Source organism: Lactonifactor sp. BIOML-A5 (assembly GCF_009677585.1).
In the GTDB taxonomy this organism is placed as follows: Bacteria; Bacillota; Clostridia; order Lachnospirales; family Lachnospiraceae; genus Lactonifactor.
The window spans coordinates 1-89,967 of record NZ_WKYV01000024.1 but is presented as its reverse complement, the minus strand read 5'-3'; the positions used below and the strand labels follow the sequence as shown (position 1 = coordinate 89,967).

The window sequence follows — 89,967 nt, the reverse complement described above, 5'->3', positions numbered from 1 at the left end:
GGCACTGGCACCCCAGGGGATGGGGTGCCAGTGCCCTCCGGCCCGCCCTTCCATATCCGTCCGTCTGAAGTCCACCTTCTTCCTAAGCTTTACATCCCAAAACCAATCACTTAAACATCTCTTTATATGTCAGATTCTCTTCCATCGCCTGTGTCACCTGCGCCATCTTTGAGGTATCTCCTATGAGGATAGCCCCCGCCAGCCGGTTATTTACAAAGTAGTATTTCTCATAGGTATTCTTCCACTCATCCGCCAGCTCTGCCTTTTTATATTTTGTCTCCGGCTTCTTGCCCGGATCGCCGATGGCATACAGGGAGGTATTCATTCCGTGAAAACTCAAAGCTGCAGGCACCGTCTCATATACGAGACTGTCCCCGGCAGCGTTTGCGCCGGCTACCTTACCCATCTCCAGAGCCTGGGGCCAGATGGCATAATTGATACCCTGGAACTGGGCACAGTCGCCGCAGGCATAGATATCCGCTTCACTTGTCTCCATTTTCTCATTAACCACCACAGATCGGTCGATTTTGATTCCAGCCCCATCCGCAACCGCGGTATTGGCCCGAACTCCTGCGGAGATGATCACAAGTTCTGCGGGAATCACCTCCCCGTCGTCCATGCGCACCCCTGCTGCGCTGGTATCCCCCTCAACGGCGCTGATTTTAGCATTCAGGCGGATCTGGATGCCCTGTTCTTCCGCTATTTTTTTCAGAAGAGCGCTGGCTCCGTCATCCAGCTGACGGCCCATAAGCTGACTCCCTGCTTCTAAAACAGTGACCTGGCATTTGGATTTGCTGATCTCCCAGGCAGCTTCCAGTCCCAGAACACCCCCTCCGATGACAACCGCATGCCTAATTTTAGGCAGAAGGCTGCCTACCTCTACCGCATCGGTAAGCCTGCGGATAGCGATTACCCCTTCCTTTTCCGTGCCCGGTATAGGGGGTACAAAGCACTCAGATCCCAGAGCATAGATGCATTTATCATATTTCAGGCGCATGCCGTCGGTAAATTCCACTTCTTTTTCCTTTGTGTCAATCTTTGAGACGGTTCTTCCCAGCACATTTATAATGTTCTTCTCCTGATACCAGCTCTCCTCGTGGATCGCAAGCTGCGAAGGCTGAAAAGCGGCAAGGATGGATTTTGTCAGCATGGGACGGTTGTAGCTGAGCACTTCCTCATTAGAAACCATGACAATGGAGCATGTGGCATTTCGCTCACGGATCGCAGCCGCCGCACTGACGCCTGCGGCACCGTTGCCCAGGATCAGGAACTTTTCGCTGGTATCCCTGCAAAAATTGTTCTCCTCTTCCTCAACCGGCACAAAATTTTCCTTTCCCACGCCGCACACCGGACAAATCTGCAGACTTTCGTCAAAAATCTCCCCGCATACCAGACATTTTACCAGACCTCGCTTTGCAGATTTTGTTCGGGGATTTTCTTTGTTCTGAAGGATACAGCCAAAATTGTATCCATATTCATATGCCTCAATTAAATCATTTTTACCGGATTTAAAACGTACCTTTAGTCCGTCTACTACTTTCATCCGCAGCTGGCGGAGCCGCTCCAGAATGTGTTCCACGCCTTCTCCGCTCCACCCATAGCTGCCGAAAGCACTGGCCAGCTTTTTGCCGTGTATTCTGGGGAACATAGAGGTGGTAAGATCCCAGATAGGCTTCAAGGCTTCCCCCACAATCGTAGGCGTACCGAACAGGATGCCGTCCGCATACCCCAGTTCCTCCATAACCTTTGCAGGATCCGCTTCTACCATGTCGTACATGCGGACAGCTATCTTACCGCTGTCCTGTATGCCCCGGGCTATCTCTTCTGCCATTTCTTTCGTATATCCGTAGGCACTCACATAGGGAATAATGACCGTTTTTTCTGTATTCGGATTCGTCTCTCTGCTCCACTCATCACTCCAGCCGATAATCTCCCTGACTCTGCAGTCAATCACCGGGCCGTGGCCCGTACAGATCATACTGACCGGAAGATCTTCAATCCGTTTCAGGGCTTTACGCATATATGGCTTAAAGGGTCCTATGATATTGTCAAAGTAATACTTTGCAGCGCTTTTGTATCCCTCCTCATCTGTCACTTCACTGAGAAGGATTCCGTCAAAACTGTAGTGGCTGCCGAAAGAGTCACAGGTAAAAAGAACCTGTTCTTCTTCCAGGTAAGTATACATGGTATCCGGCCAGTGGAGATTGGGAAGGATCATAAATCGCAGGTTTTTATCACCCAGAGACAGTACATCATTTTCCTTCACTGCAATACTGTAGAAGTCTCTGTTCACAATATTCTTAAGAAATCCAAGAGCCGCCGCGGTTCCCACAATCTTAATATTGGGGTTCAGTTCTATCAGCTTCTCCACACTCCCCGCATGGTCAGGCTCCGTATGGTTGACAATTATATAATCAATTTTGCTCAGATCCGTGAGGCTTTCCAGCTTCTTTACGTAAGAATCGAAAAATTTATATTTGGCGGTCTCAATAAGGGCTGTCTTTTTGCTGCCTTTTATCAGGTAAGAATTGTAAGTAGTTCCGAATTCGGTCTCCATGATAATGTCAAATACCCTCAGCTCTGTGTCGCAGATCCCTGTCCAGTACAGGTCCTTTTTAAGTTCTGTCGGTTTCATAGCAAATCCTCTCTTTCTAATTTTTTCGGAAGAAAACAAGCCTCAGGAATTACAAATCATCTACCAATGCGCTGCTTTTTGCATAGGCGGTGCTCCGTGCCTCAAAAAAGTCAGTTTTTATCATATTGGCATTGCTGTATTGGCTTACCCATCCCATGCTGGAGGGTTCTTCTTCTCTACCCTCATATAATACTGCGAATCCCAGGCTTTGGCAACGGAGGTTTCCCAGATACTGGATATACTCTGTTACCATTTCCCGGGTAAGTCCCGGCACGTCATCTCCTATGGCATAATGTCCCCAGCGGATCTCCTGTTCACAGCCCTGACGGATCATATCCCGGTAGACTGCGGTTTTTTCCTCTGTAAAAAGCTCCGGTTCTTCCTCCTTCAATTCCAGGAGGATACTGCGGAAAAGCCACAGATGTGTGTTCTCATCCCGGTTGATGTATCGGATCTCCTGGGCAGAACCCGGCATCTTATGGTTCCGCCCCAGATTATAAAAAAACATAAATCCGCTGTAGAAATAGATTCCCTCCAGAATATAGTTGGCCACCAGTGTCTTTGCAAAAGTAAAGGGACTTTTATCTCTCTGAAATTCATTATACAGGTTCCCAATAAAAGTATTCCTCTCTAGCAGATACTCGTCATTCTTCCACTGGTACAGGACTTCATTTCTGGTCTGGGGCTCGCAGATACTGTCCAGCATATAACTGTAGCTCTGGCTGTGAACCGCCTCCTGGAAGGTCTGGATAGAGAGGCACAGGTTGATCTCATTGGCCGTAATATATTCTCCTACCGCGGGAAGGTTTGCTGTCTGTATGCTGTCCAGGAACACCAGAAACGATAAGATTTTATCATATGCTCTTCTCTCCCCCTCCGCCAGCTGTACGTAATCCTTCACATCCGTCCCCAGGTTAATCTCTTCCGGGATCCAGAAATTATTCATGGCCTGGCGGTACCAGTCGCTGACCCAGGTATATTTCATATTATTAAAATCATTCAGGTTTGTTGTATTTCCGTTAATCATACGGCGTTTTCTTACATCAATGTCTCCCTGGGGGTTAAACAGGGGTTTCTTTTTCAGCTGTTCCATACTATTCTCCTCTGTCATTGTTTCCTAATTCATCTGCTCTTAGCTGGAGCATACCTCACACTCTTCTACCTCCAGGCTTTTCGAGCGGATATAATACAGCGTCTTCACCTTGCACTCCCAGGCCAGAATATACAGCCGCAGCACCTGGCTGTAAGTATAATCATTGGTAATATACAGATTCATGCTCTGTGCCTGGTCAATGTGGCGCTGGCGCACGCCCCCGGCCCTCACAGACCACTCCTGGTTAATATGATGGGCATTTTTATAAAACCAGAATGTGGAGAGATCCAGTTCCGGCGCCACCCGCGGCATAAGACCGTTCTTCTTCTCCTCAAGAAAATAGCGGTTCATCACCGGATCTACCCCTGCAGTTGTACCAGCAATTACACTTGTACTGCTGGTAGGAGCCACAGCCAAAAGATAACCATTGCGCAGTCCATCCGCCCTTACGCGGTTTTTCAGGGTCTCCCAGCGGCTGCTTTCATATCCCCGCTTTTCAAAATAAGCGCCCGTCTGCCAGTCACTTCCCTCAAAATATTCGTAGCAGCCTTTTTCCGCCGCATTTTCCCAGCTGGCTGTAACGGCTGCGTAATTGATCTCCTCGAATACCTGATCCGCCAGCTCCAGATGTTCTTTTGACTCCCATAAAACTCCCTGTTTCGCCAGCATATGATGATAGCCGCTGACGCCCAGGCCAATGGGACGGTATCTTTTGTTGTTCACCTCTGCATAGGGGACAGGAAAGAAATTCAGATCAATCACATTATCCAGGGCTCTCACCGCACTTCTTGTAATCTCCATAATCTCTTTTGGATTCTTCACATCAATCTTTCCAAGAGAGAGGCTTGCCAGGTTACAGACCACAAAATCTCCGGGTTTTGTAACCGTCACAACAACTGTTTCTCCGTCTATGGTCTCCACCCTCTGATCTACCTGGGAAATCCCGCTCATATTCTGGGCGATTTCTGTGCAGAGGTTGCTGCAGTAGATGACTCCTTTATGGCTGTTTGGATTTGCCCGGTTGACCAGATCCCTGTTAAACGTAAAAGGAGTACCTGTCTCTACCCCGCTCTTTATAATCAGCCGGACAATATCCTTGATGGGGATAACACGCTTATGAATTCTGTGATCCTCTACACAGTCCAGGTATCTTTCCGTCCATTCTTCCCCCCAGGCATCCTCCAGGGCATACCCCTTGACTGTCTGCACTTCGTGGGGACACATAAGATACCAGTCTCCCTCCAGATTATCCCTGGCCTGCTCCCAGAAATAGTCGGGATAGCATACCGCCGGAAAGACATCATGTGCCTTCATTCTATCGTCCCCGTTATTTGTCCGGAGCGCCAGAAATTCAGGGAGATCCTTGTGCCACACATCCAGATATACAGCCACCGCGCCCTGACGGACCCCCAGCTGATCTACCGCCACCGCCGTGTCGTTGGCCAGTTTGATCCAGCGGATAACGCCTCCTGCTGCTCCTTTAAAGCCGCGTATGCTGCTTCCCGCTGCCCGCACCTTCCCGAAATACAGTCCCATACCGCCCCCAAACTTGCTCACCTGGGCAAAATTATCTATGCTTCGGTATATTCCCGTAAGGCTGTCCGGCACCGTATCAATAAAACAGGAAGAGAGCTGGTGGTATGGCTTTCTGGCATTGGAAAGGGTAGGGGTTGCCATAGTAACCTTCAGGGTGCTCAGCATATCATAGAAGCGCCTCACCCACCCATCCCTGTCTTTTGTTTCCAGCATAGCCAGATGCATGGCAATCCCCAAAAACATCTCCTGGGGTGTCTCCAGCAGAATCTGCTGCCGGTTCCGAATCACATACCTGCCCAGCAGCAGCTCAAGACCGGAATAGTTCAGCAGATAATTCCGCTCTTCCTGTATATAGGTTTCGTAGCAAAGCAGCTCTTCCCTGGAGTAGTGGTCCAGTATATAGCTCCCATACAGTTCCTCCTCTGTCAGATACTTTACTTTGTCGTAAAAGTTCATAATTTGATACTGCTTCATATCCTTTTTTAACTGCTTATCAAACTGCAGCATATAGAGTCTTCCGGCGATAAATTCCCACTTTGGGGCTTCCTGGGTAGTCAGCTCCACCGCCGCCTGGGTGAGGATTCTAAGCCTTTCCTTCCCATTCATGCTCTGCTTAAAAAAAGAGGTGAATTTAATCAGCAGATGTTCCAGATCGTAGGGTGTGTCCGGATATTCTGACTGAACAGCCTTCAGGGTTCTGTCTATCTCCTCCCTGTCCGCCTCTGTCTCCGCAAAATAAGCGGCGATATTCTGCCTGGCCTTTCGCTTTCTGCTTCTCTCCTCCCGATAAAGGATATAGCTTTTCAGTACTTCATAATAATTTCTCTCTGTCAGTGTCTTCTCCACCTGATCCTGAACCAGCTCTACATGGAGTGTCTCCCCCTCCTGTACCAATTTCTGGATCCTGGCCTCCACGGCCTCTGTGAGATCCCGCAGTGTGTCCTTATCCGGCTCCTGTCCTACACTCAGGAATGCCAGGCGTACTGCATGTTCTATCTTTTCCCACTGATAGGGTTCTGCCTGCCCGTTTCGTTTCAAAATTTCCATAGTATGTGACCCTTTCTCTCACTATCAGTTTTTCCTGAATTTCCTGTATTATCCTGGAACACTCTTGATTATTATAGTCCAATTTACTATGGTTTGACAAGAGGTATCTTCTGTCTTCCCAGTAGATTTTTGCTCTGCAGATTGGTATAATGGACAAAACACATACTGAGGGAGGAAAACTATGTCCAAAACACCTAATATCCATGGGGGCGGGGCCAGAACCAATGCCAACGGCCTTCTCTTTGAACAGACTACTTCACTGAATGAGGCCCTGGAAAACAGAGGCTACCAAGTGATCGACTGCAGCATTTATCGAAAAGACAGCTTTATGCTCCAGCAGCCCATCGGCATGTCCGTGGCCAAGGCCAAGCTTTATACCCAATTTCTGGAACCCAGAGGGATCGACTACAGATACTATAATTCTAAACGGTGGCTTCCAGACGAAGCATTCATTAATTATAACAACGCAACCGTCTATATTATAGAAAAAAAATTTCAAAGTTCCCCGGGGTCTGTGGATGAAAAGCTCCCCAACTGCCATTTTAAGAAATGGGAATATCAAAAGCTATTCAGTCCTCTGAATATGTGGGTGGAGTATGTCTATCTGCTGAATGACTGGTTTCGGGCAGAACAGTATAAAGACACTCTGGATTACATAGAACTGATGGGGTGTCATTACTTTTTTAATGAGATTCCCCTGAATGTTTTAGGATTGAATTAGAGATAGGGTAAAAACGGCGCCCGGACCAGTGGTCCGAACACCGTTTTTTTCATTTGGCCAGTCGCTTGTTTCTTGTAGAGCTATTCTACTATTATATTATAGGGTACAGACTGTTCCCCGAATCTAAACCACAGCCGGTAGGTGCCGGCAGCAGCCGATGCCGGCACTGTAACATCAATTGATTTTGTACCTGAGGTATTTGTGATGGATTGGCCCCCGCTGTACTGCCAATTCTCAGCCGGCTGATAAACTCCGTTCTCTTTTTTCTCTACCGTCAGTGTAACTGCATGCCCACCTTCGCCTGTAACAGAATAGTCAGCGGCAAAGGTAAGCTGTGTCCCTGCTTTCACAATGCGGCTTTCACTCTCTAATCGAATCAGGAGAGCTTGCTTTGGATTCTCTTTCACATTGCAGCTGCAGGAAGCAGACCAAGCTTTTAATGCCGCACCCGCACTTTGACCTATGGGATAAATCTCTGCCTTGAAGGTAAGATCTCCCGCCGCAAGTCCGGCTGAATTCGAAGTATTCATAACTAAATCGTGAGCTCCGGGTGCTCCCAGGGGCACATACACTTTTCCGCCGCTGGGATAATATTCTTCCCCCTTGTACTCAAATACCACCCCTTCCGGGAGACTTCCGCTCTCAGGATAGAGAACTGCCGCCGCACCATCCATCAAATTTGTATCCGTATTAGGTGCAATATTCAGATGGAACGTATATGCTCCTCTGGAAAGCCCTCCGTCGGCGGACAGGCTAACTGCAGCTTCTTCATTGTACACAGTAAATTCTGCCCCTGAGGAATCTGCGCTCGTATCGCTTCGCAAGCGCAAACTATAATCATCGTTAGAGAGGCCTTCCGTCTTTCCAAAATCCATGATTACTGTCAGTACTGCATTCTTAGAAATGTTGCCTCCAAGCTTAGTGCTCTCCCACATCTGTGTAAACTGTGACAGGCTGACTTTATTAGAAGATTCATTCCCTGTTATCTGATAGCTGTAAAAACGGCCGGACAAGATTAATGTGATTGTGGTCTCCGCTAACAGCACAGGTGTGCCCGCTTCTCCTCTCCGCAGTTCCAGCCAAAGGTTTGAGACATTCTCATCACCGCTAAGTGTAAATGCCGCAGTAACCGCACTTTTCTGGGAAATTCTGGGTTTTTGGGCAGATATCCCATTGTACTGCCTTCCAGGAGCTGTTTTTACCTCAGACACAATAGAATCTTTCCAGTGGATTTTAAGTGTAACCTGAAACTCACCGCTGTTCATGTCTGTAAGCGTCAGGGTCACAACATCCGATTCGGGTTTAGCAGGAAAGCCCGGCGCATTCTGCAGAGTAAACTCAACAGAAGCCTGGTAACGGCTGTCCGTAGTACCTATGGCAACAGGAGAGGAAGCAAATGTCTTTAAATCATATGCCTCTGTCAACAGACCTGCAGTATTCCATCCCTGTGATTTTACCGGCAGCATAGATACGGCAAAGTTATTCTTTTCCAGCTGACTGTCGCCTGTCACAAAAGAAGAGGAGGAGGCAGAAACCTTTGTAAGCTCCAGATTCCGGCTGACGCCGGACGGAATGATCATCCTGCCGGTATAGCTGCCGCTCTGGGAATAGTTCAACCGTCTGATCTGCAAGAGCCTTCGCTTTTGTAACAATCTCCACATTCATATTCAGCACTGCCCCATCGTTTCGCGTCAGCTCGATCACCACTGTACCCAGCGCCTTGCTGACGGAAATGTCCTGATTTTTATACGTCAGGATAAAGTCCATATGAGGTGCACCCCCATCTGTAGCAGACGCTGTCTGCTGTCCGATTATAGAATTTTTTCCGTCTGCCGCCGCCGTATCCTTGGAGATCACCTTGCCGGAAGCACTGTCCGCATTGGAAAATCCGCTTCCAATTTTCATAAACAGGCCGAAGGCACTGTCACCCTGTATTCTTTGCTTCTCTTGTTCCAGAATAATCTCTTGTGTATTTGAAGAGTGATTCTCTGCTGCCGTCGCCCAGCTGTCGGCTCCTGCTTCTTTTTTCGCCGCATCTGCCAGGACAAGGTTGGTTTCTGTGGGAATCGTGATACTTGTAACCGTATATGTAGAACCTGCCGCTGTCGGTGGGAGTTCTATGGTTCCTTCTGCCACAGAATATCCATCGCTTCCGAATCCGCTGTCTCCTTCTGCCAGAGTTTGTGCTGTCAGCACCATATGGCGGGATGCCGCAGCAGACTCTTTTCCCTGTATCCGCCAGTAACGGTATTGAGTTCCTACATTCGTATACTCCAGTTCCTTCTCCTTATTCTCGGGATCCACAAAGCCTCCGTCCGTATTATACTGTGAATCTGTCTTGGCACGGGCATAGGCATAGGCATCTGCTTTATCATCCGCCAGCAAATAGGTGTAACCGGATACTTCCCCGTACAGCTCTTCCCCTGATACATCCTTCTCGCTGACAGAAGCGATGCGAAAAACCGTACCGGTGTCAAAAATGACTGTGTTGGGACAAGTTTCCAGCTGATTCATTGCCACGCTATTCCCGTCCTTATCCACACTTTTGAAGTTTGCCGTTTCGTTCACTGCTGATTCCAGCACCAGTGTACTGCCGCCCTGGAGCACCAGGCTATTTCCCAGAGTTCCCAGGCTGCTGCTATTCCCATGGTTTCCGATACGGTTCAGCGAATACAAGGCTGTCTGGTTGGGATTCGCCACATCGGACTGCCCGGTCAGCTTTACATGAGAGTTCATCAAAACTGCCCTGTCCGCCCTCTGGATGGCTGACAGAGTTCGGGTAGCTCCCTTCGCAATTCCTGCATCATTGTTAACCGGACTGCCGTAGTTTTTCAGAGTCACCAGACGGATGGATCCTGCGTCACAGGAAGCTCCGCTTCCAAACGCACCTCCCGCAATAGCCATGTCTGAACCGCTGCCAGATGCCCCTGTATTATAGCCTGTTCCGTCAATATAGACATGGGAGGTACCGTTAACTGTTATTGTAGCATAATCAACGGTATCCCCGCCGCCATAATCCCCCCCGGCATAGACAGAGCCTTCCACAGATAAAGCCGATGGGGTCAGAATGGGTTTTTCTTCTGTATGCTTTGCATAGTAATCACACTCATTGGGTGCATCCACACCGATATGAAGATGTGTAGAACCGTTGACTGTTCCCCGGTAGCCGCCCCCGAACACATTGCCGCTCACGGTGCCTCCAGCCAGATTCACAAAAATCAAATCCTTTAAGTCTTCTGCCAGCTCACCTTCCACAGGTTTCGGACCGTCATCGCTCAGCTCGCTGCCCCCGTATAGATTGCCGCGAATCCATCCACCAGTCATATTCACTGTGGAGCCCCCGTATACCAAGCGTTCCCCAGGATTACCCAGGGCACCTCCGTAGAGGGAGCCCTCCACAATGCCACCGCCCAGGTGCACTTCTGTTTTCCCTTCATGTAAACCGTTTTCCCCGCCGCCGTAGACATTTCCTTTAACCGTACCTCCGCTCATATGTACCATACTTTTTCCCTGAACGATACCATTTTCTCCGCCGCCGTAGACATTGTTCTCGATACTGCCGCCCTCTATTCTTACCTCCACAGAAGAATCTGCTTCCACCCGGGCGCAGCTCTCATATCCAGTCTGTTTCAGCCCCTTGCCCCCGCCGTACACATTTCCTTTCACAATGCCGCTGTCTTTAACGGTTATAACAGCACTGCCGCTTAAAAATGCATTCTCTGTTCCATATTCCTGGTCCACATATCCCTCTCCGCTGGCATAAATACTGCCATTTATCACGGCATTGCCTCCAACAGTGATGTTGGCCGTTCCGGTCATACTGCCGAACATCCCCGGGGGAGTCTTTTCCGAGAATTTGATGTTCTCGTTCTCTGCTACACTGTTGTCCCCGCCTTTCCCGGCGGCAAAAATATTATTGATACTGCCGCCTGTCACGGATATGTTAACCTCAGACTTTTGATTATCTTTACTGAGCACATAAGCTGCAGAGCCTGCCCCATAGATATTTCCTATCGAACCACCAGATACATTAATCTTCATGCTGCCGCAATACGTTGGGATACTTACCGCTCTGCCGCTGCCCGCACCTAAAATGGTTGAAACGGTCCCGCCGGAAATAGTAATGGATGTATCCCCCTCATAAGGGGATAATATATTGCTGAATCCCTGATTCCCCCCAATTAAAGTGCCCACGTAGCCGCCTTCAACAGAAATCGCCACATCAGCCCCGGTTACCGCGCCGCTGGCACTCCCTGCAACAACCGTTGACACATTGGCCGTTCCCCCCACCGTAATATCAGCTTTCAGGCCTGATGTATTAATACTGGAGTTATTTCTTACATACCCCACGATTCTTATGGTTGTACCGCTGTAGACAGAAATTTTCCCAACCGAATTCCCTACCATTCCATGCTGCCCTGAACCGTATAAATAGAATCCCAGGGAGTAATCATCAGGCTCTTTTGTGGCATTTACAACATTCTTGCCTATAGTTATGTCATGTCCATTGCCATAGATATGATTAATATTTTTTATTTTAATGTTTTCAAAGCATATTCCCTCATATAAGTATAACTGCAGCTCCGACTTGTCCTGCCCCGCTTCGTACAGACCCTTCAATACGCAGTCGCCTGTGTTTCCTGCAATTGTGACAGGTATGGGATTCTCGCTTAATAAGTCCCTGCTCTGCAATTCATAAGTCCCTATAATAATAATTTTATTATCGTCCACTGTGCTGCCGGCCCCTGCCTCCTGCAGCCCTGCGGCAGCTTTCTCAATGGTTCGATAAGGGGCAGCTTTTGTCCCGGTCCCTGTCTCATCACTTCCGTTGCCCTGATCCACATACACTGTACCCGCTGCCTCTGCGGCATAAACTTCCGGTGCTTCAGAAACCGCGGCTGCCTCCTCAGATGCAGGAAGTTCCGGCTCCGTCATATCATCCGGAAGCGCCTCCACAGATTCGCTCTTTATAGAGTATCCGGCGGCCTGGGCTGACTAAAAAAAGGAAAGATTATACTCCGAAACATCCACAGTTCCGGATTGCCCCTCAGAAAAAATAGTCTCCGGATGCTCTATGGCCTGCTGCATAAAGATATCTGTCCCTGTGAATTCATTATGTATCTCCGTAAATGCAGGCGCATCTATCTGACTGCTGCCGGAAAATGCATAGTCTCCAAAACCGGATATACTTCCCGGAAGCGTCAGTACTCCCTTTAGGTTCCCCAGGCCGTAGCACAGATAAGAACCGATATAGGTAATTCCATCTTCTATCAGCAAAGTGTGTATTTCCTCTGCATATGGCAGAAACGGGGCAGTCTCTGCACTAAAATCTGCAGTGTTTCCCTGCCCGCTGAGGGTCAGTATTCCGTCCTGGAGGACAGCTGACACATTTTCACCTACATCAACCGTCACAGGAGCACTGCCTTCTGCATAAGCCAGGATGGAATTCATATTAAGATAACTCAGTGCCAGACACAGTACCAGCAAAACTGCCAGGACACGGTACCATCTGTGCACTCTAAATTTTTTCTGTTTTCTTTCCATGTCGCTCCTCCTATGAACAGGGCAAAACCACAGCTTCTCTTTTCCGCTATGGTTCTGTTGTTAACACAATCTGATCCCCAAAACTGCCCTTTTGGGTTAAATCTTGTTTGGTATCTGCTTTTAAAAGTACCAGGGAATAAATTCCTTTCCCCTGACTCTTATACATGTAACCGCCGCTTCCCTTTTCCACTCTGTCATTGGTCTCTTCTGGTATAACCTGATCCGGAAGTGTAAGAGGGATCTCTTTTCTGTCATCCGTACAGGTTATGGTAAGTACGGCTGCTGCATTACCCGCAGCATCTTCTACTGTGTACTGATTCCCCAGGGCCAGTTTAAAAACCGCGGAGAGTGACTCTTCATATGGTGCGGCTGTTGCCGTAACTGATAGTTCCTTTGCATCAGGATCAGGAGAAACAGAAACAATAGCTTTCTCTTCTTTCCCCCCTGGCAGACTTCCGCTCCCAGAGACAACTGTACCGCCAGTTACTTCCACACGGTATGTTATTGTCCCGGGCGTTACTCTCCTCGCATCCGCTGCATTAGAAAGTGTAACTGTAATCTCTTTTGTCTGGGGGTCCACATAATAACAAGCGTTCTCTTCTTTTTCTCTCAGAAGATCACTGGTAAAGTAAAAGTTATCTGCCTCAGCGATTCCCTTCCCCTCCTGCCGGGTGATGTAACGTGCCACTGTAATTCCAACGAAAGAGAGCAAAACTGCAGCGGTGAGAATAACCAGGGCCGGAAGCCAGCGGCGTTTGTCCTTATCCTCTATATGTAAAAATCTCATACCTGTGCCTCCTGTCCATTAGTTCGTCTTAGGTTTTACCTGCTTTGCATCTACCGTCAGAGTGATCCGATCAAATTCATCCGCATAGCTGCCGGCCGCCTGGGCTGCCGGCCAGCTTACGGTCAATGTATAAGTGTGCACAGCCGCAGCACCGTGAGGCAGCCTGCCCCCGGTCCACACATAAGATAAGTCTTGAACTGACGGAGGAGATTCCACGCTTGTTCCATTGCTGACGGCTTCCTTTTCTGCCAGTTCATAGGTCAAAGGCAGGTTTCCTGTGGAAGTAACGCTTACTGAATATTCCTGTGCTACTTCGCTCACCGAAGCGTCTTTTTGGTTTGTGACGGAAAACAAAATCTCTCTCTTCTCCCCTGGCACCATTTTCTTCAGTGCGCTGCTCAGGTCAATGGAACTGTTGAGTGCCACATCGGCAGTACTGGCAGCAGCCGCACCGGCAACTTCCGTCCGATAGCGGGCATAAGTGATTCCCAGCACTGCAGTACAAACCAGAATAAAACAGAAAAGATAACAGATTATCCGCTTTTTTGTCAGATACTTCTTCATTTGGCCCCCTTCTTTCTTTTATGATATATTCCCTCAGTCTTTTCCCTCCGCATGAATATTGAGCAGCAGAACATAGGCACTGCCCCGGCTGCCCGCTGCAGTATCTGACTCATCATTGCCGCTCTCAAAGGGCCACTCCCAGTCCAATTGATAGACGGCTTGGGCACCGGCCGCAAGTACTGTCTCCAGAACCGCTCCTTCTCCCGAAGTTCCCAGAGAGACGGAAGTTCCTCCCTTTTGTCCCTGAGGATGCAGAGTGAATTTTAGGGGAAGGTGAGGACTGCCGGAGCTTTCAGCAATATTCAGAGTAACTGTAAGCTTTTCCTTCCTGGTATTTTTCAGGCGGAAGACATAATAGCCGCTGGAGCCTGGTGCTATCTTTTCAATCTCACCTGTCTCATGGTTATAAAAAAGATTGATAGAAGCATTCTGCTCCCACTCTTTAAAACTGCCGTCCTTATCCTGCCTGGAGGTCTGAAGTTTCCCTTGGTCGGGGACTGCAGTTGTACTGTTGTCCTCCCCGCCCGGACTGTTGGTATTGGTATCTGAGGAATCTGACGGTCCGGACTGGGTACCGGCATTCATATCCGAAGAATCAGACGTTCCCGATGGATTGGGCCCTGCGGTCTGTCCGTTTCCGGATGCCGGAGAGGAAGTCCCGGTACTGGGGTTCTGGGGATTCCTCTGGTTCTGGGTGCTGCCCCCAATGGGGGATGCTGTCTCATGATTTATGACTACACCGGTGTTTCCAGGGGTTGTTTTTGACCCATCAGGTGTTGTAATTCTACCTCCCGGCTCAATCACTGTGCCGTCGGGGAGATTTACCGTCCCGTCAGAAGAAACTGTGATATCCCCTGCGGAAGTATCCTGGTTAATCAGTACCGTATCATCTGTCTGTATGATATAGGTAGCATCGTCTTTGGAACCTCCCGGAAACACAATGCTTCCATCCGGCAGATATACGTTTCCCATGGGAGTCACAATCACACCGTCTTTTACAGAGGCGCTCCCTGCAGGCGTAACCACCCTGCCATCCCGTGTAGCATAGGATATATTCTCAGAGTTAATAGTAATATTCTCTCCATCCATCTCAATCATAATCTCCAGCATACGAATATCCAGGGAAAGCTGAATCACATACGATCCGTTATCCCGAAGTTCAATGGATGCCTCCCCCTCATCGCTGTACTGGATTTGTAGTTCCCGTTGCGCCGCCGCTGTGCCATCCGGGTTGAGGACAAAGATGGTATGATTTCCTTCCGTTATATTTGGAAAGAGAAAGCTCCCGTCGGACCCTGATACTGTGGTAATGGGATCGCTGTGAAGTTCCAGTTCCCGCCCGGAAACCGGAGTTCCATCGGAATACAGCACCTGACCGGAAAGATGAAAGACGGTCTGTGAAGAAGGCTCCTCCGGCGTCAGAAGAATGGTATCTATAATCTGTCCCAGGGAAGCCGGTCCTGCATTCTTTCCCAGGATAAAGCCTACCGCGCAGGATGTTATAAGAGCTATAAAAAGCAGCAGAAAAAGAGCCGGCATCCAACGCCGCCTGTTCTGCCCGCTGTCTTTTTTTATCGGTAAGCTGTCCTGTTGTTCCATATTCTTTCCTCCCTATGAGAAAGTTCGTATTTCAGCCCTTGGCAAAGAACACGGCTGTTCCGTGTCCTTTGCCGAGGGCTGAAAAGCCTTCGGTAATACGCCCCGGCACAGAAGGACGAATATATTTGTTAAGGATTCTGAGCGGTTGGTTCAGCCTGTGTACCCGTTGCGGTAATATTCAGGGTCCAGTCTTTATCTGCATAACTGTTATCATTACTGTCTTTGGTATCGCTGTCTCCAAAATCCCACGTCCATTTAACAGTAATCGTTTTCTTCATAGCCGTAGCGCCGTCTGCATAATCAATAGTACCTGTTAATTCATTATTAAGTGTATAAGAGGCTTGGGTACCACTAGAAGCATTATCAGTAGTAAAGGTCAAATCACTAGGAAGTGTTGTTCCATCTGCTGCTGCAATATTTAATTTGTAGTCCACGCCAACCTCACTGCCGCTGCCATCAATTACAATATCAAAACTTCCAGACGTTCCGGGAGCAATCACCCCCTCCTTAATATCATCTGTAACGTAAGCAGTTCTGTTTGCCGTACTTCCCAGATCAATATTCGTCATAGTAGTCTCTTCATTGTTAACTTTGAAACTCCAGGCTGCCACAGCAGCTGTTGCATTGCCGGTAACCTCGGTAACATATTTGGCCATGGTTCCGCCCGTAAGGCAGGTGGTGACAAGTGTCAGGGCCAGTGCCAGGACGCCGAGACGCGATGCTTGAGATTTTCTTTTCATAACGTTATCCTCTCTTTCTGTCTTTGTAAGGGAACCCTGTCAGCTAAAAATCATTTGGCCCAGACACGGCTCCCGTGTGCCTGCGGCACTTTATCCCAGGCACACTTTCGCACCCGGTTCTGTATTGCCCTGTCCCCTGCGCTGTGCCCGCAGGCTTAAGGCCAATGCATACAATATTAGGTTTCTATATCCGGCTTCTCTTTCTCTGTCTCTTTCCCAGCCCTCAGTGCGTTCAGCTCCGCCTCCAGTTCCTTGGTACGGGCATTCTCAGCCTGATCCAGCCGCCGCCGGTGCCAGATATCCCAGAGGAAGAAAAGCAGCAGCGGGCAGATAATAAAAAGAATCATGCCAGTGGTTGACTGCATAAAAAGGATGAAATTGCCCAGTCCCCCGATGCGTCCGCCTTTCCAAATCCCCTGAATCTGCCCGGCGCTGACCGGCAGCTGATCCTCAGAATTATTGGCATCTCCGCGGGTTACAAACTGAAGCTTTCCGTCTTCCCCTGTGGTTATCCCGGCAATCCTGTGCGTAATTGCCTTTCCTGAGGAAAGATAACAAATTACGTCATCTTTCTGTAAGTCACTTGGGTCTGTCTCCCGTATAAAGATCAAATCTCCCGCCTGTATGGCAGGCTCCATAGAGCCGGAGAGCACCACAGCAGGCTTTACACCGAATACACCAGGAATTTCGTCCGGATTACTATAACTGCTGATAATTAAAATCAGGTTAACAATAATAACAGGAATAAATATCACACACATTAAAATACCGATCACACCGGACAATGACGGTAAACTTTTCTTTTCGTTTTTCACAGAGATCCCTCTTTTCCATTTTATTAGCCCATACTAGATTCAGGTTACCCTTTCAAGCACATCCGCGCCATCCCACGAGGAGACGCCGGATAGGCCGGCTATCCCTTTTCAATTCCTTTGGGGAGCGTGTCCGCGTCCCCGGACATACGATGGGAAGCCCCCAGGCAAAGGGCTCTCTCCAGCTTTTTTCCCGGTTTGAACTGCACAAAGCAATGCATCTTTTTAGGATTCCGGGGTGAATTGGGGTTTCTCGCCGGATTGTCATTCACTTTTGGAATGAAACGGCCCCATTCCGGCAGGCATTCCATAGTCTCCCCCTGTCCCAGAATCTCAGTAAAGACTTCCACAAACGCCGTGTAAAACTGCTCCGTCTCGGCCAGGCTGTACCCTGACCGCTCTGCAACTCTAAGAAGTATACATTCTTTTTCCATCTGGATAGCTTCCTTTCCTGCTTTTTTATAGGAGATAAAGTGCGTTAATCCGAAAATCGGTAAAAAAAAGAGCCTGCTCTGCAAAGCTGCTCTTATGAATTCAAACAACTGGCTGGCTTTCTTTCGCTCATAAGCGAAAAAGAGAAACCCCTATAGCTTTGCGACACTGCCTTTCGACAGCTGTGCCAAATATGTACTTGTAATTTATGGTACACCTTTAGTGGCATAAGAAGAATACTTGAAATAAGCAAAAAACCGCCCACAAGGACGGTCTAAATGTGTCAATCATCTTGACATTATATTGATATAAAAAGTGTACCTTTTGTTTCAAAGATAAAGATATAGAATAACCCAAACGACACACTCTGTATCTGTGACCTTAGAATACTTCTTTTTCCATAAAAGAACAAGTCTTCCCCGCGTTTTGGCAATGCCATTTTTATGTCATTATCTGTGACAGTTGTATTGTAAATATCCTCATCTTTTTGTATACTAAAGAAAAGGAGAGATTCTATGCAATTTTATGAAAAACTAATTTTTTTATTTAATTTAACACAGGTTACAAACCGTATGCTTGCAACAGAGCTCAAAGTGGATCCCTCCCTCATCAGCAGACTCCGCACAGGAACCAGGGGAATTCCCAGAAACAAAGAACAGATAAAGGCCATGTCTTCTTTTTTTGCAAAACGCTGCACCACACAGTATCAAAGGCAGGCTCTCTCTGGAATGTTGGGTATCAGACAGGCTCTAACAATGAAAAAAGATTTACTCACAGAAGTTCTATACTATTGGTTATGCGGTGAAACAGATGAGGTGGGACGTTTTATAAGAACCTTTGAAACTCTGTCCATTGAGGATGGAGATGCCCCGCCCCTGGCAGAGACTGCAACCGCAAGGGCGGAAAACAGGGCCTTTTATGGAAATGACGGAAAACGCGCCGCCGCACGTGCCGTATATCAGCATCTGCTCACACTGAAAAAGTCTTATACTATTTATCTCTTTTCAGATGAAGATGACAGCTGGATTTCTGAAGACTTTGAATTTTCCGGCAGTCTGCAGAAATGGGGCCTAACCCTCTGTCACCGGGGATTCCGGTTTTGTCATATAGCGCCGCCCACCTCTCAGGTTAATATGGCCTTTGATTCTCTTCTCCGCTGGCTGCCCATTTACTTAACAAGAAGAGTAACTACCTATGTTTATCCCCGGATTCGAGACAGTGTCCACCGCTGCACGCTTCTCGTAGTACCCGGAGAGATTGCTATGACCTCTGCATCCATAGCCCATCAGCAGTCCGGGGGCGCTACTATAATAACCACGGACAATAGACTGACCCATACATACGCATCTCAATTCCAGGATTACCTGTCCCTCTGCCGTCCTATGCAGAACATTTATACTACCTCAGAGAAGCTGATGCAGTGCTTTGCCCGCTTCCTGTCCCTGAACGGCGCCCGTATCCAGAAGGTAATCTCCCTGTCGGCAGAGACAGCACCGCCGGAAATAATGACATACTGCATTGACCATATCGAGCAGCCGAAACTGAAAAGATTAGAATCAATGTACCTTGAGGAGTTCCATCTAATTGAAGAAAGTTGGAAAAAGCATGACTTTATAGATATTGCCTGTCTTGCCAGCGCGGAAGATGTCCGAAGCGGAAAAGTCCCAATTATTCTGTCCTATGGCGAAGGTCCCCCTCTTTACTACACGCCGGAAATTTACGTCATGCATCTTAAGAACATTCTCCGCATTTTAGAAAATTTTGAGAATTACCACTTTATACCCATAGATCCAAGAGTTGATAAAGAGGGCACTCTTATAGTGAAAGATGGACAGCTGGCCCTCTTGGTCCGAACCGCACAGCCTTTGACCGTTTTTGAAATCTTCCAGCCGGAGATAGTAAATCTCTGTCAGGAGCATTTGCTTAAAATTGCAGATCGTGCCGGCTATACAGGGGTATTCAGGGCAAAGGTTAAGTCCCAAATTAAGGAGAGAATCCGGGAACTTCTGACTTAACGCTGTCTGACCCAGCGAAGGAATGTAGTGGATGAGATTCCCAGCTGCCCGGCCGCCTGCCGGGAGCTGATTCCTCCTGCCTGATACAGCTTTTTTGCAGAAGAAAAGCCGGCCGGTGTTTTCATCGGCGGCCGGCCCATATGTACGCCCCGGGCTTTTGCGGCGGCAATCCCTTCTGCCTGCCGCTGCCGGATATTTTCTCTTTCTGTCTGGGCCACGTAGCTTAAAAGCTGCAGCACAATGTCAGCAATCAGAACTCCTGTGAAATCCCGCCCCTGCCTGGTATCTAAAAGAGGCATATCCAGAACCACAATGGCAGCGTGCTTCACCTTTGTAATGGTGCGCCACTGTTCTAAGATCTCATCATAATTTCTTCCCAGACGATCGATGCTTTTAATTACCAGAACATCTCCCGCTTTTAGCCTTCTCATTAACCGCTTATAGTCCGGCCGTTCAAAATCCTTTCCCGACTGCTTGTCCATGTAAATAGCAGAATCCGGCACCCCAAATTCTCTCATGGCAATCATCTGGCGTTCCTCATTCTGTTCCTTTGTGGATACACGGACATACCCATAGGTTTTGCTCTGCATATCTTATCCTCCTGCAATTAAATATTTTTCATTTAATTGTAAAGGATAAAGCATTCCCCGGCTGATGGTAAATTTTTCCATTCAGCCGGGGAACATAGTCTGAGTCCCTTTTCTATTCCTGTTTCAGCGCCGCGTCAAATGCAATATCAGAGGTTGAAAAATTCATCTTTTGTATATATTGAAATGACTCCCTGGCGCCCTTTTCTCTTTCCATGCCGGAGTCCTCCCATTCTACAGAAAGGGGGCCCTCATATCCCATCTGATTTAATTCCCTGACGATCCCGTCGAAATCCACATTCCCATGTCCCACAGACACAAAGTTCCATCCTCTTCTGGTATCTCCGAATTCAAGATGAGATCCCAGAATGCCTGCTCTGTCGTTCCTGTTTATCTTCACATCTTTTATGTGGACATGATAGATTCTCTCTCTGAAGTCTCTGAGAAATGTAAGTTCATTCACTCCCTGCCATACCAGATGACTGGGATCATAATTAATCCCCAATGCCGGACGATACCGAAATCTTTTCAGCAGCTCTTCTGTGGTATAGTAATCAAAGGCAATCTCCGTGGGATGTACTTCTAAGGCAAACTTAACCCCATACTGGTCAAACACGTCAAAGATAGGATTCCACAGCTCACACAGCTCCTCATATCCCTGTTCTATCATTGTTCTGGTAGTCTGGGGATAAGAATACCACCAGGCCCATAAGGGAGATCCTGTAAATCCTGTGATAACCTTAACCCCCATTTTGGAAGCCGCAATCACCGTCCGCTTCATTTCCTCTGCTGCCCATTCCCGAATCTTCTCCGGCTGACCGGAGAGCTCTCCCGGCGCAAAATTATCCAGCCTGGGATCCCATCTGTCCCCCACGCATTGCCCCGTCAAATGGGCAGAAACAGCATAACAGTTCAAGTGATATTTCTCCAGGGTTTCTTTCACCCGGGGAATATAGTCCTCCGTCTCCAGTGCCTCAGTCACATTAAAATGCGCGTGAGAAGCCAGTTCCAGGCCTTCGTATCCAATCTCAGAGGCCATACGGCACAAGGATTCCAAGTCCATATCCCCAAATTGCCCGGATGCTAATGTTATTGGTCTTTTCATTTACCTTAATACCTCCTAACCTAATGGGGTGCTGTTTTGACCGCCTTTCCGGTTTCTGCGGATTCTAACGCTGCAAATACCGCCCTCATAGCCCACAGGGCTTCCTCACCGGATATCTCCGGCTCTCTCCCCTCGGTCAGACAGCTTATCCATGCGTCAATAATTCCGGATTTTGTCTGCGACGTGTTGGTCTGTATCTGATCTGCCTGGTAATACACCCGGCTTCCATCTTTCTTTTCAATTATGATGGAGTATTTCGGGTCTTCATATATGTGCATGACACCCTCTGTCCCGTACAAAACTGTCCAATTCTCTTCCGCCCCATAATTTGTCCAGCTGGCGGTCATGGTTCCCACGATTCCATTGTCCATTTTATAGATACAGACAGAGTTGTCATCCACCCCGATTTTCTTTCCGGATGCGTCTTGTTTATCCAAGGTTGCAGTTACAGCCATAACTTCTTCTATTCTGCGTCCCGTCAAATACTGAATCAAATCGGTTTTATGAATTCCTAAATCTGCCATTGCACCGAAGGCAGCCATCTTTTTGTCAAAAAACCATATGCTTTTGCTGTCAATGGCCCAAGTTTCCGGTCCGCTGTGGCCGAAGGCAGTGCGGAAAGTTAATATGCTGCCGATTTCTCCCTTTCCAAGCAGCTCCTTTGCCTTTGCATGGGCCTTTGTCAGCCGCTGATTGTGTCCTACCATAAGATATTTTCCGGTTTCTTTTGCCGTCTCTACCATTCGCTCGCACTCTTCTAAGGTAATTGCCATAGGCTTTTCACAGAGTACATGCTTGCCTGCCCTCAGCGCTGCAACTGTAATCTCACAGTGAGCCGCATTTGCGGCGCATACACTCACCGCATCTATATCAGGGTCCGCCAGAAGCTCACTGTAAGAGTCATAAGCCCTTGCACCATATCTGGCCGCCACTTCCTCAGCTCTTTCCCGGCATAAGTCGAAGACTGCTGCAATCTCGGCATCTTTATTCTCAGCATATTCAGGAAGATGACGCACCTGCGCAATCTTGCCGCATCCAATCACTCCAACCTTAATCATAATTTTCCTCCCGCTACAGCGATTCTTCTATTTTTTTCAAATATTCCAGAGACTGCCGGGCCACCACATCGGGATGACAATCTCTGGTAGGAAATCCATTTTCCATAGTCACATAACCGTCATAGTGAATTTCCTTTAAGGCGCGCATAATATCCACAAAATCACAGCCCCCGGTTCCCGGTGCTTTTCTGTCATTATCCGCCATATGGATATGTTTCAGGTTCTCCCCCATAAGATACACATAATCAGAAGGCACTTCATTTCTATACAGTGCATGGGTGGTATCGAACATCAGCTTCACATTCTCTTTCCCTACATCCTCCATCATATTTATGGCATCCTCGCAGGACTCTACCAGATTGCTGTCAGCCGCCGTAGGTTCCAGCATCAGGACAACACCGCTCTTAGCTGCATAGTCCGCCACTTTTGAGATTCCCTCCACAGCCCACTTCCAGGCATCCCTGGACTTTGTGCCGTAGATATACCATCCGCAGACACATAAAAGTCTTTTGCAGTCACCAATCTCCAGGCCGAGATCAACACAGTCTTTCCAATACTGAACCGTCCATGCCCTCTCTTCTTCGCAGGCAGAAGCAATATTTCCCCCGGGGCCGCCCCCCGGCGCAGGAAGTACAGAGGCCACAGAAATCTGATTATCCTCAAGAATTCTGCGCATGTTCCTTCTTTTTTCTTTATCTATATAGTAGGGCCAGGCCTGAGGCTGTGCACATCCGATCTCCACGCCGTCATACCCAATCCTCGCCAGCCGTTCTATTGTCTCCTCAAAAGAGTAAGAAGGCACCCAGCAGGGAAAATGACTGTACGCCCATGTGTTAAATGCATATTTCATATCGATTAAACTCCTTTCTCTATGTACGTTCTTTTGTATTGAAGGTGCTAAGAGCTACTGCCAGCAGAATAATAATCCCCCGGACAATCTGCTGCTGGCTGGTATCCAGCCCGCCGATGATTAGCCCGTTGTTGATGACTCCAAGCAGCAGAGAGCCTACCACCGCACCGATAATATTACCGCTTCCTCCGGCCATGGAAGTACCTCCCAGCACCACCGCGGCAATCACGTTCATTTCGTCTCCTTCTCCGTATGTATACCGGGCAGTCTGCATTCTGGCAGAGTATATAATCCCGGCAAAAGCGGAGGCAAATCCCATGACGGCAAATACCATAATTTTAATTCTTGTAATGTTGATACCTGAATAAAAGGCTGACGTCTGGTTTCCGCCTATGGCCAGAACCTTTTTTCCATAGGGAAGGTATCTGAGCGCAATATGTCCGATGAGAAGCGCAATCAGCGTCCAGAGAAGCACAATCGGAACCCCGGCAATGGTTCCCATACCGAATACATTGTTAAAGGTGGTATTGCGGATGGTAATGGCTTTTGTAGCCGTCATCCACATAGCAGATCCCCTGATAATACTCATCATGCCCAGCGTTGCCAGAAAGGCCGGAATCTTCAGATAAGTCACAAGCAGTCCGTTGATCATACCCACCAGCGTTCCCACTAAAAGGGCACAGAACAGGGCCAGGGCGATACTGTTTGTCTTCTCCAGCAGCCATGCGGATATTAACGCAGACAGGGCAACTACTGCGCCTATGGATAAATCAATCTGCCCGCTGGCTATGATAAACGTCATAGCCACGGCCATTACAGACACCATAGCTGTCTGTCTGGTAATATTCAGCAGGTTAGACCTGGAAAAAAAGCTTGGTCCTAACCATACGGCGAAAAAAATCAGCACCACAATAAATATGATGTATACCATATATTGGTATAAGTCTATTTTCTTAATTGTTTTGGATCGCACGCTGCAATACCTCCTCTGTATCTATTTCTCTGTGAGTAAGCTCTCCGGTTTTTACGCCGTCATGCAGTACGACAACCCGGTCGCAGACCGCCATCATCTCCGACAGTTCTGATGAGACAAAGATAACGCTGTTTCCCTCCCTGATAAATTGCCGTATAATTTCAATAATCTCACTCTTCGCATGGATATCAACTCCGGCCGTGGGCTCGTCCAGCATCAGCAGCTTTGGACGCGTATTCAGCCATTTGGCAATTACCACCTTTTGCTGATTCCCCCCTGACAGATGAAACAGTCTGGTGGTCACACTGTCTGCTTTTATTTTCAGATCCTGAATGGCCTTTTCACTAACTGCATTCATTTTGTCTGTCCGTATCAGTCCGGAACTCTTTACACCGTTAAAATCTGTAACTATCATATTTTCCCTGAGAGAGTGCATCAGCACCAGGCCTTCCCGGCGCCTGTCCTCAGGCACCAGGGCTACCCGGCCGTTGACCGCCTGCCTTATATTTTTAAAGTTCACTTCTCTGCCATCCAGGAAAATTCTGCCTCCGGTTCTCTTGCGGATACCGAAGATACATTCCATCACCTCAGTTCTTCCGCTTCCCATCAGACCGGCCAGTCCGACTACTTCTCCCGCCTTTACCTGAAAGGAAACTTCCTTTACAGATTTGCCCACGGAAAGATTTTCCACCTGCAGCATCACTTTTTCTCCCACGGGAGTTTCCCGTTCCTTCCATACCATGGCCTGCTCATTTTTCTTACCGCCAAGCATGCATTCAATCAGAGACTCAAGTGTATACTCTGAGACAGGCTTGCTGGCAACCATCTTTCCTCCGCAGAGAACGGAAATGCAGTCTGCAATCCGGAAAATCTCATTCATACGGTGGGATATGTAAATAATGGAAATCCCTTTTTTCTTAAGCCCGTCAATGATTTGAAATAAAATTTCTGTCTCCTTGTCGGAAAGTGAGGCCGTGGGCTCATCCATAACCAGGACTGACGTATTGCTGGACAATGCCTTTGCAATCTCAATGAGCTGGCAGCAGCCCACACTGAGGTTCTGAATCTTTTCTTCCACGTCAATGTCAATGCCCAGGCTAAGGAGCAGCTTGCGGGCTTTTTCATTCATAGCCTTTACATCCAGAAATCTGCCCTTTTTTATCTCTTTGTTTAAAAAGATATTCTCGCTGACGGATAATGTCGGAATAAGACTCAGCTCCTGGAAAATCAGACTGATCCCCTGCTTTTTCGCATCATTATAGTTCCGGATCACCGTCTCACTGCCGTTCACTCTGCAGACTCCGGCATCTTTTACATATACGCCCGTCAAAATCTTCATAAGGGTAGACTTACCGGCACCGTTCCCCCCTACCAGGGCATGAATGCTGCCTCTTTCCAGCCGGAAATCCACATCCTGAAGTACAGGGACTCCCCCAAAAGCTTTCCGTATCCCTTCCAGTTCCAATACATAATCAGCCATAGCGCACCTCTATTTTGTAAGGTCCTGCAGCCAGTCAGGAGCCTCAATCCCGTAGCTTGTCTTATAGGCATCCAAAAGATTACTTTTTACTACCGGTAATGCAGGAGGTGTCACAAAGGTAGAGGGCATCTCTTTTCCCAGCAGTGCATAAGCGGCCACAAGAGCTTCTGCCTGGCCCTGTTCTGGAGAACGGGGAGCGCCTGATCCGCGGATCATTCCGTCCGTAGCAATGCTCTTCGCTGCGGTGTCACCCAGATCGCAGCATGTGATAATCAGGTCGTCTCTTCCCACAGACTGGGCGGAGGCAATGGCGCCCTCGGCCGGTATATCCCAGGATGCGTAAATACCGTCAATGTCCGGATATTTTGCAAGAATAGCATCTGCAACTGTACCGGTATCGTTAGGGTCGGTAAACCCGGATTCCATAACAATTTCAATATCTGGATAAGAGTTCTCTATCGTCTCCCGGAATCCCCGGTCACGTTCATTGGTCACCGGATATACCAAATCGTAGAACATCATGCCTACCTGGCCTTTATACCCAATTTCTTTAGCCAGTATGTCTGCACAGGCCTTTCCGTTGCCGTAGCTGTCTGAGCTGGCGCAGCCTGCATAATCCGTGCCTGCCTTATAGCCTGTAGCTACATTTTCCATGAACACTAATTTTGTATCTGTTCCCTTTACATTGGCGTCTAAGGCAGATGCGCACGCGTCCGCATCATAGGGCATAACAAAAAGAACATCTGGCTTTAGGGCCATAGTACTTTCGATCTGGGAGGTCTGCGTTGCTGCATCAAAGTTCGCGTCTGTTACAGAAACCGTCTCAATCCCCCAGTCTTCCAGCATTTTCTTAGCGTTAGCCAGCTTCGTCTGGTTGCAGGTATCGCTCTGTGTATGGTAGCAGAAAGCCGCCTTATATTTCCCGTCCTTCAGTTTCTGAATATCCTCGTCTGTAAGGGTAAATGCAGAGGGTGCCGCCGCCTGGATTCCCTCGGTGCTCACACTCAGCGCTTCGGTAGGATTCAGGTCCAGCTCCGGGTAGGTTTTATCCGACGTTTCCTCCTTTGCTGTCTTTTCACTCCCGGACGTTTCAGAGGACGTTTCATTTCCCCCGCACCCTGCCAGCAGACTGGCTGCCACTACTGTGCTTAAAAGTACACTTGCCAATTTTCTCTTCATAAAATACCTCCTGTGTTTTCGTTCCTGTTTCGTTACTACTGTTTTATCTATTCCCACACAAAGACAACCTTCTGGGTTTTTCCCGAGTCAAACAACGGGAAAGCCTTTTCTGCCTCTGCGATAGAAAACGTGTGACTGGATATCTTCTTCATATCAATCTTATGATTCACAATGAAATTCGATATCTCCTCCCAGTCTCCCCGGTTAAAATACCAGCACCCTTTCAGTTCAGCCAGCGTCCGGACAAACTGATTGCTCGGGTCAATGACTGCCTGGTTGGATTCTGCGATGAGCGCCACCTGGCCTTTGGTCCTTATGGAATTCAGGGCAGAATTCAGCGGAATATTTCCTCCTGCAGTCACGATAGCAGCATCTGCTCCCAGGCCTTCTGTCAGTTCTCTGACTCTCGCCGGGCCATCTGTGTTACAGGGATTTATTATGTAATCTGCTCCCAGCTCCAGAGCTGTCTGCAGCCGTTCTTCGTCTGTATCCACAGCAATCACTCTTGCGCCGAATCCTTTTGCCATAAGGATTCCTCCGCTTCCCATAGGGCCGCATCCGATGATCACTACCGTTTTTGTCCCGTTTAGCTCAATCTTTTTGCACGCTGTGTACAGCGTACCGCCCACATCCGTAGCCAGAGCCCCTGTAATAAAATCCATTCCTTCCGGAAGCAGCAGACAATTCTCTTCCGGAATTGTCATATAATCTGCATGTGCACCGTTAACGGCAAATCCAATACACCGAAACTCGGGACACAGCATGATATCCCCGCGCAGGCAGTCCGGACAAGTCCCGCATCCCAGTCCTAGGTAAATGGCCACCCGATCGCCTTTTTTTACTTTTGTTACGCCCTCTCCCAGCTCCTCCACAATCCCGCAGGGTTCGTGTCCCGGAGTAATATTCGCTTCTTTGTCATCCTCATCAAACAAAGCCACCCCATGATATCTGTGCAAATCGCTTCTGCACAGGGCTGACGCCTTCATCCGAATCAATACCTCTCCCTTTTTCGGTACGGGAATGGGCTCCTCCACAACTTTTATGGTTTCTTTACACGGTAATTTTGCAGCTAACATGAAATCCTTCCTTCCACATTTTAGTTAAATACATAATAGTTTCTTTTTTTCTTTGATTGCACAATCATTTTTACCAATTTTTTATTTATTTTTTCTTAAATACAGGTAAATTATAGCATGCACCCCCTATGAGGTCAACGTATTTTTGTTTAAAATACCATATAGTTTATTTTATAACGATTTTTACGTAAATTTTAATGTTTTTTCTTTTATTTTTTAACTAAAATCGGCATTTTCGTTTTTATCAGATCCTTCCATGCCCTTTCCAGCTTTTCTGCTTCCACCCGATAAGGGGGAACTCCTATGCATTTGCTGTCACATCTTCCCAGAAGAGCCTTTGCCGCCGCCACTGCGGCAACCACCCCCTGATCATAAGGCCGCTGGGAACTGAGCCCGATTACCATTTCCCCTTTTGCCATGTAAGATGCAATCTCATAATCCAGATCGGTAGTGGATATTACTACATCCCTTCTCCTCAGATCCTTCAGCGCCCTGATGGCCTCCAGGGCCGGACGCTCCCAGGTGACATAGAGTCCTTCTATCTCCGGTGTCTCCTCCATCATCCTCCGGCAAGCCTCATACGCATTCTCTATACAGCCAAAGCTTTTTTTATTCACAATCTCTATGGCAGGATACTGATCCCGAAGAGTCTCTTCTGCAAAAAAGTCTCTCTGCCGCGTTGCAAAATACTCCGCCCCATGCACCAGCAGCCCTATCTTTACGTTATCCCTTCCTATAAAATGATCCCCCAGGATCCTGGCAGCATTTTGCCCGTTTTCTCTCTCATTTACCGAGATCCAACAGGCATAATCCTCCCTTTTCAGGCTTCTCGGCATACTGTTAATCAATATCAATCTCGTCTTTTTTGCAACCTCCAAAAAAATACCGGCTGTTTTTTCCTCGTCAACAGGTACCGCTATCACCGCGTCCGGCTTCTGCATCATAATCCCTTCCAGCTGAGTTTTCTGCAATTCCGGATCAAAGTGGGCATCCGTGACCGTCAGTACATGAATCCCATATCCGCTGAGCGTCTCCAATATGGCCTTTTCATGAAGCGACGTCCACTCGTCGCCGCTGTAGTGAAATGCCAGTGCCACCCGGTAATTTCCGCTCTTGAGCAGCCTTTCGTCCTCCTCCGACAGCACAATTTCCTCCGGATATACCGCTCTCTCGCCGAAAGGTCCTCTCGCAATATTCTGCACGGAATTCCTGATACAGAATTCCATAGGAATCCGTTTGATCTTTTTTTCCCGTTCGCTCTCCTTTTCTCCTTTTTCTTCTGTTATGTACGCCACTGTTTCCTCAGCAATCTTATCAATATCCTGCTTCAGCACGGTAAGGGGAGGTTTCACCAATCCGCACCAGTCTCCGTCTCCAAATCCAATCACAGAAAGCTCTTCCGGACAGTTGATTCCTAACTTTGAGATAACCTCCAGCAGATAAAGAGTGAGCACATTTCCGCCCGCCAGTACTGCAGTCGCTCTCTTCTCCCGCAGTACCTTTGCAATTGTTTCCATAGTGCTGTCTTTCTCCTGCAGCACAACGCCAACCACCATATCTCCTCTGTCAGAAAGGCCGTACTGATTCAGCGCCATGTCATACCCCTTTTTTCGCTCGTCCACCGACGACAGGTGACGTTTTTCCAAAAGAAGAACGATTTTCTCATGACCGCACTTGATTAGATACTCCGCAGCTCTTCGTATTCCCTCTGCATTATCGGATATGACGCTGTCCGCTGTTTCCCCGGAAAGCATCCGCTCAATAAAAACCAGGGGAATTCCATAGGAAAGGATGCCGCTGTAAGCCTTCTCATCCTCACAGGAGGGGGAAAGGATCACCCCTGCAACTCTCCGGCTGCTCATAATCCCGTCCAGAATATGCTTCTCCCTTTCTCTGTCATTGTCAGATACATAAACTGCCATCATATACCCGCGCTCCCGCGCTTTCCTGGACACTGCGGGTATCACATGGGTATAAAAGCTGCTGTCAAGACTTGGTATTACCAGCGCAATCTCCGACAGTCTGCCCCTACGCATCTTTCCCTGTTTTTCCCGTTTGCTATGATACCCTTTTTCCCTGGCAACTTCTTCTATTCTTTGTACTAGCTCAGGACTTACATATCTGGTCCTGTTCAGCGCAAAGGAAACGGTTGCAATGGAAACCCCGACTTCCTCGGCAATCTCCTGCAGTGTTACCTTCATAGGCTTTCTCCTTTTTAACTATTTTATCGTATTTTTTACTATTACGTGATTTAATTATCATATTTTTTAGCCAAATTGTCAATTCTTTCTCGTATTTTACCCGCTTTTCTGGATTCTTTTTTACGTACCCTTTCTATTTTTTATGTATTTTTACGTAAATTATGTTTTTGCGCAAAAAAAGCGACGGTTCTGATCTCTTCAAAACCATCGCTTGTCTGCAGCATAATCACAGCGCTTCCGCTCATGACCAAGAAGCATACCCCCTGCTTGCGGGGCGTTGCTGACTAAAATTCCGGCATCTTTGTCTTAAGAATTTCCTTCCATGCCTTGTCCAGATTGCCGGCCATAACCGTATAGGGAGGCACTCCGATGCATTTATGTTCACATTTGCCCAACAGTGCTCTTGCCGTTGCCGTTGCCACCGCAATTCCCTGATCGTAAGGCCTCTGGGAGCTCAGTCCCACCACATATCTGCCCTTTGCCAGGCAGGCTGCAATCTCATAGTCCAGATCCGTCGTGGTTATGGCGATATCCTCCCGGCCCAATTCATCCAGAGCCCGGATGGCCTGAAGCGCCGGGCGATCCCAGGTGATATAGAGCCCCTGAATGTCCGGATGATCCTGTATCATCCGCCGGCAGACCTCATAGGCATTGTCAATCTGATAAAAGCTCCGTTTGGATACCACCCGGATATTCGAGCCGTCCTCAAGGAATGTCTGCTCGGCAAAAAAATCTCTCTGCTTGGTAGCAAAAAAGGGCGCCCCGTGGATCAGCATTCCCACCTTCACATTTTCCTGCCCCTGAAAATGTTCTCTCAGGATCCTGGCTGCATTCTGGCCGTTCTCCCGTTCATTGACCGACAGCCAGCAGCTGTATTCATCCTTCCCCAGGCTGTTTGGCATATTGTTTATCAGGATAAGCTTCGTCTGCCCGGCCAGCTCCTTAAACTTTGCTGCCGTTTTCACCTCATCTGTGGGTACGGCGATAATTGCATCCGGATGCTGCATTATCAGGCCCTCCAGCTGTGTATTCTGCAGATCCGGATCAAAATTGGCATCTGTCACGGAAAGTACCCGGACCCCCATATTGTTCAGGGTATCTTTGATTGCCTTTTCGTGAAGCCTCGTCCATTCATTTCCTGTATAATGAAAGGAAATGCCTACCGTGTAGTTCCCGTTTTTCAGGACTTCAAGCTCTTCCTCCGAAAGGAAATTTTCCTCCGGATACACCACTTTTTCTCCAAAGGGACCCCGGGCAATGTTCAAAGTGGATTTGCGTACAGATAACTCCATAGGAACTACGATTTTCTGTGCCGCGTACCTTTCCTGGGTAACACCTTCTATTTTATTGAGCAAAAGGTGAACCGTCTTTCTTCCAATCTCCTCCGTATCCTGTATCAGGGTAGTCAGCGCCGGGGTTATGAGCTCGCACCATTTGTCATCTCCAAACCCCACGATGGAGATATCCTTTGGGCACTCCAGTCCCATCTCTCCCATGGCCTTCAGGCATCTTAACGTCAGCGTGTTGCCTCCGGCCAGAATCGCAGTGGGCGACATTTTTTTGATAAATGCTTTGATGGACTCCTTTGCCTCTTCCCCGTCCTCCAGGCCAACACAGGCGATGAGCTCTTCGTCGCAGGGAACATCATATTCTCTTAAAGCCTGCAGATAGCCTTCTCTTCTGCCTTTTACTGTACTCAGAGTTTTGTCTTCCAAAAGCAATGCGATTCTCTCATGACCGCATTTAATCAGGTGCTCTGTGCCGGTCCTCAGCCCCTGTACATTATCAGAGATAACCGCGTCTGCCTCCTCCCCTTCAATCATACGCTCCAGACATACAAAAGGCCTGCCGCAGTTCATCAGCTTCTGATACTGTTTTTTTCCCGAATCTGCCGGACAGAGTATGACCCCGGCGATTCTGCGGTTGGATATAATCTCATTTAGAATATGCCGTTCCTGTTCCGCCTCCCCGTCAGAAAGGTATATGGACAGCGTGTAGCCCTCTTCATCCACCAGCTTGGAGAGAACCGCGATCAGACGTGTATACACCACGCTGAAGGTGTTGGGTATCACCAGAGCTATCTCGGACATTTTTCCTAATTTATACTTCCGGGTTTTTTCACTCACCCCATGCTTTGCCTTATATCCCTTTTTCCGTGCAATGGCCAGCACCCTGTCGGATATCTCAGGGCTGACATAGCGGGTTTTATTCAGCGCGTGGGACACCGTAGCAATGGAGACGCCTGCTTCCTCTGCTATTTCTTTAATTGTAACACCCATTCTTCCTTCTCCCATTCCCGTTTTTACGTAAATTTATAGATTTATCATACTATTTCAGGCAATAATTGTCAATCGCAGGAAGAATAGGACTATGATATATATTGACATGCGTTTTTTGTATCCTATATAATACAAAATAGTATATGATAATCACACAGCTCAGGCAGTTTTGGATTATTACAAACATTCGAAGGGATAAATTATTATGAAATATCAATATCTAGACATGAATACTTATAAAAGAAAAAAGCATTTTGACTACTTTAACAGTCTGGCCTACCCCTATGTGGGAGTCACTGTTAATGTGACAATTACAGACTTTTTAAAGAAGATAAAAGAAAAAAAGCTCCCATTTTTTCTGACCTTTTGCTACTGTATTTCAAAAGCAGCCAACGAGATACCAGAATTTCGTCAGAGAATTTCCGGAGACCAGATTATAGAATATGAAAACTGCAGAACTTCCCACACCGTAGCTTTGGAGGACGGCACCTACTGCTACTGCACCCTTGACAGCAATATGCCTTTCTCCGAGTATCTGCCCTATGCTGTTTCAGAACAGAATCAGGCGAAGGAGGTAAGATCTGTGGAGGATAATGAGGAAGACGGGAATGAACTGATTTTTATATCCACCCTTCCATGGTTTTCCTATACTTCTTTTATTCAGCCTGTTCCCATGCCGGCCGACAGCAATCCAAGGATTACATGGGGCAGATACTCTGTCCTTCATGAAGAGACTGTGATCCCAGTCTCTGTGCTCTGTCATCACGCCCTGGTTGACGGATTGCAGATTGCAGGGTTTTATGAGGCGCTGGATAAAATAATAAAGAATCTGCCCATATAAAAGGATGCCGCAGTACAGTCATACAGGCCTGTGCTGCGGCATCTTTGATTCATAAAACTCATCGCTGTCTGTCGTCAGGTGGTACAGAATTTTCTGATGCAATATACCAGCTCCTCACAGTTATCCTCCAGGATCTGGAGCTTCATCCTCTGCCCTACTCCAAGACTCAGAATACCGAGAATGGATTTCGCATCTATCATATATGCCCCCCGTTTCATATCCATATTATACGGATATTTTGATGCAATGGTTATGAATTCCTGTACTTCCTCCGGATTCCGGAAAACAATGTTCACTTCTTTCATACATTCATCGCCCTTCTCCACTTGTGTGCAAAACTTTACCAAGTCCCTGTATTTTTATGTTTCATGCAGCTGTTTTAGACCACTTTTTAAATCTGGTTCAGACCACTTCACATCCCAGTGTCTCAAGTTCTTGTATGATATGTATCTAACTTGTATCATTCTTCCACTTCTTTCCCTTCTATTTCAGCAGATTCCAGGAGCCTTATTGTCTTGCCGTGAGACGTACCTCATAGTAAAACCCCTTTGTTATGGGAATATAAGGCTTATTCCTGTATGAATAACCGCTGGTAAGGCTTAACTATTTCTATAACTTTCTTCAAAAACAAGTTGTGTTACATGTCAACAAGTACTATACTCATGTTTGTTAAAAAATAAACACTTTATTAAGATGATTTACGAAAGGAGTATTACCATGCCAGAAACAACGAATACCTGTCTGGAAAAGCAGCCTTTAAGTGATGAGCTGCTTCAGAAGATGGATGCCTACTGGAGAGCAGACAATTATCTTTCCGCCGGACAACTCTATTTGCTTGACAATCCGCTGCTGCGTGAGCCTCTTACCATGGAGCATGTAAAGAAAAAGATCGTAGGCCACTGGGGAACCGTACCAGGCCAGAACTTTATCTATGTACACTTAAACCGCGTGATTAAGCGCTACAATCTGGACATGATCTATATCTCAGGGCCGGGACACGGGGGAAACTTTATGGTGGCCAATACTTACCTGGAAGGTACATACAGCGAAGTATATCCTAACATCAGCCGTGATGTGGAGGGTATGAAAAAATTATTCAAACAATTTTCTTTCCCCGGCGGAATCTCCAGCCATGTAGCCCCGGAAACCCCGGGATCTATCAATGAGGGCGGCGAGCTTGGGTATTCTCTCGCTCATGCATTCGGCTCAGTATTCGATAACCCGGAGCTTATCACCACCTGCGTGGTAGGTGACGGTGAGGCAGAGACCGGTCCTCTGGCTACCGCCTGGCATTCCAATAAATTTTTAAACCCTGTGACCGACGGTGCCGTACTTCCTATTATGCATCTGAATGGATATAAGATCAGCAACCCCACCATTTTCTCCCGCATCTCCCATGAAGAGCTGGAAAAATTCTTTGAAGGCTGCGGATGGAAACCATACTTCGTAGAAGGCGATGACCCAATGACCATGCACCGCCTCATGGCCGAGACGCTGGATGCGGTAATTGAAGAAATCAAAGAGATACAGATTAATGCAAGGGAAAACAATGATTCCACCCGTCCCAAGTGGCCTATGATAATTCTCCGCACACCAAAGGGATGGACCGGACCGAAGATTGTGGACGGCAACGAGATCGAGGGTACTTTCCGTGCTCATCAGGTTCCCATGACCATGGAACAGCCAGAGCATCTGGAGCTTCTGAAAGAATGGCTTTTAAGCTATCACCCGGAAGAATTATTTGACGAAAACGGCCGCCTGATTCCGGAACTGGAAGAACTGGCGCCAAAGGGCGAGCGGCGTATGGGGGCGAATCCCCACGCAAACGGGGGACTGCTGCTCCGTGACCTCCGCCTTCCGGATTTCCGCAGCTACGGCCTTGACGTTCCAGCTCCGGGCGCAGTAAAAGCACAGGATATGATTGAACTGGGCGGATTCGTAAGAGACATTTTTAAACTAAATGAGAAAAGCCGCAATTTCCGTATCTTTGGTCCTGACGAGACCATGTCCAACCGCCTGGGCAAGGTATTTGAGGTTACAAACCGTGACTGGAACGGGGATCTGAAAGATAACGATGAATTCCTTTCCCATGACGGACGGGTCATGGACTCCATGTTAAGCGAGCATATGTGTGAGGGATGGCTGGAAGGCTACCTTCTCACGGGACGCCACGGCTTCTTTGCCAGCTACGAAGCATTTATCCGGATCGTAGATTCTATGTTCAGCCAGCACGCAAAATGGCTGAAGGTAACCTCAGAGCTTCCCTGGCGGCAGAAAATCGCCTCCCTGAACTTCATCTTAAGCTCAAATGTATGGCAGCAGGACCATAATGGATTTACCCATCAGGATCCCGGATTCCTGGATCATGTGGCCAACAAAAAGGCAGATGTAGTGCGCTTATACCTTCCGCCTGACACCAACTGTCTGCTCTCCTGCTTTGACCACTGCATCAGAAGTAAAAATTACGTGAATGTTATGGTTACCTCCAAGCATCCCAGCACGCAGTGGCTTACTATGGAACAGGCAGTAAAACACTGTACCCAGGGAATCGGCATCTGGGAGTGGGCCAGCAGCGATCAGGGCGAAGAGCCCGACGTAGTCATGGCCTGCTGCGGGGATACCCCAACCCTTGAAACCCTGGCAGCAGTAACCATCCTAAGAGAAGCAATGCCGGAAATTAAAATCCGTGTAATAAACATCGTAGACCTAATGAAGCTGGAGCCCCAGTCCAAGCATCCCCACGGCTTAAGCGATGCAGACTACGATGCACTATTTACCAAAGATAAACCCATCATATTTAACTTCCACGGATATCCGACCCTGATCCATGAGCTCACCTACCACCGGCACAACCGGAATCTGTATGTTCACGGATATCAGGAAGAGGGGACTATCACCACCCCCTTCGATATGCGTGTACAGAACGAAATTGACCGCTTCCACCTGGTACAGGATGTCATTCAGCACCTGCCCCAGCTGGGCAACCGGGGTTCCTATCTGGTACAGAAAATGAGGGATAAGTTAGTAGAGCATAAACAATATATTGCCGAATATGGCCAGGATCTGCCGGAAATCAGAGACTGGAAATGGCAGTAAATGTAAATTTGGGGACGTGTTCTTTTTAAAAAGAACACGTCCCCAAATCAACTCAGGGTGTCCCCGATTCAGAAAGCCCTGTCCCTTTTTCACTTCCTATCTCTATCTTCTTACTTCTTCCCTCTGACAACAGCAATCCCGCCAGTGTCATAAGTATCCCTAAAACGGATGCACCCGGTATCCTCTCCCCTAATATAATTGCCGAGGTTACCGCTGTAATTACCGGAACCATATAGATATACACACTGGTTTTGACCGGCCCCAGGATTTTCACCCCGAAATTCCAGGTTACAAAGCATATGGCAGACGCCCCAACTCCCAGGAACAGCAGATTCCCCATATTTTTCAGCTGGGTCACCTGTCCCAGACTTATCTTAAAATCACTTGCCAGAATAACGGGGATCATGAAAATCAGCCCGTAAAAAAATGTGCGCCGGGTTGCCTGTATCACATGATAGCCAAAGGCGCTGACTTTCTTTGTTATGGTAGAGTATGCCGCCCACACAACTGCAGCCGCCACTGCCAGTATATCTCCCAGAGGATTGATAGCGAGCTTTGCCTCACTGCTGAAGCTGATCAGGGCTATTCCTCCCATGGCAATGACAAAACCGGACAGAAAGCGTTTTCCCGGTCTGTCTCCCCCCAGAAATATCCAGGAAAATACAGCAGTAAAAAACGGGGCAATGGATATAATAACACCAACATTAGATGCCAGGGTATACGTAAGGGCTATATTTTCCAACAGATAATATAAGGCAATCCCGGTCAGCCCCGCTGCAGCGAAATACCACTCCTGTCTCCTGGAGGCCAGGACAAGCTTTCTGGGATATACCAGCCACAGCACAAGATATCCCATCAGGAAACGTATAAATAATATTTCTATAGGCGTAAACTCCCTTAATAATACCTTTGTGGATATAAAGGTGGTGCCCCAGATCAGTATTGTTACGCCCGCAGCGGCATGGCCCCGGACAGTAGTTTGCTTTTCCATTCTATTACTCCTTTGCTGCAGAGCCGGGTCCTGCCGGCTGCTGAAAGATTCTCTGATACTGTTTCGGTGTCAGTCCTATAAACTCCTTAAAGAAGTTTGTAAAGTGGCTCTGATCAGAAAACCCAGTCATACCTGAAACATCCACTGGTGTCTCCCCCTGCTCCAAAAGCTTTTTGGCTTGTTTTAACCGCACATTCTGCAGGTACCGGTAAGGAGACACGCCGGTCTCTTTGGTAAAGGTCCGCAGAAGATAGGATTTCCCGAAGCTGGTCATAGATAAAAGTTCGTCCAGGGTTATATTTTCATAAAAATGTTTTTCCATATATTCACAGAGCATCTGAATCTGAGGGTTGGGTTCCGGAACAGCAATCTCGTCTATGGGTGTTGTATACTCTCCAATTACCTGTTCCAGCAGAAAAAATAGGTTCTCCTCCCTCTCCATCTTGGGAGCCTTCTCCACAATACTCTGATACAGCGTATTGACAGAAGGGGCCGTTTCACTCTGATACACCACGCTGCGGTCAAAGTGAGGCAAATATTTTTTTCCGGTAATCTCCTGCACCGCCTGTTCCATTATTTCCGGCTTTATATTAACTGCCCGGTAATCCAGGTTCTCCCCGTTTACAGGCCCGCAGCAGTGATTATCTCTGGGATTAAACAAAAGCAGATCCCCGGCCGCAACTTCATACTCTTTACCTCTGCACCACAGGTGACGCCTGCCTCCCTCCACAAATCCTATAACATAGTAATCATGAAAATGATTTGGAAATTTCTGCACAATCCCTTTCAGATTGTACGCTTCTAATTCCAGCTCAAAGTCATAATATACTCTTCTTTGCTCTTCTATATTCGGCATAATCTGTCTCCTCTCTCTGTTTTCATCAGTCTACCACCGGCAGGATTATTTTTCTTGTAAGATATTACACCAATGATTTATTTGCTTTCCCCTGCACTCTGCCATATAATAGTTCTATACAACCCAAGGAGGTGATATTTTGCAGGCTTATTTTATGGAACAGGGAATCTTTCTTCTACGCCTGCTGGGCGCATCCATCTGCGGCGGAATCATCGGATATGAGCGGGAAAGCCGTCTGAAAATTGCAGGAATCAGAACCCATACCATTGTATCTCTGGCCTCTGCTCTTATGATGATTTTATCCAAATATGCCTTTTATGATGTTCTCTCTGACACCATCCGTCTGGATCCCTCACGAATCGCAGCCGGCGTGGTAACTGCCATAGGGTTTCTGGGTGCCAGCGTTATTTTTACAAGAAACATGAACGTAAGCGGCCTCACCACGGCTGCAGGAATCTGGGCAACTGTGGGCATCGGAATGGCCTTCGGTGCCGGTATGTACATTATGGGAGTTGCATCAACCCTTATCATTCTTCTGATGCAGTACATCTTTCACCGGAATCTGAAAATTGTAAAATCTCCTGCCATTGAACAAATCACCATTCATATTCAGGAGGATCAGGATGTCAACAGCCTGCTAGATCGCGCTTTCACCAGCAGAGAGATAAAAATATCGAATATGAAAGCCACCAGAGTGGGGGGACAGATGCTGGAACTGAAGCTTTTTGTGAGATTTCCAATTAACTACGAGGTTGAAGACGTTATAGGGCTGCTAAAGGATATCCCCGAGATTGCATCTATCGATATCTGAATATTACAGACCGGAGAGCAGCCCCTGCCTCCGGTCTATCCTTCATATTCTGTAAAGTCCGGGACAATATATCCCATCTGAATGGCCTTCGTAACAGCCTCAACAGCAGATGAGACCCCCAGCTTTTCAAAGATATGCTGCAGATGATTTGAGACCGTGCGCTCGCTGCTGTACAGCTGCCGTGCGATATCCTTTCGCTTTGTACCTGCCGCCAGTAATTCCAGCACTCTTTTTTCTGTCTCTGTCAAGTCTTCCGTCATCCAGGTGTCTGCCGGAAAACAAACCATTCCCCGGTGCACTCTTTTCAGTACAGCCACAAGCTCTTCCGGTTCCACATTCTTATTCACAAACCCCTTAGCCCCCAGCCGTCTGGCCTCCCTGCGATACACCGGCAGGTCATACCCTGACAGCATAACTATCTTCTGCCAGGGCACCGCTTCCAGGATATGTCCTGCTAAAAGAAGCCCGTCCTCTTCATTCATTTTCCCAAGATTAATATCCATCAGCAAAATATCCGGCTGTTCCGTTTTCACACGCCCGATAAGCCCGCCGTCTGCCGCAGCGCAGGAAAAGCTCTGAATCTCAGGAAAATCTTCTAATACAATGGAAAGGCTCTTTGCAAAAAGAGCGTGATCATCCACCAATAAAACTTTGATACGAATCCTCCCCTTTCATTTCCATGGCAATGGTTATCCGTGTACCCGCTCCTTTCCCGGACCAGATCTGCATAGTTCCCCCCAGCATACTTACCTGCTCCAAAATGGAGTTCAGCCCCCTATGGCTCTGATGCCTGTATTCTTCTTGTTCAAACCCTGTCCCATTGTCCGTAACCTCCAGAAGTATCTTTCCCTTTTGCTGTGACAGCTCAGCTATTACCTCAGCTGCCTGTGCATGTTTCAGGGCATTTGTAACCAGCTCCCGCAGGATACGGTATACCATAACGTTATACGGCTCCACGAGAAAAATATTCTCCTCACAGATGAAATCTATTTTTCCGACCTTCTCCCCATAATCAGCCGAAAGTGTATCCAGCATATTCTGCATATTTTCTTTTAACGTCAGGCTTCTCAACAGGGTGGGGCGGTAACTCTCCATCCTTGCCCGAATGGACCGGTTCAGTCCATCTGCTGTCTCAGCGATAAGTTTTTTAATCTCCGGTCTTTCTGCCTTGCCTGCCAGATTCTTAATAGAGAGCAAATCCTGCAGAATCTCATCATGAAGATAATTAGAAAAATCCTCCCGCAGTCTCTCTTCTCTTTTGAGCTGTGACAAGGAATACCCATAATAATTTCCCACTCCCCTGCATACTGTTCTGTGATACAAAAGGATTTGAAAGCATTGAGCCAGCAGAGATAAGACATGGAAAACCATAACAGCTCCCACCGTCCCAAGCCCTGTGAGATATCCAACCATCCCCGAAGTTCCGGCGGCGAGGCACAGAATAAGGACAGCCTCCCTTCCCCTTAAGGCAAAATAAATGGGAGCATCAGCCCCTCTCCCATTTACAATACTGTGCACGCTGACAAATGAGGTCATAATTATGAAGTAGCTTCCCATATTCTCCAGATAACGGGCCCGATCAATAAAAACCAGAATGTAACAGGTAAATGGTAGAACTACAAACAAAAAAGATCGGATCAGCACCTTCTTCTGGCTCTTAAGAAAGAACAGAATCCTCTTACGGTGCATCAGCATCAGGGTGGTCCCTGCCCCAAGTGCAGCTGCAGACTGCAGAAGAAGGGCGAGAGAAAAAGCCTGCATGGATAAGAAATATGCGGCTGCGGAACAACAGCAGGTAATTCTCAAAAGAAACAAAAATGATTTCTGCCCCCGATAGGATGAGTCCTGGAACAGAAACGTCTGTAAGAAATCTATGGTCTGCAGTACGGTTATCGGTATCAATAGATAAAAAATCCCGTGCAGAATTCCATCCCGCCCAAACAGAGAAAACAAAAACTGCCACGCCGCAAGGAGCAGCAGACAAGAGAACTGCGTCAATATGCGGCTGTTGTTCAGATTCTTGAGTGAGAGATAAGCGGCATCAAGGAACAGCAGGGATATAAGTATCAGGGGAAACGTATTTGCCAGACCTGACTGACTTCCATCCACCGCCATTCGGCAGAGAATTACAACCGCACCTGCCTGACTGATAACCAGAATCCCCTGCCTGACCAGATACCGTTTTTCCATTTTTGATTCACCGTCCTTTCCAGTTCAGAATAATCCCATAGCAAGCCTTCTTAGTCATCTGGTAGTATATCAGATAAATCAGGGAGTAGCTTCCTATAGAGAAAAGGAGCGGAACCAGCACCGCACTGCTTTTCCCCAGAAGGTCATCCATCAAAGCTGATTTATAACAAAAGAGCGCAAATACACTGTGCAGAGTTCCCATAAGAAAAGGCACCAGAAAATAAATCCGTACCTGCCTGCGCACTGCTCTCCTTATCATATCATGATTATACCCCATTTTGCCCATTATTTCATAGTCCGGTCTGTCGTAAACCGCAGAGGAGACCGTCTGAAAATACAGGATACTACCCGTTGCAATCAGAAAAATCACTGCCGCAAAGCTGATTAAGAGCAAGGTAGAACTATTCAGCTTTATCAGTTCTGACTTGCGCTGAAAGGCGCTCACAAAATATGGATTTTCTGACAAGATAGGTCTCAGCGCCTCATACGCCCGTTTCTCAGTCCGCAGCCCTTTGCCCCCGAAGCTCATAACTGTATAGGCTTCCGCCGGTCCCTCTGAAAGCTTCTCGAAAACCTCGTCAGTGACAACCAAAGTACCCACACTGTTGGCGAATCCTATGGGATTCTCCAGGCTGGTATCCTTTACTGTAACCTTGCAGGTTTTTCCTCCGCCTGTTTCCAGTGCATAGGCAGCTCCGATATCCACTTTTGAGGGATCCGGACGGTATTTTATGAGAATACATTCATTCTCCCTCAGAGAAGGGAGATTATTCCTTTTTCCCTGCAGCCTTCTCAGAGAACCATAAGCAGACTCACGGATGCATTCAAACCCTGGCTCCCTTCCCTTATCCGCACTGATGCCATATTCCACGGGCAGGCGTTCTGAAGCCCCTTTCACTTTTTTAACTGTAGTCTCACAAAATTCGTATCCGCCGCTCCCCAAAGTCTTATCCAGCGCCTTTATCGCCGCGGTTTTCTCCCCGCTGTCCAAAACCCTGAATTCCATCGAAGAGGGGATAATCCGCTCCAGGGACGCCAGTGGGTACCACACAGACAGAACCGTCGCCCCAAACACTGCAAGAGTTCCCCCTGACAGAAGAATCAAAAGGATCAATGACTTTGCATTCGTGCGCAGGCGGGACATGAACTTTGGCACAGTAATTATTGTACTTTCTCTGTAAAAAATGGTTTTCCTTTCCCTGAATTTTATACACGCACAGGGAAGAAAAGCCAGGATAAACAGTGCCGTTCCAATCACCACAAGCAGCATAGTAAGAAGTGCAATGGGGGAAAACCCAATCCTATTCCAGAAGGAAGCCTTTCCTCTCCCCATATCCAAAGCCAGCCCATATCCCGCAAACAGCAGCAGCACACCAAGCACACCGGCAGCCGGGCGGAGCCTGAAAGGCTTTTCCGTTCTGCGCTCCATACGGATAGTTTCCATAAGCGCAGACCTCCACAGCAGTCTCGCATTCGACAGTGTAAGTGCTGCAAGAACAGCCAGAACCGTAAGCAGACAAAACGCCGCCGCTCTCAGATTGATCAGGGGGATCCTGCTGCTGTCTACAGTCAGTCCCAGAACTGCCGTAATTCCCCCCACCGCTCCTTTGTGCAGCAATCCCCCCGCCGGAAGTGCCGCACAGACCCCTCCGGCACAGATCAGCGAATTCTCCAGGGTAAGGAGACAGAGCATACGTGTTTTGGTGTATCCAAGCAGAGCATATATTCCCAGTTCTTTCATCCTGCGCCTCATAAAAAACCGATTGGCGTAAGACATATAAAAAACCACAAAGGAAATCACAAAAACAGCCACCGCACTGCACATTGTCTCCACACGGCCGTCTGAGGATATTTTTTCCAGGATTACCTCATTCATAGAGAATGAGACAAAACAGAAAAAAACTGAGAGAACAAGTGCCACAGAGAAAAAGTACAGAGAATAAAAAGAAGAATTACGCTTTACATTTTTTATAGCCATAGAAGATACTTTCATCCCCGTACCCCCTATCGTTTTCTATCCTGACGGGCAGTCTCCCGCAGGATACATTCATAAAAATCTCCCCGTTCCTGTCCGTTTCTCTCCAGCGCCCCACTGATGCACCCGTCTTTAAAATAAAGGATTCTGTCCGTATAGCTGGCCGCATAGGGGTCATGCGTAACCATTAGGATCGTGGTTCCTGACCTCTGATTCATGTTTGCCAGAGCAGTCATCAGCTCCCTGGATGACCCGGAATCCAAAGCACCCGTAGGTTCGTCTGCAAAGATAAGCGGGGGACGCTTTACCATAGCCCGGGCTGCTGCAGCTCTCTGGCACTGCCCTCCGGACAGCTCACTGGGATACTTCTCCAGCTGGGAGCTGATTTCAAAAGCCTCTGCCAGCGCTTCTGTTTCCTTTTCTATCTCCTTTGCAGGCCAGTGCAGCAACGTTAGGGGAACTGCAATGTTCTCTCTCACCGTCAGACTGTCCAACAGAAAGTACTCCTGAAAAATGAAGCCCAGATTACGTTTCCTGAAGTCTGCGGCCTGGGCCTGATTCAGCCTGGGAACGTTGATATTATGAATAAAAATATCCCCTTGGTCAGGCCTGTCTATGGTAGACAGTACATTCAGCAGTGTAGTCTTTCCGGACCCCGAAGCCCCCATAATTCCCAGGAATTCCCCCTCCTTTGCCTCAAAAGAAACCCGGTTCAGCGCCGGATTCCCCTGGCGCTTATAAGCTTTCGTCACATCTTTTGCTTTTAATACTACTTGCATCATATTTCGCCCCTTTCCTGTACAGATACAGTATAGGTACTTTTTCCTCCCACCGCATGAGTAAATCACGCAAATCTCTGCGTGATTTACTATCCAGTCCCGGAAAGGAACTTACACTATGCCGGTTCATAACAGTGATCTGCCAGCCAGGCAATCCGCCAGAAAAAAACGGCGGCGATGGCCAATTCTATGATGCCTGTATAGTTTTGAAATGGCATCCGTATCAGCACTCTGTCCGCACTGAGAAAGAGAACCAGTGCTAAAAATTCATTTCCGCGTCTCAGCTTCCTGAACAGCTCCAGAAAAACCCACAGAAGCAGCACAGGTTCTGCAAAAAAGCTCAAAGCGTCCATCCATATGATGCTGGCGGCAGATCCCTCCAGGACCATCTCAGGGTTCTGTCCCAACAGCATCATTCCCCTGGTCATCTGCAGACCATAGCATAGCATAAGCACACACAGATATCCGGGAAGCTTTGCACACAGCAGCCTGGCAAAGGAAATGTTTCTTGATTTTTCCATTATGTAAGCGTCTCCGGTAAAGGACTGCAGCATATTATACCAGGGATAAAGCCTCAGGCAGATGGCGCAGCAGGATACAGTAACGTTCAGTATCCAGAAAAGAGAATCAAACTGTCCTTTCAGCGCACCGGCCGGGTCATAATATCTTACCCAGCAGATGCCGCCAGTCACAGCAGCTGTCAGCAAAATCCACCTGAGCTGATAAAAGATCCGTCTCATCTCCCACTTCATACATTTCAGCATATCTCCACCTCCCCTTATGCATTCATTGTGTTCATCTCTCTGGCGCAGTACTCTCCTACTGATATATTATAGTTCTCCCGTATCTGCTCTGCTTCTATCATTTTTATCCGACGGTTTCCCATCACCAGAACCGTATCGAACAGAGTCTCAAGGTCCTTCAGCAAATGGGTGGCGAGAATCACAGTAGCATTCTCCGGAAGATTCCTCAGCAGATATTTCTTAAAATCCTTCTTAAAGTTAGGATCCGTACTTTTCACAGGTTCATCCAGAAGATAATAAGGCACCTGTCTGGAGACTGCGAGAATCAGACAGAGCCTTTGTTTATTTCCATCCGATAACCTTTTTACTTTCCGGTGCAGTTCTATTCCCGCCTCCTCCAAAAGGCTGATTGCCTGCTCCATTCTGAAATCCGGATAAAAGTCGGCATAATAGCAGACTGCGTCCTTAACTTTCATCCAGGCGTACATATCCTGTTCCCTCAGCAAATAGGAAATCTTTCCCGGCTCCATACGGATTCTTCCTTCATCCGGGTGAAGAAAACCGGCCAGCAGCTTTAACAAAGTTGTCTTTCCCACACCATTCGCTCCGACCAATCCGATGATCTGCCCTTCAGGTACTGCAACGCTTACATTCTCAATAACCTGAATATCGCCGCAGCGTTTACTTACACGTTCAAGTTCCATCATGTTCCTGCTCACCTGCCTCCTTCTCAACAAGCTTCATAATCTCATCCTTTGAAGCTCCTGTATTTTTCATACTGGTTACAAATTCTTTTACCAGACGGGCCACCATATCTTTCTTAACAATTTCTCCGGCTCCGTTTTTTACAAAGCTGCCCACACCTTTCTGGGAATATATAATGCCCTCCCCATCCAGCAGCTGCATAGCCCGCTGGATAGTTAATGCAGAAACCTCAAAAAAAACAGAGTATTCCCTCACAGACAAAAGCTTGTCTCCGGGATGCAGACAGCCGCTTGCTATCTGTTCTTTGATACTGGTTGCTATCTGGCGGTAAATCGGAATGTCAGTTCTAAATTCCATCTTTTTACCTCTCTACTGTATAACATATGTATTACAGTTATACTGTAACATTCGGTCAGCTGTCTGTCAAGGAAAAAGCGGCATACAGCCGCTTTTTCTCCTTATATTCAGACTCTGCCTTCTACAGCATCCATAAATATGCAATTAAATATCTCCAGTTCATCATACATAATTCCATGCCCGCTGTTCTCCAGTGTATATAATTTGGAACATGGGATTCCCTTGTGCTGAAGCAAAGCCAGATCATTAGACACCACCTCATCCTTTGCCCCATGGATAATCACGGTGGGCACTCTCACACTCTTTAAATCCTTTTTCCCGTCCTCATCTCTCAGTGCAATGGCTGCTTCCTTCGTCCCTATCCCGGAAGCAGACAGGGCAATCTGTTCAAACCAGTCCTTTGCCGCTTCACTCTGCGGACTTGCAAACAGCTGCTTATGACTGAAATTATACGCCAGCTCCGCCCTGTCCGTACAGGCCTGATGGATTAATCCATCTACATACTCCCTGGTCAAACCATAGGGGTACCCAGGCCGCCGGGTCCAGGAGGGAGCTGCAGCAGACAATAATATCAGTTTTTTCACCCCATACCCCCGGTATCTGTTCATATACCGAAGAACAATGGCGCCTCCCATGGAGAATCCAACCAGCGTAAAACATTTCAGATGCAGAGCGCACACCACATGATAAATATCCTCAGCCATCTGGTTATAAGTATATCCGCAGGCAGGTGTGTCTGAATTTCCAAAGCCCCTCAGATCCAGAGCAACAACCCGGTATCCGCATTCCACCAGACATCCGATCTGGTATTCATAGATTTCATGGGACAAGGGCCATCCATGCACCAGAAGAACTGTTCCCTTTACTCTTTTTTTGCCGCAGCGGTAATCGTATACAGCTATTTTTGTTCCGTCAGAGGATTTTATATAAAACATACTGATTAACTCCTGATTTTTTTTGTGATATTAGTATATGCAGAACCTTACTTCCAGCCAGCCCTTTTACAAAAGAAAACTGGTTATAAGACCAGACTCTCCACATATACTTTAACGTACGGAACAAGCCGTACGCCCGCTCAGAGGGTATACCTTATTCAAGATAACCACACAAACATTTATAAAAGGAGATGCAGCTCAATTGAAAAGCTTTACGTTTTCTACTGCACGAGGAAACACCTATGTATACAACGATAAAAACGGATTTATCTTTCCCGCCGGCCAGGTGAGAGATTATCATGTGTGTCCGGCTTCCGAAAAAAAGCCAGAGGCGCTCCCCGGCCAGGTACAGGATTACCTTCTCACAAAAGGGTATTATCAGCTGATTCTGGAGACCACACAGAGGTGTAACCTGCGCTGCCGATACTGCTATTACGGGGATTACTATAAAAACACAAGAAACCACAGCAGTGATTCCATGAAATTCTCGACTGCAAGAAAAGTTCTGGATGATTATATGACACACTACCGGACGATCCGCAATAAAAATCCATTCCGCAAAGCAAATATCTCTTTTCAGGGAGGTGAACCCCTGATTAATTATGGTTTGCTCAAAGAGACGGTAAATTACTGCAGCCAGATTTACGGGGACTGTGAAGTAAATTATACCGTCACTACCAATGGCGTTCTTCTCTATGACGATATCCTGGACTATCTCACAGCCCATAATTTCGGAATTATCATCAGTCTGGACGGAGACAAGCCCAGCCACGACAGAAACCGGATACGGGAGGATGGAAGCGGCAGTTTTGATCAGGCTTTTCAGGCCATCGAACGTCTCAGGAAAAAACACCCCGGATACCGCCGGCTGGGGATCAGTGTCCGGCTGGATTATCTCTCGGATTTGGATGCCCTGGATGCTTTTGTCACAGAAAACAAACTGTTCATCACAGAACTTTCCATGGTATCCCCCGGAGAAACTGATTATTACCGGCAGTTTTCACCGGAAGACAAGCTCCGTTTTTACCGGCAGCTCTCCCGTCTCCGGGAACAATATTTTCAGGCTGCAAAAGGAGGGTCTGTCTCGCTGCACCGGTGCAGTCTCCTTCTCCCTCTGTTCTCCTCGGGGTATGAGATGTTTGCCTGTCATCCGGTGATGGGGGAAAAGAGGCCCTCATTCTTTCCCTATACTGGTTCCTGCATCCCCGGAGAAAAAATTTTTGCAGCTGTTGACGGAACCTATCATATGTGCGAAAAGATCAGCTCCCACTTTCCCATTGGAGACGCAGAGCATGGACTGGACTATGGAAGGATAGCAGGATATATTAACCAGTTTAACAGTTTTGCCGGCAGATGCGGCGACTGCAGGATAACCAGGTTCTGCAGCCTCTGTATGGCACAGGCGGCAGACTATACTGCGCTGTCCCTGCCCTCCGCCTACTGCAGAGACAAAAAGGCATGTGTAAAAGACACGCTGACCCTGTATACGGAATGTCTGGAGGAGTCGCCCTGTGCCTTTGACCGGTTTACCCGTGAATATCTGGAAGAGCGAAGCAGGATCACAGGCAGCCTGCCGTACTGAGCTGAAAAAAGGAGGATTTATCCATGTATTTTCATCTTTATAACCATTGTATCTTTCTTACAGGCATTGGGGGCGGCGCTCTCTATAATCTCTCCAGCGGCGAATTCACCGGTCTGGAAAAACAGGAATGCAGCTGGCTGGAAACAGCGGAAAAGGGGAAGGAAATCCAGGATAATGATTTTTACCGCGAGCTGGAGAAAATGCAGCTGGGATTTTATTCCGATAAGCCCTGTTACATTGATAAGCTCAGGGAAGTCAACCCGCTTCTCCAGGTACACAGAGATTTGAAAAGCTATAAAATCCAGATTGCCGTACTCCAGCTCACCGGCAGATGCGATATAGAAGGGGACAACTGCAGAGATTATTTCTGTCCCCCCTGCCGGCAGGGAGACAGCAGTGTCAAAGATCTGCCCGCAGAGCGCTGGTTTTCCATCATTGACACGCTCTCAGATGCCGGTGCCTCCTCATTTTTGCTCACCGGAGGCAATGTGCTCCTTTATAAAGAGTTTGATGCTGTCCTGAGATATCTGAAGAAAAAAGATGTGAGCGTCAGCATTCTGCTTCCCAGACTGGATCCTGCACACCCCCAGCTGTTCCGGGAACACATACTGCTGTTTCCCTGCGGCAGCAGACAGGCTGAAAAGAAAAAATACCATGACGTTACGGTCTATTGCCCCGAAACAGCAGACCCCCAGGCCATAGAACACTGGAAGCATAACGGATACAGGATACTCCCGGTACAGCTGTCTTCTGCCCCTATCTCAGAAGCCTCGCTGGTCCCCTGTACCCTGGAACGATATGAGGGCCGAAAAAACGGGGATCTCTGCCTGTCTGGCAAAATCTATGTGGGTAGTTCGGGCAACCTCATCCCCTGCCTGCAGGGAAACCAGCATCCGGTGGGCAGTCTTCTGCAGGAACCCTTTTATCTTTTATACCGAAGGCTGATAGAAACCTTCTGGGATGCGCCCATTCGTCCTCACGAAAAATGCAGTTCCTGCCAGTGGTACTATTCCTGTCCCTCCTGCCGCTTCACAGATGCAGCGGCAAGATGCAGGATATACCCCGAAGAACGGGAAGAAATCCTTTTGTCTCCCGAACATTCTATGGAACACTGTGCCTTTCTAAGCAGTCTTCACATTTAAAAAAGAGTCCGGCAAGCAGGACTCACGCGCCAGGGCGCGGCCGCTTGCGGACATCTTCCTTTTACGTGCAGAGGCTCCAATGGATGCCTCTGCCTCGCGTTACTCTTCACGTTCCTCTTCCGCCGCTGTTCTCACAGCAATTCCGTTAATCTCTACCTGATCCGTTGCCTCTATGAGAATATACGGCACGCCGTCTATGATCTTGTGTTCTACCAGCTGTGCCTTGTCTGCTGCTACCTTTATCACCACATCCGGGGTCTTAATCTCATAATTTCTGACGCTTGCCACATTGGCCGCAACAAAACTAGTCTTTTCATCCGCTGCCGCCTCATAGTGGGAGTCGAATTCCTCCAGACGTTCATTGTCCACACCGCTGTTGGCAAGCAGCCTTTTTACCTCATACTTTCCCAGGGTAACCGGATCCGGATCTTCCTTCCGCTCTTCCAGCAATTCATTGAGATTCTCCTGAATATTCATAACAGTCTCAAAATCACAGTTCCTGTCTAAGGTTTCCTCGATTATCACCTGAAAGGTCTCCTTCTGCGTCTTAGCGCTCAAAGGTATCCTGCACCCCAAAAACTGGTCAATAAAATCCGTCTGCAGCACTTCCGGATTCTTCGCGTAATAAAGCAGGCTGTGTATATCTGTATTTCTATCGTTAAACGCGGGAAAAAGAAAGCCTGTATCCGGCACATCTACGATCCAGTCCTGAACCCGGTTTTCAATATGGTTTGTCTCAGTATTATAGCACAGACCCGGTTTAGACAGCTTAACCGGACATATACTGCACATAATAAAGTTATAGACATAGTCAGAAGCATCCTCCATATCCAGGTTGTCTGAGGCCCGTCCCGGCACGTCATAAGCTCCGTGAACCAGAATAATATAATAGTTCTCCGGATAAAGATATGTATCCATGACCTTTTGATAAAACTCTTCTATAAGTTCCTCTTCCATAAGTCCGCTGTCCCGCAGCCGCAGAAGAAATTTCTGAGTACCCTCTCCCAGCTCCTGGTCCAGCGGAAATTCCATATTCATAAGGTTCCTGCCGATTGTCCCTGACAGTCCTTTTTTAAAGATCGTAAAATATTTGAATGCTTCCTCCTCCGGCAGGGACAGAAAAGCCTCCTTCAGCTTTGTCCTCTGATTTTTTTCAGCATCCACATAGCAGCCGCAGATCCTTGTGAGCACACAGTTTGCTGGTGTAAATAGCTTCTTTATTTCACTGATTTCTTTCTTATTCATCGGTCCGTCTCCCCTTTGCTTTGCATTTACCATAATACCTTATTTCATTTTTTGGCATCTGTCAACTGCAAACACTCAGAGCAAAAATATGCCTGACGTCCTTTAAAGGGGAAGATCCCGTTTACAGAACCTGACAATTCCTGCCCCCATAAAAAGGAGTCCCGCCAGGTACAAGACGGCAGCCATCATCCAGGCCTTCCCGTCTCCGGCGCTCAGTCCGTCTACATCAAACAGCGTCAGAGGAGTGGCATATTTTACAGTCTCAAATTTTTCTCCTACCTGGGATATCATCTGAACGAGAACGGAGTAGACCACAACAGCCGTGCTGATGGCGGAGGAATTTTTTGACTCATTACAGATACAGGAAGCACAGAAGCATGCTCCTGCGAAAAACACAAGTAGCCCCAGCAAGCCTGCATTTACCCGGAGAAATCCTGCTGTGTCCATCTCTCCGGGAAACAGAATCTCCCCCACTGCCAGAATTAAAGCAGTACAGTAGGCGGTCATGAACACCAGAGACAGCAGTAAAAATATCCCCTGTGTAAGCACAATCTTCAGGCGTCTGTCGGGAACTGCCAAAAGATAGGCCATGGAACCGTTATCCACATACTTTGCCACCAGCCGGTTTGTCAAGATAATAATATAAACTCCGGGAAATGCAATCAGCAGGATTCCATATAAGTAACCTGTAACGAACTCCAGCAATGTTGTGCCCACATCTGCCATCCCGAATGCAGCAAACATTTGGGGCATGCTGTCCGCCATCATTCGCAGGCTGTCTCCCAGTCTGGGATCGAACATCATAGTAATCATCACCGAATAAACACTGAGCACGCCTAAGAAAATCACTAGCAGTATCCAGTTGGACTTTATCTCTTTCCTGAATAATGTGGCATTCATTGTTCTGCCCCCTCTCCGTAAAAGTGCATAAAGAATTCTTCCAGACTCTGGGTACGCAGTTCCAGATCCACAACGGTGTACGCACCGGCCTTCTTTATAAAAGAATCCAGATTTTTTCCCACCTCGGCAGTCACTCTTTTCCCTCCGGCCTGATAGGATGCTTTGGGAACCTGGGCAGCAAATGCTTCTGCCATCGCTGCTTCCCTGAAGGTTACTTCAATAATCTTCTTCCGTCCTTCCTTCAGCTTTTCCATTTCCTCCACCGCCACCAGCTGCCCTTTACGGATGATTGCGGCCCTGTCACAGGTGCGTTCTATTTCCTCAAACATATGCGAAGACATAAGTATCGTCTTTCCTCTTTTTTTCTCTGAAAGTATCAGTTCTACAAACCGGTTCTGCATCAGCGGATCCAGCCCCCCGGTAGGTTCGTCTAAAATGAAAGTGTCTGCGGCAGGATTCATAAAAGCACACACGATCCCGATTTTCTGCTTCATTCCCTTAGACATCTTTTTCAATTTTCCGGATGCATTCAGCTCAAACATCTCCATTAACTCTTTTGCACGTCCCAGATCCTTCATTTTCTTCATATTTCCCACAAAACGGATAAATTCCATGCCGCTCATGGAATCTATAAATGCGATTTCTCCCGGCAGATATCCCAAAGACTCCTGGATTCGTCCTGCCTCCCTGAAGCAGTCCCTGCCCAGTATGGACAAACTCCCGCTGTCCGGTTTGATAAAGCCCATCAGCTGCCGGATCGTTGTCGTCTTTCCCGCTCCATTGGGTCCTAAAAATCCAAGGACTTCCCCCTGTTTCACAGAGAAGCTCACATCAAAAACCCCTCTTTTCTGACCATAATCCTTTGTAATATGGTTAATCTCAATTACATCCATACCCGTGCCCCCTCTCTTACAAGTCCGTCTCTCCCTGATATTCCTCTTTGTACGCAATTTTCTTAAACATTTCTGACCACTGTGCAAATTGCTCCATTAAATCCTCCACTTCAATAACTCCTGTGGTATCTCTGCCCATGCAGGCAAACATCTTCTGGTGCATATATCCGTCCGCCATCCAGATTAGCATATGAAGAATCCGGTTCGGATCCGCATCCTCTTTAAACTTGCTCAAGTCAATGTTCTTAAAATATTCCTTAAACATTCTCTCAATCTGATCGTTCATCATCGAATTCATCTCCTGAGAGACATCCTCTTTGCAGGAATAGAACGCCCTCACAGAAAACTCCATGATGTACGGAAATTTATGAAGGAGTTCCGCCTTTTTCCTGGTGGTATAAGCAAGCAATTCAAAAAAATCCGTAATGGCATAAAACTTTTCATCCAGAATCTGGGGACGAAACTCCTCTATGGCATACGAAAGCAAATACAGATACAGTTCCTTTTTGCTTTTAAAATAGTAGAACAACAGCCCCTTGGATATGCCGGCCCTGGCCGCTATGAGATCGGTAGATGCCCGCTTATATTCATTGTTCCCAAAGACTTCAAAGGCAGCATTCATAATCTGTACCTTTTTCTCCTCCGGCAGGTGCCGAAGCCTTTCCTGATCCATAACACCCCTCCTTACCGATTTGGTTAATACCCATTATAGGAAATTGACTCAAATTTTCAACCCTCTTTTCGGAATAACTTCTGAAACTATTGCCTGGGAAAAAGGGACATGCAATTTTTCAGTTACATGTCCCTTTCCCTCTAGTTCATTTTTTTCCCGGCTTCCTGTAGCATATGGCTTTTTATCTGGTAAATTTTTTCTGACAAATCCACATAATGTACATGGGGATTCTCCAGGCGCAGTTCTTCTTCCCATACCGTATTCTCTATCTGATCTTTTACATACTTTCTGATATCCTCCAGCCGGGGCTTTTCATATACCAGTTTCCCGTCCTCAAAGATAGTCTTCTGAAGCCTTACCGCAACAGAATTATCAATCAGAATATGCTTCCAGGGCTTCTTGGGATCTATTACATAGAAAGATCCCCCTTCGTCCAGATGCTCCTCCTCCAGCGTCAGGACATCTGCATAACCGATGCCCGATGTTTTATTAAAAAGCCTCCATAAAACTTTTTTCCCGGGATTGGTAATCTTTTCTTCATTTTCACTGATTTTGATGCGGGGAGTCAGTTTCCCCTCTTCCTCCACAGCCACCAGCTTATATACCCCGCCGAATACCGGATCTGACTTTGCCGTAATCAGGCGTTCCCCGATGCCGTATGAGTCAATCCTGGCTCCCTGGGTTTTCATAGAATTCAGCAGCCACTCATCAATGCTGTTTGAAACTACGATTTTGCAGTCCTCCATCCCATTCTCATCAAACAAGGCTCTGAGCTTTTTGGAAAAATACGCCAAATCCCCGCTGTCAATGCGGACGCCTTTTAAACGCTTTCCCTTGGGCTCCAGCACCTCTTTGGCCACTTTAACCGCGCACTGTGCTCCCTTTATAATATCATAGGTATCAATGAGCAGCGTACAGTCATCCGGATACGTCTTTGCATATGCGCGGAATGCCTCCTCCTCGGAACTGAAAAACTGTATCCAGGAATGCGCCATGGTTCCTATGGCATTCACCCCATACATCTGATCCGCAAGCACAGTAGCCGTGGCATGGCACCCTCCGATATAGGCCGCCCGCGCCCCAAGAACGGCGGCATCCGGCCCCTGGGCTCTCCTGGCGCCGAACTCCATAACCATTCCATCCCCAGCTGCCCTGCAGATACGGTTTGCCTTAGTGGCAATCAGTGACTGGTGATTTATGGTTAACAGCAAGAAAGTCTCCAGAAGCTGGCACTCTATCACATTGCCTGTCACCGTCACCAGAGGAGTTCCCGGATATACAATGGTTCCCTCCGGCACCGCCTCTATGGTTCCCCGGAATCGGAATTCTTTTAAGTAGTCCAGAAATCCTTCGTCAAAAATTCCCTTTTTTCTCAGATAGTCAATATCCTCTTCTGTAAAATGCATGTCAGACACAAAGTCTATCAGCTGCTCTAAGCCTGCGGCAATGACATATCCCCCATGATCCGGATTCTTCCGGTAAAACATCTCAAATACTGCTTTTGTATCCTTATGCCCGTGAACATAAAATCCGTTGGCCATTGTAAACTCATAAAAATCTACCAGCATGGTTAAATTCTTCATTCTTTCTTCCTCCTACACAGCTCTCCTGACGCTTATTTGAGCTCAATCTGGCAGCATGCCATTGCCTTCAGCGCATTCTCATGGTTCTCCGGCGATGTCCCTGCACAGCACCTGCTGTCGACCAGGACAGGCACCTCCGGAAGAAAGGCTTTAGCCATGAGTGCATTGCTGATCACGCAGATATCCGTACATACTCCAACAAACTCCAGGGAGCTTATCCCGGATTCCTGGTTCTTTTTCGTCAGATAGCCCATCAGTTCTGTACTTCCAAAGGTGTCTTTTTGAAAAGAACGTTCCCTGCAGCCGGGATCCGCTTCTTTGATTTCATCTATCAGCTCCCATCCTTCCGTTCCCAGGATACAGTGGCTGACCGGAAGCTTCTTTCCTTCCTGGGACAAAAGATACGCACTGCCGTGAGTATCCTGGGTATAGAGGACCTCGCCCCCAAACTCCTTTATTTTCCGAATGAGCCCGGGCACCACCGCTTTGGCTTCCCCGGATCCCAAGGTACCGCTGACAAAATCCTTCTGCATGTCAATTACAATTAAATAGTTCATTCCGATTCCTCCTGTCTGTATCTGAATAATTTTGCAGGCCGCAGAGACAGGCCTTTATATCCCTTCTCTGTCATTTTCCCGGTGTCCACTACATATTGATCCATCTCTTTCCTGAAATTTGATTTCCAAACCGGACGTCCCAGCAGAGTCTCATATGCAGACTGAAGCTCATACATAGTGAATTCTTCTGAGAGCAGGTTAAATGCAATGGGTGTATAACTTACTTTTCCACGGAGACGTTCCAATGATTCATTAATAATTCTGCTGTGGTCAAAAGCCAGCTTTTCTTTTGGGGAGGACAGCAATGATATGTCGAACTCTTTAGCAGCCAGTACGCCGTTTTTCTTTTTCGTCTCCACCACCTGATATCCCATATGAATTCCCAGGCTTTCATTTTCCACCTTTAACAGCCATGCCTCCCGGTCTGCATCAAAGTCCATCATCTTTGTCTTGCTCACAGAGAACCATGCCACTTCCTGGGCGTCATCTCCGGCCGACGCTAAGATATCCTCCTTTTTGGCAAGTGCGATATAGGCAATAGAGATCACCCGCATTCTGGGATCTCTTTCAGGCTGTCCATACGTACACAGCTGTTCCAGATACACGTTATCCACACTTGTCTCTTCCTTCAGTTCCCTTTTCGCTGCCTCCTCGGGGCTTTCATCAATACCTACAAATCCGCCGGGCAGTGCCCAGCACCCTTTAAAAGGATGCTGCCCTCTCTTCACAAGAAGCAGCTTTAATTCCTTTTCCATGGTTCTCTTTTCCTTTTTTACCTCATCCAGAGTGAAAAGAAGAATATCCACAGTTACCGAAGGCCTCTCATAATCTCCCTGCTTATAATGCTCCAGAAATTCCTCCTCTGTCTCAAAGTATGGTTCCATATTCCTCAGCTCCTTTATATGGTAGTATAATACTACTATATTTCTATTATGTCAATATATAGTAGTAAATCGATACTATATTTTTCCAATTTCTTAATTTTCCATAAGAAACTTCCTATTTTCAAAGAAAATGTGATACAATCCTACCGTTACAGAGAATCACAAAAAGTAAATACTGGAGGAAAAAAATGAAAAAGAAAATCGTTGCCCTGATGCTTGCAGTTTCACTGACCGTATCCTTTACTGCCTGCGGCACACCCAAAAACAATGCAAAAGAAAGTTCAAAGCCAGAAGAAGCCTCTGATACGGCAGAGTCCAAAGAGGCCGATGGAGAGAAAGAATCCGGAGGGGACAGCGGTACTCTCTCTGCGGAAAAGAATATGCTGTCTGTGGAAGTAACTATCCCGGCATCTCTTCTGGAGGGATCTGATCCTGCCGAACTGACAGAAGAGGCTGAAGAAAACGGTGTGAAAGAAGTAACACAGAATGCAGACGGTTCCGTTACTATGAAGATGACCAAAGAAGCCCACAAAGAATTGTTAACTTCAATGAAAGTATCCATTGATGAAAGTATCAATGAGCTGCTGGCCGACAAGGAAAACTGTCCGTCCTTTGACTCTATCACCTACAGTGATGATGTTGCTACCTTTGATATTAAGGTAGATGCAGACTCCTTCGGTGGATTTGAGGGAATCTATGCCATCACGTTCTATCTTATGGGAAACATTTACCAGGCACTCAATGCTGTTCCGGAGGAAGAGATAAACACCACTGTAAACTTTATCAATAAAGATACCGGGGAGGTTATTCAGACCGGTGATTCTGCCTCTATGGCGGAAGAAGCTTCAGATTCTGCAGAATAGGACATACTGTTGTCATCTTTCATGTGTTATGATTTTTGTATTCAGGGATATGGCGTCTGCCCGGATCCATGCGGCACACGCCGATCCCTGAATTGTTTCGTTATTCCCATAATATAACCCAGAACGCGGAGGAATTGCTATGAAATTTATTACATTGAATCAGGACAACATCGATCAGGAGCACATCTGCTGTGCAATTACAGATAAAAAAGGAGAACCCTGTGTTTCCTCAAAGAAGAAGTGGATGACAGAACGGTTTAAAGACGGTCTGGTATTTCTAAAGCTGGATGCACGGGGCAAAGTTTTTATAGAGTATATCCCTGCCGAAAAAGCATGGTTTCCCATTGCAGCCCCGGGGTATATGCATATTAATTGTTTCTGGGTGTCAGGAAAGTACAAAGGTCAGGGCTACGCCAATCAATTGCTGGAGCAGTGTATCAGTGATGCTAAAATAAAAGGGATGTGCGGACTCACTGTCCTTTCCAGCACTAAAAAGATGCCTTTTCTGTCAGATCCCAAATACCTGAAATACAAAGGATTCCTGACAGCGGATACCGCCTGTCCCTCTTATGAGCTGCTCTATCTTCCCTTCCGGGAAAACGCTCCCCTTCCCTGCTTCAAAGACTGTGCCAAACAGGGAAAGACGCAAGAGCAGGGCATGGTTCTTTATTATTCCAGCCAGTGTCCCCATACTGCAAAATATGTACCTCTGATTCAGCAAATAGCTAAGCTGCACGGAAAAACTATCCGGCTGCATAAGCTGGAGACCCTGGAACAGGCACAGAATGCCCCCAGTCCTTGTACAAACTATAGTTTTTTCTATAATGGAGAATTTGTGACAAACGAAATCTTCAGCGAGAAAAAATTTGAGACCTTTCTGCAGACCCACAAATAATCCACCAGGCAACAGCAATTTCCAAAATTTACCAGCCCCTTTTTCTTTATCATGGTACTACAATGAATAGAGAAAGGGGCTGAATCTAATGGGTAAATTAAATTATTTGGAACTATTCAATCGCCTGATGGAAACGTCACCAGAAACGGTGACGGAAGCTCTCAGGAAGGAGGCGGAACAGATTGAAGGGGAACTGAAAGAAGATCCTGTCATTGATCATATGAAACCGCCCAAAGAACTCTATGACAGAATTGTACAGGAACTAAAAGATAAAGGTATCTACCATGAGGATGACCCCGGAGAATAACCGGGGTTTTCCTGCGATCCCCCCATATTTACACTTGAATTTGCCGCTCAAAGTGCTATACTTATAAGTATGGAAGCATAGCTCAGCTGGGATGAGCGTTCGCCTCACACGCGAGAGGCCACGGGTTCGAGCCCCGTTGCTTCCATTTTTTGGGGTATTAGCGCAGCTGGGAGCGCGCAACATTCGCATTGTTGAGGCCACGGGTTCGAATCCCGTATACTCCATCCGTGCATAATTACTACATAATGCGGAGGCGGCTTTCATGATTAAAGATATTTTGAAATTAGGTAATCCAAAACTGTATGAAGTCAGCACTGAGATTAAAAAAGATGAGGCACACAAAATCCCCGGATGGGTCACCGATCTCCATGACACTCTCATGAACTACCGTAAGATCCACGGTGCGGGCAGGGCGGTGGCGGCACCCCAGATTGGGGTACAGAAACGGCTTCTGTATATGTATACAGACAGACCCTATGTTTTTATAAATCCGTCAATTACTTTCCCAGAGAAAGACACCTTCCCAGTAATGGATGACTGTATGTCCTTTCCCGGACTTCTGGTGAAGGTTGAACGATACAAAAAAGCAGATATCCATTTTTGGGATTTGGATTGGACGCCTCAAACTATGCATCTGGAAGGAGATCTCTCTGAGCTGCTGCAGCATGAATACGATCATCTTGACGGCATTCTGGCAACCATGCGGGCAGTTGACAACCGCTCTTTGTTTATGGAAGAGATGAAGCGAAATTTCTAATATTTTCATAAAAAATTTTTCTTATTTCAGCAGTATAGCTATCCTCTTTTTTAATTCACATTTTCTTCCCTGTATTTTTTAAGCTCTTTTGCAAATACTAAGAGTGTAACAATGAAGAAGATTGTAAGGAGGACCTATCATGAAAATCAATGAAAGCATTCAATGTTCAATCAAAAATTGTGTACACCATGCCCAGGACGAAAACTACTGTACACTGAATAAAATTAAAGTCGGAACACATGAATCTAACCCGACTACAAAAGAATGTACAGACTGCGACTCTTTTGTAATTAAGTAAAAAACGGTATCTGTGTAAGAGACTGCTGACGGACAGCAGTCTCTTATATTATGTGCTGAGAAATCTTTTTCCCTGACGTATACGAAATGGAACTGTCCCAACAAAGACTATAGTATCTGTCTGAGATGTATACTCCCTGAGCATCGTATAATTTTTAATTGAAAACAGGCATTCTTTCGTAATTTTTGTGCATTTACTTTTTTCTCCGTTTCCCATATACTGTAAATACAGGCACTTACGTGTCCAGTTTGAATAAGGGGGGAGCATAAAGGTAACTGCTGTTTCACAAAATATGTTTATCATTTACATATGAAATCGAATGTACAAATATTGATATGAACTGCTGTTTACATAATCATTAGCCGAATGGGAATATCTTTATGAACACCCTCTCATACTTCGGTTATCATAAAATTCAAAAGAAATGAGGAAAAAAGAATGAAGAAAAAACTTGTAATACTTCTGATGTGTGTATCCGTTTCCATAGGTATGCTGGGCTGCAGAGGAGGAGACACCAAATCCAAAGATAATAAACAGGAGTCTACCGAAGAACAAACTCCCGCCTCTCCCGCTGATCAGGACACTGCAGACGATAATGTCAAGCAGTCAGAAACAGGACCTGCTGAGCAGCCCAAAGAAGAGATGCCTGCCGGCGACTATAAGGACACTGGGGACGGTACCATGTATATTGCCTGTGCAGACGAAACCTCCGAGGACGGCAAGGTGCCTGTCATCTATACCAAGGAAGGCGCTGCCGTCATTATGATTGAAGTAAACACAAAAGGATTCGACGGTTCCAAACAGTCCTATATCTACGTTGACGGACTGTTAGCCGCCCAGGAACAATTGTCTGATTCCTCCTATTCTGTAGATCTGGGGGACGATGCAATTGCTGTAGGGACACATAAGGTTGAAGTGATGCAGTACGCGGACGATGAACCTACCGGGGATGTGGTGACATATAAGAGTGCATCCTATGAGGTGAAGGCAGAATAAAAAAGAAAAGAGATTAAAAATGGCCGCTTTTGATAGCGGCCATTTTTAATCTCTGCAATCTGCGATTTTATTAGAATTTCCCTGCTGTGCACTACTGACAGCTCCATAATATTTTTTAATCACCTATGCCACACGGTTCATTTGACTAACCATATCTATAAATTGTTTCATGTCCTCCACATAAGAATATGGCGCATATTCTGAATAAATCTCTGGACTATCAAGTATAACAATCATATTCACAGTCTCAAAAACCGCACCAACCATAAAAGTTAGTGCGGTTTTAAAATAGCCTCTTAATAATCCAATTACTTTAGAACTTCCCAGCTTTCGCCGCTTCTTCAACAGCTACTGCCACGGCCACTGTCATTCCAACCATAGGGTTATTACCAGCTCCAATAAGTCCCATCATCTCAACATGAGCAGGAACGGAAGAGGAACCGGCAAACTGTGCGTCTGAGTGCATACGTCCCATGGTATCTGTCATACCATAAGAAGCAGGACCTGCAGCCATATTGTCAGGATGAAGTGTTCTGCCTGTACCACCGCCGGATGCTACGGAGAAGTACTTTTTGCCCATCTCAATGCATTCCTTCTTGTAAGTACCTGCAACCGGGTGCTGGAATCTGGTTGGATTGGTGGAGTTACCTGTAATAGATACGTCAACACCTTCCTTGTGCATAATAGCAACACCCTCAACTACATCGTTAGCACCATAGCAATTAACTTTTGCGCGAAGACCTGTGGAATATGCTTTTCTGAATACTTCCTTCACTTCGCCTGTATGATAATCCATCTCTGTCTCTACATATGTAAATCCATTGATTCTGGCAATAATCTGAGCGGCATCTTTACCAAGACCATTTAAGATAACACGAAGGGGCTCTTTTCGTACTTTATTGGCTTTTTCAGCGATACCGATGGCACCTTCCGCTGCAGCGAAAGATTCATGGCCTGCTAAGAAAGCAAAACACTTGGTATCCTCTTCCAGAAGCATCTTACCCAAATTGCCGTGTCCCAGACCAACCTTACGCTGATCTGCTACAGAACCCGGGATACAGAAAGACTGAAGCCCTTCACCGATTGCTGCTGCTGCATCTGCTGCTCTTCTGCAGCCTTTTTTTATTGCAATCGCTGCACCTACGGTGTAAGCCCATTTTGCATTCTCAAAGCAGATTGGCTGAATACCCTCTACCATGTTATATACATCTAAACCAGCTGCTTTTGTAACTTCTGCAGCTTCTTCGATAGAATTAATTCCATACTGATTTAATACAGCAAGAATTTGTTTCTCTCTTCTTTCATATGATTCAAATAAAGCCATTAATTTATCCTCCTATTCTTTCTACGGCAGACTTTAAAGAGTATCTGATTACTCTTTTCTTGGGTCAATAATTTTCACTGCGTCATCTACACGGCCATACTGTCCCTGAGCTTTTTCAAATGCAGTGTTGGCATCGTCTCCAGCCTTGATGAAGTCCATCATCTTTCCAAAGCTGACAAATTTGTAGCCAATGATTTCATCATCTTCATTTAAAGCGATACCTGTAACGTAACCGTCTGTCATTTCCAGATAGCGAGGGCCCTTTGCAAGGGTTCCATACATAGTACCAACCTGAGATCTTAAGCCTTTTCCTAAATCCTCCAGACCTGCGCCTACAGGGAGTCCGTCTTCAGAGAAAGCACTCTGAGATCTTCCGTACACAATCTGTAAGAATAATTCTCTCATTGCGGTGTTGATAGCATCACAAACCAGGTCTGTATTCAGAGCTTCCAAAATGGTTCTTCCCGGTAAAATCTCAGATGCCATAGCTGCGGAGTGAGTCATACCTGAACATCCGATGGTCTCAACCAATGCTTCCTGGATAATACCTTCCTTAACATTTAAAGTTAACTTGCAGGTTCCCTGCTGAGGAGCACACCAGCCCACACCATGTGTTAAACCTGAAATATCTTTAATTTCTTTCGCTTTTACCCATTTTGCTTCTTCCGGAATTGGAGCTGCGCCGTGGTTCACGCCCTGTGCCACCGGGCACATCATTTCTACTTCGTGTGAATAAATCATTTTAAAACTCCTTTCAAGTATAGAATAGACTTAAGGCTCGTTAGTATTTAACATCGCACTTGATAATATTTTCTCATAATCTGACAAAAAAATCTACTGGAAAAGTGCCAAAATAAAATTCTAAAATTCCTTCTTTTCTATAATTTTTAGTGAAATAATATAGGAAAGGATCAGGGCCATGATGCATAGGATCACTGCTCCTACAGCCACTGCGGGCCAGGAAATATGCTCCAAAAATTCATTCACATTTTCTGTTCCAGCAATCTTGCCGATAAGAGCCACAGACACGACCGGGACAACGAAAATAAGTATCATGGAAGTCCTGGCTTTTTCGCTGCCAAATTTATAAATCAAAGGTATTACCACTGACATTATTAAGAAAATATAAATCATCATAGACAGACCAGCTGCAAAATTTTCTGTTACGGATAATTTTGTAATCACACACACTGCCAGTTCACCCAAAATAGCAATAACCGCTGCACTCCCCATTAGGAGAATCATCAGTACATATTTCCCTTTTACCAAATCCCGTCTGGACAAAGGACCTGTAAGCACATATGCTTCCCAATGGAAAAACTCATCGGTGTTAAACGTGCTGATAAACAGGCTCATGCCATAAAAGGCCCCCAGGAATCCTATATAAGCAGGCATTTTAAGCATAATTCCCACAACTGTAAAAACAGCAAAGAATAGTACGTATTGCCTCATATATTTTTTTACACTGTACAAATCTTTTAAAACTAATCCCTTCATAGTACGTCCCCCTTAATCTGGAATAAAATAATTTCCTCTAACGTAGTTGTGTCCACTACCCAGTCCCTGTTTTGCCTGGATATATCAATCCTGTTATCCACCATCACTTCATATCCGAATTGGTTTTTCCTCAGCCCTATCACGTGTTCAGGAGCGATGCGTTTGTAATCCTCCTTTGAGCATCGAACCACTCCATAATTGTAGAGAAGCTCATCTTTGTTCTCACTGAAAATTAATTTTCCCTTGTGGAGAAAGGTAATATAGTCAGCCACTTTCTCTAAATCGCTGGTAATGTGAGAGGAAAAAAGTACAGTACATTCCTCGTCCTGAATAAAGTTCTGCAGAATTTCCAGGATCTCATCCCTCACCACAGGATCCAGGCCGCTGGTTGCCTCATCCAGCAGCAGAAGCTTGGCATTGTGGGAAAAAGCCACGGCAATCTGAAGCTTCATGGCCATACCGGTAGAATAGTCTTTCGTATACTTGTTTTCATCTATGTGAAATTGCTTCAGATAGTCAAAAAAGATGTTTTTATCCCACCGTGAGTATATGTTCTCCATAATTTTATTAATTTGTTTTGCATTCAAATTACCGGGAAAACTGGAACCGGACATCACTACTCCCACATCATTTTTCCACTCAATTTCTTTCTCAGAAATGACTTTTTCATCCTTATATATCCTGCCGTCTGACAAACTTATCAAACCTAAAATACACTTAATCAGCGTAGTTTTACCTGCGCCGTTTTCCCCTACGAGTCCCATAATACACCCCTTCGGGAGCTCCAAATTAATCTGATCCAAGGTGAATTTCGGGTACTTTTTCACTACATTTTCTAACCTGATTGCTGTCTCCATTTTCTATACCTCCTCATAGATCATCCGCAGCATTTCTATTATTTCATCATAAGAAATCCCGCTTACTTTTGCTTTCTCAACTGCCTGCTCCAGGTATTCTTCAATTGCCTTTAGCTGTTCTTCTCTGACGATATCCTGATTGGTATCTGCGACATAGCTTCCTTTTCCCACTTGTGTGCAGATAAACCCATCCCGCTCCAGATCTTCATATGCCCTTTTCGTGGTGATCACGCTGATTCTCAGTTCCTTCGCCAGCAGCCGCATAGAAGGAAGGGCATCCCCCGGCCTGAGCTCACCCGACATAATCATCTGCTTCATCTGCGACGTTATCTGCTCATAGATGGGCTTACCGCTTGAATTACTGATTATTATGTTCATAATCCTCTCCATTTCATGAAGTGTATATATATAGTTTTATTGTATATATATAATATACACACTATATACATATTTGTCAACAGGCAATATATGTAATTTGGGACGTGTTCCTTTTAGAAAGAACACGTCCCAAATTACAACACGGGTGTCCCATTTTCGGTACGCCCTGTCCCTATATGAAGTTTTTTATAATTTCCATTATCCCTGTAAGCCCTAAGCTATATATAAGAATAGACAATGGTTTCCCCAGAAGGATAATCCACGTAAATCTTTTTAATGTCATTTTTGTCAGTCCTGCGATATAACAGAGAAGATCGTCCGGTGCTACAGGCAGAAAGATTGCTATGGCAAAGGCTTTATCAAATTTATCTCCTTTTTCCAGCCATGTTATATATTTGTTATATGACTTTTCTTTTACCATTGACCGGACAAAAGGCCGCCCATATTGTTTGGAAAGTCTGAAGGCCAAAACGGATCCGATGCAGATTCCTATGTAATTATATACGAACCCCCACACAGGACCAAAGATGAGCACGCCTCCCAGACAGCCGATTGCTCCGGGCAGAATTGGAATTACTACCTGAACAATTTGAACCATTATGAAAATAAAGGGAGCCCAAAATCCGAATCTTCCCAAAAATTGTGACAGTGCCTCCTGGGAGGAAAAGATTTTATTCTGTACCCCGTAGATGATAAAGAGTGTCATTAAAATCAGGCCGACCACTGTGCTCACATTCAGAAGCATTGCTGTTCTTTTATTGTTATCAATACAGATCTCTTTTGCTTTAGTTGCCATTTTTTGTAACCACCTCATAGATACTTCTCGCCGTATTGTAGCGAACAAGACTGTTTCCCTGTTCTTTCAGTATACCAATGTAGAAATCTCTCCACATTTTCCCTACATGTTCTCTGCTGTAAAACTCATGACCCTCAAATGCTTTATGGGATGCTTCCATATAAAAATCCGGTTCATTCTGAAGTCTTTTCAGTAAAATCTGGAATTCCTCTCTGGACTCCCCTTTTAACACATAATCAAAAAGAATTGGTTTATAAATGTCCAAATCCCTCACCAGGATAGGGATACCGCAGTTCATGGATTCCAGGATAGTCATTGGAAACAGTTCTTCAAAGGAAGGCAGAAACATTACATTTGCCATATTATAGATGTCATTCATTTTCTCCCTGTCCACCATGCCAAGGAATTTAACATTGGCGGGGAGATGTTTCATCATCTGCCGTATCTCCTCATAACCGTCCGTAATTTTACCAAAAGAAAACCCTCCGGCCCATACAAACTGCATTTCCGGCATTTTTCTGGCAATGTCCACAAACTCCATAACTCCTTTTCTTTTTTGGAGCTGCCCAACACAGAGTACTGTAAACTTATCCTCTTCAATCCCATATTCCTTCCTTATCATCTTCTGACGGTCCATGGTAAGAGGATAGAAATCTTCATCTGATACAAAGTTGGGGATATAAGTTACTTTATCTCTTGAAATTCCGTAGGTTTCTAAGACATCAATAAAATAAGGGTTTACGGTAACAAGATAATCCATTTTTTTATAAAAGGAAAGCATGTATTTGTAAAAAATCTTTCTTGCCAGACGGGGGAGGCGGATGCTGTTATCAACGGTCTCCGGTAAAAAATGCACATATCCTACTGTACTCCCCTGTCTTTTTCTGAATGGAATGGACAGATAAAAACCAGGGTTGATTGAATGGTAATGGGTTATTTCACTTGGAGCCTTTCCGTTTTCTTCCACCCGAAATAGATCCTTTAATTCTTCCTTTACCAGCGCCACCTGTTCATCATGTGCGGACAGCACTCCATGTCCCTTCACCATATCTGCCTTAGACATCATATTTATTTTATACATTATGAATTCCTCCTTATCACCATATTATGAATCCAACCCAAAAGATACCCTGTATAATCCTTGGCTGCCTGTACGCCAATCACCTGCCGGTAAAGCTGTTCTGCACGATTGCCGAATTCCCAGGTAGAAAACCTGACTGCATCATCCATTGCCTGTTCTGCCATCACCAGACGTCTCTCCTCATCCGCCAGCATATACTCCAGATGCATCTTAAAGTACTCATAAGAATCATACTGGAACCCGTTATAACCGTCTGTGATTACCCCGTCCAGACACTCATCTTTCCGGCACAGCGCAGGAATCCCGCTTGCCAGAGCTTCCAGATAGGTCAGACCTTGTGTCTCACTGTTGGACGCACTTACAAATACATCTCCCAGCTGATAATAACTTCCCACTTCACTGGGATCTATCATTCCGGCAAATACCACCTGGCCTTCCAGTTCCATTTCCTTTGTTTTTTTCTCCAGTTCCTCTCTGTAAGGACCATCCCCTACCAAAAGCAGCGTAAGATCCTTTCTGTCCATTTTTTTCATATATTCTAATATCTCTGCCAGATTTTTTTCCTTCGCAAGGCGTCCGACATTAACCAGAACCTTATTCTCCTTTGGAATTCCCAATAGTTCTTTTCTTCTTGCCCTCTCATCCTCAGTGATTCTTGCAGAATATTTTCTCAGGTCAATCCCCGTGGGAATAACTTCTATCTGCTGCTCTACCTGATATTCATACAAAAGATTTCTCACTTTTGCTGTAGGCACAATTACTGCATCTACTTTATCAAGAAGCTTTCTGCTCCATACGGCCACTACCTTTCTTCCCACAGTTTTGCTCGGAGAAAAATAATGAGTATAGTCTTCATATACGGTATGGTAGGTGTGAACAACCGGACAATGGCATTTCTTACTGATCTTCACTGCGTATGGAAATGTCATAAATTCACACTGAGAGTGAATTACATCCGGTGACCACTGAATAAGTTCTTCAACCAGCTCCTCTCTGTGACAGATAGTCGCCCTTGCATTTGGATAAATCTTTCCAAAGTCATATGACTTCAGATAATATATATTATTTTCTTTATACGAATACTTTTCCGATGCCAGTGTCAGCACTCTTACATCATGTCCTCTTTCTTCCAGTTCCCTTTTAAGATTTAATACAGAAGTTACTACCCCGTTAACAATGGGCGCATACCAATCTGTTGTAATTAATATTTTCATGGAATCACTCCTAACTTTTTTTCTTTCTCAACTTGTTAAATATATCATACAGAGACAATCTAAAGATTAGGTGCTTCCTTTTCTAAAGTTTTTCTAAAGGATTTCTTAAACCACCTTTTGCTTTTTCAATTACTTACTGTTATACTATAATTCTGAAAATATAGGAGTAGGAGAGAACAACATGGAACAAAAAAAATATGCCTGCCTGAGCGGAAGCACATTAAAAATCATAGCAATGGTAACCATGCTTATTGACCACATCGGAGCTGCCATACTGGAAAATGGATACTATCTGAAATATGTCAACACTTCCGGCACTGCCGTTACAACAGAGCAGATAACAAAAATCCTGGAAATTGACAGGGTCCTCCGCTTTATCGGACGCACCTCGTTTCCTATTTTTTGTTTTCTTTTAGTAGAAGGATTTCTACATACTTCAGATAAAAAGAAATACGGGTTCCGGCTCTTTCTGTTTGCACTGCTGTCAGAATTTCCCTTTGATATTGCTTTTAATCAGGGAATTTTAGAATTCACATCCCAGAATGTCATGTTTACATTGTTCCTCGGATTTCTGGTATTGGTCATCATCGAAAAGTATTCCGATAAACCTTATATCATGCTCCTTGGCCTGGCAGGCGGCATGGGCCTGGCTTATCTGATGCGCACAGACTACGACTTCAAGGGGGTAGCCCTGATTGTTATTCTCTACCTTTTCAGATACAGACGGGTAGAGCGGACACTCTTCGGATGTATCTCCCTTCTCTGGGAGCCGCCGGCCTGCATTGCATTTGTACCTATCAATCTGTATAACGGAGAAAGAGGGCTGAGGCTGAAGTATCTGTTTTACTTCTTTTATCCGGTACATTTGCTTTTATTGTGTGGGGTGCGGTATTGGCTTTTAGCATAAAATTATAGTTTTGTGTATGTGAAGTTCGGAGTTATATAGTCGGGGAGCGATGTGTCGCAGACGGACGGTCAAGGGAGGAGGTCTTGGGGCCAGGGGTACTGTGTGGATCTGCTTGCTACTGCGTTTCTCCTTAGCTAACTGCCTGGCCGTTCACTAAGAAGCTCAGGAAAGCCTTCGCTCCTAAGTGACCGCCGGCAGTGGATCTTCGGACGCACTCCGTAGTCTGCGCAGCTCCACACAGTACCCCTGGCCCCAAGACCTCCTCCCTTGCGCTGGCAGAGACTCACTTCACATTCACNGCTGCGTTTCTCCTCTGCTAACTGCCTGGCCGTTCACTAAGAAGCTCAGGAAAGCCTTCGCTCCTAAGTGACCGCCGGCAGTGGATCTTCGGACGCACTCCGTAGTCTGCGCAGCTCCACACAGTACCCCTGGCCCCAAGACCTCCTCCCTTGACCTGGCAGAGACTCACTTCACATTCACGGAAAACGGGGGAAAGGTTGAGAGTTGTACACTTTTCCTCTTATTTCGCATTATTATCCGCTTGATGTTTTGGATAGATAGCGCCCCCCTGGAACTTCCCCATACCCAGGTGAGAGGAATCCTGCGGCGGCGGGCTGGCTGGTTTGGGCGGGAGGGAGGCTTAAGTTCCGGGGACGATTCCGCAGGAGTGAGTAGAGAGTCTTAGGCAAAACCGGGATTCACGCTGGAGATTTTTTCGGCAGTCAGGGCCGAAAAAAAGTGAGCATGGGCAGAGAATGCACATAAGGCATTCTTTGGCCATACGAACGGTGCTCCTGCGGGGATTCCGGTTTTGTCTTAGACTCTCTTCACGACGGAGGTGTCCCCGGAACTTAAGCCTCCCTCCCGTCCGAACCAGACGGACCGCTGCCGCGGGATTTCTCTCACCGTCCCCCTGCCACCCACACCTGCCGTCTTGTGTACCCCTAAGCTGATGTCCAATTCATTGAATTAAATCCCCTACCCTTCCTCAAATTTGCAGCAACGTTTTATTCTATGCATCCCCAGAACACAATACTCCCTTAGAGACAGCAAAAAGGCGCTCTAGCTCTCTGCCAAAACGCCTTTGTTTTCTCAATATGCGAGTAATCTGGCAAAAAGGTGCACAATTGTCAGCTAGTCTCGCGGGATTTCTCTATTTTTTAATCAGCTGCCTTTTCAGCAATCTCTGTTTTGTTTTTGTAAATACTGTTGGAGGGAACCACGCCTCTTACGGACGACAGGGGATAGATATTGGTGTGAGAACCCACTACGGTTCCAGGGTTCAGCACAGAACCGCAGCCCACTTCTACTTCATCTCCCAGCATTGCTCCGAATTTTTTTAAACCAGTTTCGATCTTTTGGTTTGCTGCCTTTACGATTACAAGCTTTTTGTCGGATTTCACATTCGAAGTGATTGAACCGGCCCCCATATGAGACTTAAAGCCCAGGATCGAATCTCCTACATAATTGTAATGGGGAACCTGTACCTTGTTAAATAAGATAACATTTTTAAGTTCTGTGGAGTTTCCTACCACAGCCCCCTCCCCTACCAGAGCATTTCCTCTGATAAATGCGCAGTGGCGGACCTCGGCATCCTTTCCGATGATAGCCGGGCCGTTGATATATGCTGTAGGAGCTACTTTAGCACTCCTGGCAATCCAGATATTTTCTCCTTTTTTCTCGTACTCCTTCTCATCCAAAGAATTGCCCAATGATACTATAAATTCGCTGATGTGGGGAAGCACCTCCCAGGGGTAAGTATACTTCTCCAGCAGCTCCTTTGCCAATGTCTGATCCAAATCCTGGTATAACTCCTTAATTGTTAACTGCTCCATTTGTTTTCCCTTCTTTCTTTTTATTTGCCGCTGACCGGCCGGGTGATGTCTTGTAATTCTGTGCCGCCTTATCAAAATACTGGCGGAGTACATACTGGTTATTCAGCTTCAGAACCCCGTAAGTTCTGCTTTTGATGAAATTCTCCAGCTTAACCATGTATTCTTCTGAGGTAATATCCCCTTCCGCCACATAGGTAAGCCCCTTTTCCCAGCTTGCGGTCAAGTCCGGATTCAGCAGGGAGCGGATGGACGCATTCACCACATCAAATATCATTTCTCCCAGAAGTGTGGGAGTAATCACCTGGGTCTTCTTATTCAGTCCAAGGTATTTTATTGTCACTAACTTCTTCAGTATCTCTGCTCTGGTGGCACTTGTTCCAATCCCGCTGCCTTTGATCTGAGCTCTCAGCTCCTCATCCTCTATGAGCTGACCTGCATTCTCCATGGCAAGAATCATAGAACCAGAGGTGTAACGCTTGGGAGGCGAGGTTTCCCCCTCCTTAATCTCAAAGCGGTCCACCGGAATTACCCCCTGCTTTTTCAGATTCTGAAGCGCCTCTAAGAAGGCTGCGTCGCAGGAAGTCTCTTCCTCTTTTTCACCTGAATCTTCCTTTTTCCTGGCAAAGGAATTCCCCGTCACTTTCAGATATCCCTCTGAGATCAGGACCTTAAAGCTTGAAAACAGCCGCTCCTTTTCCACAAGCGTTACCAGGTTCACCTTCTGGTACACAGCAGGGGGATAAAAAATACTCAGGAAACGCCTTACGATGGTCTCAAATACCTTTTGGGATTTTTCACTAAGACGGTTTATGGCGGAAAGACCCTGTCCGGTTGGAATTATGGCATAGTGATCCGTTATCTGCTTGTCATTTACATACCTTGTCTTAGCAATGTTTTTGTAAATTCCGTTTTCCAGAATCTCAGCTGCAAAAGGCTGCCCATGTATATAATTACGCAGTCCTCCAATGTTTTTATGAATTTCTTTTGCCACAGCTGAGGAAAGTACTCTGGCATCTGTTCTGGGATAAGTGACCAGCTTTTTTTCATACAGTTCCTGCACTACCTGAAGGGTTTCATCCGGGCTGATCTTAAAAAGTCTGGCACATTCATTCTGAAGCTCAGCCAAATTAAACAGCAGGGGAGGATTTTTATTTTCCTTCTTTTTTTCAATTTTTTCTATCACCGCCTGCAGAGGAGGATGAGCAGAGAGTATTTCTGCAAGCTCTTGGGCATGTTTCTTTTCTTTAAATCCGTTTTCCTTATATAAAAGGGGAGACTGAAAATATCGGCTTCCCTCTGCAGCCCTCCATTCCCCGTCAAAGGGTTTGCCGTTAAGGTTCAGTTTTCCCAGAACCCGGTAAAAGGGGGTTTTTACGAAGTCACGGATTTCCCGTTCCCTGCGGACAACCATCCCCAGCACGCAGGTCATTACCCGCCCCACGGAGATTGCCGTATATTTCGTATGAAGATAACCAGATACCACATTTCCGTATTTCAGAGAGAGAAGCCTGGAAAAATTAATTCCCATGAGGTAATCTTCCTTCGCCCTGAGGTAGGCAGAAGCAGAAAGATTGTCATATTCGGACAGATCCTTCGCCTCCCGGATTCCTCTGACTATTTCTTCCTCTGTCTGGGAGTCAATCCATACTCTTCTGCGTTCCTTTCCCTTCACCCCGGACATCATCTCCACCAATCGGTAGATATACTCACCTTCACGCCCGGAGTCTGTGCACACATAGATGGTGGCTACGTCCTCCCGCTGTAATAGTCCGCTGACTATATCAAATTGTTTCTTGACGGAAGGAATGATTTCATATTTGAATTCCTCCGGCAAAAAAGGCAGGGTATCCAAACTCCACCTTTTCAGCTTCGCGTCATATTTCTCCGGATAGCTCATGGTAATCAGGTGCCCTACGCACCAGGTCACAACGGCGTGTTCCGATTCCAGATACCCGTCGCCCCTTCTAAAATTCTCCTTCATTGCCTTGGCGAATTCCTGGGCTACACTGGGTTTCTCTGCTATATAGAGTGATTTTGACATTCTGTAATTATTCCTTTGGCATATTTTCATCAGCAATTTTTAATCCTGCTTATTATACCATCCTAAGATGAATAACACAAGAAGACAAAACCGGCAGGGAAACCCGCTGCTGACGCGCGCTTCGCCTGCCGGCTGCTGCTTACTTTGTTTTATTTTGCTGTGATATAGCCTTTTGCTTTGAGAGTCTCCGCACAGAGAACTGCTCCACCTGCAGCTCCTCTGACCGTATTATGGGATAATCCCACAAATTTAAAATCGTATACTGTATCTTCTCTCAGACGTCCCACAGATACGCCCATCCCTTTTTCATAGTCAACATCTGCCTTCACCTGAGGACGATTATCCTCTTCCAGATACTGAATAAACTGTTTTGGGGCACTTGGCAAATCCAGTTCCTGAGGTACACCTTTAAAATTCACCAGACGGTCGATTAACTCTTCCCTGGTAGGTTTTTTGTTAAATTTAACAAAAGCAGCAGCTGTATGGCCATTTAATACAGGCACACGGATACACTGGCAGGTAATTACCGGGAGAGAGGCCTTCTTAATTACACCGTCCTCCACTTTACCCCAAAGCCGCAGAGGCTCCTGCTCACTCTTTTCTTCTTCTCCCCCAATATAAGGGATAATGTTCTCTACCATCTCCGGCCAGTCTTTAAAGGTTTTTCCGGCACCGGAGATTGCCTGATAAGTCGTGGCTACTACTTCAACCGGTTCAAATTCCTTCCAGGCAGTAAGAACCGGCGCATAGCTCTGAATGGAACAGTTTGGCTTTACAGCAACAAACCCCCTTTTGGTTCCCAGACGCTTCTTCTGAAATTCAATCACTTCAAAGTGTTCCGGATTGATCTCCGGCACTACCATCGGCACATCAGGAGTCCATCTGTGGGCGCTGTTGTTAGATACTACCGGTGTCTCCGTCTTTGCGTATGCCTCCTCGATTGCCTTAATCTCATCTTTTGACATATCCACTGCGGAGAAAACAAAATCAACACTGGCCGCCACTTCCTCGACCTCATTCACATTCATAACTACCAGCTTCTTAACAGCTTCCGGCATAGGGGTATCCATTTTCCAGCGTCCCCCGACTGCTTCTTCATAGGTTTTGCCCGCACTTCTTGCACTGGCCGCTACTGTTACCACTTCAAACCAGGGATGTTCCTCCAAAAGGGAGATGAATCTCTGTCCCACCATACCTGTCGCTCCTAAGATACCTACTTTCAACTTATCGCTCATAATACTTCTCTCCTCGATTTTATTTCTATGTATAGTGCAAAAGTTCTGTTACAATATCAGTTTGTTTTTGCACCGCGTACATTTGTCTTTCCTAAACAATACTATACTATATGCAGGGAAAAATCAACACTTTTTTTAATTTTTTTCCAGATATTTTCTGTTGATCTCTATCACCTGTTTCATAGCTTCTTCCCCCGGAGCTCCTATGGTCATTCTCTTTTCCACACAGGTTTTCATGCTGATGGCATCATAAATGTCTTCCTGGAAGGCCGGGCTAATCTTTCTGTATTCTTCCAGGGTCATGTCGTCCAAAGAAATCCCCTTTTCAATGCAGTACAAAACAAGCTGCCCTACTATTCCATGGGCATCCCGGAAAGCAACCCCGTGATTCACCAGATAATCTGCTGCATCTGTTGCGTTGGTAAATCCATTTCGGGCGCTGGATTCCATATTCTCTTTCTTAAACTGCATGGTGGCCAGCATACCGTTAAACAGGGCAAGGCATCCCTTTACCGTATCAATTGCGTCAAAGGTCAGCTCTTTGTCCTCCTGCATATCCTTATTGTAAGCCAGAGGGATTCCTTTCATAGTTGTGAGAAGAGACATCAAAGCGCCATAGACCCTTCCGGTTTTCCCCCGCACCAGTTCCGCAATGTCCGGGTTCTTCTTCTGGGGCATAATGCTGCTGCCTGTACTGTAGGCATCATCGATTTCTACAAATTGGTATTCGTTGGAATTCCAGATAATTACTTCTTCTGAAAAACGGCTCAGATGCATCATAATAGTGGACATTGCAGACAAAAACTCAATCAGATAATCTCTGTCCGCCACAGAGTCCATACTGTTTAAGGTAGGTCCCGCAAAACCCATAAGCTCAGCCGTGTACTCCCGATCCAGAGGGTAGGTAGTTCCAGCAAGCGCTCCTGATCCCAGAGGGCAGTAATTCATTCTGTCGCAGATATCCTGAAGGCGTCCTCTGTCTCTTTTAAACATCTCAAAATAAGCGCCCATGTGGTGTGCCAGAGTAATGGGCTGTGCCTTCTGCAGATGGGTAAATCCCGGCATAAAGGTATCTGTATTCTCCTCCATGATATGGAGAAGTGTCCAAAGAAGTTCCTTTACCAGTCCATCCATCTCCTTTACCTCATCTCTGGTATAGAGCTTCATATCCAGGGCCACCTGGTCATTCCTGCTTCTTCCTGTATGAAGCTTTTTTCCAGGTTCCCCGATGCGTCCGATAAGAGTCGCTTCCACAAAGCTGTGAATGTCTTCGTATTCACTGGTGATCTCCAGGGTTTTGTTTTCCACATCTCTTAGAATCCCTTCCAGTCCGTCCAGAATCTGCGTCTTTTCTTCCTCTGTGAGAATCCCCTGCTTTGCAAGCATCTTAACATGGGCCATACTTCCCGCAATATCCTGTCTGTAAAATTTCTGATCAAACCCAATGGATGCATTAAAATTATAAACTAACTGGTCCGTTTCCTTTGTGAAACGGCCGCCCCATAACTGTGCCATTTTTTTATCCTCATTTCTTTCTTAATTTTATCTACGCTGTCCGCCTATAATCGTGTATTAGTGTATCATCTAGCCCTTGGCATTGCAAGAATTTTGTCGACTCTCCTGCTCCCTTTTGGCCGCCTCCCTCTCCTTTTTAGAGAATGCACAGCCGCAGTAATCCTGCCGGTAGATTCCATATTCCCTGGAAAGTTCTGTGGAACGTTTATAGCCATTTTTCTTCTTGAAATCCGAGGAAAGATAGGCAGTCCCATATTTTTCTGCCAGTGCCTCTCCTATTTCATTCAGTTTCCCGGCATTTTTCAGAGGGCTGATACTCAATGTAGTGGTAAAAAAATCATATCCTCCTTTTTTTGCCTCCCTGGCTGCTTCCTCCAGACGCAGAGCATAACAGCGGAAACACCGCTCTCCTCCTTCCGGGATCTTTTCATATCCTTTTACTGTATCATAGAACTCCTGTTCCCTGTACTCGCTTCCCATAAACTCTATGGGATTTGCCGCAGGCAGGCGGCGGATAAACGCTTCCTGCTCCTCTCTCCTTTTCAGAAACTCCTCCCTGGGGTAAATGTTCGGATTATAATACAGAACTGTAATCTTAAAATAACGGGACAAATACTCCAGTACATAGCTGCTGCAGGGTGCACAGCAGCTGTGAAGAAGCAGACGCGGTACAGAGTCCTCCTTTTCCAGCTTTTCGATGACTTTTTCCATTTCCTTTTGATAATTTCTGATCATGTGTGGTTTCACCTCTTTTTCATTATAGCATCAGCACTCTTTTCTTTCAATTTCATATGATACTATATACACATCATGGAGGACGCATATGCAAACACCTTTGTTAGAATTAAAAGATATCAGTCTTTCTTATCACAGCGAAGATGGAGAGACGTTAGCACTATCCCATATATCTTTTCAGGTTCAGCCAGGTGAATTTGTCGCCATAGTAGGCCCCAGCGGCTGCGGCAAATCCACTCTCCTGAACCTGATCTCAGGCCTTCTCACCCCGGAAGAGGGAGAAATCCTGATGAATGGAAAGAAATTAAGTGAGAATCAGATGAACATTGGCTATATGCTGCAGAAAGATCACCTGTTTGAGTGGAGAACCATATACAGCAACGTATTGTTAGGATTAGAGATTCAAAAGAAAGATACCCCACAGAAAAGGGAACAGATTGATTCTCTTTTACAGACATACGGACTTGACACCTTTAAAAACTCCAAGCCTTCTCAACTGTCAGGTGGAATGCGTCAGAGAGCAGCCCTTATCCGCACTCTGGCATTGGAACCTGACCTTCTTTTATTAGATGAACCTTTTTCTGCTCTGGATTATCAGACACGCCTTAATGTAAGTGACGATATAGGCAAGATTATAAAGCAAGAATCTAAGACCGCCGTATTAGTAACCCACGACATCTCGGAAGCCATCAGCATGGCCGACCGCGTTATCGTTCTGACCAAACGCCCCGCAACAGTTCAGAAGACGGTTCCCATAGAATTGGAAATTGACCAGGAAGAAAGAACCCCCATGGGTTCCAGAAATGCCCCTAATTTCAAAACGTATTTTAATCTTATCTGGCGGGAGCTGAATCACGGTGAGTAAAGAAGTGGTTAAAATGTCTACGGGGCAGAGACAATACCTGAAAAACCTGAAACGCTCCCGGCAGCTGGTGCAGCTGGCACGGGCAGCAATCTTTGTTATCTTTGTGGCACTGTGGGAAATAAGCACACGCCTTACATGGATAGACTCCTTTGTATTCAGCAGTCCCAGCAGGGTTATAAAGACCATGATCTCCATGGCACAGAACCACTCCCTGTTTATTCACATGGGTGTCACTCTGTGGGAGACACTGGCCAGCTTTTTCTTCGTCACAATCTTCGGTGTGGGCATCGCCGTACTTCTGTGGTCCTCCCCGAAGGTATCGGCCATCCTTGAACCCTATCTGGTAGTTTTAAACAGCCTCCCAAAATCTGCGCTGGCTCCCCTTCTCATCGTATGGCTTGGGGCAAACACTACCACAATCATTGTTGCGGGCATGTCCGTGGCAATTTTCGGAGCAATCATAAACCTCTACATCGGATTTAAGGAGGTAGATCCGGATAAAATAAAACTTATCTATACGCTGGGAGGAAAGAAAAAAGATACTCTGCTAAAGGTTGTGCTTCCGGCTTCCGTCCCTGTAATTCTCGGGGTTATGAAAGTTAATATCGGCCTTTGCCTGGTAGGTGTGGTAATCGGAGAATTTATCGGCTCCAAAGAGGGGCTGGGGTATCTGATCATCTATGGCAGCCAGGTATTTAAACTGGACTGGGTTATCATGTCAATCGTACTGTTATGCATTATGGCAATGATTTTATACTCTCTCATTAATCTGGCTGAAAAAATGTATCTGAAAAGGCTGTAGGCAAGAGACCAATAAACGAAGAGGAAGGCACAGCGTCCTTCCTCTTCATTTTATGACTGGCAGCCCGTTTCCTGGAAAGGTATTATTCCTGTTCTTTTATTGATTTTGCCTGTTTTGTTAAGATTACTGATATTACCAGACCAGCAGCCGAGAACACAAACAAAAGAATAAAGATTTTATGGAAGCCTGCTGCCACATTCCCCCCCTTTGTTGCCTCATCCAGCCATACGCCGGCAACTGTAGGAACAATAAAATCTGGTATAAATGCAATAAATGAAACGACTCCTGTGGCAACCGCCGTCATCTTTATAGGGATGCCCGCCTGACCCATAGTACTCCAATAGGTGGATTTCATTATATTCGCAATAAATGCAAGGATCATTGTGATAACAATACATACGGGCACTACCTTGCTTGTAAGCATCATTGCTACAGTAGCTGCTGTCACTGCCGTAAATAATACAAAAAAGCCTTTTCCTTTGAAGGTAAACTTATCCAGCAACCAGCCGCCGATAAATCCGGCCAGAAATACAATAATATAGCTTCTAATAATACCAAGTGTGGAAGCCGTGGACTCAGCAACTCCAAGAACGCGTACCGTATAGGTGGTCAGATATCCATTACCCAAAGTCCAGGATACATATGCACAGGCTACCAGACCAATAGTAATCCACACCCCCTTGCACTTGAGAGCATCCAGCATAGTATATGATGTTTCACTATCATTCCCGATATCCTCCCCGTTCAGTTCCCCCTTTGGCAGAAAGATAAAGGCCAGAATAAGAAAGAGCACACAGATAACCATCCCCGCAAGGAGAACAAAGCGGAAACCGGAAGCAGCAGACGCTGCCGCACCCATGATGCCCAGAAAGAGAAAGCCTCCCACAGCCTGAATAATTCCCCGGGTAGCCTCGCTGCTGCCAAAAAGAGTACTCTGACTCTCTTCATCCCCAAGAGAACGTATCCCTGTCAGGTAGGCAGACCACAAAGTGGCAATACCAAAAAATCCATACAAAATGTGTACGAGCATTAAAATTATAAAATTAGTTGTCATAGAATACACAACCGTACAGGCAGCCAGACCGGCCAATGAAATAATGATCAGATTCCTGCAGGAAAACTTTTCAGCAAAGATGCCTCCAATAGGATAGCAGAGAGTACTGGTCAGAGATACCGCCGTAGCCATCAGTCCCATCTGTGTATCTGTAAGATTTAGCGCAGCAGTCATCTGATCATAAAATGTAAACCGAAGATATGGAATCTGATAAGCGAGCGCAACAGTTGCGCTCAGTATAATAAAAATCATTAACTTTTTAAAACCCATTTTTCTCATAAGCTTCTCCGTTCCACCGTCCGATTGACGGTACAATTAGTAATAGGACAGTCTGTCCCCTTTTGTAAAACATACCGGCTGACTAATTTAGAATTCTGCCGGATACTTTGACAGGAAAGGGGATATTGAAATTCTTCAGAAAAGCAACTTTTGCATAAGCCTCCTCAAAAGTCATGGGCTTCAAATTACTCATTGCATATCCCCGCCCAAGATATTCATAGGTAGACTCTCCAAGGCGGTGGTATGGCAGGAATTCCAGTTCTTCACAGGAAGCAAGCGCTTTGCAATATTCTGCTGTCTCTGATATATTCTCTGGATTATCATTTATATTCCATATTAGCGGAACACGGATATGAAGCGCACCCGGCCTGCTGAATTGGGATGCCTTCTTTATATTTTCTAAAATCAAATGATTATCCACACCTGTATACTGTTTATGTATTTTACCATCCATTATCTTAATATCAGCGTAAAACTCATCCAGGTATGGCAGCAGCATTGCAATCCGACTGTAATCCCCATACATATCCAGTTCGGCCATAGTATGAATTCCCGCATCTTTGCAGAAAGACAAAAGCTCCCTTGCAAATTCCGCCTGGCAAAGCACATCTCCGCCGCTTAAGGTGACACCCCCACCGGAGTGATAGTAATATACTTCATCCCGCAAAATGATTTTCATCACCTGTTCCACAGTCATAACCTGGCCGTAAACACCAACCGCATTTGTCGGACAGACCTTTGCACAAATAAGGCACTTCGTACACTTGTTATCATCTCTCTTGATTCGGTTTGCACTGTCGTCCAGAGACAAAGCCTTCTGCGGGCAGCTGCTCACGCATTTGCCGCAACCTCGGCATATAGCCTGCCGATAGTAAAGTTCCTGTTCCATTTTCTGAGATTCCGGAGTTGAACACCACCTGCATCTAAGGGGACATCCTTTAAAAAACACCACTGTCCGCAGACCTTTTCCATCATTCGGTGATAGTTTCTCGATTCTCAGAATTTGAGCTTCTCTGCTCATACAAATAACCCTTTCCGATTTATTCACTACTATGTTTACACATTCACTCTCGCATGTGCCGTCCGCGAAATAATATCATCCTGAACCTCTTTTCCCAGTTCCACAAAGTAGGCAGTATAGCCGGCCACTCGGATTAATAATCCTTTATGTTTTTCAGGATTCTTTTGTGCATCTATAAGTATATCCCTATCAATCACATTAAACTGCACATGGAAAACTCCAAGCGAGCACATACTCTTCAGAAAAGCCATTAAGGACTGGGTAGAATTTTCACTTTGATTAAACGCAGGATCCAGCTTCAGATTCAGTAGAGTTCCCTGGCTGAACCTTCCATGGGGAATAAAAGAAACAGATTTCATTACGGCTCCCATCCCCCCTATGTCCGTTCCTGCATTCGGGCTGACCCCGTCGGCTAGGGGAACATATGCCTTTCTCCCTGACGGAAGAGCACCGACCTCCAGGCCAAAAGGCGTATTTCCTGATACCGGAAGAATCCCTGCCGTCATGTGGCCGTACTTACTGTCAAAGGATTCAATTAAGTCAGCAATAAAGCTAAACAATTCAGCAGTTAATTGATTTACATCCTCATCGTCATTGCCGTATTTCGGACATTCCAGGCATAATTTTTCTATCTCCTCAAAGCCGACAAAATTATGCTCCAAAGCTTGCAGAAGTTTCTCCATACTTAGCATCTTTTTATCATAGACTAGATACTTCACTGCATAGACGCTGTTAATCAGGTCCGCTACCCCAATGGCATCCAGACCGTTGCCTACATTGTATTTCGGCCCGCCCCAGGCATAATCTTTTGCTTTTGTAATACAATCCTCAAATGACAAAGACAGGGCAGGACATACTCGTTCCAGACAAATATCATCATTTACATGGTTTCCCGCAACCATTGCCCGTATGATGTAAGTAATCTGCTCCTTTACCGCCTTAAAAAAGTCCGCAAACGACTTAAAATCACATGGATTCCCTGTTCTTGCTCCGGCGGGAACGTCGTACTTCCTGCTGTGGCCATCATTTAGAGCAAATTCTACAACAGAGCCTAGATTGTAGTCCGCATATGACGTATAGCAATGCATCTTTCCTGCAAGATTGGTTTCCACACAGCCGCAAGGATTCCAATTATATGCCTCTTTCAGGGGAATGCCCTTGTTCATCAGCATCTGAATGCCAACCTCATCACAGTGAAATGCCGGAAAGCCCGTACCCAGTTTTATCAATTCCGCCACCTTTTTCAAAAACGCATTGGGATTGCGTATCATATGATACCGCACAGACAAAGATGGCTGATAAAGCTGTACGTCCATAGTAGCCTGGAGAATCATATAAGAGAGTTCGTTGACAGCATCCATTCCATTTTCATCCACGCCGCCTACACAGATATTCTGGAACATAGGATAGCCTGCAGAATATTGTGCTGTCTTTTCATCCTGAAAGAGGCAGGGTTCACTGAATTTGACCCACAGGCAGTCGAGCAGTTCCTGAGCCTCCTGAGGTGTAATTCTCCCTGCTTCCAGATCTGCTTTGTAAAAGGGATAGAGATATTGGTCCATTCTTCCCGGATTATAGCTTGCCGCATTCTGTTCCATGAAAATACAGGTGTGATAGATATAGAAGGATTGGAGTGCCTCTCTGAAGGTCTCCGCAGGTTTTTCAGGAACTCTGCCGCAGATCTCCGCAATAGACAGTAATTCTTTTTTTCTTGTCTTAACTGTCTCTTTTTCTGCCATCCTTGATGCTTCTGCCGAATAACGCCTTGCCAGCTGAACTACCCCGTCAGCGCTGAGAGAAAGAGCACGCAGATATACCATCTTTTCATAATGGCCCGGTTTCGTGATATCCAAAGCTGCTCTCGTCTCTTCAATCCTCCTTCTTACCCCTTCTATCCCCTCTTTCAGAATCATTTCGTATCCCGCAGTTGTCTCCCCCCAACCGCGGACAGCTTTGCGGTTAATATACAAAACCCCGCAGTCACGAAGAATTCTTGTATCTTCCGGAATCTGGCAGAGCCATTTTTCGTAGGTTGACCTTCCCTTCCAGTAAGGTCGGATCTCATCCACAAAATGCTCTCTATCTTCATCTCTCAGATAAAAAGGATCGTATTTCCTGGTGCTTATGGTATCCAACTCATCATCCAGTACAGACCAGCAGGTATCAGGGCACAGTAGGCCGCCGCGCTGTTTGCTTCCTGAATTACCCACAATCAATTCATCATCCCATATTTTTACTGTCTTTTCCAGACACTGCTTCCGAAAGGCATATGCCTTTTGAACTACAAAAGGTTCTCCCTCTGACTCCCGGAATCCCCGGGTCAGAATCAATGCATTTTCAAGATCCATTTCTGGACGAGCATTTAAGACCCTGTTTTTGAGCCTCATGATACGGTCCATGTTTACTTTGTCTTTCACAATAGTTACCTCCCATATGAATTCCTAAATGAAACGGTTTCCGGCCGAATACTTATTGTTATAATAACTATATCATTTTGCATAGATTTTAACAAGAGGAAAAATATCATTTAAGAAATTTTTCTTATATGATATTTTTTATCAAAGACAACCATTATTGCCGTAGAGCTTGCTTTTAGATAGGATTTAAACAGAATCTGTTATTAGAAAAATGATAATTTATCCTGCATCCATCTATAATACTTAGAAAAACAAAACAAATTATCATTTCAGACAAGCAAAATATTCTCTGCTTATTAAATTATCCCGGCATCAGCAGAATTATTTTACTTCGTTATATTCCAAACGCCGGACATTGCTGACTTTTATTTAGAAATTTCAATCCAATAGCTAATGCATTCTTCAAATGAACGGTTTGTTATCGTATGTTTTGTATTTGCGCGTATCATAATACAGTCTCCTTCTGAAAGTTCATAGTTCCCATCATCCATTTCCAGTCCCAGCTTCCCTTTGGCTACTATTCCGAATTCGTCATAGCTATGGACATTATAAGATTGTTCCCGCATACCGCTCACCAGCGTCAGAACATTCACTTTAAAATGCGGACTATCCTCAAATACCGACTCAAAATCAAGAGCATTCACAATCCCGTAAATAGGAAGGCGCTCCTCTTTCCTTAAAATATAGCTCTTTTCTTTGTTAGTACTGCTTATCTTCTCTGTCTCATCAATCATTAATTCATTAGCTGTGATATCCAGAACAAAACACAATTTTTGTATATTTTTTACCGATGGATTTACAGCCCCCCGCTCAATTTTACTAATATATCCGGTAGATATCCCCGACTGTTCCGATAACTGCTGAAGCGTCAGCATCTTTTCTTTGCGCAGGCTTTTTAACTTTTTACCCAATAATTTGAAATCTGTCATATTTATTTCCTCGTTCTTAAGTTGATTTCTCACAGTGCCGTCCTTCTAAGGGCGGGTATACAGCCTTAACCGTACGATAAAGTATAACATAAGGCAGAGAGAATGATAAGTAATTTTCTCTATTTGTCCGGATTTTCTTCTCTTTATGTCAGCAGAATACGAGAAAAGAATCTCCCGGAGGTCTGTATGAACAATCCTCCGGGAGATTCTTTTCTCTAAATTATACTTAGCCCAAAAGCATACTCCTGCTAATATATTTCCATAAACTTCTGCAGTTCTGCATCGATATCGTTAGGCAATGTAGGTTCTCCGTAATTTTCCAATATTTCTTTCCATTTCTTATTGGCCCGCTCTTCGACAGAAAGACCGCCTCTGCTCTTCCACTGTTCATACACCCACCGGTCACCGATTGTCGGCATGTAGAATTCATCCCGAAAATTCTCCAGTGTATGATCATGTATAAGAAAGGTTCCCTTAGGCCCTATTTCTTCTATCACATCATATGCAAGTGTTTCTTCGTTGACAGCTACCCCTTTATTGATTCGTTTCATATAGCCAATAATCTCATTATCAATAATCAATTTTTCCAAAGAGGTACAGTTATAGCCTTCTATAATCCCTACACCATGAAGAATAAAATTCCCACCTGCCATCTGTCCCATCGTGAGAGTCACCGCTGATTCATAACCTGCCTGTGCATCCACCAATTTAGAATCAGAAAGTGCACCGCTGATTCTGCATGGAATCTGATAATATTTTGCCAGCTGACCCACAACCAGGGAAACCAGGGCATGCTCCGGGGAACCAATGGATAATACCCCGCTGGACATCTCCGCATTTGCTCCGGCACCCGAGTATACAATAGGAGTCCCCGGGCTAATAAGCTGAGCCAGAACAATCCCCGCCAGAACCTCTGCATTCTGAACCGAAACCAAGCCGGCCAGAGTAGTTGGAGCTGTCATTCCTGCGATAGCAAGAGAATTAATCAATTGGGGCTGACGCGCCTCTGCATAAGCCATCAGGGCACCCAGCATGCTGTCATCATAGGCAAGAGGTGTCAGTGTGCAGGGAATAGAGGCCATAATTGGCTTTTCCTTTATTGCTTCCATACCGCCAAATGCAAGAGAGGCCATTTCAATCCCCCTCTTCGCATTTTCATACCCCAGAGAGCTCCCCATAAAAGGCTTCTCACTGTACTTTAATGTATTATAAAGCATAACATCGGGACGCCTTGCCACCTCAACATCCCCTGGTTCACAGGGAATCTGGCTCTGGATATCAACATTTTTCAGCCGATCGCAGATCTTAATAATTTCAATAAAATCAGCCAGAGTTCCCGGGCGTCTGCCTCTGTCCCTATCTGTAACAAACGGAGGACAGTTCGGACCGGCATACACAGAATCTTCCGTGTTAAGAGTCACATTGTATTTCGGATTACGGGCATACATAGTAAAGGATGATGGAACATTTTTCAATTCCTTCTCAACCAGCTTTTGCGGAAACCGCACTCGTTCGCCGTCTAGTATGGCACCGCCCTTTTCCAAAATGTCTCTTGCAGGCTGATACGTCATAACCACTCCGATATTTTCCATAATGCGAAGTGTATTTTCATGGATCTGTTCGATTTCATTTTGTGATAAAACCTGATATCTCTGCATAAGTTTTTCTCCCTTTTTTATTTTATTTGATGCTTACAGCTGCCCCAGCTCCCTGCAGCGGTCAACACAGGCCTTTATACCTTCTTTCAGGCAGGTGTCAAAGCCAAGTTCATCCATTTTATCAAGCGCAGCAAGAGTCGTCCCCCCCGGAAGGCGCAGCTTATTTTCCAGCGTCTCTGCGCTCATTCCTGAATTCAGAAGCATCTCAGCACTGCCCTTCATTGTCTGAGCGAACAGCCGCAGCGCAGTCTTTTCATCAAAACCCATATGTACCGCTTCTTCTACTGCTACCCGGGCCATATGATAAAAATAAGCCGGAGCTGAACCATTTATAGGAACAACTTCGCACATAAGAGTCTCTGGTATCTCCTCAACGATACCGCAGCTTGACAGGAAACGATTTACCTCCTCAAAATCCCCACCCGATACCGCGGGTGCTCGGGAAATCGCAAAAGCTCCCATTCCCGCCTGAGCCGTCAGGGTAGGCATGCACCTTACAACTTTACACTTATCTCCCAGCCTCTCGCGATACCAGTCCGTGCTCATACCTGCCACAACGGAAAGCAACACGGTTTCTGGGGATAGAGCCTCCTTAACCTCTTGAATAATAGAACTAATCACCTGAGGCGTCACAGCGACCAAAACAATAGGAGCCCCTTTTACCAATTCCCCAATAGATTCAAACGCAGTATAGCCTCTCCTTTTGAACTCTTCCCGTACGGCTGGCGAAATATCAAAGATCGCCATCTCTTCCGGACTGTAAACACCGCTCCTCTCCACCCCTGAAAGAATTGCCTTTACGATGTTTCCGGCCCCAATACATCTAACTGTTGTGCTCATTTTATGAACCCATCCTTTCCCCTGCGCTTCATACGCAATTAAATTTTCGAGTTGAGGACATTAGCCAATTTGTTTTATCTGTCCCCCTTTACGTATAGTATATAGTAAGCTTTTTATCCCGTCAAGATAATTTATGATAATTTTCTTTTATAAGATAATTTCGTGACAATTTCTTACAAAAATAAGAAAGGCTATGACTTTTGTCTGTGGACAGCCTTTACTTCTGATCAATATAATGTTTTTCATTCACCCGGGGGCCTTCACAGAACAGGGAACCCCGCAAATACACTTTCCGAAGGTTCACACACCGCTCCACACACCTGCCGCAGCTTCCGTATCGTTTATAAAGACAGTACTCTCAGTCAGGTCTTTTTGTTGGAGTAAGGCTCAGGTCTGTGATAATATACTGCCCAGCCTGCTGCTGAAAAAGCTATAAAGTAAGCTATCACTGGCCTCGCGCCCGATAGTATATCCGAAGGAAGCGCATGATTAGGTCCAATGGTTTCCTTCAGCTTCCGAAACGAGGGCTCCCCTGCGTCAGCCATGCCTGTATTATCTCAAATATGGAACAACCAGATGTTATACTCATAGACATATAGCCCCCCTGGCATACCATTCCCTTTAATGGAGGATTTGAAATGACTGATTCTAAAAAAATATATCTCCGTACCGGAGATAAACAGACCATATATCTGAGAAACGTGATTACGAATCCCAATATAGAGGTTGGAAATTATACGATGTACAACGATTTTAAGAATGACCCTGCCATGTTTGAAATAAATAACGTGTTGTACCATTATCCTGTGATCAGGGACAAACTTATCATTGGCAAGTTCTGCTCCATAGCCTGCGGTGCCAAATTCCTGCTTAACAGCGCGAATCATTCGTTGAACTCCCTCTCTATTTATCCTTTCCCACTCTTTTTTGAAGAATGGAGACTGGACAGGAAGGAGGTGCCGTTTCCTTGGACAATAAAGGAGATATTCTGATAGGTAATGATGTGTGGATTGGTTATTAAGCTGTCATTCTTGCGGAGGTAACCATTGGTGACGGAGCCGTGATCGGCGTAAGGGCGGTTGTTACGAAAGATATCCCGCCGAATGAGAGAATTGCAAGAAACATCAGTGCCATTCAATCCGGCTGTGCAGAACAATTACTCTCGCAAAAATGATCAGATCCCCTGCCCTATGACAGATTGATAGATGGCCAGATCGCAATCTTTATATACATTAAAGATAATCTTTTCTAATTCTGCATGCCCTTCCAGATACGACACAACTGTTTTCACAGCTATCTCTGCCGCTCTTTCATTTGGAAAATGAAATTCTCCTGTGGAAATACAGCAGAACGCGAGACTTTTTATGTTGTATGCGGAGGCACACTTCAAGCATGACCGATAACAATTTCCCAAGTCCTGCTCCAGGGAGGGGCTGAGGCTCCCGTACACAATAGGACCCACCGTATGGATCACATAGTTTGCGGGCAGGTTGTAAGCCGGAGTTATCTCTGCGGCACCGGTAGGTTCCTCATAATCGGCCCCGTATAGTTCTCGTTTTTTTTCCATAATTTCATAGCACGCCTGTCGCAGCTGTACTCCTGCGGCGGAGTGAATGGCATTGTCAATACATCTGTGGCAGGGAACAAAGCATCCCAGCATTCCGGAGTTTGCCGCATTGACAATAGCATCTGCAGCAAGCCTGGTAATATCTCCCTGCCACACCGAAATCCTCTCAGCAAGCCCACCAGAGACTCCATATTGTTCTTTCACAGAAGGAATCTGTTCCGGGGTTATGATTCCCTTCTCCATAGCTTCTTCCCGGAGGAAATCGTCCTGAAGCTGCAGAAGCTTCTCCGGAAGCGGCCCGGGCATCCGGAGATTCATAAGGGCGCGCAGAACGTCCCTCCTCTCTTCTTTCTCCACATTCAGATTTTTGTAATCCAAAGAGTCCTCACAGAATCCTCGCAGCAATTTATCCAATCTCTCATCCTGATTCATGATCTGCTCCTTCCTCAGACTTTATCCCGGTATACGCCTGCATGTTCCATGTCAGTGCTCTCCCCAGGACCTCTCCGATGTCTCTGTCAATGCACAGGGACCTGCCGTATATTTCTTTGGGGGCAAACGCCTCTGTGTTATTGACACAGATATAAAAAGCCCCGGATTCCTGTTGCGTCATCTGCCAAAACGGGTATTTTATAATGCCCGGAGTATTATAACCGGTACCCAGCTCCAGAAACAGCAGCCGCCGGTTCTGATGCCGCTGCAGAAACAATTCGTATCTTTCCGCGGCGAGATGCCATCCCTGATCTTCAACAAAGGTTTGATCCGCACGGAGATTCATACTCATCGGCCTGCCGCACACCGGACAGCGGGGAATCAGATCCCTGGGAACCAGCATGTTTTTCTGCTGTTCAAACATCCGGCGGATGATTTCTTTATTGTCGTAGGTTTTCCTGTGACAGGGCTTGCTGCACTGGAACAGTCCGTAATCCCCCTGTGTATAAAACAGCCGCTGCTTGTCAAATCCGGCGATTTGAAACTGGTGGTCAACATTTGTAGTGAGTACAAAGTACTCTTTATCTCTCAGCAATTCCAAAAGTTCCTGATAGACAGGCTTGGGGGCATCCATATAGCGGTTAATCCAAATATACCGGCTCCAGTAGGCCCAGTATTCCTCCAGCGTATCGTAGGGGTAAAACCCTCCGGAGTACATATCATCGAAGTGGTATTTTTCTGCAAAGTCCCCAAAATATTGGCGAAAACGCTCTCCCTTATAGGAAAAACCGGCAGAGGCAGAAAGACCGGCCCCTGCCCCTACAATGACAGCCTCTGCCTGCTTAAGCTTTGCACACAGTTCTGCAATGGCATCCACAGTACTCACCTCTAAAATTCATAAGGAGGATTGCCGGAAAAATCAGCAATCACGCCGTGGGGATGGTCCAGATAAAATACCACAAAGATTGGATTGTCAGCGGTATTATACTGCCCTTTCACTATAGGATTTTCCATGCAGCCTTCCTTCACTTCCATGTTGTCTTCAAACACAGCTCTTCCATGCAGACGAAGCCAGGCATAGGATGCATCGGATATGCTAATCTCCACTTCCGGGTTCTCCTGCATATCCTTATAAACTTCTTTCTGGTTATTCGTGCAAAACCACAGCCTACCGTCTTTTTCAAAGCAGAACATAAACGGACGGCATTTTGCCTTCCCGTCTCTGCCGACGGTTGCCAGATACTGTACCGGATTTGCCTGTAAAAATTCTACTACTTTCTTCATTTTCTCTGCTTCCTTTCACATTTACATACCAGGGCACGACTGGAAAGCTGCCCCGCAGATATTTTGAGTTACCTATAACAGCCGCTGTCTATACAAGTATCATAAAACCTTTGGTATCTTTTGAAAAGTACGCACTTTGAAGTGGGATAGGCACTTATCAGAGGCATAGTATACAAAGGATACCATGTGACTGTCAGCACAAAATATGCAAAAAGGCATTCTGGAGCAAATATCTTTTTCGGATTCATGGTAGAATACAGTTCAGGAGGTAGCGATTATGTACGCATGGGAATCTATTCAAATTGCTGTAGATTATATTGAGGCACATTGCGGGGAAGAAATACGCATAGAGGATCTGGCATCCGCCTGTCATCTGTCAAAATTTTATTTTCAGCGGCTGTTCCAGCGGCTGACAGGAAAAAGCGTTATGGAGTATATCCGATTACGGCGTCTGGCCAGATCGATCAGACTGCTGAGAGAAGAAAAAGAAAAAAGTATTCTTGAGGTGGCATTGGCATGCGGATTTCAGAGTCACAGTTCATTTTCTTCCATCTTTAAGGAAGTATACGGGATTACACCGGATGCTTACCGCAAGAGTGAGGTTCATCTGGACGTTTACCAGAAGCCGGATCTGTCTTTGAACCATACAATGGCAGATATGCAGGAACCTCTCGTTACGGATCAGATGGTTTTGGAAATCTCCCGCCGTCTGGTGGAACAGGATATTGTATTCTCCGGGCAAAGTAAGCTCGCCAAAACAGAGGAACTCGGCCAGCCGAAGGTAAATATGCTCACAGATCTGTGGGATACCGTAACCCGAGACCTGCCTGACAGTGCGGTTGGGGTAGATATTTTAACCCTTTCCGATTGTCCGGGATATTTTAACTACTTTGTAGGTGTTGAGGATATCTGGGGCACGGGAGGCGGCGAGACCCGCATTATGCCGGCAGGCACATATATTGTATGCCGGTATACTGCGGAGACTTTCGAACTATTGGTAGATGAAGCATTATATAAAGCCAGCAAATATCTGTATGACGTATGGCTGCCCGCCCACAGCCTCATTCCTGAAAATATACTAATCCAAAAGTATTTCCGTCCGTTTGAGAAGGACTCCTGCATTGAATTGTGGGCAAAGGTGAGAGATTTATAGCAGAAAGGGGGCTGTCGGGAAATAGATAGCCCTACACAGGGGCAGGCGTGATTCATACGAATCACGCCTGCCCCTGAAAATTAT

Annotated in this window: 79 protein-coding genes, 2 tRNA genes, 1 pseudogene and 1 riboswitch; of the genes and pseudogenes, 20 read left to right on the top strand and 62 right to left on the bottom strand. The window is 46.2% G+C overall.

Annotated elements, in window-relative coordinates:
- Positions 1-106: 106 nt before the first annotated feature.
- From GKG41_RS17505 to GKG41_RS17495, 3 genes are read right to left on the bottom strand one after another with little or no spacing between them, the layout of a single operon-like run.
- Positions 107-2,635: an FAD-dependent oxidoreductase gene (locus tag GKG41_RS17505; protein ID WP_154261013.1), complete on the bottom strand. Its 2,529-nt coding sequence runs from the start codon at positions 2,633-2,635 to the stop codon at positions 107-109.
- Positions 2,636-2,684: 49 nt separating this feature from the next.
- A complete protein-coding gene (locus GKG41_RS17500; protein WP_154261011.1) occupies positions 2,685-3,728 on the bottom strand; it encodes a ribonucleotide-diphosphate reductase subunit beta in 1,044 nt (347 codons plus the stop codon).
- Positions 3,729-3,767: 39 nt separating this feature from the next.
- Positions 3,768-6,311 (bottom strand): ribonucleoside-diphosphate reductase subunit alpha, encoded by a 2,544-nt coding sequence (locus GKG41_RS17495; RefSeq protein ID WP_154261008.1) that lies wholly within the window; start codon positions 6,309-6,311, stop codon positions 3,768-3,770.
- A gap of 181 nt (positions 6,312-6,492) precedes the next feature.
- On the opposite strand from GKG41_RS17495, the gene GKG41_RS17490 reads away from it, so the two are divergent.
- Positions 6,493-7,032: a PD-(D/E)XK nuclease superfamily protein gene (locus GKG41_RS17490; protein ID WP_154261007.1), complete on the top strand. Its 540-nt coding sequence runs from the start codon at positions 6,493-6,495 to the stop codon at positions 7,030-7,032.
- 1,479 nt (positions 7,033-8,511) lie between these two features.
- Here GKG41_RS17490 and GKG41_RS17485 read toward each other — a convergent pair.
- The 8 genes from GKG41_RS17485 to GKG41_RS17450 form a co-directional block, all read right to left on the bottom strand.
- Complete coding sequence (locus GKG41_RS17485) at positions 8,512-11,967, bottom strand: hypothetical protein (RefSeq protein WP_154261005.1); 3,456 nt, start codon at positions 11,965-11,967, stop codon at positions 8,512-8,514.
- Between the two features lie 60 nt (positions 11,968-12,027).
- A complete protein-coding gene (locus GKG41_RS17480) occupies positions 12,028-12,576 on the bottom strand; it encodes a hypothetical protein (RefSeq protein WP_154261003.1) in 549 nt (182 codons plus the stop codon).
- Between the two features lie 46 nt (positions 12,577-12,622).
- Positions 12,623-13,363 carry a hypothetical protein gene (locus GKG41_RS17475; protein WP_154261001.1) on the bottom strand — a complete coding sequence of 247 codons (741 nt, stop codon included), beginning with the start codon at positions 13,361-13,363 and terminating at the stop codon, positions 12,623-12,625.
- Between the two features lie 18 nt (positions 13,364-13,381).
- Positions 13,382-13,927: a hypothetical protein gene (locus GKG41_RS17470; RefSeq protein WP_154260999.1), complete on the bottom strand. Its 546-nt coding sequence runs from the start codon at positions 13,925-13,927 to the stop codon at positions 13,382-13,384.
- Between the two features lie 33 nt (positions 13,928-13,960).
- Positions 13,961-15,526 carry a carboxypeptidase-like regulatory domain-containing protein gene (locus GKG41_RS17465; RefSeq protein ID WP_154260997.1) on the bottom strand — a complete coding sequence of 522 codons (1,566 nt, stop codon included), beginning with the start codon at positions 15,524-15,526 and terminating at the stop codon, positions 13,961-13,963.
- Between the two features lie 128 nt (positions 15,527-15,654).
- Entirely contained in the window at positions 15,655-16,266 is a 612-nt protein-coding gene (locus tag GKG41_RS17460) for a hypothetical protein (RefSeq protein WP_154260995.1), read from the bottom strand.
- Positions 16,267-16,442: 176 nt separating this feature from the next.
- The gene (locus GKG41_RS17455) at positions 16,443-17,081 is read right to left on the bottom strand and encodes a signal peptidase I (RefSeq protein WP_226903573.1); all 639 of its coding nucleotides are present in this window, start codon (positions 17,079-17,081) and stop codon (positions 16,443-16,445) included.
- A 98-nt stretch (positions 17,082-17,179) separates the two neighbouring features.
- Entirely contained in the window at positions 17,180-17,512 is a 333-nt protein-coding gene (locus GKG41_RS17450) for an HU family DNA-binding protein (protein ID WP_154260992.1), read from the bottom strand.
- A 100-nt stretch (positions 17,513-17,612) separates the two neighbouring features.
- A riboswitch (cyclic di-GMP riboswitch) is annotated at positions 17,613-17,709 on the bottom strand.
- A 316-nt stretch (positions 17,710-18,025) separates the two neighbouring features.
- Here GKG41_RS17450 and GKG41_RS17445 point away from each other — a divergent pair.
- Entirely contained in the window at positions 18,026-19,525 is a 1,500-nt protein-coding gene (locus tag GKG41_RS17445) for a hypothetical protein (protein ID WP_154260990.1), read from the top strand.
- On the opposite strand, the gene GKG41_RS17440 is transcribed toward GKG41_RS17445, so the two are convergent.
- From GKG41_RS17440 to GKG41_RS17395, 10 genes are all read right to left on the bottom strand, one after another.
- Positions 19,522-20,115 (bottom strand): recombinase family protein, encoded by a 594-nt coding sequence (locus GKG41_RS17440; protein WP_154260988.1) that lies wholly within the window; start codon positions 20,113-20,115, stop codon positions 19,522-19,524. The two genes, GKG41_RS17445 and GKG41_RS17440, sit on opposite strands and share 4 nt — an antisense overlap.
- A gap of 112 nt (positions 20,116-20,227) precedes the next feature.
- Positions 20,228-21,217, bottom strand: a complete 990-nt coding sequence (locus tag GKG41_RS17435) for a sugar phosphate isomerase/epimerase (protein ID WP_154260986.1) — start codon at positions 21,215-21,217, stop codon at positions 20,228-20,230.
- A gap of 20 nt (positions 21,218-21,237) precedes the next feature.
- Entirely contained in the window at positions 21,238-22,275 is a 1,038-nt protein-coding gene (locus GKG41_RS17430; protein ID WP_154260984.1) for a Gfo/Idh/MocA family oxidoreductase, read from the bottom strand.
- A gap of 13 nt (positions 22,276-22,288) precedes the next feature.
- The gene (locus GKG41_RS17425) at positions 22,289-23,125 is read right to left on the bottom strand and encodes a sugar phosphate isomerase/epimerase (RefSeq protein ID WP_154260982.1); all 837 of its coding nucleotides are present in this window, start codon (positions 23,123-23,125) and stop codon (positions 22,289-22,291) included.
- 19 nt (positions 23,126-23,144) lie between these two features.
- The gene (locus tag GKG41_RS17420) at positions 23,145-24,098 is read right to left on the bottom strand and encodes an ABC transporter permease (protein ID WP_226903575.1); all 954 of its coding nucleotides are present in this window, start codon (positions 24,096-24,098) and stop codon (positions 23,145-23,147) included.
- Entirely contained in the window at positions 24,079-25,578 is a 1,500-nt protein-coding gene (locus GKG41_RS17415; RefSeq protein WP_154260980.1) for a sugar ABC transporter ATP-binding protein, read from the bottom strand. Before GKG41_RS17415 ends, GKG41_RS17420 begins: the two co-directional genes overlap by 20 nt.
- A gap of 9 nt (positions 25,579-25,587) precedes the next feature.
- Entirely contained in the window at positions 25,588-26,757 is a 1,170-nt protein-coding gene (locus GKG41_RS17410; RefSeq protein WP_072854278.1) for a substrate-binding domain-containing protein, read from the bottom strand.
- A gap of 47 nt (positions 26,758-26,804) precedes the next feature.
- Positions 26,805-27,833, bottom strand: a complete 1,029-nt coding sequence (locus GKG41_RS17405; RefSeq protein ID WP_154260978.1) for an alcohol dehydrogenase catalytic domain-containing protein — start codon at positions 27,831-27,833, stop codon at positions 26,805-26,807.
- A gap of 209 nt (positions 27,834-28,042) precedes the next feature.
- Positions 28,043-30,034, bottom strand: a complete 1,992-nt coding sequence (locus GKG41_RS17400; protein WP_154260976.1) for a LacI family DNA-binding transcriptional regulator — start codon at positions 30,032-30,034, stop codon at positions 28,043-28,045.
- A gap of 284 nt (positions 30,035-30,318) precedes the next feature.
- Positions 30,319-32,313, bottom strand: coding sequence for a LacI family DNA-binding transcriptional regulator (locus tag GKG41_RS17395; protein ID WP_173015635.1), 1,995 nt, complete (start codon positions 32,311-32,313; stop codon positions 30,319-30,321).
- Between the two features lie 205 nt (positions 32,314-32,518).
- On the opposite strand from GKG41_RS17395, the gene GKG41_RS17390 reads away from it, so the two are divergent.
- Entirely contained in the window at positions 32,519-33,154 is a 636-nt protein-coding gene (locus GKG41_RS17390; RefSeq protein WP_154260972.1) for a CatA-like O-acetyltransferase, read from the top strand.
- A gap of 74 nt (positions 33,155-33,228) precedes the next feature.
- Here the strand turns inward: GKG41_RS17390 and GKG41_RS17385 are convergent, their stop codons facing one another.
- Positions 33,229-33,459 carry an HPr family phosphocarrier protein gene (locus tag GKG41_RS17385; protein ID WP_154260970.1) on the bottom strand — a complete coding sequence of 77 codons (231 nt, stop codon included), beginning with the start codon at positions 33,457-33,459 and terminating at the stop codon, positions 33,229-33,231.
- Positions 33,460-33,871: 412 nt separating this feature from the next.
- On the opposite strand from GKG41_RS17385, the gene GKG41_RS17380 reads away from it, so the two are divergent.
- Positions 33,872-36,250, top strand: a complete 2,379-nt coding sequence (locus GKG41_RS17380) for a phosphoketolase family protein (protein ID WP_154260968.1) — start codon at positions 33,872-33,874, stop codon at positions 36,248-36,250.
- 52 nt (positions 36,251-36,302) lie between these two features.
- Here the strand turns inward: GKG41_RS17380 and GKG41_RS17375 are convergent, their stop codons facing one another.
- The gene (locus GKG41_RS17375) at positions 36,303-37,241 is read right to left on the bottom strand and encodes a DMT family transporter (protein WP_154260965.1); all 939 of its coding nucleotides are present in this window, start codon (positions 37,239-37,241) and stop codon (positions 36,303-36,305) included.
- Between the two features lie 4 nt (positions 37,242-37,245).
- Positions 37,246-38,097: an AraC family transcriptional regulator gene (locus tag GKG41_RS17370; protein WP_154260964.1), complete on the bottom strand. Its 852-nt coding sequence runs from the start codon at positions 38,095-38,097 to the stop codon at positions 37,246-37,248.
- A 139-nt stretch (positions 38,098-38,236) separates the two neighbouring features.
- On the opposite strand from GKG41_RS17370, the gene GKG41_RS17365 reads away from it, so the two are divergent.
- Positions 38,237-38,908, top strand: a complete 672-nt coding sequence (locus tag GKG41_RS17365) for an MgtC/SapB family protein (RefSeq protein ID WP_226903577.1) — start codon at positions 38,237-38,239, stop codon at positions 38,906-38,908.
- 35 nt (positions 38,909-38,943) lie between these two features.
- On the opposite strand, the gene GKG41_RS17360 is transcribed toward GKG41_RS17365, so the two are convergent.
- From GKG41_RS17360 to GKG41_RS17325, 8 genes are all read right to left on the bottom strand, one after another.
- Positions 38,944-39,549, bottom strand: a complete 606-nt coding sequence (locus GKG41_RS17360) for a response regulator transcription factor (protein WP_256282118.1) — start codon at positions 39,547-39,549, stop codon at positions 38,944-38,946.
- On the bottom strand, positions 39,542-41,098 hold the full coding sequence (locus tag GKG41_RS17355; protein WP_154260961.1) for an ATP-binding protein: 1,557 nt from the start codon (positions 41,096-41,098) through the stop codon (positions 39,542-39,544). Before GKG41_RS17355 ends, GKG41_RS17360 begins: the two co-directional genes overlap by 8 nt.
- Before the next feature lie 7 nt (positions 41,099-41,105).
- Positions 41,106-43,091 carry an FtsX-like permease family protein gene (locus GKG41_RS17350; protein ID WP_154260959.1) on the bottom strand — a complete coding sequence of 662 codons (1,986 nt, stop codon included), beginning with the start codon at positions 43,089-43,091 and terminating at the stop codon, positions 41,106-41,108.
- 11 nt (positions 43,092-43,102) lie between these two features.
- A complete protein-coding gene (locus GKG41_RS17345; protein ID WP_347563323.1) occupies positions 43,103-43,855 on the bottom strand; it encodes an ABC transporter ATP-binding protein in 753 nt (250 codons plus the stop codon).
- 113 nt (positions 43,856-43,968) lie between these two features.
- Positions 43,969-44,616, bottom strand: a complete 648-nt coding sequence (locus GKG41_RS17340; RefSeq protein WP_154260957.1) for a hypothetical protein — start codon at positions 44,614-44,616, stop codon at positions 43,969-43,971.
- 14 nt (positions 44,617-44,630) lie between these two features.
- The gene (locus tag GKG41_RS17335; RefSeq protein WP_154260955.1) at positions 44,631-45,302 is read right to left on the bottom strand and encodes an ABC transporter ATP-binding protein; all 672 of its coding nucleotides are present in this window, start codon (positions 45,300-45,302) and stop codon (positions 44,631-44,633) included.
- Positions 45,289-45,657: a GntR family transcriptional regulator gene (locus GKG41_RS17330; protein ID WP_154260953.1), complete on the bottom strand. Its 369-nt coding sequence runs from the start codon at positions 45,655-45,657 to the stop codon at positions 45,289-45,291. The genes GKG41_RS17335 and GKG41_RS17330 overlap by 14 nt, the downstream gene beginning before the upstream one ends.
- 107 nt (positions 45,658-45,764) lie before the next feature.
- Positions 45,765-46,592, bottom strand: a complete 828-nt coding sequence (locus GKG41_RS17325; protein WP_154260951.1) for an alpha/beta hydrolase — start codon at positions 46,590-46,592, stop codon at positions 45,765-45,767.
- Positions 46,593-46,794: 202 nt separating this feature from the next.
- Between GKG41_RS17325 and GKG41_RS17320 the strand changes: the two genes are divergently transcribed.
- A complete protein-coding gene (locus GKG41_RS17320; protein ID WP_154260949.1) occupies positions 46,795-48,174 on the top strand; it encodes a radical SAM protein in 1,380 nt (459 codons plus the stop codon).
- A 23-nt stretch (positions 48,175-48,197) separates the two neighbouring features.
- On the top strand, positions 48,198-49,316 hold the full coding sequence (locus GKG41_RS17315; protein WP_154260947.1) for a hypothetical protein: 1,119 nt from the start codon (positions 48,198-48,200) through the stop codon (positions 49,314-49,316).
- Between the two features lie 99 nt (positions 49,317-49,415).
- On the opposite strand, the gene GKG41_RS17310 is transcribed toward GKG41_RS17315, so the two are convergent.
- From GKG41_RS17310 to GKG41_RS17280, 7 genes are all read right to left on the bottom strand, one after another.
- On the bottom strand, positions 49,416-50,561 hold the full coding sequence (locus tag GKG41_RS17310; RefSeq protein WP_154260945.1) for a DUF4317 domain-containing protein: 1,146 nt from the start codon (positions 50,559-50,561) through the stop codon (positions 49,416-49,418).
- A gap of 102 nt (positions 50,562-50,663) precedes the next feature.
- The gene (locus tag GKG41_RS17305; RefSeq protein WP_154260943.1) at positions 50,664-51,461 is read right to left on the bottom strand and encodes an ABC transporter permease subunit; all 798 of its coding nucleotides are present in this window, start codon (positions 51,459-51,461) and stop codon (positions 50,664-50,666) included.
- Positions 51,458-52,354 (bottom strand): ABC transporter ATP-binding protein, encoded by an 897-nt coding sequence (locus GKG41_RS17300; protein WP_154260941.1) that lies wholly within the window; start codon positions 52,352-52,354, stop codon positions 51,458-51,460. Before GKG41_RS17300 ends, GKG41_RS17305 begins: the two co-directional genes overlap by 4 nt.
- Before the next feature lie 16 nt (positions 52,355-52,370).
- Positions 52,371-53,027, bottom strand: a complete 657-nt coding sequence (locus tag GKG41_RS17295) for a TetR/AcrR family transcriptional regulator (RefSeq protein ID WP_154260939.1) — start codon at positions 53,025-53,027, stop codon at positions 52,371-52,373.
- A 140-nt stretch (positions 53,028-53,167) separates the two neighbouring features.
- Complete coding sequence (locus GKG41_RS17290) at positions 53,168-54,610, bottom strand: nicotinate phosphoribosyltransferase (protein WP_154260937.1); 1,443 nt, start codon at positions 54,608-54,610, stop codon at positions 53,168-53,170.
- A gap of 32 nt (positions 54,611-54,642) precedes the next feature.
- Positions 54,643-55,167, bottom strand: coding sequence for an isochorismatase family cysteine hydrolase (locus GKG41_RS17285; protein WP_154260935.1), 525 nt, complete (start codon positions 55,165-55,167; stop codon positions 54,643-54,645).
- The gene (locus tag GKG41_RS17280; RefSeq protein WP_154260933.1) at positions 55,164-56,051 is read right to left on the bottom strand and encodes an NUDIX domain-containing protein; all 888 of its coding nucleotides are present in this window, start codon (positions 56,049-56,051) and stop codon (positions 55,164-55,166) included. The genes GKG41_RS17285 and GKG41_RS17280 overlap by 4 nt, the downstream gene beginning before the upstream one ends.
- Before the next feature lie 188 nt (positions 56,052-56,239).
- Between GKG41_RS17280 and GKG41_RS17275 the strand changes: the two genes are divergently transcribed.
- The 8 genes from GKG41_RS17275 to GKG41_RS17240 all read left to right on the top strand — a co-directional run bounded on the left by GKG41_RS17275 (position 56,240) and on the right by GKG41_RS17240 (position 60,167).
- Positions 56,240-56,914, top strand: a complete 675-nt coding sequence (locus tag GKG41_RS17275; RefSeq protein ID WP_154260932.1) for a hypothetical protein — start codon at positions 56,240-56,242, stop codon at positions 56,912-56,914.
- Between the two features lie 139 nt (positions 56,915-57,053).
- Entirely contained in the window at positions 57,054-57,809 is a 756-nt protein-coding gene (locus GKG41_RS17270; RefSeq protein ID WP_154260930.1) for an N-acetyltransferase, read from the top strand.
- An 88-nt stretch (positions 57,810-57,897) separates the two neighbouring features.
- Positions 57,898-58,116, top strand: coding sequence for a hypothetical protein (locus GKG41_RS17265; RefSeq protein ID WP_154260928.1), 219 nt, complete (start codon positions 57,898-57,900; stop codon positions 58,114-58,116).
- A 71-nt stretch (positions 58,117-58,187) separates the two neighbouring features.
- A tRNA-Val gene (locus GKG41_RS17260) sits at positions 58,188-58,261 on the top strand.
- A 6-nt stretch (positions 58,262-58,267) separates the two neighbouring features.
- Positions 58,268-58,340, top strand: a tRNA-Ala gene (locus tag GKG41_RS17255).
- A 38-nt stretch (positions 58,341-58,378) separates the two neighbouring features.
- The gene (locus tag GKG41_RS17250) at positions 58,379-58,873 is read left to right on the top strand and encodes a peptide deformylase (RefSeq protein WP_154260926.1); all 495 of its coding nucleotides are present in this window, start codon (positions 58,379-58,381) and stop codon (positions 58,871-58,873) included.
- 139 nt (positions 58,874-59,012) lie between these two features.
- Positions 59,013-59,171, top strand: coding sequence for a DUF1540 domain-containing protein (locus GKG41_RS17245; RefSeq protein ID WP_072854764.1), 159 nt, complete (start codon positions 59,013-59,015; stop codon positions 59,169-59,171).
- A gap of 438 nt (positions 59,172-59,609) precedes the next feature.
- Entirely contained in the window at positions 59,610-60,167 is a 558-nt protein-coding gene (locus GKG41_RS17240) for a hypothetical protein (protein ID WP_154260924.1), read from the top strand.
- A 123-nt stretch (positions 60,168-60,290) separates the two neighbouring features.
- Here GKG41_RS17240 and GKG41_RS23945 read toward each other — a convergent pair whose 3' ends face one another.
- The 9 genes from GKG41_RS23945 to GKG41_RS17200 all read right to left on the bottom strand — a co-directional run bounded on the left by GKG41_RS23945 (position 60,291) and on the right by GKG41_RS17200 (position 67,314).
- Positions 60,291-60,404, bottom strand: a complete 114-nt coding sequence (locus GKG41_RS23945; RefSeq protein WP_347563565.1) for a DUF6718 family protein — start codon at positions 60,402-60,404, stop codon at positions 60,291-60,293.
- 76 nt (positions 60,405-60,480) lie between these two features.
- Positions 60,481-61,491, bottom strand: a complete 1,011-nt coding sequence (locus tag GKG41_RS17235; protein ID WP_072854771.1) for a GGGtGRT protein — start codon at positions 61,489-61,491, stop codon at positions 60,481-60,483.
- Positions 61,492-61,539: 48 nt separating this feature from the next.
- A complete protein-coding gene (locus GKG41_RS17230) occupies positions 61,540-62,232 on the bottom strand; it encodes a hypothetical protein (RefSeq protein ID WP_072854772.1) in 693 nt (230 codons plus the stop codon).
- A gap of 120 nt (positions 62,233-62,352) precedes the next feature.
- On the bottom strand, positions 62,353-62,988 hold the full coding sequence (locus GKG41_RS17225) for an ABC-2 transporter permease (RefSeq protein ID WP_154260923.1): 636 nt from the start codon (positions 62,986-62,988) through the stop codon (positions 62,353-62,355).
- Positions 62,985-63,845, bottom strand: coding sequence for an ABC transporter ATP-binding protein (locus tag GKG41_RS17220; protein WP_154260921.1), 861 nt, complete (start codon positions 63,843-63,845; stop codon positions 62,985-62,987). The genes GKG41_RS17225 and GKG41_RS17220 overlap by 4 nt, the downstream gene beginning before the upstream one ends.
- A gap of 3 nt (positions 63,846-63,848) precedes the next feature.
- Positions 63,849-64,223, bottom strand: coding sequence for a GntR family transcriptional regulator (locus GKG41_RS17215; protein ID WP_154260919.1), 375 nt, complete (start codon positions 64,221-64,223; stop codon positions 63,849-63,851).
- A 172-nt stretch (positions 64,224-64,395) separates the two neighbouring features.
- Positions 64,396-65,019, bottom strand: coding sequence for a TVP38/TMEM64 family protein (locus GKG41_RS17210; protein WP_199884596.1), 624 nt, complete (start codon positions 65,017-65,019; stop codon positions 64,396-64,398).
- On the bottom strand, positions 65,009-66,100 hold the full coding sequence (locus tag GKG41_RS17205) for a glycosyltransferase family 4 protein (RefSeq protein ID WP_154260917.1): 1,092 nt from the start codon (positions 66,098-66,100) through the stop codon (positions 65,009-65,011). The genes GKG41_RS17210 and GKG41_RS17205 overlap by 11 nt, the downstream gene beginning before the upstream one ends.
- On the bottom strand, positions 66,100-67,314 hold the full coding sequence (locus GKG41_RS17200; protein WP_154260915.1) for a glycosyltransferase family 4 protein: 1,215 nt from the start codon (positions 67,312-67,314) through the stop codon (positions 66,100-66,102). The genes GKG41_RS17205 and GKG41_RS17200 overlap by 1 nt, the downstream gene beginning before the upstream one ends.
- 181 nt (positions 67,315-67,495) lie before the next feature.
- Between GKG41_RS17200 and GKG41_RS17195 the strand changes: the two genes are divergently transcribed.
- The gene (locus GKG41_RS17195; protein ID WP_154260913.1) at positions 67,496-68,221 is read left to right on the top strand and encodes a TraX family protein; all 726 of its coding nucleotides are present in this window, start codon (positions 67,496-67,498) and stop codon (positions 68,219-68,221) included.
- 1,160 nt (positions 68,222-69,381) lie between these two features.
- Here GKG41_RS17195 and GKG41_RS17190 read toward each other — a convergent pair.
- The 5 genes from GKG41_RS17190 to GKG41_RS17170 form a co-directional block, all read right to left on the bottom strand.
- Entirely contained in the window at positions 69,382-70,056 is a 675-nt protein-coding gene (locus tag GKG41_RS17190) for a UDP-N-acetylglucosamine pyrophosphorylase (protein ID WP_154260911.1), read from the bottom strand.
- Positions 70,037-72,097, bottom strand: coding sequence for a DNA topoisomerase (locus GKG41_RS17185; RefSeq protein WP_154260909.1), 2,061 nt, complete (start codon positions 72,095-72,097; stop codon positions 70,037-70,039). Before GKG41_RS17185 ends, GKG41_RS17190 begins: the two co-directional genes overlap by 20 nt.
- Before the next feature lie 149 nt (positions 72,098-72,246).
- A complete protein-coding gene (asd, locus tag GKG41_RS17180) occupies positions 72,247-73,332 on the bottom strand; it encodes an aspartate-semialdehyde dehydrogenase (RefSeq protein ID WP_154260907.1) in 1,086 nt (361 codons plus the stop codon).
- Between the two features lie 135 nt (positions 73,333-73,467).
- Complete coding sequence (gene argH / locus GKG41_RS17175) at positions 73,468-74,847, bottom strand: argininosuccinate lyase (protein ID WP_154260905.1); 1,380 nt, start codon at positions 74,845-74,847, stop codon at positions 73,468-73,470.
- A gap of 69 nt (positions 74,848-74,916) precedes the next feature.
- Positions 74,917-75,582: an epoxyqueuosine reductase QueH gene (locus GKG41_RS17170; RefSeq protein ID WP_154260903.1), complete on the bottom strand. Its 666-nt coding sequence runs from the start codon at positions 75,580-75,582 to the stop codon at positions 74,917-74,919.
- Positions 75,583-75,670: 88 nt separating this feature from the next.
- On the opposite strand from GKG41_RS17170, the gene GKG41_RS17165 reads away from it, so the two are divergent.
- Together GKG41_RS17165 and GKG41_RS17160 are read left to right on the top strand one after the other, a co-directional pair.
- Entirely contained in the window at positions 75,671-76,447 is a 777-nt protein-coding gene (locus GKG41_RS17165) for an ABC transporter ATP-binding protein (RefSeq protein WP_154260901.1), read from the top strand.
- 13 nt (positions 76,448-76,460) lie between these two features.
- The gene (locus GKG41_RS17160) at positions 76,461-77,249 is read left to right on the top strand and encodes an ABC transporter permease (RefSeq protein ID WP_154261017.1); all 789 of its coding nucleotides are present in this window, start codon (positions 76,461-76,463) and stop codon (positions 77,247-77,249) included.
- An 82-nt stretch (positions 77,250-77,331) separates the two neighbouring features.
- On the opposite strand, the gene GKG41_RS17155 is transcribed toward GKG41_RS17160, so the two are convergent.
- The 6 genes from GKG41_RS17155 to GKG41_RS17130 form a co-directional block, all read right to left on the bottom strand.
- Positions 77,332-78,582 (bottom strand): MFS transporter, encoded by a 1,251-nt coding sequence (locus GKG41_RS17155; protein ID WP_154260900.1) that lies wholly within the window; start codon positions 78,580-78,582, stop codon positions 77,332-77,334.
- 82 nt (positions 78,583-78,664) lie between these two features.
- Positions 78,665-79,603, bottom strand: a complete 939-nt coding sequence (locus GKG41_RS17150; protein WP_154260898.1) for a glycyl-radical enzyme activating protein — start codon at positions 79,601-79,603, stop codon at positions 78,665-78,667.
- A gap of 35 nt (positions 79,604-79,638) precedes the next feature.
- The gene (locus GKG41_RS17145; protein WP_347563324.1) at positions 79,639-82,020 is read right to left on the bottom strand and encodes a formate C-acetyltransferase/glycerol dehydratase family glycyl radical enzyme; all 2,382 of its coding nucleotides are present in this window, start codon (positions 82,018-82,020) and stop codon (positions 79,639-79,641) included.
- A 365-nt stretch (positions 82,021-82,385) separates the two neighbouring features.
- A complete protein-coding gene (locus tag GKG41_RS17140; RefSeq protein WP_154260896.1) occupies positions 82,386-82,982 on the bottom strand; it encodes a helix-turn-helix domain-containing protein in 597 nt (198 codons plus the stop codon).
- Positions 82,983-83,197: 215 nt separating this feature from the next.
- Positions 83,198-84,607 carry a trimethylamine methyltransferase family protein gene (locus tag GKG41_RS17135; RefSeq protein WP_154260894.1) on the bottom strand — a complete coding sequence of 470 codons (1,410 nt, stop codon included), beginning with the start codon at positions 84,605-84,607 and terminating at the stop codon, positions 83,198-83,200.
- Between the two features lie 33 nt (positions 84,608-84,640).
- Positions 84,641-85,447, bottom strand: a complete 807-nt coding sequence (locus GKG41_RS17130; RefSeq protein ID WP_154260892.1) for a pyrroline-5-carboxylate reductase dimerization domain-containing protein — start codon at positions 85,445-85,447, stop codon at positions 84,641-84,643.
- A gap of 638 nt (positions 85,448-86,085) precedes the next feature.
- On the opposite strand from GKG41_RS17130, the pseudogene GKG41_RS17125 reads away from it, so the two are divergent.
- A pseudogene (locus GKG41_RS17125) lies at positions 86,086-86,621 on the top strand (CatB-related O-acetyltransferase).
- Here the strand turns inward: GKG41_RS17125 and GKG41_RS17120 are convergent.
- From GKG41_RS17120 to GKG41_RS17110, 3 genes are read right to left on the bottom strand one after another with little or no spacing between them, the layout of a single operon-like run.
- Positions 86,622-87,446: a protein-ADP-ribose hydrolase gene (locus GKG41_RS17120; protein ID WP_154260890.1), complete on the bottom strand. Its 825-nt coding sequence runs from the start codon at positions 87,444-87,446 to the stop codon at positions 86,622-86,624.
- Positions 87,433-88,323, bottom strand: coding sequence for a Sir2 silent information regulator family NAD-dependent deacetylase (locus GKG41_RS17115; RefSeq protein ID WP_347563325.1), 891 nt, complete (start codon positions 88,321-88,323; stop codon positions 87,433-87,435). The genes GKG41_RS17120 and GKG41_RS17115 overlap by 14 nt, the downstream gene beginning before the upstream one ends.
- Positions 88,324-88,334: 11 nt before the next feature.
- Complete coding sequence (locus GKG41_RS17110) at positions 88,335-88,730, bottom strand: pyridoxamine 5'-phosphate oxidase family protein (RefSeq protein ID WP_154260888.1); 396 nt, start codon at positions 88,728-88,730, stop codon at positions 88,335-88,337.
- Between the two features lie 277 nt (positions 88,731-89,007).
- Here GKG41_RS17110 and GKG41_RS17105 point away from each other — a divergent pair, with 277 nt between their 5' ends.
- The gene (locus GKG41_RS17105) at positions 89,008-89,883 is read left to right on the top strand and encodes an AraC family transcriptional regulator (RefSeq protein ID WP_154260886.1); all 876 of its coding nucleotides are present in this window, start codon (positions 89,008-89,010) and stop codon (positions 89,881-89,883) included.
- Positions 89,884-89,967: the final 84 nt, after the last annotated feature.

What these genes read in the sequence shown, in the direction of transcription:
- GKG41_RS17505 (WP_154261013.1), bottom strand. Translation starts at nt 2,635, where the DNA reads ATGAAACCGACAGAACTTAAAAAGGACCTGTACTGGACAGGGATCTGC.
- GKG41_RS17500 (WP_154261011.1), bottom strand. Translation starts at nt 3,728, where the DNA reads ATGGAACAGCTGAAAAAGAAACCCCTGTTTAACCCCCAGGGAGACATT.
- GKG41_RS17495 (WP_154261008.1), bottom strand. Translation starts at nt 6,311, where the DNA reads ATGGAAATTTTGAAACGAAACGGGCAGGCAGAACCCTATCAGTGGGAA.
- GKG41_RS17490 (WP_154261007.1), top strand. Translation starts at nt 6,493, where the DNA reads ATGTCCAAAACACCTAATATCCATGGGGGCGGGGCCAGAACCAATGCC.
- GKG41_RS17485 (WP_154261005.1), bottom strand. Translation starts at nt 11,967, where the DNA reads ATGACGGAGCCGGAACTTCCTGCATCTGAGGAGGCAGCCGCGGTTTCT.
- GKG41_RS17480 (WP_154261003.1), bottom strand. Translation starts at nt 12,576, where the DNA reads ATGGAAAGAAAACAGAAAAAATTTAGAGTGCACAGATGGTACCGTGTC.
- GKG41_RS17475 (WP_154261001.1), bottom strand. Translation starts at nt 13,363, where the DNA reads ATGAGATTTTTACATATAGAGGATAAGGACAAACGCCGCTGGCTTCCG.
- GKG41_RS17470 (WP_154260999.1), bottom strand. Translation starts at nt 13,927, where the DNA reads ATGAAGAAGTATCTGACAAAAAAGCGGATAATCTGTTATCTTTTCTGT.
- GKG41_RS17465 (WP_154260997.1), bottom strand. Translation starts at nt 15,526, where the DNA reads ATGGAACAACAGGACAGCTTACCGATAAAAAAAGACAGCGGGCAGAAC.
- GKG41_RS17460 (WP_154260995.1), bottom strand. Translation starts at nt 16,266, where the DNA reads ATGAAAAGAAAATCTCAAGCATCGCGTCTCGGCGTCCTGGCACTGGCC.
- GKG41_RS17450 (WP_154260992.1), bottom strand. Translation starts at nt 17,512, where the DNA reads ATGGAAAAAGAATGTATACTTCTTAGAGTTGCAGAGCGGTCAGGGTAC.
- GKG41_RS17445 (WP_154260990.1), top strand. Translation starts at nt 18,026, where the DNA reads ATGCAATTTTATGAAAAACTAATTTTTTTATTTAATTTAACACAGGTT.
- GKG41_RS17440 (WP_154260988.1), bottom strand. Translation starts at nt 20,115, where the DNA reads ATGCAGAGCAAAACCTATGGGTATGTCCGTGTATCCACAAAGGAACAG.
- GKG41_RS17435 (WP_154260986.1), bottom strand. Translation starts at nt 21,217, where the DNA reads ATGAAAAGACCAATAACATTAGCATCCGGGCAATTTGGGGATATGGAC.
- GKG41_RS17430 (WP_154260984.1), bottom strand. Translation starts at nt 22,275, where the DNA reads ATGATTAAGGTTGGAGTGATTGGATGCGGCAAGATTGCGCAGGTGCGT.
- GKG41_RS17425 (WP_154260982.1), bottom strand. Translation starts at nt 23,125, where the DNA reads ATGAAATATGCATTTAACACATGGGCGTACAGTCATTTTCCCTGCTGG.
- GKG41_RS17415 (WP_154260980.1), bottom strand. Translation starts at nt 25,578, where the DNA reads ATGGCTGATTATGTATTGGAACTGGAAGGGATACGGAAAGCTTTTGGG.
- GKG41_RS17410 (WP_072854278.1), bottom strand. Translation starts at nt 26,757, where the DNA reads ATGAAGAGAAAATTGGCAAGTGTACTTTTAAGCACAGTAGTGGCAGCC.
- GKG41_RS17405 (WP_154260978.1), bottom strand. Translation starts at nt 27,833, where the DNA reads ATGTTAGCTGCAAAATTACCGTGTAAAGAAACCATAAAAGTTGTGGAG.
- GKG41_RS17400 (WP_154260976.1), bottom strand. Translation starts at nt 30,034, where the DNA reads ATGAAGGTAACACTGCAGGAGATTGCCGAGGAAGTCGGGGTTTCCATT.
- GKG41_RS17395 (WP_173015635.1), bottom strand. Translation starts at nt 32,313, where the DNA reads ATGGGTGTTACAATTAAAGAAATAGCAGAGGAAGCAGGCGTCTCCATT.
- GKG41_RS17390 (WP_154260972.1), top strand. Translation starts at nt 32,519, where the DNA reads ATGAAATATCAATATCTAGACATGAATACTTATAAAAGAAAAAAGCAT.
- GKG41_RS17385 (WP_154260970.1), bottom strand. Translation starts at nt 33,459, where the DNA reads ATGAAAGAAGTGAACATTGTTTTCCGGAATCCGGAGGAAGTACAGGAA.
- GKG41_RS17380 (WP_154260968.1), top strand. Translation starts at nt 33,872, where the DNA reads ATGCCAGAAACAACGAATACCTGTCTGGAAAAGCAGCCTTTAAGTGAT.
- GKG41_RS17375 (WP_154260965.1), bottom strand. Translation starts at nt 37,241, where the DNA reads ATGGAAAAGCAAACTACTGTCCGGGGCCATGCCGCTGCGGGCGTAACA.
- GKG41_RS17370 (WP_154260964.1), bottom strand. Translation starts at nt 38,097, where the DNA reads ATGCCGAATATAGAAGAGCAAAGAAGAGTATATTATGACTTTGAGCTG.
- GKG41_RS17355 (WP_154260961.1), bottom strand. Translation starts at nt 41,098, where the DNA reads ATGGAAAAACGGTATCTGGTCAGGCAGGGGATTCTGGTTATCAGTCAG.
- GKG41_RS17350 (WP_154260959.1), bottom strand. Translation starts at nt 43,091, where the DNA reads ATGAAAGTATCTTCTATGGCTATAAAAAATGTAAAGCGTAATTCTTCT.
- GKG41_RS17345 (WP_347563323.1), bottom strand. Translation starts at nt 43,855, where the DNA reads ATGATGCAAGTAGTATTAAAAGCAAAAGATGTGACGAAAGCTTATAAG.
- GKG41_RS17340 (WP_154260957.1), bottom strand. Translation starts at nt 44,616, where the DNA reads ATGCTGAAATGTATGAAGTGGGAGATGAGACGGATCTTTTATCAGCTC.
- GKG41_RS17335 (WP_154260955.1), bottom strand. Translation starts at nt 45,302, where the DNA reads ATGATGGAACTTGAACGTGTAAGTAAACGCTGCGGCGATATTCAGGTT.
- GKG41_RS17330 (WP_154260953.1), bottom strand. Translation starts at nt 45,657, where the DNA reads ATGGAATTTAGAACTGACATTCCGATTTACCGCCAGATAGCAACCAGT.
- GKG41_RS17325 (WP_154260951.1), bottom strand. Translation starts at nt 46,592, where the DNA reads ATGTTTTATATAAAATCCTCTGACGGAACAAAAATAGCTGTATACGAT.
- GKG41_RS17315 (WP_154260947.1), top strand. Translation starts at nt 48,198, where the DNA reads ATGTATTTTCATCTTTATAACCATTGTATCTTTCTTACAGGCATTGGG.
- GKG41_RS17310 (WP_154260945.1), bottom strand. Translation starts at nt 50,561, where the DNA reads ATGAATAAGAAAGAAATCAGTGAAATAAAGAAGCTATTTACACCAGCA.
- GKG41_RS17305 (WP_154260943.1), bottom strand. Translation starts at nt 51,461, where the DNA reads ATGAATGCCACATTATTCAGGAAAGAGATAAAGTCCAACTGGATACTG.
- GKG41_RS17300 (WP_154260941.1), bottom strand. Translation starts at nt 52,354, where the DNA reads ATGGATGTAATTGAGATTAACCATATTACAAAGGATTATGGTCAGAAA.
- GKG41_RS17295 (WP_154260939.1), bottom strand. Translation starts at nt 53,027, where the DNA reads ATGGATCAGGAAAGGCTTCGGCACCTGCCGGAGGAGAAAAAGGTACAG.
- GKG41_RS17290 (WP_154260937.1), bottom strand. Translation starts at nt 54,610, where the DNA reads ATGAAGAATTTAACCATGCTGGTAGATTTTTATGAGTTTACAATGGCC.
- GKG41_RS17285 (WP_154260935.1), bottom strand. Translation starts at nt 55,167, where the DNA reads ATGAACTATTTAATTGTAATTGACATGCAGAAGGATTTTGTCAGCGGT.
- GKG41_RS17280 (WP_154260933.1), bottom strand. Translation starts at nt 56,051, where the DNA reads ATGGAACCATACTTTGAGACAGAGGAGGAATTTCTGGAGCATTATAAG.
- GKG41_RS17275 (WP_154260932.1), top strand. Translation starts at nt 56,240, where the DNA reads ATGAAAAAGAAAATCGTTGCCCTGATGCTTGCAGTTTCACTGACCGTA.
- GKG41_RS17270 (WP_154260930.1), top strand. Translation starts at nt 57,054, where the DNA reads ATGAAATTTATTACATTGAATCAGGACAACATCGATCAGGAGCACATC.
- GKG41_RS17265 (WP_154260928.1), top strand. Translation starts at nt 57,898, where the DNA reads ATGGGTAAATTAAATTATTTGGAACTATTCAATCGCCTGATGGAAACG.
- GKG41_RS17250 (WP_154260926.1), top strand. Translation starts at nt 58,379, where the DNA reads ATGATTAAAGATATTTTGAAATTAGGTAATCCAAAACTGTATGAAGTC.
- GKG41_RS17245 (WP_072854764.1), top strand. Translation starts at nt 59,013, where the DNA reads ATGAAAATCAATGAAAGCATTCAATGTTCAATCAAAAATTGTGTACAC.
- GKG41_RS17240 (WP_154260924.1), top strand. Translation starts at nt 59,610, where the DNA reads ATGAAGAAAAAACTTGTAATACTTCTGATGTGTGTATCCGTTTCCATA.
- GKG41_RS23945 (WP_347563565.1), bottom strand. Translation starts at nt 60,404, where the DNA reads ATGATTGTTATACTTGATAGTCCAGAGATTTATTCAGAATATGCGCCA.
- GKG41_RS17235 (WP_072854771.1), bottom strand. Translation starts at nt 61,491, where the DNA reads ATGGCTTTATTTGAATCATATGAAAGAAGAGAGAAACAAATTCTTGCT.
- GKG41_RS17230 (WP_072854772.1), bottom strand. Translation starts at nt 62,232, where the DNA reads ATGATTTATTCACACGAAGTAGAAATGATGTGCCCGGTGGCACAGGGC.
- GKG41_RS17225 (WP_154260923.1), bottom strand. Translation starts at nt 62,988, where the DNA reads ATGAAGGGATTAGTTTTAAAAGATTTGTACAGTGTAAAAAAATATATG.
- GKG41_RS17220 (WP_154260921.1), bottom strand. Translation starts at nt 63,845, where the DNA reads ATGGAGACAGCAATCAGGTTAGAAAATGTAGTGAAAAAGTACCCGAAA.
- GKG41_RS17215 (WP_154260919.1), bottom strand. Translation starts at nt 64,223, where the DNA reads ATGAACATAATAATCAGTAATTCAAGCGGTAAGCCCATCTATGAGCAG.
- GKG41_RS17210 (WP_199884596.1), bottom strand. Translation starts at nt 65,019, where the DNA reads ATGGCAACTAAAGCAAAAGAGATCTGTATTGATAACAATAAAAGAACA.
- GKG41_RS17205 (WP_154260917.1), bottom strand. Translation starts at nt 66,100, where the DNA reads ATGTATAAAATAAATATGATGTCTAAGGCAGATATGGTGAAGGGACAT.
- GKG41_RS17200 (WP_154260915.1), bottom strand. Translation starts at nt 67,314, where the DNA reads ATGAAAATATTAATTACAACAGATTGGTATGCGCCCATTGTTAACGGG.
- GKG41_RS17195 (WP_154260913.1), top strand. Translation starts at nt 67,496, where the DNA reads ATGGAACAAAAAAAATATGCCTGCCTGAGCGGAAGCACATTAAAAATC.
- GKG41_RS17190 (WP_154260911.1), bottom strand. Translation starts at nt 70,056, where the DNA reads ATGGAGCAGTTAACAATTAAGGAGTTATACCAGGATTTGGATCAGACA.
- GKG41_RS17185 (WP_154260909.1), bottom strand. Translation starts at nt 72,097, where the DNA reads ATGTCAAAATCACTCTATATAGCAGAGAAACCCAGTGTAGCCCAGGAA.
- asd (WP_154260907.1), bottom strand. Translation starts at nt 73,332, where the DNA reads ATGAGCGATAAGTTGAAAGTAGGTATCTTAGGAGCGACAGGTATGGTG.
- argH (WP_154260905.1), bottom strand. Translation starts at nt 74,847, where the DNA reads ATGGCACAGTTATGGGGCGGCCGTTTCACAAAGGAAACGGACCAGTTA.
- GKG41_RS17170 (WP_154260903.1), bottom strand. Translation starts at nt 75,582, where the DNA reads ATGATCAGAAATTATCAAAAGGAAATGGAAAAAGTCATCGAAAAGCTG.
- GKG41_RS17165 (WP_154260901.1), top strand. Translation starts at nt 75,671, where the DNA reads ATGCAAACACCTTTGTTAGAATTAAAAGATATCAGTCTTTCTTATCAC.
- GKG41_RS17160 (WP_154261017.1), top strand. Translation starts at nt 76,461, where the DNA reads ATGTCTACGGGGCAGAGACAATACCTGAAAAACCTGAAACGCTCCCGG.
- GKG41_RS17155 (WP_154260900.1), bottom strand. Translation starts at nt 78,582, where the DNA reads ATGAGAAAAATGGGTTTTAAAAAGTTAATGATTTTTATTATACTGAGC.
- GKG41_RS17150 (WP_154260898.1), bottom strand. Translation starts at nt 79,603, where the DNA reads ATGAGCAGAGAAGCTCAAATTCTGAGAATCGAGAAACTATCACCGAAT.
- GKG41_RS17135 (WP_154260894.1), bottom strand. Translation starts at nt 84,607, where the DNA reads ATGCAGAGATATCAGGTTTTATCACAAAATGAAATCGAACAGATCCAT.
- GKG41_RS17130 (WP_154260892.1), bottom strand. Translation starts at nt 85,447, where the DNA reads ATGAGCACAACAGTTAGATGTATTGGGGCCGGAAACATCGTAAAGGCA.
- GKG41_RS17120 (WP_154260890.1), bottom strand. Translation starts at nt 87,446, where the DNA reads ATGAATCAGGATGAGAGATTGGATAAATTGCTGCGAGGATTCTGTGAG.
- GKG41_RS17110 (WP_154260888.1), bottom strand. Translation starts at nt 88,730, where the DNA reads ATGAAGAAAGTAGTAGAATTTTTACAGGCAAATCCGGTACAGTATCTG.
- GKG41_RS17105 (WP_154260886.1), top strand. Translation starts at nt 89,008, where the DNA reads ATGTACGCATGGGAATCTATTCAAATTGCTGTAGATTATATTGAGGCA.